This is a genomic window from Streptomyces sp. NPDC039430 (assembly GCF_055639435.1).
In genome coordinates this window covers 857,501-949,961 of sequence record NZ_JBVKAK010000002.1, presented here as the reverse complement: position 1 = coordinate 949,961, position 92,461 = coordinate 857,501, and the positions used below count along the sequence as shown (strand labels likewise).

Below are 92,461 nucleotides of genomic sequence, written 5' to 3'. Positions count from 1 at the left end.
CGAGGAATTCGAGACCCAGCACTACCGATCTCAGGCAGCAACGAACACCGCCTGAAACCACGCAAACCGGCCGCTACGAAACTCGGGGCAGCTCAACCCTATCCATGTGTTCGACGTAGGCCAGCGAGTGCTAGCCGGCGGGAGACCGCGCAAACGCACTGATTGCTTCTGAAGCGCCTGTGATCCCGCGAAAGGAGCGCTTCTTTGACGTCACTGTGAAGGCGCAGCTGGTCGGCAGCGACCCGGGTGATGCGTTGCCGGGGCGCAGCCTCGCCGAGACCGGTCTGAACATCAGAACCGCCTGACCGGCCACGATCCCACGAGCTCAGCCTCAATAGGTGGCGTCGTACTGCTGAAGGAAGGTCCGCGCCGCCTTGTTGATGGCCTTCACTGGGTCTGCGGTGCGCTGGAAGTTGAACCACTCCCCTACGATCCGCAGCCGGGTGAACTTCTCGTGGAGGTGGCTCTCCAACGGAAATCCGCCCGGCGACTGCCAGCGCAGCACTATGGGAGACGCCGACCCAATCTGGAGCTGCTTAAGGCGCTTCTGGATGTTCCCGGCAACACCGATCTTTATGGACTTCGGGTCGGCTTCGGTGGACACGGCATAGACCCACCGGGAGTCCATCTCATTGGTGCTCTCCGCCTCGGGGACACGTGATGCCCGGACCTCTGAGCAGGGCTGGCAAACCCCTCTCAGGCCACCGCACGAGCACTGGCCGCAGTCGTCGCAGGGCACGCACGGTTGCTGGTCGGCTGGAGGTATCGCCTCGAGGTTCACGGAGAGGACAAGGCCCAGGCCGTGGTGCTCACGCTTGTCGACTACACCGACCGCGGTGAGTTCAGCAAGGACTGGTAGCAGCGCGTCCGAGTCGGCCAGGCCCACAACGCGGGCAATGTGGTCCAGGTCGAAGGTTTCGCTGCCCTCGTCGACCTGTTGGTCTGCGGTGAGGACGGCGTATGTAAGGCGGGCGGTGGGGCTCAGGTCCTGATTGAGAAGGGTGACGGCGTCGACCAAGACGGCGTAGGGATGTCGGCGGTAGACGCGGATGATGAGCCTCCTTCGGCGGAGGCGGCCCGCAGTGTTCGGGCCGCCATGATGTGAAAACGCCGGGCGCGCGGATCTGTTCCAGACCTGTGAGGTTCAGCGCCCCCGGCCGACCGCCCCTGGAGAGCCGTCGAAGTACCGCCGCCTTGTGGCGACCGCGCGGCGCCCATTCGGTGCCGGCCGAGGGTGGACCTTCACTCGCGAGTGGGCGAGCATTACGCGCCCGCGCCCTCACTCTTCGTTCGGGGCCTCCGAGCGAGAGTCCTCCGAGTCGGCGGCCTCTGCCTCGGCTATCTGTTCGGCGATCTCCCTGCGGATGGCCACCGCGTCCGCAGGCGACCACCCCGAGCCGCTCCCGAAAGGCAGCACACGGTCGTGGGGCTGGTACAACTCCTCGCTTTCCAGACTGCGGCGACAGGCGCGGCACTGCCACGGACGGCGCAGGGTGATCCACTGTCTGAGCCCGCACCAGGGGCACAACGCGAAGTAGGCGCTGGGCCCGTGAGCGGCAGCCCAACTGGCGTAGCCCGACCGGCTGCGAGCCACGTTGATGTCGCCGTGGGCGCGTTCCGCGACCCAGCCAAGGAGGACCATCTCGCCACCGGGCCACGCGCAGGTGCAGGGGCCGTCGCAACGGCAGGCGCGCGCCTTGCCCACCTCGACGGCCTTTTCCTTGCGGGGGGTGGCTGGCCCCTTGACCTCAAGCCATGTCCCGATCTCGGGCAGCCAGAAGTCCGGCAGGTAATGCGCCCCTGACGGCAAGGTGATTTGCTCGGGCTCGTACTGCCAGAGGATGCTTTGGGTGTCGAGGGTGCGGGCCCAGTCGGCTTCTAGCCGAGAGCGAAAGGTGGTGCCGCTGTACACCGTCGGTACGGCTTCGATGGGCTGGCCGTCTTCGGGGAGCTCCGTCACGGCGTCTCCGTTCTGGGTCAGTTCTGCGCCGCCCCGCAGTTTGACCGCTAACCTCGCGCTTTCATGAAGCGGGCTGTCCGACGGGTGGTCACGTAGGCGAGACATGCCTCTGAGCAGCAAGACTAAGGCTTCTCTAGGTCCTTGGCCATCACCGAGCTCGCCTTCGCCCATGGCGAAACGCTCCACCGCTCGTAGCCCTAACTCCTCGCGATACTGCTGCCGTTCAGCATTCGGCCGACCTCGTTTACACGTCTCATGCCTCAGCCTTAGCGCAGCCGACAACCATCGTTAGCTGCTACGGCATCACAAGTTCCAACTCAGTAACGCCCCCTCTATCTCGAGAATCCGGTTCGTCCAACTCGCCCTTTCTCTGGAATCTCGTCCTGTCATCGCCCCACACGACAGGAGTCGACCCATGCCGGAGCCGCGCGGAGCATCCCAGGCCGCCTTCTTGACCCTTCCCAGGGCCGCCGAGTACCTCGGCATCTCGCCCAACACGCTGTACGTCTGGCGTCACCGCCGACAGGGGCCTCCCAGCTTCCGCATGGGTAGGCGCGTGATGTACCGGATCACGGCGCTCGACGAGTGGGTCCGCGATCAGGAGCTAGCGGACTCCCGCTCCAACCGCGTCCTTGACCCGCTGAACCGGAAGCCGCAGCGGCGCTCGAAGCCCGTGAAGTAGCGCGGTGGCTTACGCGACTCGTCTCCCCCGAGAAGAAGTTCATCGCACGGGGATTGGATCGTGCCGAAGATCGCGTTAGCACCGACCAGCTCATGATCACGCACCACTGGAGGACCCCGTCATGGCGGGTTACATAGAAGACCGATGGCTGAAGAAGCGCCCCGACAAGCTGACCGGGAAGCGGGAGCGGACCGCGATCTACGGCACCGGGAAGCGCTACCGGGTCAAGGGGATTCCCGGCATCCAGGACCGGTCGTTCCACACGAGCGAGGACGCGAAGCAGTGGCTCGCCAGCGCCAAGACGGACTCCAGCCGTGGCGAGTTCGTCGATCCCCGCAAGGGGGAGATCCTTCTCGCCGATTACATCGCCGAGTACTGGTGGGCGGGCCGCTCCGACGAGCCCTCGACGGCGGACCCGATGCGCAGCCGCATCTGGAACCACATCATCCCGTTGGTGGGCGACTACGCCCTGCGTGAGATCGACGCTTCCGCTCTGCGGACCTTCAAGGCAGCACTGCTGACGAGGGTCGAAGAGTCGACGGCAGAGGTGATCTGGGGACACCTGTCCTCGATCCTCGGCAGTGCCGTCGACGACCAGCGTCTGCTTCGCAACCCGATGAAGGTGAAGAACAGCGTCAAGCCCCCACGAGCGATCGACAGCAAGGCCAAGGCGTGGTCACGTGAGGTCGTCGACGCCGTCCGCGTGGGGTTGCAAGACCGCTACCAGATCGCTGTCGATCTCGGCATCGGGCTCGGGCTGCGCCAAGGCGAAGCGTTCGGTCTCGCCGAAGAGGACTTCGACTTCGCGGCTGGAGTCGTCCACGTCCGCCGCCAGCTCAGGTGGGACATCAAGGGACGCCCCTACTTCTCGCTCCCCAAGGGGCGCAAGACCCGCGAGATCCCCCTGCCGGCGAACCTCGCGCTTCGGGCCCGAACTCACTTCCGCCGATTCCCGTCGACTTCATGCACGCTGCCCTGGCGGAACCCGAAGACCCCCACCACCGCGCTCGAAGAGCGCCAGCGGAAGCCGATCACAGTCGACCTGATCCTCACTTCGTCGCACGGGAACCGCATCTACTACCGGACCTGGAACGACCGCAGCTGGAAGCGTGCGCTCGCCGCCGCCGGACTGATCAAGCCCGTGGGCGAGAAGGTGCGGCACGACGGCAACCGAATCCGCCGGGTCCCGCGCTATGCCGCCCCACGCGAGGACATGTTCCACGTCCTCCGCCACACTTACGCGAGCGTGCAGCTGGAAGCCGGCGAGTCGGTCGTCAGCCTGTCCAAATGGCTCGGGCACTCGACGCCGAAGGTCACGCTCGACCACTACGCTCACTTCATGCCCGGCGCGGGGCAGCGAGGGCTCACCGCGATGGACGCCTGGCTGCGGGATCCCTCCCGGCCGAAAGTCCCTGAGAAGTCCCTGCGGACGTGGATCGCCCCTCGGACACCCTCGAACATGCAGGTCAAGGGCATGGTGCGACAGGGGGACGACATGTCCGTCAAGTACAAGGAGACCGCCCGGGGCGGGCTCGCGGTGAACATCATCGAGTGCTGACGACAGAGGCCGCGCGGGCCGGTGCGGGCCGCGGCGTTCGGACCGATGAGTTTCCTCGTCCCGCGGTGTCCAACCAGTGGGGACGGTCGTTCCTCCCCGCCGGACACGCTGAATCGGCCATCGGGGTCGAAGAGAGTGGTGCGCGATGAAGCTGGTTGTGCAGGAGTTCCTGACGCTCGACGGGGTCTCCCAGGGCCCGGGGTCCCCGGACGAGGACACCAGCGACGGGTTCACGCGGGGTGGCTGGTTCGTGCCGCACCTCGACGAGGAGTTCGAGCGGCTGGCCGGCAGCTGGCTCGGGGAGGCGGACGCGTTCCTGTTCGGCCGCCGTACCTACCAGAACTTCGCGCGGGACTGGCCGAAGATGACCGACCATCCCTCCGCCGCCATCCTGAACGGCCTGCCGAAGTACGTGGCCTCCCACAGCCTGACCAGGGCCGAGTGGAACCCGACCACGATCCTGTCCGGCGACGTCCCCGCCCAGGTCGCCGAGGTGAAGCGGCGGCCCGGCCGGGAGCTGCAGATCCACGGCAGCGCCCGGCTGGCCCAGTCCCTGCTGGCCGCCGGGCTGGTCGACACGCTGCGGCTCGTGATCGCCCCGGTCGTGGTGGGCCAGGGCCGGCGTCTGTTCCCGGACGGCGGCGCACCGGCCGGGCTGCGGTTGGTCGGCCAGCGGACGACACCGGGCGGCCTGTCGGTGCACACCTTCGAATCGACGGGGCTTCCGGAGTTCGGGACGTACGGGCCCGACGCGTAGGCCCCCGGTGCCGCCCAGGTCGAGGACGACCGCCCCGCCCGCCACGGCCGGGGTCAGGCCGCGTACTGGTGGGACGGGTAGGTCAGATAGCCCTGGTCGCCGCCCTGGTAGTACGTGGCCTCGTCGACGGGGGCGATCGGGAGTCCCCCGCGCAGCCGCTCGACCAGGTCGGGGTTGGCGATGAAGGCGCGGCCGAAGCTGATGAGGTCGGCGCCCAGTCCGAGCCAGTGGTCGGCGTCGTCCCGGCCGGTCTGCTCGGGTCCCATCGGAAGCACCGGGTTCATGACGAGGGCGCCCGGCCACGCCCGGCGCAGAGCGAGCAGTGTCTCGTCGTCGGTGGTGGCCTCCAGGTGCACGTACGCCACGTCGAGCCGGGCCAGCTCGGTCAGCAGCGCGGTGTAGAGCTCACGGACGCCGGTCTCCTCGATTCCCCAGAAGCCCCCGCCCGGTGAGAGCCGGATGCCGGTCCTGGCCGCGCCGATGGCTTCGACGGTGGCGGAGACGGCCTCGACGGCGAACCGGATCCGGTGGGCGGCCGGGCCTCCGTAGCGGTCCGTGCGCAGGTTGGCGTTGGACGAGAGGAACTGCGAGATGAGGTAGCCGTTGGCGCCGTGCAGCTCCACCCCGTCGAAGCCCGCGTCGACGGCGCGGCGGGCGGCCAGGGCGTACGACCGCGCGTGCGCGGGCACTTCGGCGGTGTCCAGGGCGCGCGGCACCGGGGCGGGCTGGGGCCCGGTCGGGGTGAACACGTCGCCGACGGCGGGCACGGCCGAGGGCCCGACCGGTCGCACGCCGGTGGTGTCGGGATGCGAGACCCGGCCGCCGTGCATGATCTGGGCGAAGATCCGTCCGCCGTTCGCGTGGACGGCGGACGTCACGGGACGCCAGGCGGCGACCTGCTCATCGGTGTGCAGCCCCGGCGTACCCGGGTTGGACTGCCCGATCACGCTCGGCTGCACCCCCTCGCTCACGATCAGCCCGGCTGTGGCCCGCTGGGCGTAGTAGGCCGCCATCGACGGCGTCGCCAGACCGCCGGCTGCGGCCCTGACCCGGGTCATCGGGGCCATGACCACCCGGTTGGGCAGCGTCAGGCCGCCGAGCCGGTAGCTGGTGAAAAGGTTCGTCACGTCAGGACTCCTTCGCGGTCCGCCGCGCCCGCGTCCCGGGCACTGCGGCTACGCTAAAACCTGACACTGACGTCAGAGGCAAGCTCTGTGGGGCAGGACACGGCCGGGAGGCTACGTGCGGATCGGGGAACTCGCGTCACAGGCCGGAGTCAGCGTCCGGTCCGTGCGCTACTACGAGGAGCAGGGGCTGCTCAGCAGCACCCGCAGTCCCAGCGGGCAGCGGCACTACACGCACGACGAGATCGAACGGGTCGCGTTCATCCAGCGGCTGTACGCCGCGGGCCTGTCCAGCCGCACCATCGCCGAGCTGCTGCCCTGCGTCGACGCGCCCAGCGAGGCGAACTCCGACCACGCGCTGGAGCGGATGGCGCAGGAGCGCGACCGTCTCTCCGCGCAGATCGACGAGCTCATGCGGAACCGGGACGCGCTCGACGGACTGGTGGCCACGGCCCGTGCGCACCGGGAGCAGCTGAGGACGGCCCTGGAGACCGTCACATGAGTCACGGGGGACCCGTCAACGGGTGCTGAGCCAGTGCGGGTCGGGGACCACCGTCAGGATCGCCGACAGCAGGACGACCGCCGCCAGTACGGCCAGCTCCGCCCGCGCCGGGGGCCCGGCGTCCGCGCCGCGGCGCAGCCGGTGCCTGGCGGTCAGGGCGAGGCCGCTCACGACCGCGACCAGCAGCAGTTTGGCGATCAGCACGCGGCCGTACGCCGTGCTGAACACGACGTCCGCGGGGAGTCTGCGCAGGGTGGAGAGCGTTCCGGTGGCGGCGAGCGTGGCGAAGAGCCAGCCGGCGAGCCGGGCATAGCGGGCGAGCACCTGGCGGGCCGCCGCCGGGTCTTCCCGGCGCAGCCACATCGTGCGCAGTACGTAGAGCAGTCCGCCGGTCCACAGCGAGGCCGCGGTCAGATGGACGGTGGTGAGGGCGGTGCCCAGCATCGGGGTGTACGGCTCCGGGTGGGCCCGCAGGGCCTCCGCGCCGACGACCACGGCGAGCGGTACGAGGGCCGCCAGGGGGCGGTTCACGGCGACGCAACCGGCCGCCAGCAGAAAGCCGTTGGCCATGAAGAGCAGCAGCCGGCCCTCGACGGTGCCGTACACGGTGGTGAGGTCGAGGCCGCTCACGAACGCGAGCAGGATGATCTGCCCGGCCGAGGCGCCCGCCCCGGTCAGCGCGGCGGCGAGGGCCCAGCCGCGGGGCGCGGGGCCGGGACGGGCGAGCCGGGCTCCGGCCAGCTCGCCGAGGTGCAGCGCGAGCCCGGTGAAGACGGCGACCCGCAGCGCGGTGATGCCTCCCGCGCCGGGTATGCGCAGCTCACCGGTCCCGCGCGAGGCTATGGCCAGGCCGAGCGGTACGACCAGCGCGGCGAACAGGACACCACCGGCTGTCAGCGCGGCCCTGCGGCCGGCCGAGGCGGTGATTTCGTCAGCGGACGGACCCGGATATATCACCGTTTGATCTTCTCTGCCCGGCGGGTCTCCCGGCAACGCGAGCGGGGCGAGAGGCTGATGGTCCGGGCCGTCCCGGGCGCTCCGGCCCGTACCACCGCCCCCGGATCAGCCCTTGCGCGAGGCCAGGAACTCGTCGAACGTCAACAGACCGTCCCCGTTCCCGTCGTGCGCGTTGATCACGGCCTGCGCGACCGTCTCGGTCACATGGAAGTCGCCGAGCTGCGCCATCACGCTCTTGTACTCCGCCGCCGTGATGAGCCCGTCGCCGTTCGCGTCGAACCGCTCGAACGCCGTGCGCGCCTCGTCAATGTCCGCCACTGTTCCGCCCCTTCGTGATGCCTGCTAACGGGGTCAGATTATCCGTACGCGTTCACCCGGACGGCGGCAGCCCGGGGCGGCACCGGATCATGGCTTGCGCGTCGCCCGGCGCCCGCCGCCGGGAAACCACCGCCTGCCACCTGCCGTACCGAACGCCCGCGGTGTGCGGGCGTTCGGTACCGGCGGCGCAGACGCGTACGTCCGTCAGCCGCGCCACGGCTGGTAGTGCGGATTGTCCAGGCACTCCGACATGATCTCGGTCTTCTTCACCTTGTCGACCGGGCAGACACCGACGATCCGCTCCCGGGAGATCCCGCCGGGGAAGGCGACCTCCACCTGGTCGGCCCATTTGTGCGTGTCACCGATCGTCTTGTTGACGTCGATGCCGCCGGGGGCGTCGATGTAGTAGTTGAAGCCGCTCTTGTACCACTGCTTGTACAGGTCGTGGTCATAGCTGGTGGAGACATAGGGCGAGGGCTGGTTGACCAGGACGTACTTCTCCACGTCGTACTGCCCGTTCACCGGCGCCTTGGGCTGGAAGCCCTGCTCGAAGATGACCTCCGGCTTCCGGCTGTCGGCGCGGTAGAGCTGCCGGCAGTCGGTGCGCCAGGCGGGCGTCGGGGTGATCCGGTTCACCTCGACCGTGTGGTCCGCCGCCGCGTACATCGGGTCCTCCACACGGGGGCAGGATGCGGCGGCCTCGACGGAGGCGGCCCGCGCCGGGGCGGAGGTGTCCGGGGCGGACCCGGCCGGGGCGGATGGGACCGGAGCGGAACCGGCGAGGGACCGCGTGGCGGCGGCCTCGGTGGCGGAGGCGGGAATCAGGACGGCGAGGACGGACAGGGCGACGGCTGCGGCCCGCCGCCGCGAGCGAGAAGTGATCATGGGGTGCACCCTCCACGCTGTACGGCGGCGGGCCGTGGACCGTCACCCGTCCGGGGGCGTGTCGTCCACAACCTTGTCCAGTCCAACCCTGCCCGCTCCACGACGAGTTGACGTCAGCCTGACACCAACTCCGTGCCGGTCACGTCGACTCCGCGCGCGGGCGGCGTCAGCGGAAGACTCCCGTGTGCCCGAGCGAGTAACGGCCGGGCTGCGGGTAGACCGCGAGTCCGTGCGGACCGCCACCGACCGGGATCCGGGCGATCTCCTTGCCGCTGCGCGTGTCGATCGCGTACACCTCGGAGTCGTAACGCCCCGCCAGCCACAGGACCTTGCCGTCCGACGAGACGCCGCCCATGTCGGGGCTGCCGCCGTCCGGCAGATGCCACTTCTTCGCCAGCTTGTTCTTCGCGAAGTCGAAGACGGAGATGGTGCCCTCGCCGCGGTTGGAGATGTACATCTCCTTCGAATCCCGGCTGACGTACAGGCCGTGGCATCCCTCGCCCGTCGGCAGCAGCTTCGGGGTGGTGAACTTCTCCCCGTTCAGCACCCACACACCGTGGGCCATCATGTCGGCGATGTAGAACGTCTTACCGTCCGGGGAGATCTTCACGTCCTGCGGCATGGCGCCCTGGAAGGGCAGCTTCTGCTGGGAGATGACCTTCATGCGCTCCGTGTCGACCTTGAGGAGTTCACCGGAGAACTCGCACGACACGATGAAGTACCGCCCGTCCGCCGAGAAGTCGGCGTGGTTGACGCCCGCGCAGGTGACCGGCTCGGTCTTCTTCACCTTCATGGTGTGCGGATCACGGAAGACCAGCTGACGGTCGAGCGAGGCCATCACGATCGCGTACTTGCCGTTGGGCGTGAAGTAGAGGTTGTACGGATCGTGCACGTCGACCGGCTCGCCCGCCTTGCCCGTGGCGGGGTCGATGGGCGTGAGCGTGTGACCGCGGTTGTTGTTGACCCAGAGGGTCTTGAGGTCCCAGGAGGGCACGACATGCTGGGGCTGTCGGCCGACGTCGATGGTCTCGATGACCTTGTAGGTCGCGGGGTCGATCACCGAGACCGTGTCGGAGTGGGTGTTGGGCACATACACCCGGGACGGGAAGCCCTTCACGATGGGCGAGAGCATGCCGGGCCGGTCGGCGGCGTAGATGTCCTTGGGGTCCAGTACGGGTGGCATGCCCGGCAGTCCGGCCGGCACGCTCCGCTCGGGTACGACGGGCCGGGCGGCGGCCTTGGTCGCCTTCGGCGCGGCCCGCTCGGTGTCCTGGCTCGCGCAGCTCGCGAGCAGCGCGAGGGCGGCGGCTCCCAGCAGGGCGGTGGTGCGCCTGGCGATCCGGTCGGCGGACCGCGAGGCGAGGGGGGCGGGCCAAGGCCACGCGGTGGTTCCCGGAGTGGTGGTTGGTGGCGTGGGGGTCCGTGGTGTGGCGGTCCGTGGTGTGGGGGGAAGCATCAGGTCAGCAGCTCCGTGGTCGTCACCGCGCGCAGGCCGCGGCGTTCCAGTGCGTCGAGGAGGGCGGGCAGCGCGGCGACGGTGTCCGCGTAGCCGAAGTGCAGGCTCACCACGGAGCCGTTGCGGATCTGTCCGGTGACGGTGCGGGTGACGGCCGCGGCGCCGGGCGAGGTGAAGTCCAGCGAGTCGACGTCGTACGAGAGGACGTGCGGGTAGCCCGCCTTCCGCGCCAGCCGCTGGACGAGCGGGGTGGCGTGCTGCGTGCGGGAGGGGCGGAACCAGCTGCCGATCGAACCGGTGAGCTTGCGCAGCCGCTGGGCGCAGCCGGTGATCTCCGCGTACGCCGCGGCCTCGTCCAGCTCGGAGATGTCGATGTGGTGCAGTGTGTGGTTGCCGAGATCGTGGCCGCCGTCCAGGATCCTGCGGGCGAGGGCCGGGTGTTCGTCGAGCCAGCCGCCCACGGCGAGGACGGTGATCCGGGCTCCGGCGCGTTCCGCCTCCGCCAGCACCGCGGTGGCGGTGGCGGGGTCGCCCTGGCCGTGGAAGGTGAGGGCGACCCGCGCGCGGTCGCGTGGACCGTGCGCGATCTCGGCGGGCTGTCCGGGGAACCGGCGTGGCGCGGGTGCCGTACGGACGGCGGGCCGCCCGTTCCCCGGGCTGGGTCCCGCGGACGTGCCGCCAGGCGATCCGGCGGAGCCGCGCGGCGGACCGGACACGGAACCGGTGGGGGTGGCGGGGGCGCTGTCCGTACAGCCGGTGGCGAGGGCGCCCGCCACGGCCGCACCGGCTCCTGCGCGCAGTGCACTGCGCCGGTCGATCGGAATCACGCCCCCATTTAAGGGGGAAGGAGGGCGAAAGGTGACGATTGACCGGTTAAGCGACCTTACGGGTCGTCAGCTTCAGGGCAGTCGTCGAAGGCCGCCCCGCCAGGCCATCAGGGATCAGCCCGGCAGGCCGTCAGGGGCCGTCACCCCGGCAGGGCGCCGTCAGGGCAGCTGGCGGTCGGCGACCCGCATCTCGAACCAGGTGGTCTTGCCGCGCGGCAGCAGATCCACCCCCCACCGGTCGGAGAGCCGGTCCACCAGGAAGAGGCCGCGCCCGCTGGTGTCCATCTCCTGCACCGGCATCAGACAGGGCAGTCCGCGCGAGGGGTCCCGTACCTCGATCCTGATCCAGCCGCGGCGGCGCAGCATCCGTAACCCGAAGACCCGGGCGCCGGTGTGCCGTACGGCGTTGCCGACGAGTTCCGAGACGAGCAGGACGGCGTACTCGGCGGTCTGCGGCGAGAGCGCCCACTGTTCCAGCACCACGCTGTGCGTGATCCGGCGGGCGGCGAGGGCGGATTCCGGGCGGGAGGGCAGACGGACTTCCGCCTCCGTCGGGTTGCCGAACAATTCCAGCGCCTTGTGCGCCTGTTCGTCGTCGACGGACGGTATCCACCGCGCTGCGGCCGCGTCGCCGCGCTGCCGCGGTTGCTCCACACCCTCCAGGCCCGCCATGTCCCCCATCATGGCCGCCCAGAACCCTCCCGGGGGCCGTTCCGGGTGAATCGACCCCCCGGAATGAGTCATTCCAGGGGGCGCGAACGGCATATGCCAAGGGCAGAACTTGGGCTTGCACAACCACTCTGACCTGCGATGACGACCCGCAATTGGATGATCACCAAGAGCGATCACGGCAAATATCTTAAGGTTCTCTTAAGGTTGCGCTAAGCCGGGCGCCGGGTTGACGCCGCGCTGTGCCCACCGCCAACAGGGCGACTTTCAGAGGAACTTGGCCTTCCCCGGGCCGTCCTCCACGAACGACCGCATGCCCCGCTCGCGGTCCTCCGTGGCGAACAGGCCCGCGAACCAATTGCGTTCGATCGTCAGACCGGTCTCCAGATCCGTCTCCAGACCCGCGTCGACCGACTCCTTGGCGGCCCGCAGCGCGAGCGCGGGTCCCTGGGCGAGCTTCGCGGCCCAGGCGTGCGCCTGCTCGTACACCTCTTCCGGCGGGACCACCCGGTCGACCAGACCGATCGTCAGCGCCTCGTCGGCCTTCACCTGACGGCCCGTGAAGATGAGGTCCTTGGCCCGGGAAGGGCCGATCAGCCGCGCGAGCCGCTGCGTACCGCCGGCCCCCGGGATCAGGCCGAGCAGGATCTCGGGCTGGCCGATCTTGGCGTTGGCCCCGGCGATCCGGAAGTCGGCGCAGAGGGCCAGCTCGCAGCCGCCGCCCAGCGCGTAGCCGGTGACCGCCGCGACGACGGGCTTGGGGATACGGGCGACGGCGGTGAACGACTCCTGGAGCGCCCGGGAGCGTACGACCATCGCCGCGTGGTCCCACCCCCGCATCTCCTTGATGTCGGCGCCGGCCGCGAAGACCTTCTCGCCGCCGTACAGGATCACGGACCGTACGTCGTCACGCCGGCCCGCTTCTTCGGCCAGTTCGCGCAGCCGGTCCTGGATGGAGGAGTCGAGCGCGTTCATCGGGGGGCGGTCGAGCCGGATCGTGCCGACGCCGCCGGAGACCTCAAGGTTCACGAATGCCATACGGGCAGGTTAACCGGCGCTAACCGACGGCGACACCGGCACCCGCGCCGGCGGCGGCACCGGGAGAGACGCAGGCACTGGGGCACGGGTACGGGTACGGGTACAGGTACAGGTACGGGTACGGGTACGGAGCACCGGCGGGGAGACGCGGACGGGCCCGGTGCGCTCTGTCGCCGCGCACCGGGCCCGTATCCCGCGAGGTCTCGCCGGAGGTCCTACTTGATCCACTCCGGCCAGGACATGTTCCAGCCGTTCAGGCCGTTGTCCGGGGCGATCTGCTTGTCCTTCGAGTTCTTCACGATCACCACGTCGCCGATGAGCGAGGAGTTGTAGAACCACGCCGACGGGGTGCCGTTGTTCCCGCCGCCGCGGATGTCCCGCAGCCCCACACAGCCGTGGCTGACGTTCGCGGAGCCGAACGTGCCCGCGGACGCCCAGTAGTTGCCGTGCACGAAGGTGCCCGAGGTGGACAGCCGCATCGCGTGCGGCACGTCCTTGATGTCGTACTCACCGCCGAAGCCCACCGTCGCGCCGTTCATCCTGGTCACCTCGTACTTCTCGCTGATGACCATCTGACCGTTGTACGTGGTGGTCGACGGGGCGCCCGCGGTGATCGGGATGTTCTTGATCTGCCTGCCGTCCCGTACGACCTTCATCGTCTTGGCGCTCGCGTCCACGGTGGAGACCTGGCTGCGGCCGATCGTGAACGTGAAGGACTTCGCCTGCTCGCCGTACACCCCCGGCCGGCCCTCGACGCCGTCCAGGTTGAGCTTCACGGTCACCTTCGTACCCGCCGCCCAGTACTTCTCGGGGCGGAAGTCGAGGCGGTCGTTGCCGAACCAGTGGCCCTCGATCGGTACGGACGGCTCCGCCGTCACCGTGATGGCCCGCTCCACCGCCTCGGGCTCGGTGATGCCCCGGGTGAAGTTGATCGAGACCGGCATGCCGACACCGACCGTGGAACGGTCCTCGGGCGTGTAGTGGCCGATGAAGGTGTTCTTCGGTACGAGCGTGGTGAAGGTGGTGTCCTTGGCGGACTCCCGGCCCCCGGTGTCCTTGGCGATCGCGTGCACCTTGTACTTGGTGGCGCCGGCGAGATGCTGGAGCGGCTCCCAGCTCGTGCCGTCCGCGGCCAGCTTGCCCTCGACCTGCTTGCCCTTGTCGTCCTGGACGGTGACCGTGGTCAATTTGCCTTTTCCGGCCGAGACCTTGAGGGCGCCCGTGGTCGCGACCGCCTTCGCCCCGTCCTCCGGGGCGATCGTCACGACGGCCGCCGACGCCGCGTTCTCGACCTTCCCCGCGCCCGCGCCGTTCTTGTCACCGTCGCCCGTGCCGGACCCGTCGCCTCCGCCACACGCCGTGACCAGCAGGAGCAGCGCCCCGAGCATCAGGGCCAGCGGCCCCGTTCCCTTGTGTCCCCGTCGTCCCGTGCGCCGTTCCGGTCTCTCGCCCCGCGGCGCCCGGCCCGACCCGGCCGATGTCCCCGATATCGGCAGCCCATTCACTATGGTCGTCTCCCCTCGCACGGCCTGGCCCCGCCACGGCCCGCACTCCCCGCGCGTCGAGTGCACGCGCTCGCGACAGATAATCACACCGCAAGCGCCGCGGTGATCTCGCGTCTGTCACCATTCGGTCCCAACAGGCCGGGACGGCGCAGGTCATACGGGCCGTACGAGGGGACGGCCGCGCGCCGAGGGGCTCCTCGGGAGCGCTGGGCCGCTGCCGGTGGGCGCGTCAGTCGGCGCGGGAGCCCGAGACGGCGGGGAGGGCCGAACCCGCCTTCCAGCGCTTCCAGTCCAGGTTCCAGCCGCCCAGACCGTTGTCGGGCGCGACCGTACGGTCATGGGAGTTGACCACTTCGACGACATCGCCGATCAGGGTCCGGTCGAAGAACCAGCCGGCCGGGGTGTCGGGGCCGCCGCCCTTCACGTCCCGCAGCCCGACACAGCCGTGGCTGACGTTCTGGGAGCCGAACGTGGTCGCGGGCGCCCAGTAGTTGCCGTGCAGAAACGTTCCGGATGTGGTGAGCCGTACCGCGTGCGGCACATCCTTGATGTCGTACTCGCCGCCGAAGCCGACCGTCCTGCCGTTCATGCGGGTGACGTCGTACAACTCGGTGACCACCATCTTCCCGTTGTACGTGGTGGTCTTGGCCGCGCCCGCGGTGATCGGCACGGTCGAGATCAGCTCCCCGTCGCGCCGTACCTCCATGGTGTGCTCCTCGGCGTCGACCAGCGAGACCTGGGAGCGGCCGACGGTGAAGCCGACCTTCTTCTCCTGGATGCCGAACACTCCCGGCGCCGCCTGGACGTCGCGCAGGGCCAGGTCGATCGTCACGCGCGTGCCCGGCTCCCAGTACTCGCGCGGCCTGAAGTCGAGACGGTCGTGGCCGAACCAGTGCCCCGCGATCTCCACCGGCGGATCCGCCGTCACGGTGATGGCGCGTTCGACAGCGGCCCGGTTCTGGATCGTCCGGTTGAAGTCGAAGGAGACGATCATGCCGGTGCCGACGGTGGCGCGGTTCTCCGGGGAGAAATAGCCGATGAACCGGTCGGTGGGTACCGCGGTCATAAAGGTGGTGTGGCGCGCCGAGCGGCGGCCCGCGCCGTCCACGGCCACCGCGTCGACGCTGTACTTGGCGGCCAGCGCGACCCGCGCGCCGCTCTCCGGCGTCCAGGAGCGGCCGTCGGCGGAGATCCGCCCGCGCAGCTCGGTGGGCTGCGCGTCCTCCACCTGTACGACCTTGACGCGCTCCAGCCGGCCGTCCGGCACCCGCACCGCGATCGGGTCGGACCGGCCGATGCCCTTCGTACCGTCCTCGGGGGTGATCCGGATCGTGTCCCCGGGAGCGCGCGACTTGCCCTCCGTGAACGATTCGGTGCCCGCGCATCCCGCCAGGCCGGCCAGCAGGCCGGTCATCAGTCCTGCCCATGTCAGGACGGCGGCCGCGCCGGTCCCTGCCCGCTTGGGCTCTGTCCGCTTCAGTACGTGTCTCACGTCCCGCCCAACGACCACGCCCCTCCGGGGGAAACGTGAGGGCGGGCCCTCTTGCGGGCAGAACAGGTGGGAGGACCACGCGGAGGGGAGCCACGGCCGGGACGCCGTGCGCCCGATCCGCGAGGCCGACGAGCCGCGGGAGGCCGGTCAGTGGCGAGCGCAGCCGAGCAGAAGGCAGTGCAGGAGAAGCGGAAGGAGGAGAGCGAGGAGAGGGACACGGAGGAGGTCGCGGAGAAGGTCACGGCGCAGGTCACGGCGCAGGCCGCTGAGCAAGCCGATGAGAAAGCCGCCGGGAAAGCCGCTGGGAAGGTCACGGGGAAGGTCGCGGAGAGAGCCGTGGAGAAGGTGCGGGAGAAGCAGCGGCGGGAGATCCGGGACGGCAACGGCCTCCGCCGCGAGCCCGGCGCCTCCAGGCCCGTGGTCTGGCCGGGCTCGCCGACCCCGCTGGGAGCGCGCTACCGAGTGGGCCCCGACGGCGTGGCGGGCACCAACTTCGCCCTCTGGGCGGGCGGCGCCGAGGCGGTCGAGGTCTGTCTGTTCGACGACAGCGGCGCCGAGACCCGGTTGTCGCTGACCGAGCTGACCCATGAGATCTGGCACGGCTTCGTGCCCGACATCCGGCCGGGACAGCGCTACGGGTACCGGGTCCACGGTCGCTGGGATCCCTGGACGGGCGCCCGCTGGAACCCGGCGAAGCTGCTGCTCGACCCGTACGCCCGCGCGGTGGACGGAGACTTCGGGCTGCCTCCTGAGGTCTACGGCCATGTGCGGGACTGGCCGCAGCGGGAGGTGGCCGACACCGTGCGGGACGGCCGCGACTCCGCTCCGCACGTCCCCAAGGGCGTCGTCGTCCACGACAGCGCGCCCGACGACGAGTGGGCCGACGACCGCCGGCCCAAGACGCCGTGGGCCGATTCGGTCATCTACGAGCTGCATGTGCGGGGCTTCACCAAGCTCCACCCGGAGATCCCGGAGGAGCTGCGCGGTACGTATGCGGGCCTCGCGCACCCGGCGGCCATCGGCCATCTGCGGCGCCTCGGGGTGACGGCGGTCGAACTGCTGCCCGTACACCAGTTCGCCCACGAGGACCATCTGCTGCGGCGCGGGCTGCGCAACTACTGGGGCTACAACTCCATCGGCTACTTCGCGCCGCACGCGGGCTACGCGGCGGGCGGCACCCGGGGGCAGCAGGTCGCGGAGTTCAAGGGGATGGTGCGCGCGCTGCACGCCGCGGGGATAGAGGTCATCCTCGACGTGGTCTACAACCACACGGCGGAGGGCGGGGAGCAGGGGCCGACGCTGTCCCTGCGCGGTATCGACAACCGCGGCTACTACCGGCTGCCCTCCGACGCGCGCAGATACACCGACTACACCGGCTGCGGGAACACCCTCCATGTGGTCCAGCCCCAGGTACTGCGGCTGATCACCGACTCGCTGCGCTACTGGGTCACGGAAATGGGTGTCGACGGCTTCCGCTTCGACCTCGCGGCGGCGCTGGCCCGCTCGATGCATGACGTCGACATGCTCTCGCCGTTCCTCGCGGTGATCGCCCAGGACCCGGTCCTGCGCCGGGTGAAGCTGATCGCCGAGCCGTGGGACGTGGGCAACGGCGGCTACCAGGTCGGGTCGTTCCCCCCGCTGTGGACGGAGTGGAACGACCGCTACCGCGACGCCGTGCGGGACTTCTGGCGCGGCGCGCTGCCCGATGTACGGGATCTGGGCTACCGGCTGTCGGGGTCGAGCGATCTGTACGCGTGGGGCGGCCGGCGGCCGTACGCCTCCATCAACTTCGTCACCGCGCACGACGGCTTCACGCTGCGCGATCTGGTGTCGTACGAGCGGAAGCACAACGAGGCCAACGGCGAGGGCAACAGGGACGGGACGAACGGCAACCGCGCCTGGAACTGCGGCGTGGAGGGCCGGACGGACAACGCCGCGGTCAACGCTCTGCGGCGGCGGCAGTCGCGCAATCTGCTCACCACCCTGCTGGTGTCGACGGGCGTGCCGATGCTGGTCGCGGGCGACGAGATGGGCCGTACGCAGGGCGGCAACAACAACGCGTACTGCCAGGACAGCGAGGTCAGCTGGCTGGACTGGTCACTGCTCGCGAGCCCCGAGGGGCAGGGGCTGCACGCGCTGACCGCCCGGCTGCTCGCCCTGCGCCACGCCCATCCCGTACTGCGCCGCCGCGCCTTCTTCTCCGGCCGGCCGCAGGCCCCGGACGGGCTGCGCGATCTGGCGTGGTTCACCCCGCAGGGCTCGGAGATGACGGCGGAGGACTGGTACGCACCCGCCCGGACGCTCGGGCTCTTCCTGTCCGGCCGGGACATCCCCGGCCGGGACGCGCGCGGCGAGAAGATCACGGACGACAGCTTCCTGACGGTCCTGCACGCGGACGGCCGGCCGGTGGAGTTCACGCTGCCGGGGCCGCCGTGGGCGCGGGCGTACGAACTGGTGGTCGACACCGCGCGGGAGGAGCAGACGGAGGCGCCGGGCACGGTGTTCGAGGGCGGCGCGACGGTCACGGTCCCGGCGCGGGCGGTGCTGCTGTTCCGGGTGCGGGGGTGAGGGTACGGGGCCGAGGGTGCGGGTGAGGGGCCGAGGGTGCGGGGGTGACGGGAAAATCACATGAGCGATGTCAGTGGTGAACCGTAGGCTCGCTCCTGATGTCCGAAACACATGCAGCCACCAAGGACCGGTCCTCCGTTCGCTCTCTGCTGCGGCTGTGGCCGTACGTGCGACCGGTGCGCGCACGCCTGTTCAGTGCGGCTTTTGTCGCGATCGTCGCTTCCTGTCTCGGGCTGGTGTTCCCCCTCGTACTGAAGTGGATGGTGGACGGTCCCGTCGCGGACCGGGACACCGGGGGCATCTGGCTCGGGGCGCTGATCCTGCTGGGGCTGGGGATCGTCGAGGCGGTGCTGTTCGGTTTCCGCCGCTGGCTGGTGGCGCGGCCGCTGGCCGGTGTGGAGGCGGCGATGCGGGCGGATCTCTACCGGCATCTGCAACGGCTGCCGGTGGCCTTCCATGACCGGTGGCCGTCGGGCCAGCTGCTCTCGCGCGGGACGACGGACCTGATGCTGTTGCGGATGTTCCTGGCGTTTCCGCTGACGTTTCTGCTGGTGAACGCCACAACGATCCTGGTGGGTTTCCTGATTCTGCTGATGCAGGACTGGTCGCTGGGGCTGGTGCTGATGACCCCGGTGGTCCCGCTGGTGATCCTCTGCTCGTTCTTCGAGTCGCGGTTCGCGCTGGTCGCGCGCCGGGCGCAGGACCAGGTGGGCGATCTGACCACGGTGGTCGAGGAGGGCGTGCTCGGCATCCGGATCATCAAGGGGTTCGGCCGCCATCGCAGTCAGGCCCTCGCGTTCCGCGCGCTCACGCGGCGGCTGCGCGAGACGGAGCTGGAGAAGGCGCGGCTGCTGGCCGGCATCTGGGCCCTGATCATGGCCATTCCCGAACTGGCCCTCGCCGCCGCGCTGGTGCTCGGCACCGTCCAGGTCGCGGACGGCGGACTCTCCACGGGCACGCTGGTCGCGTTCCTCTCGACGGCGCTGGCGCTGCGGTGGCCCGTGGAGTCGATCGGGTTCCTGCTGGCGATGAGCCAGGAGTCCGCGACGGCCACCGAGCGGTTCTTCGAGGTGATGGACGTACCGGAGGAAGCGGAGGACGCGTCGGGGTACGTGTCCGGGGCGGCCCCGGGTCACGGAGCCGGCGGCGGGCTGCGCTTCGAGGGGGTGACGTTCCGGTACCCGGACGCGGAGGCGGGCTCCACGCCCGTCCTGGAGCGCATCGATCTGCGTATCGGGCCGGGCGAGACCATGGCCGTCGTCGGCGCCACCGGTTCGGGCAAGACCACGCTGACCGCGCTCGTACCGCGACTGCACGAAGTGACCGCCGGGCGGATCACGCTGGACGGCGAGGACATCGCGCTGATGCCGCGCGAGCGGCTGCGGGAGCTGGTGTCGGTGGCGTTCGAGGAGCCGACGCTGTTCTCGGCGACGGTCGGGGAGAACGTACGGATGGGCGCGGAGGACGCCGACGAGGACGCGCTGCGGCGGGCGCTCGACGTGGCCCAGGCGGGCTTCGTCGAGGATCTGCCGCAGGGCACCGCGACGGAGGTCGGCGAGCAGGGACTCAGCCTCTCCGGCGGCCAGCGCCAGCGGCTCGCGCTGGCACGGGCGGTGGTCGGCCGGCCGCGCTTCCTGGTGCTCGACGATCCGCTGTCCGCGCTGGACGTGCATACGGAAGCGCTGGTGGAGGCCGCGCTGCGGCAGGTGCTCAGGGAGACCACGGCGCTGGTGGTGGCGCACCGGCCGTCGACGGTGCTGCTCGCCGACCGGGTGGCGCTGATCTCGGGGGGCCGGATCGCCGCCGTCGGCACCCATCAGGAGCTGCTGCGGAGCAGCGAGGAGTACGCGTGGCTGATGTCCGGGGCGGAGCGGGATCCCGGGGCCGGGGCCGGGGCGGATCCCGGGGCCGGGGCCGCTTCAGGGGCTGTTGAGGAGAGCATCCGATGACGACGTCGACCACCACGGGCCAGGACGCGCCGGGCCCGGACGCGAACGGACCGGACGCGAACGGACCGGACGCGAACGGACCGTCCGGGACCGGCCCCTCCGGGACCGACGGCAAGGACTCCCCCGCGTCACCCGCCGCGCCAGGCGCCGTCGAAACCCTCGCCACGGCGGCCGGCACCACCGCGGCCGGCACCACCGCGGCCGACGCCACCGCGGGCCGCTCGACGGCGGGCCCCTCGACCGCGGGCCCCTCCACGGCGGCCGACGACCCGTTCGGCCAGGACGCCCTGCCCGCGCCCCCGGGGGCGACCGGCGCCCTGCTGCGGTCCCTGCTGAAGGTCCGCCGCGGCCGGGTCGCGCTGGCCGCGCTGCTCCTGCTGCTCCAGCAGGCCGCCTCCCAGGCGGGACCGCTGATCGTCGCGTACGCCATCGACCGCGGTGTGCCCGCCTTCCGCGACGGCGACAACGGGCCGCTGTACGCCGTCGGCGCGGGATATCTGCTCTGCGCGCTGGGCTCGGGGGCGTTCCAGTACGCCTTCATCCGGGTCGCGGCCCGGGTCAACCAGGACGTACTGCTCGACCTGCGCGGCCGGATCTTCCGTCATGCCCAGGCGCTGAGCCTGGACTTCCACGAGCGCTACACCTCCGGGCGGCTGATCTCCCGGTCGACCACCGATGTGGAGTCCCTGCGCGAGCTGCTCGGCGAGGGTCTCCAGGAACTCATCGGCGTGGTGCTGGCCTTCGTCTACATCTCGGCGATGCTGCTCTACCTGGACGTGGGGATCGGGTCGCTCGCCGTGGTCTCCTTCGTACCGCTGTATCTGCTGGTACGGATCTACCAGCGGCGGGCGGGGGTGGTCTTCGGCCGGCGTTCCACCGCGATCGCGGCCGTGATCGTGAAGTTCGCGGAGACGATGAACGGCATCAGGCCGGTGCAGGCGTTCCGCCGCGAGCGCGCCAACGACGCGGACTTCCACGCGCTCAACCACCGCCACGAACGGAGCAACGGCGACGCGCTGCTGGAGATGGCCCGGTATGTGATCGGCTCGCGGTTCGTCGCCAACACCGCCGTGGCCGGGATCGTCCTGTGGGGCGCCTACCGGGTGGCGGACGGCACGCTCGCGCTCGGGGTGCTGGCCGCGGCCGTGCTGTATCTGCGCAGGCTGTACGACCCGATCGACCGGCTGGGGATGTTCCTCAACTCGTACCAGTCGGCGGCGGCCTCGATGGAGAAGATCGCGGGTCTGCTGGCCCAGACGCCCTCGGTGCCCGAGGCGTCGAACCCCCGGACGCTGCCCGCGCTCACCGGCGACTCCCCGGGCCGTGAGGCCGTCTTCGACGGGGTGAGCTTCACGTACCGTACGGGCGGCGAGGTCCTCCCCCGCTTCGACCTGACGATCCCGGCCGGGCAGACGGTCGCGGTCGTGGGCTCGACGGGCGCCGGCAAGTCCACGCTGGCGAAGCTGCTGGCGCGGTTCTACGACCCGACGGAGGGCCGGATCCTCCTCGACGGCGTCGATCTGCGGGAGCTGGACACCCCCGAGCTGCGGCGCGGGGTGGTGATGGTGACCCAGGAGGCGTTCCTGTTCTCCGGCACGGTCGCCGAGAACATCGCCCTGGGCCGCCCGGACGCCTCCCGCGAGGACATCGAACGCGCGGCGCGGGCCATCGGCGCCGACGAGTTCATCAGCGGCCTGCCCGACGGCTACGACACGGACGTGCGCAAGCGCGGCGGCCGGATCTCCGCGGGCCAGCGCCAGCTGGTCGCCTTCGCCCGCGCGCTGCTGGCGAACCCGGCGGTCCTGATCCTGGACGAGGCGACCAGCTCCCTCGACATCCCGGGCGAGCGCGCGGTCCAGCGCGCGATGGACACGGTCCTGCGCGGCCGTACGGCGGTGGTCATCGCGCACCGCCTGTCGACGGTCGAGATCGCGGACCGGGTGCTGGTGATGGAACACGGCCGGGTCGTCGAGGACGGCACCCCGAAGGACCTGATCGCCGGCACGGGCCGCTTCGCGGGCCTGCACCGGGCCTGGCGCGACAGCCTGGCCTGACCGGGACCCGCGCCGGGTGAACTCGGCTGCTCCGTCCAGCGCGCGTGACCGGGGCCGAGCTGGTCTGCTGGTCCGGGGGGCGTCGTGTCCGTACCCCTCCGTACCCCCCGGAGAGAGCCAGATGAGCAGTTATCGAGCCGCGCAGGTCGCCGCCGCCGGCGGGCCGTTCGAGATCGTCGAGCGCGAGGTGGCCCGGCCGGGCCCGGGGCAGGTGCGAGTGGTCGTGGACGCCTGCGGGGTCTGTCACAGCGACAGCGCTTTCGTGGAGGCCCAACTGCCCGGCGTACGGTTCCCGGTGGTCCCCGGGCATGAGATCGCCGGGCGGATCGAGGAGCTGGGCGAGGGGACGCAGGACGCCTGGCGGGTGGGCGAACGGGTGGCGGTGGGATGGTTCGGCGGCAGCTGCCACCACTGCGTGCCCTGCCGCCAGGGCGACTTCATGGTGTGCGAGAACCTGAAGGTCCCCGGCTGGACGTACGACGGCGGCTTCGCCGAGTCGGTCATCGTCCCGGCCGACGCCCTGGCCCGGATCCCCGACGCGCTGGCGGCGACGGACGCGGGGCCCATGGCCTGCGCCGGGGTGACCACGTACAACGGGCTGCGGCGCAGCTCCGCGCGGGCGGGTGACCTGGTCGCCGTGCTGGGCATCGGGGGCCTGGGCCATCTGGGGGTGCAGTACGCGGCCGCGATGGGCTTCGAGACCGTGGCCATCGCCCGCGGAGCCGCCAAGGCGGACTTCGCCAGGCAGCTCGGCGCGCACCACTACATCGACAGCACGGCCGGCACCACCGTCGCGGACGCGCTCCAGGCGCTCGGCGGCGCCAAGGCCGTGCTGGCCACCGCGGCCAACGCCGACGCCATGACGGCGACCCTCGACGGACTGTCCCACCGGGGCGAGCTGGTCCTCATCGGCGCGGCCCCCGAGCCGTTGAGCGTCGCCGCGGCCCCGCTGTTGATGCGCGGCAGGATCATCCGCGGCCATCCGGCGGGCACCGCGCGGGACGTGCAGGACACCATGGAGTTCAGTGTCCTGCACGGCGTCCGCCCGATGACCGAGGTCCTTCCGCTGGACCGGACGGCCGAGGCGTACGGGAAGATGCTCTCCGGCGCGGCCCGCTTCCGGATGGTGCTCACCCCCCGCTGACGCGCCCCGGCCACGCTCTCCCGCGCGCCGGTCAGGGGTTGTTGAACCGCACCTCCGGGTTGGCCGCCGTCGGGCCGTCCAGCAGGGGCCGCGGAATGCCCCGCAGGTGCTGGTCGAAGAAGGCACCGACATAGCCGCGGGTGAGGTCGGCCGAGCGTGTGGCGGGCAGCTCCGGCACGGGCAGGCCGAGCTTCCCGGCGAGGAACGGGGCGTCGGTGAAGGTGAAGTGGTCCGCGCCCGCGACGGTCAGCCAGCGCTTCCAGCCGTCGAGGCGGTCCCAGGCCGCGTCCCAGCTCTCGTCCCCGCCGCCGGGGCGGTGGGTCGCGTCGCTGCCGAGCATCAGGAAGGGGCGGCCGTCGAGCCCCTGGTCGGGTACGGAGCCGTGGAAGGACCCGTCCATGTTGACGCCCGCCCGGACGCGGCTGTCGCCCGCCATGGCGGAGCCCGCGCTCGCGCCCCCGAGCGAGTGTCCGGCCATGCCGATCCTCTTCTTGTCGATCAGATGGGCGTGGCGCCAGGCCGGCCGGGTGCCGGTCAGCCGGTCCAGGAGGAAGGACACGTCCTGGGCGCGGACCGTGGTGGCGACGCCGTAGTCCTTGGTCTCCGTGAGCTTGTCGCAGGCGGCGCAGGTCAGGGTCCGGCCGCCCGGGAAGGCCGCGCCGGCGGACTCGTAGGCGTGGTCCACCGTGGCGACCACGTACCCGCGGCTCGCCAGATCCTCCGCGAGGCTGGTGAGGGTGTAGCGGGCGACGGTGAAGCCCGGGGAGAGCACCACTAGGGGATGCAATCCGCCTTCTGCGGGGCGGGCGTTGACGCGGCTGTGGACGCCGGTCGCGCTCACCGTTTCCGGCGGAGCGGCGTCCTCCAGATTCTGGGACTCGATGAGCAGCCGGATTTCCTCGGTGGTGGCGTACCGGGCGGGCCTGCCCGTACCGCCATGGGCCGGGTAGTACATGGTGACCATCAGTTCCCGGGCACCCGCCAACGGCACCCAGGGGTCGGGGCGGGAGTGGTCGGTGAGGTGCAGCGTGTGGCGGCCGACCGCGTACGGGCCGGTGGGCCGGGGCAGTTGGGGCGCCTCGGCTCTGGCCGGGGAACCGGGCGTGGCGGGCGCGGTGACGGACACGGGCGCCGGTAACGCCGAGGCGGTACCGGTCGCGACGACCGGGAGCGCGAGTGCCGCGGCGGTCGCCGTACGGTGAAGTCGCTTCATGCCTACGACGCTAGGGGAGGCGGCCGGACCGCGCCTCCGACCACGGGCCGAGCCGGACCCTGACTCCCGCCCCATCCCCCCTGTCCTCGGGAGTCAGGGTCGCTCGGCCCACGGCCTGACTCCCGGTCACACCCCCGTGGTGGCCGGTCCGTCCCCGAGGATCTCGATCAGGCTGGTGAAGCTGTCGGCGGCGTGCCCTGCCGCCACCCCGCGCCTGAACAGGCCGAGGACCGCCGCCGGGAGCGTCGTGTCGACCCCGGCGTCCCCGGTGGTGTGGAGGACGTGGTCGACACTCGCGGCCCCCATGGCGAGCCGGTCCACATCGCCCGGATACTCGCCGCGGTCGATCCTCGGCGCGTAGAACGCGAGGAAGTCCGGCAGCGACGCGAGCGTGGGCACGGCGTACGGCAGGAAGTCCCCGGCGGAGATGCCGTGTGCGCGGGCGACGGCGAGGGCGTGCAGGGAACTCGTCATGGCGGTCCAGAAGATGTCCATCTGGAGCTGGTAGTAGAGCGGCGCCAGGGCCGGGTCCTCGCCGAGGTAGTCCGTGCCGGTGAGTACGCCGAGGGTGGCCGCGTGCTCCTCGAAGACGTCCTTGGGCCCGCTGTAGAAGGTGGCCGACTCCGGCTTCCCGATGCCCGAGGGCGGCACCTGCACCCCGCCGCCGAGATGACGGGCGCCGTGCTCGGCCGCCCAGGCGGTGGCCTCGTGGGCCCTCTTGGGGGTGTCGGAGCTGAGGTTGACGAGGACCCGGCCGGCGAGCGCGCCGGTGGCGGGCCCGAGGAGGGCGTACATCGCGTCGTAATCCGTCAGGCTGAGGATCACCAGCTCGTTGGCGGCCAGTGCCTCCTCGACCGTGGCCGCGCGGACCGCTCCCCGCGCCACGAGTTCGTCGGCCCTGCTCGCGGTTCTGTTCCATACGGTGACCTGATGGCCGCCGTCCAGGAACACGCCGGCCATGGCCCGGCCCATCGGCCCCAGCCCGATGACGGTGACGGGCGCGGCCGAGGCCGTCGGCGCGGCCGGTGTGACTGTCTGCTTGCTCATGGGACTTCCCCTCCAGAACGGCGTTTTCGCGACGCGTCACGAGACCGCGTCACGAGAACCCCTCACGACAACGCATCGCCGGAACGCACCACTAGAACGAGCGCTCTATCCAGCGATCGGTCCAGAACGTAGCACGCTTCTAGAACGAACGCTCTATCCGATACCCTGGCCCGGTGAAGACCACCGCGCGGCACCATTCGGACAGGGACCCGCAGGCCACCCTCGGCACCCGCGAACGGGTCGTCAGGGCGGCCTCTCGGCTGATGCAGCGACAGGGGTACGACGGGGCCGGGATCAAGCAGATCGCCCAGGAGGCCAACGCCACACTGGGCTCCGTCTACCACTTCTTCCCCGGCGGCAAGCAGGAGTTGGCCGTCGCCGCGATCGATCACGGCGACCGCGAGTTCGCCACGATCCTGCGCGAGGTGCTGGACGGCGAGGAGGACCCGGCCATGGCGGTCGTCGCCTGCGCCGAGAGTCTCGCGACGGGTCTGCGCGCCTCCGACTGGATCGACGGCTGCCCGGTCACCGCCACCGCCCTCGGAACGGCCGGCCGCGCGCCCGACATCCAGCGGGCCGCCGCCCTGGCCTTCGCGCACTGGCGCGGCATCGTGACCGACGCGCTCCGCCGCGCCGGGATCCCCGACGAGGACGCGCGCGGCCTGGGCCATACGGTGATCAGCACGCTGGAGGGCGCGGAACTGGCGGCCCAGGTGTCCAGGAGTGAGGAGCCGCTGCGTACGGCCGGGACGCATCTCGCCCGGCTGATCACCTCGTACCGGCCCGCCTGAGCCGAAGCGGCCCCGGCGGCACACCACCGGGACCCCTCCAGCCAGTGGTACGAAACGAGCCACAATCCACCGCGGTCGCGCCAGGACACACCGGCCCCACGCACCACACCGCGTTCACAATCCACCACGCCGCGAGCCGGCCACCGGATCACCGCCCCCTGCCCTCACCCTGTCCGGATCCCGCCCGGTCAAGGCACCGCGAACCTCCCGCAACACCGCCGCAATGATCCACGAAACGTCCGCTTAACGAACAGGACCTTTCGAGCAGCGAACGAATTCCGGCCAACTTGTTGACGCGCTCCTGACAGCGAGCCGTCACACCTGCCACTCTTCCCCCGTTCTCAGCACCACTCTGCTCCGCGTGCACTGTCCGGACGGCCCATCGAGCTGCCCGGTACCCCCCTCGCAGAAGGAGTCCGCGTGAGACCCACGCTCAGCCGCCGCGCCACCGCGACCGGCGCTCTGCTCGCCGCAGCAGCTCTCCTCACCGTCGGCGTCCAGGCCGGCACCGCCTCCGCCCAGCAGGACAGCGCGCCCGCCGCGCCCGTCGCGGGCAAGGCCGACCCCGGAGCGCTGCCGCGTACCCTCTCCCCCGCCCAGCGCGCCGAGCTGATACGCGAGGCCGACGCGACCAAGGCGGCCACCGCCGAGGAACTCGGCCTCGGGGCACAGGAGAAGCTCGTCGTCCGCGATGTCGTCCAGGACGTCGACGGCACCACGCACACCCGGTACGAGCGCACGTACCAGGGCCTTCCGGTCCTCGGCGGTGACCTCATCGTCGCGGCGACGAAGGCGGGCGCGACCCAGTCCGTCAGCAAGGCGTCCGCGTCCGCGCTGAAGAACGTCGCCACCGCGGCCGACATCGCGCCGGCCGTCGCCGAGAGGCAGGCGCTGAGCGCCGCCGCCGCCGACGGTTCGAAGAAGACCGAGGCCGAGCGCGCGCCGCGCAAGGTGGTCTGGATGGCGCAGGGTTCACCGACCCTCGCCTTCGAGACCGTCGTCGGCGGACTCCAGCACGACGGCACCCCGAACGAGCTGCATGTCGTCACCGACGCCGCCACCGGCAAGAAGCTGTACGAGTGGCAGGCCGTCAACAACGGTGTCGGCAACACCCAGTACAGCGGCCAGGTCACCCTCGGCTCCGTCCAGTCGGGGTCGACGTACAACCTGACCGACACCGGCCGGGGCAGCCACAAGACGTACAACCTGAACCGCGGCACGTCCGGCACCGGCACGCTCTTCTCCGGTCCTGACGACGTCTGGGGCAACGGCGCCGCGTCCAACGCGGAGACCGCGGGCGCCGACGCCGCCTACGGCGCCGGGGAGACCTGGGACTACTTCAAGAACGTGCACGGCCGCTCCGGCATCCGCGGTGACGGCGTCGGCGCGTACTCCCGCGTCCACTACGGCAACAACTACGTCAACGCGTTCTGGCAGGACAGCTGCTTCTGCATGACGTACGGCGACGGATCGGGCAACGCCAAGCCGCTGACCTCCATCGACGTGGCCGCGCACGAGATGTCCCACGGCGTCACCGCCGCCACCGCCGGTCTGGTCTACAGCGGCGAGTCCGGCGGTCTGAACGAGGCCACCTCCGACATCTTCGCCGCGGCGGTCGAGTTCTACGCCAACAGCCCGCAGGACCCGGGTGACTACCTCGTCGGCGAGAAGATCGACATCAACGGCAACGGCACCCCGCTGCGCTACATGGACAAGCCGAGCAAGGACGGCGCGTCCAAGGACTACTGGTACTCCGGTATCGGCAATGTCGACGTCCACTACTCCTCGGGCCCGGCGAACCACTGGTTCTACCTGCTCTCCGAGGGCAGCGGCGCCAAGGTCGTCAACGGTGTCTCCTACGACTCGCCGACCTCGGACGGTCTGCCGGTGACCGGCATCGGCCGGGCGAAGGCCGAGCAGATCTGGTTCAAGGCGCTCACCACGAAGTTCACCTCCACGACCAACTACGCGGCGGCCCGCACCGGCACGCTCGCGGTCGCCGGTGAGCTGTACGGCACCACGAGCCCCGAGTACACGGCCGTCGCGAACGCCTGGGCCGGTATCTCGGTCGGTACCCGCCCCGGTGGCGGCGGCGGTGGCGGCACGGTCTTCGAGAACACCGGAGCGGTCGCCATCCCGGACAACGGCGCGGCGGTGACCTCGTCGGTCAACGTCACCGGCGTCACGGGCAACGCCCCGACCAACCTCCTGGTCGGCGTGGACATCACGCACACCTGGCGCGGTGACCTGGTCATCGACCTGGTCGCCCCGGACGGCACCGCGTACCGGCTGAAGAACTCCAGCGGCAGCGACTCCGCCGACAACGTCGTGGAGACCTTCTCCGTGAACGCCTCGTCCGAGGTGGCCAACGGCACCTGGCAGCTGAAGGTCCAGGACGTCGCGGCGCAGGACACGGGCCGGATCAACAGCTTCAAGCTCACCTTCCCGACGAGCTGAGCCCAGCGGTACGACCGCAGGACCGACCGGCGGACCGCCCGGGGTGTCACGACACCCCGGGCGGTTCCATGTCCGCGTCGCGCGGGGCCGCCGGGCGCCGGGCCCCGCCCCTCAGCGCCAGGGAATGTTCCGCCACGGGCTGCCCTCGTTCTCCGTCAGCAGACGGTGGGCGACGACGTTCTGCTCGTAGAACGAGCCGTACTCCTCGCCGTCGAAGCGCAGCACCCTGCCGAGCGCGTACGCCGCCGAGAAGTCCTCCCACGAGCGGTAGGCCGGCTTGCTCAGCGCCCCGGCGTGCACGATCGCCTGCTGGGCCTCGTACGGATCGCAGAAGCGTGCCGACAGCCCCCAGCGGGCCAGATTTACCGCACGCCCGTAGTCGTAGGCGACCGTGGTGGTCACCCTGCCGTCCGGGGGCAGCAGCCCGTCGGCGCGGAAGCGGGCCTCGTACCGGAGGATGCGCCGCACCAGTTCCTCGATGCCCCTGACCGTGTCATGGCCGGCCCCGAGGTCCTGGGCGTGCCCCGCGGCCGTCTCGCGCCACAGGTCGGCGGACGGCGGCCCGCCGAGACCGGCGCGCAGCTGCTCACGCACCCGGAGGGCGAAATCGGGCTCGGGCGGGCTGTTGCGCGCGTCCAGCAGTGCGTTCAACTGCGTCTGCCAGCCGGTGCGTTCGGTGATGCCCCAGGAGTCGCGGAGCTGGGCGCGTTCCGTGGCGTAGTCGTGGTAGACGGTGCCGACCTCGTTCCACGGCACGCCGTTCCCGACCGCCAGATGCGCGCCGCAGGCCAGGCCGTAGGCGAGCGGTCCGTGCAGCGGCCCGTGCCGCAGGGCGATCAGCCGGTCGTCGGACGGGCGGTCGTTCTCCGCGTAGCAGCGGAGCCACAGCGCGCGGTGCTGGGGCATGGCGGGCAGCAGAAGCTGCGCCGGGGTACCGGCGTTGACGGCGAGCAGCTGCTGCGGATCCCGCCACTCGAACTCGGCGATCCACTGGAGGGAGACACCGTGGAACACCCAATCGGGGTGCCACGGCGGCAGCATCCCGCGGGTGAGGACGGGCTTGCAGCCGCGTCCCGCCTCGTCGCGGTGCGCGCGCCAGCGCACCCGGTCGGGCGCCGCGTCGACCTCGGCCCTCGGCGCGCCGATGTACAGCTCCGCGCCGGCCAGCACCCGTAGCTGCGCCTCCGTGTCGCCGCGCGCCCCGGCCTCGTACAGCAGCCGCTCGGTCTCGGACGGCGATATCCAGGGGGCGCCGTACGCGGGGTTGTCCGGATGGTGCGGGAGGGGAGGGCTCATGACCAGGGGATGTTCCGGTAGGGGCTGGTGGGGTCCTGTACGAGGGTGCGGTGGTGCGTGAGGGACTCCTGGTACCTGGCCTCGGCATCGTCGTCCGCGTCGAAGTGGATCAGCCGGGTCAGCGTGTATCCGAGGGAGAACTCCTCCCAGGATCCGTAGGCCCGCCGCGCCAGTTCACCGATCCGCAGGACGGCCGTCTCGGCCTCGTGCGGATCGCAGTAGCGCGCGCCGAGCGCCAGCCGGACGACATTGACCGCGCGCCCGTGGTCGAAGGCGGCCAGGGTGTCGATCCGTCCGCCGGGCGCGAGGACGCCGTCGGCGCGGAAGCGGTCCTCGTACCGGACGACGCGCCGCAGGGACTCCCCGGCTTCCATCAGCTCGGCCCGGGTCGCGCCGCGCCGGTTCAGCGCGGCGGTGACGCCGTCGGACCACTCGCCCCGCGAGGGCTCGCGCTTCAGCCGTGCGACGAGACCGAGCCGGGTGCGGAGGACGAACTCGTGGGTGCGGCCGATGAACCGGGTGGCCATCAGCGCGTCGAGCGTCTGCCGGTACGCGGCGCGGTTGCCGACGTGCCAGGGGCGGTACAGCCGGGCGATGTCCGTCTCGTAGTCGAGGTAGGCGGCGCCGAGCTGGTTCCAGACGATGCCGTTGTTGACGGCGAGATGGGCGCCGAGGGCCAGTCCGTACGCGACCGGCCCGTGCAGCGGACCGCCGCCGTGCGTGACCAGCCGGTCCCGCGGGGGGCCGCCGGACGCCGCGCCGGCCCTCAGCCACGCCCTGCGGTGCGCCGGCCGGGCCTTGACGCTGGTCGCGTACGGCGTGCCCGGGTTGACCCCGAGCCACCACTTGCTGTCCGGCCAGGCCGTGGCGAGTCCGGCGAGGGTGGTCCGCCGGAACACCCACTCCGGATGCCAGGGCGGCAGCATGCCGGGGGTCAGCACGGGGACGAGCGTGCGGCCTGTCGCGGGGTCGGGCTGTGACGGGAGCGGCGCGGTGTAGCCGGGAGTGTCGGCGTGCAGCCGGGCGACGAGCACATAGAGCGGGGAGCGGGAGAGCACGTCGAGCACCGCGTCCCCGTCGTCGCGCGCGGTCGCCTCGTACAGCAGCCGCTCGGTCTCGGTCGGTGGCGCCCAACGGGTGTCCGTATCCGTGGCCTTGTCCGCACTCGTTGTCACGGCCCGATCCTACGGAAGCGGTTCCGGGCCGCTGTGGGGCAGGTGTGGCGGACGCGTTCACGGCGGAGGAGAGCTGGTCACGCGTCCGCGCGCGGCTCGCTCCGCCGCGACTCGCTCCGCCGCGGCTCGTGACGAGCGGGGTCGGCGGCGCGGACGAGCTGGCGCAGCGCGCCGTAGAAGACCTCGTGGTCCACGACGGCGGGCAGGATGGCGGCGAGATGCCCGGTCAGTACGGGGAACTCCACCGGGTCAAGCGCCGCCAGCGCGCTACGGGTCGCCGCCTGCGAGGACTTCGGATCGCGGTGATCGACGAAGGTCGCGCTGCCGAGGGTGAGCAGATACATGCGGCGGTACGCGATGACCGCCTCCTCGGGCGTCATGCCCGCCCGGATGCTGTCGGCGAGCTGTGGCTCCACCAGCCGCCCCAGCAACTGCGGCCCCAGCCACGGCCGGCCGCCGCGCAGGGCGAGCAGCCCCGGATGGGCGGTCAGCGACGCGTAGAGCCGGCGGAAGCGCGCCTCGGTGGCACGGGCCCAGTCGGTGCCGGGCGGGATGTCCGGCAGATCGGCCGCGAGGTGGTCGGCGCAGAGGTCGAGCAGCCCGGCGAGATCCGTGCAGCGGCGCTGGACGGTGGCGTGGGCGACCCCGAGGCGGGCGGCCAGCGTGCGGAAACTCAGGGCTCCCGGCCCCTCCTCGTCGACCAGCGCGAGCGCGGTCGCGGCGATGCGGCCGGGGGTGGCGGAGTCGAGGGACGCGGATTGCCGGGGCATGCGAGCCAGCGTACGGTACACCGTATCGATACGAGGAGCAGCCGGTGCGAGAACTCAGCCACGACGACATCAAGCAGGCCACCGACCGCATCGCGGGCCATGTGCGCCCCGTGGCGGTGGCGCCCGCCGACCCTGGCACCGCCCAGGTGTGGCTGGCCCTGGAGCACCTCCAGCACACCGGCAGCTTCAAGGCGCGCGGCGCCCAGAACTTCCTGCGCGCCCATCGCGAGGAGGGCACCCTCCCCGACGCGGGCGTGACCATCGCCTCGGGCGGCAACGCCGGACTCGCCTGCGCGTGGGCCGCCCGGCAGCAGGGCGTGACCGCCACGGTGTTCCTGCCGGAGACCGCGCCGCCGGTGAAGGTCGCGCGGCTGCGCTCGTACGGTGCCGAGGTACGGCTGACCGGCGCGTCGTACGCCGAGGCGCTGGCCGCCTGCCAGGACTTCGCCACGACGACCGGCGCGCTCGCCTCGCACGCGTACGACAACCCGCTGATCGCCGCGGGCGCGGGCACGCTGCTGGAGGAGATCCACCAGCGGATCCCGGACCTGGACACCGTGGTGGTCTCGGTGGGCGGCGGCGGGCTCTTCGCCGGGGTGGCCACCGCCGCGCGGCACCACGGCATCCGGACGGTGGCCGTCGAGCCGGAGCACTGCCGCGCCCTGAACGCCGCGCTCGAAGCGGGCCGGGTGGTCGACACCCCGGTCGACTCCGTGGCCTCCGACTCCCTGGGCGCCTCCCGCGCCACGACGCTCGCGCTGCGCGCCGCGCACCACGACGGCGTGCGCTCCGTGCTGGTGCCGGACGCGGAGATCATCCGCGCCCGCCGCGCGCTGTGGACGGACCACCGCCTCGCGGTCGAACACGCCGCGGCGACGGCTCTCGCCGCGCTGACCGTACGGGGTGAGGGATACGGGTACCGGCCCGAGGCGGGCGAACGGATCTGCGTGGTGCTGTGCGGGGCGAACACGGACGTGGCGTCACTGGCGGAGGCGGACGGGAGCGCGTGAACGACCGGCGCGGGCGGGGTCGGGTGTGCGCGCGGTCGGGTGTGCGCGGTCAGGTGTGCGGGCGCGTCCACGCCTTCGTGAAGCACGTCGGTACGTTCGCGGCCGTCGCTTCCTTGCGGTACGTCCTCGGCGACCGGCCGACGATGTCGCGGAACGTACGGCTGAAGGTGCCCGGACTGCCGAAGCCGACCTGGTAGCAGATGTCGGTCACACTGCGGTCGGTCTCCCGCAGCAGGTACATCGCGCGCTCGACACGGCGGCGCTGCAGGTAGCGGTGGGGTGTCTCACCGAACGTGGCCCGGAAGGTGCGGGTGAAGTGTGCCTCCGAGACATGCGCGATCCGGGCCAGGGCCGGGACGTCCAGTGGCTGCGCGTAAGCGCGGTCCATCGCGTCCCGTGCCCGGAGCATGTGGCGGTTGGTCTCTTCCGCGGCGCGGCTCACCGTGCCATCACACCACGGACCCGCGCCGGTCGGTCACTCACGATCGGCCGGTCCGCCGGCGGGACCGGTCCCCGCGCCCCGCGTCGCGACTGAGCAGTTTTGGATAAGTTTTCGCCGGACTCGCTCGGTAGCGTGATGCACATGTTCAACGCGATCACACACTCACAGATATACGTCCTCGACCAGGACGAAGCACTCGACTTCTACGTCGGCAAGCTCGGCCTGGAGGTCAACGCCGATGTCGACCTGGGCTTCATGCGCTGGCTGACCGTGAACGTCCCCGGCCACCCGGACCGCCAGATCCTGCTGGAGAAGCCCGGCCCGCCGGCGATGTCCGAGGAGACGGCACAGCAGGTCCGCGAGCTGGTGGCCAAGGGCGCGACGGGCGGCTCGCTCTTCTTCAGCACGGACGACTGCCGCAAGACGTACGAGACGCTGCTGGCGCTCGGGGTCGAGTTCACCGACGAACCCACCGAGCGCCCGTACGGAACCGACTGCGGCCTCCGCGACCCGTTCGGCAACAGCATCCGCTTCACCCAGCCGAACAGCTGACCCGCGACCGTCTGACCCACGACCGAGGCCCGCTCCCCCACGCCACCGGCCATCCACGGCCGGTGGCGGGCGGGAACCGCGGCCTCACCCCGGCCGCGCCCGCACCCTTCCCCGCCTCACCGCGTCCACCAGTGCCCGGTGGTCGCGTTCGTTCTGGTCGGCGTAGCTCTCCGCGAACTCCGCGAGCGCGGTGTCGAACGCCTCTCCCGCGCCCAGATAGGCGGCGATGGCGATGCGGTCGCCCGACCGGGCGTGGGCGCGGGACAGGGTCTCCCCGCAGAGTTCGGCGAATACCCGCATGCCCCTCGGCACCATGATCTGCGGCGTCAGGATGCCCTTCCAGTCGTGCAACTGGCGTACGTAGAAGTCCCGCTGGCGGCCGTCGGTGCCCGTCACCCGGTCCCAGCCGAGGAAGACGTCGCCGACGGCCTGCATCAGCCGCTGTCCCGCGACCACGCGCTGCCCCTGGTTGTCGTACTCGCTCTCCCCGACATGCGCGGCGAGCACCGAGTGGTCGGCCTCCTTGGCCTGGAGGATCAGGGGGTCCTCGTCGTCCCTGCCCAGCAGCAGCAGAATCCAGCAGCGGGTTCCGACGCTGCCCACGCCCACGACCTTGCGGGCGATGTCGGCCACCCGGTACTGCTTGAGCAGTTGCGCCCGTTCCGTGGACAGGCTGCGTCCATACCGTTCGACGAGCGCGTGGAGCTCACGGGAGATCCGGTCCCGCTCGGCGCCCTCCAGCAGGTCGTCGATGGGCACGACCAAGGGCGGGTCGGCCACGAACCGGCGTTCACCGCCGCGGAGCCGGGTGAGTTTCCCGAATGCCTGGAGGCTGTCCTTGGTACGGGCCTTCGCCACGGTTTTCGACAGCCGGCCCCGGCCCTTCGCGCTCAGCCTCCCGGCCACCAGCCGCTGGAGCTGTTCCGTGTCGGCGCTGTCGTACCACACCGCGAGATGGCCCATCCCCGCGTAGCGCCGCATCCGCTCGCGGTAGGCGCGTACGGCGGCCCGGACGATCTCCGCCCGCTGCCTGGCCGAGTAGCCGTTCTCGCGTCCCGCGATCACCAGGCTCGCGGCCAGCCGCTTGACGTCCCACTCCCAGGGGCCCGGGAGGGTCTCGTCGAAGTCGTTGATGTCGAACACGAGGCGCCGCTCGGGCGAGCCGAGCAGCCGGAAGTTCACCAGATGGGCGTCTCCGCACAGCTGCGCCCTGATGCCGGAGGTGGGCGTGGTGGCCAGATCACCGGCCATGATCGCGGCAGCGCCCCGGTAGAACCGGAACGGCGACTCCGTCATACGTCCATAGCGCAGGGGGACGAGTTCCGGTACGCGCACGGCCGACTGTTCCTCGATCACGTCCACCGGGTCGGGTCGCCCCTCGGCGGGACTGAAAACGGCGTGGCCGGACCTCGGCGCCTTCTTGCGGGCCGCCTTGCCCCGGTCCGCCCGCTCACGCGGCGACAACGGCCGCCTGTCACCCGAGATTCCACCGGCCCTGCTCATGGCGTGCACTTCCCGTCCGAGAGTGCGGTGGCGCGGGTGTGCGACGGCGCGCCCGCGGTACCGCCCGGCTGCCCCGGTCTCCCCCGTTCGGCGCCGCCGCGTCGTCCTCTCCCGGCGCCTTCCCCGTCCATTATCCGTGGCCCTCCGCCACCCGCATCCCGGCGAATCCCCGCGTCTCACCGCGTCGGCCCGCGCCGTGTCGGGCCGACGCGGTGCGTCCTCGACGCGGTCCCCGGAATCGACGTCGTCGCCGAGGCCGTACCCGCCGCCGGGCCCGAGGCGCCCACCTCCGCGCGGGAGCCGGACCGGGCCGGACAGCGGGTGGTGGCCCCGGCGGCGGTCGCCGTCGATGCCGACAACGAGGAGAACCGCGCACCCGGCAGCCGCTGGGGCGTGTTGCGAAAGTCCCGTCTAGTTGGGGTTGCTCGCGTTCGTCAGCGTCTCCCAGGCCACGAACAGGTTGTTCGTCCCCGACGGCCGCGACTGCTCCGTGAGCCGCAGGGTGTTGGTCATCGCGTAGCCCAGCCGGGTGTTGAGCGCGTTGTAGCCGACCTCGGTGATCGGCCCGAGGCCGCGCACCACACTGCCGCCGCAGAGCGAGGACGGTACGGGCTCGGCCTGGAGCTCGTACTTGGCCTGGAAGCCGAGCGCCTGCCGCAGCCGCTCGCCGACCTGCGGGAACAGGTCCTGGCCCTGGAGGCGCGCGGTCTCGTAGACATGGCCGACGGACGAGATGCCGTAGCCGGTGTGCACGAAGTCGCGGCAGGTCTCCTGGGTCAGCCCGGTGATGAAGGTCCCCTGGCCCTGCCAGTAACTGACGATCTTGTCCCGGGTGTTGAGGTTCTGGCTCGGGACGGTCTTGGGCAGCGCGCCGTCGGAGGAGAGATAGATGTAGGCGGGCACGCGGACGAGGTACTTGCCGATCGCCTTGTCGTAGCTCGCCCCGTCGTCGAGGAAGACGGAGATGCTGACCGCCGCCTCCATCATCGTCAGCTCCCAGTTGCCGTTGGAGTTGGAGCCGTTGATGATCTCGGGCAGATAGACCGTGCGCAGCATCGTGCTGAACCGGCCGGCGTTCGGCCAGTTCCCGTACACATGCTTGATGATCTCGGCGGCCTTGGGCCAGGAGGATCCGGCCCAGCCGGTCTGCAGCGGGGCGTTGCTGTTGGTGTGGTCCTTGATGGTGTTGGACCAGGCGTCCATGAGCTGGATCGCCTTCTGCGCGTAGCGGTCGTCGCGCGTGATGTACCAGGCGAGGGCGTCGGTGTACGCGGCGATCGCGTCCTCGCGCTCATCGGTGCAGCCGTTGTTGGGGTTGGAGTACGAGCCGCACTCGACGACCGCGCGGGGCTTGGCGGTGCGCGAGAGGCTGGCGTACTTGCTCGCCATCATCTGGTCGTAGGCGCTCTTCCAGGGCTGCGCCCCGGCCTGCACCTTGCCGCGGATGAAGTCGAGTTGGGCGGTGTTGAGGTTCACCCCGGGGTGGGTGAAGCCGGCGGGCGCGGCGGCGACCGCGGCGGTGGCGGGCTTGGCCGGTGCGGCGTCCGGCGCCTTCTCGGCGGAGGCGGGTGCCATGAAGGCGGCGGAGAGTACGCCGGCGAGAGCGGTGGCGAGTCCGAGGACTCGGGGGATGGATCCGGGGCGCATGTGGGGGTGCCTTCCGGTCGCTGGACGTTCCTCAACTCGATTCAGCCACATGAATGCAGGATTGAGTTGTGAACCCGTTGTTGAGTGAGGAACGTAGAACCATCCCATGGACACGTCAAGGTCTGGACCATTGGACGGACGCGCGGCGCTGAAACCACCCGCCGGCCCCGCACGGCAAGGGGCCGGACACCCGAAGATGTCCGGCCCCGGCGCGCGTACGCGCGTCTCACCGCATCAGCACGCCCGCGCCCTCCCCCGTCGCCTCCGTCGGCAGCGTGACCAGCCCCAGATCCGCGCTGGTCGCGAGCAGCGGATGGGCGGGCAGCACCCGGACCGTATAGCCGTAGGGGCCCGTACGGTCCAGGGCGAGCGGGCCCTCGTACACCCAGCGGCCGTCCAGATCGGGCCCGCCCGCCGGCTTCAGCGGGAAGGTCTGGGCGTCCACGATCGTGTCGTCGGCGCCCACCCGCCCCGCGACCGCCTGCACGTCCACATCCTCCGGGCGCAGCTCGCCGAGGCCGACGCTCACCCGCAGCGAGAGCGTGGAGCCCAGCTCGGCGCCACCGCCCGCTCCGCCGCTGCCCGCCCCGCCGCCGGCGCCGGTCGCCGCGACCGCCTCGACATGGTCGACCGACACATACGGCCAGAGCGTGCGGGTGCGGTACTTCCAGGCCGCCAGCTCCGAGGCGGTGTCGGCGTCCAGGGCGCGATGAGCGGCGGCGGCCGGGGCGTACAGCCGCTCCACATACTCACGCACCATCCGTCCCGCGAGCACCTTGGGCCCGAGGGACACCAGCGTGCGCCGGACCATCTCGATCCAGCGGTCCGGCAGCCCGCTCCCGCCTCGGTCGTAGAAGCGGGGCGCGACGCGGTCCTCGATCAGTTCGTAGAGGGCGTTCGCCTCCAGTTCGTCCCGGCGGTTCTCGTCGGCGGCCGAGCCGTCGGCGGTGGGGATGGCCCAGCCGAAGTCCGGTTCGAACCACTCGTCCCACCAGCCGTCCAGGACGGACAGGTTGAGACAGCCGTTGAGCGCGGCCTTCATTCCGCTGGTGCCGCACGCCTCCAGGGGCCGCAGCGGATTGTTCAGCCAGACGTCACAGCCGGGGTAGAGCTTCTGGGCCATGCCCATCCCGTAGTCGGGCAGGAAGACGATGCGGTGCCGCACCCGCGGATCGTCGGCGAACCGCACCAGTTCCCGCACCAGCCGCTTGCCGCCGTCGTCCGCCGGATGGGCCTTGCCCGCGACGACGATCTGGACCGGCCGCTCGGGGTGGAGCAGCAGCTCCGTCAGCCGCTCGCGGTCACGCAGCATGAGCGTGAGCCGCTTGTACGAGGGGACCCGGCGGGCGAAGCCGATGGTGAGGACGTCCGGGTCGAGGACGCCGTCGATCCAGCCCAGCTCGGCGGCCTCGGCGCCGCGCTGGCGCCAGGAGGCGTGCAGGCGTGTGCGCACTTCGGCCACCAACTGCTCGCGCAGGGCGCGCCGTACGGCCCACACGTCGGCGTCCGGGACGCGCTCGGCGTCGCCGAGGCGGGCGATCTCGGGAGCCACCCAGGTCGGTGCGTGCACCCCGTTGGTCACGGAGGTGATGGGCACCTCCGACGGGTCGAAGCCGGGCCAGAGCCCGGCGAACATCCGGCGGCTGACGGCGCCGTGCAGGGTGGAGACGCCGTTGGCGCGCTGGGCGAGCCGCAGACCCATCGCGGCCATGTTGAAGAGGTTCGGCTCGCCGCCCGGGTAGGTCTCCACGCCGAGTCCGAGGACGCGCTCGGCCGGCACACCGGGCAGTTCGCCGTCGTCACCGAAGTGGCGGGCCACCAGCTCGCGGTCGAAGCGGTCGATCCCGGCGGGCACCGGGGTGTGGGTGGTGAAGACCGTACCGGCCCGGACGGCTTCCAGGGACGCCTCGAATCCGAGACCGGTCGCGACCAGCTCGCCGATGCGCTCCAGGCCGAGGAAGCCGGCGTGGCCCTCGTTGGTGTGGAACACCTCGGGCGCGGGGTGGCCGGTGAGCCGGCAGTACGTACGGACCGCCCGGACCCCGCCGATGCCGAGCAGCATCTCCTGGAGGAGGCGGTGTTCGCTGCCGCCGCCGTAGAGCCGGTCGGTGACCTCGCGTTCGCCCGGCCCGTTCTCCTCGACGTCCGAGTCGAGCATCAGCAGCGGGACCCGTCCGACCTGCGCCTGCCAGACGCAGGCGCGCAGCGAGCGGTGTCCGGGCAGGGTGAGGGCGATCTGGGCGGGGGTGCCGTCCGGCTCGCGCAGCAGTGTGACGGGGAGTTCGTTGGGGTCGAGGAGCGGATACTGCTCCTGCTGCCAGCCGTCCCGGGAGAGCGACTGGCGGAAGTAGCCGTGCCGGTAGAGCAGCCCGACGCCGATCAGCGGTACGCCGAGATCGCTGGCGGCCTTGAGATGGTCGCCGGCGAGGATGCCGAGGCCGCCGGAGTACTGCGGCAGGGCCGCGGTGACCCCGAACTCCGGCGAGAAGTAGCCAATGGCCGCGGGCAGCTCGGCGCCCTGGCCCACGCGCTCCTGGTACCAGCGATCGCCGCGCAGATAGGTGTCGAGATCGGCCGCGGCGGCGGTCAGCCGGTCCAGGAAGGGGCGATCCCCGGCCAGCTCGGCGAGGCGCGCGGCGGACACCGCCCCGAGCAGCCGTACGGGATCGCGGCCGGTGGCCCGCCAGCCGGCGGGGTCGGCGGACTCGAAGAGTTCACGGGTCTCGGTATGCCAGGACCAGCGCAGATTGCGGGCGAGGTCGCTGAGCGGTTGGAGTGGTTCGGGCAGGACGGGGCGGACGGTGAACCGACGGATTGCCTTCACGTGTTCCACCTTCGCAGGGGACATACGAGCCACAGGGGACGCACCACGTTGTGCGACCCGCCGTCCCTTTGACGGTAGCCCCACCTCACCCTCCGCAACCACGGCGCACACGCGCACTCACCCGGGGGTGTCCGCGCCCTGCCCCCAACTCGTGGCCTGAACTTTGCCGTTAGTAACCGTGCGCCCCGGCGGTTCTTGTACGCCCCAGGACTTAACAATCCGCCGGATTGCCCACCCGAAAGGAGTGGGAAGGCTCCCTCGGTACAGCCGGCACGTACGCATGCTCATCGCACCGCACACGAGCGCGTCCCCACACAATTGAGGACGATTCCAGCGCTATTCGAGTGAACGCGGACAGGAGCGGCCATGCCCGCAGCCTCCCAGTCGTCTACCGAGCAGCTACAAAGAACATCAAAACCTCGCAAAGACAGCAGATCTTTCGAGGGAAGCAGATCCTCTGCACCCACACCACCAGATCCACTCGCATCACCGGCCCCAACCGATCCGCCGGTCCCACCCATCCGACCCGGTCACCCCGATCGGTCAGCTCCACCCGCCCTGCCTGTCACGCCCGCACAGCCCTCAGGTGATCCAGTGAAACCGCTGATTGGTCGCATTCCCGTCCTGGACGTACGCCCGCTCGTCGACTGCGGCAGACGCCCCGCGAAGGCGGTGAGCGGTGAGTCCTTCCAGGTCACCGCGACCGTCTTCCGCGAGGGCCATGACGCCGTCGCGGCGAACGTCGTCCTCATGGACCCCAGTGGCCGCCCCGGCCCCTGGACCCCGATGCGTGAACTCGCCCCCGGCACAGACCGCTGGGGCGCGGAGGTCACGCCCACCGAGGAAGGCCGCTGGACCTACACCGTCGAGGCGTGGAGCGACCCGGTCGCCACCTGGCGCCACGCCGCGAACATCAAGATCCCGGCGGCCGCCGACGCACACGACATCGCCCTCGTCCTCGCGGAGGGCGCCGCGCTGTACGAGCGGGCCGCCGACGGCGTGCCGAAACGCGACGGCCGGGAGGCCGTACTCGCCGCCGCGGACACCCTGCGCGACGGGACACTGCCCGCGCGGGCCCGGCTCGACGCCGCGCTCGCCCCCGAGGTCGACGCCGTCCTCGCCCGCCATCCGCTGCGCGATCTGGTCAGCGCCTCGCGCCCCGCTCCCCTGCTGGTGGAGCGCAGGCGGGCACTCTTCGGTTCGTGGTACGAGCTGTTCCCGCGCTCGGAGGGCGCGGTCGTCAAGAACGGCGAGCCGCCGGTGAGCGGCACGTTCAGGACGGCCGCGGAACGGCTGCCCGCCGTCGCCGCGATGGGGTTCGACATCGTGTACCTGCCGCCGGTCCACCCCATCGGCACCACGCACCGCAAGGGCCCCAACAACTCCCTCACGCCCGGCGCCGGGGATGTCGGTGTGCCCTGGGCGATCGGCTCGGCCGACGGCGGCCATGACGCGATCCACCCCGAGCTGGGCACGATCGAGGACTTCGACCACTTCGTGGAGACGGCCCGCGCCCTGCGGATGGAGGTCGCGCTCGACTTCGCGCTCCAGTGCTCCCCCGACCACCCCTGGGTCACGAAGCACCCCGAGTGGTTCCACCACCGCGCCGACGGCTCCATCGCCTACGCGGAGAACCCGCCGAAGAAGTACCAGGACATCTATCCGATCGCCTTCGACAGCGATCTGCGCGGTCTGGTCCGGGAGACCAGCCGGATCCTGCGCTACTGGATGACCCACGGTGTGCGGATCTTCCGTGTCGACAATCCGCACACCAAGCCGGTGCTCTTCTGGGAGAAGGTCATCGCGAACATCAACCGCACCGACCCCGATGTCATCTTCCTGGCCGAGGCGTTCACCCGGCCCGCGATGATGCGCACGCTCGGCGCGATCGGCTTCCAGCAGTCGTACACGTACTTCACCTGGCGGAACACGAAGCAGGAGCTGACCGGCTATCTGACGGAGCTGTCGGGAGAGTCCGCGGCGTACATGCGGCCGAATCTCTTCGTCAACACGCCTGACATCCTGCACGCCTATCTTCAGGAGGGCGGCCGGCCGGCCTTCGAGGTACGGGCCGTACTGGCCGCCACGATGGCGCCCGCCTGGGGTGTCTACGCGGGCTACGAACTCTGCGAGAACACCCCCGCGAAGCCCGGCAGCGAGGAGTACCTTGACTCGGAGAAATACCAGCTGCGGCCCCGGGACTGGGAAGCGGCCGAGCGCGAGGGCCGGACCATCGCCCCGCTGATCACCACGCTCAACCGGATCAGACGGCGGCACCCCGCCCTGCAGCAGCTGCGCGACATCCACTTCCACCACGCCGACAACGACGCGGTCATCGCGTACAGCAAACGGTCGGGCACGAACATCGTTCTGGTGGTCGTCAACCTCGACCCTCACCACACCCAGGAGGCGACGGTCTCGTTGGACATGGAGCGGCTCGGCCTCGACCGGCACGAGACCGCCCCGGTGCGCGACGAGCTCACCGGCGAGACCTATCACTGGGGCAGCTCCACCTACGTGCGCCTAGAGCCGGGCGTCACGCCCGCGCACGTCGTGGTTCTGCGACCGTCCCCGCCGATCGGAGGGTCACCCACATCATGATCGTCAATGAGCCCGTCCACGACACGTTCGAGGACACCCCGGCCAAGGACCGCGATCCCGACTGGTTCAAGCGTGCCGTCTTCTACGAGGTCCTGGTGCGTTCGTTCCAGGACAGCAACGGCGACGGCATCGGCGACCTCAAGGGCATCACGGCCAAGCTGGACTATCTCCAGTGGCTCGGAGTGGACTGCCTCTGGCTGCCGCCGTTCTTCAAGTCACCGCTGCGCGACGGCGGCTACGACGTCTCGGACTACACGGCGGTGCTCCCCGAGTTCGGGGACCTCGCCGACTTCGTGGAGTTCGTCGACGCCGCGCACCAGCGCGGCATGCGCGTGATCATCGACTTCGTCATGAACCACACGAGTGATCAGCACGACTGGTTCCAGGAGTCCCGCAAGGACCCCGACGGGCCGTACGGCGACTACTACGTCTGGGCCGACGACGACAAGCAGTACCAGGACGCCCGGATCATCTTCGTCGACACCGAGACGTCCAACTGGACCTTCGACCCGGTGCGCAAGCAGTACTACTGGCACCGCTTCTTCTCCCACCAGCCGGATCTCAACTACGAGAACCCGGCGGTGCAGGAGGAGATCGTCTCGGCGCTGCGCTTCTGGCTGGACCTGGGCATCGACGGCTTCCGGCTGGACGCCGTGCCGTACCTGTACCAGCAGGAGAACACCAACTGCGAGAACCTCCCGGCCACCCACGAGTTCCTCAAGCGGGTACGGAAGGAGATCGACGCCAACTACCCGGACACGGTGATCCTCGCCGAGGCGAACCAATGGCCGGAGGATGTCGTCGACTACTTCGGCGACTACACGGCGGGCGGCGACGAATGCCATATGGCGTTCCACTTCCCCGTGATGCCGCGCATCTTCATGGCCGTACGGCGCGAGTCCCGCTACCCGGTCTCGGAAATCCTGGCCAAGACCCCGTCGATCCCGACCGGCTGCCAGTGGGGCATCTTCCTGCGCAACCACGACGAGCTGACCCTCGAAATGGTCACGGACGAAGAGCGCGACTACATGTACGCGGAGTACGCCAAGGACCCGCGGATGCGCGCCAACATCGGCATCCGGCGGCGGCTCGCCCCGCTGCTGGACAACGACCGCAACCAGATCGAGCTGTTCACCGCCCTGCTGCTGTCGCTGCCGGGATCCCCGATCCTCTACTACGGGGACGAGATCGGGATGGGCGACAACATCTGGCTCGGCGACCGGGACGCCGTACGGACCCCGATGCAGTGGACGCCCGACCGGAACGCGGGCTTCTCGTCCAGCGATCCCGGCCGGCTCTATCTGCCGACGATCATGGACCCGGTCTATGGCTACCAGGTCACCAATGTGGAGGCGGCGATGGCGTCGCCGTCCTCGCTGCTGCACTGGACGCGGCGGATGATCGAGATCAGGAAGCAGAACCCGGCCTTCGGCCTCGGCTCGTACACCGAGCTGCCGTCGTCGAACCCGGCCGTGCTCGCCTTTCTCCGTGAGGCACCCTCCCAGCAGGGCGAGGGCGACGATCTGGTGCTCTGCGTGCACAACTTCTCGCGCTTCGCGCAGCCCACCGAACTGGATCTGAAGGAGTTCAGCGGGCGCCATCCGGTCGAGCTGATCGGCGGGGTGCGGTTCCCCGCGATCGGCGAGTGGCCCTACCTGCTCACCCTGGCCGGCCACGGCTTCTACTGGTTCCGGCTGCGCAAGGACCCCGCGGTGTGACATCACCGCTCACTCGTTCACGCGGTGTTGACCGCGGTCCCGTGCCGGGCGGTTTCCACCGCCCCGCACGGGGCACGCTCCTCCACATCTAGTTCGATCGATTCGATCAAATTCGTATTGAGTTCGTACGGAATCGATCCGTACGGATCATCCTCACCCGACACGTCCCGCACAGCCGGACAGCCATTGCCGCAATCCGGGACACTCTGCGCATCCTGTGGTGTGCCCGGGGAAAGGACGCGATGCCATGTCGAAGGCTGCATCCATCCGGATTACGCCGCGCCCCGCAACCGCTTCGCCCGTCGCCCCGCCCGTCGCACCGCCCGTGTCGCCCGCTCTGTCGCCCGCCGACGCGAGAACGCTGGTCGGCTCGCTCGCTCCGCTGCTCCATGACTGGCTGCCCCGCCAGCGCTGGTTCGCGGGCAAGGGCCGTCCGGTCACCGGCTTCGTGCCGGTGACGGTCACCGAACTGCTGCCGGTGGACGCGAGCGGTCCGGGTCTGCTGCATCTGCTCGTACGGGTCGAGCAGCGCGGCCCGTCCGGACCGCCGCTGTCGATTCCCTCGTCGCCGTCCTCCACCCCCTCCGGGGTCTCGTCGCCCGCCGGTGACTGCTATCAGCTGCTGCTCGGGGTACGGAAGGCGCTGCCGCCACGCCTCGCGTCCGCGCTGATCGGCCATGCCACGCAGGGACCGCTGGCCGGCCGTACCGTCTACGAGGGCCTGCACGATCCCCACCTGGCCGAACTGCTGCTGGAGCGGCTGCGCTCGCCCGGCGCGCTGGGGCCGCTGCGGTTCGACCGGGCGAGCACCGTCCCGGCCGGGCTGAGCGGGCGGCTGCTCGACGCCGAGCAGTCCAACTCCTCCCTGGTCTACGGGGACGCCTACATCCTCAAGATCCTGCGCCGGGTCTTCCCCGGCCCGCACCCCGATCTGGAACTGCCGCTGGCCCTCGCCGCGGAGGGGTGCGAGCGGGTGCCCGCGCCGGTCGGCTGGTTCGAGGCCGCCGACCCTTCCGGCAGCGGTGACTCGCTCACCCTCGGCGTCCTCCAGCCCTATCTGCGCGGCTCGCAGGACGGCTGGCAGCTGGCACTCTCCTCGCTCGCCCACGGCAGGGAGTTCATCGCGGAGGCGCGCGCGCTGGGGCGGGCCACCGCCGAGGTGCACACCGCGCTCGCCGCCGCGCTGCCGACCGTGACGCTGGGCCGCAGGCAGACCGCGCAGCTGGCCGACGGAATGGCCGAGCGCCTGGAGTCGGCGGCGCGCGCGGTGCCCTCGCTCATGCCGTACGCCGCCGGGCTGCGGACCGCCTTCGCCGCCCTCGCCGGGCTCGACGAGGCGGGGCGCGGCCGGCCCGCGCAGCGCGTCCACGGCGATCTGCATCTGGGCCAGACCCTGCGGACGCCGGACGGCCGCTGGTCGGTCATCGACTTCGAGGGCGAGCCCGCGAGACCGCTCGCCGAACGCCGCCGCCCGCAGCCGCCGGTCCGTGATGTGGCGGGCATGCTCCGCTCCTTCGACTACGCGGCCCGCTCCCACGAGCCATGGCGCCCGGACTGGGCGACGCGCTGCCGGGACGCGTACTGCGAGGGGTACGCGGCGGCCGCGGGCACCGATCCGCGCGCGGAGCCCGAGTTGCTGCGCGCGTACGAGACGGACAAGGCGATCTACGAGGTCCTGTACGAGGCGAGGCACCGCCCCGACTGGCTGCCGGTCCCGATGGCGGCGATCCGGCGGCTGGCCGAGGGCGCCTGACGCGTCCGGGCCGGAGCCCGGCGGCCTCCCCCGACTGTCCCGCTCCCCCGTCCCCCTCTGTCCCCACGCCGTCCCCTTCTGTCCCCGCCGTGTCCCCGCTCCGTCCCCGCCCCGCCCCCGCTCTGTCCACCCGTATCGACCGTCCAGCAGCGAAGCCCAGCCGAGGAGGCAGCCCCCGTGACCCCCCGCACGCCGTCCGACCGTTCGTCCGACAGCTCGTCCCAGCCCGAGCTTCCCACCGCCTCGCTCCCCGTCCCGGCGCCCGCCGCCGAGGCCGCGCGTGCCGGTGCGGGCGCGGGCACGGGCAAGTCCGCCGGGAAGAAGGGGAAGAAGCCCGCGCGCCGCAAGGCACCGCAGACCGCGCCCGCGCCGGCCGCCTCCCCCGCCACCGCCACCTCCCCCGCCGCTGCCGGTTCCGCCGCCGCCGGTGCCAAGAAGCCGGGGGCCCGCACGGCGCCCCGGCCGCGGGTGGAACCGGGCGGCGGCCGTCGGGTACGGGCCGCGCGACCGCTGGACGACGGTGACCGGGAGCGGCTGCTCGCCGGTTCGCACCACGATCCGCACGGGCTGCTGGGGGTGCGTCCCGTGCCGGACGGCGTCCTCTTCCGGACACTGCGGCCGTACGCGCGCGCCGTCACCGTCGTCACCGAGGAGCCCGCGGTCAGAGCCGCGCTGAACGACGACGGCGACGGCTTCTTCTCCGGTGTGCTGCCGCTGCGCGCGGTGCCCTCGTACACACTCCTCGTCCGCTACAGCGACGCCACGCAGGAGCTGGACGAGCTGGAGGTGCGCGATCCGTACGGTTTCCTGCCCGCGCTCGGAGACGTGGATCTGCATCTGATCGGCGAGGGCAGGCACGAGGAGCTGTGGAAGGCCCTCGGCGCCCGGATCATGACGCACCAGGGCGTCACCGGCACCCGCTTCACCGTCTGGGCACCCAACGCCCGGGGCGTCCGGATCGCCGGTGACTTCAACTACTGGGACGGTACGAGCCTCCCGATGCGCTCGCTCGGCTCCACCGGGGTGTGGGAGCTGTTCGTGCCGGGGGTCGGCGAGGGCGCGCTCTACAAGTTCGACATCACACGGCCCGACGGTTCGCACACCCTGCGCGCCGACCCGATGGCGCGGCGCACGGAAGTGCCGCCCGCGACCGCGTCCATCGTCACCGAGTCCCACCACGTCTGGCACGACGAGGAGTGGCTCGCGCACCGCGCCGACCGTCCCGTGCACGAGGCACCGTTCTCCGTGTACGAGGTCCATCTGCCGTCCTGGCGGCCCGGCCTGACGTACCGTCAGCTCGCTTCGCAACTGCCCGCGTACGTCAAGGACCTCGGCTTCACCCATGTCGAGCTGATGCCGATCGCCGAGCACCCCTTCGGCGGCTCCTGGGGCTATCAGGTCACCGGCTTCTACGCGCCGACGTCCCGGATGGGCACCCCGGACGACTTCAAGTACCTCGTGGACTCCCTGCACCGCGCGGGGATCGGGGTGCTGGTCGACTGGGTGCCGGCGCACTTCCCGAAGGACGAGTGGGCGCTGGCCCAGTTCGACGGCCGTCCGCTGTACGAGCACAGCGATCCGCAGCGGGCGGAACACCCCGACTGGGGCACGCTGGAATTCGACTACGGCCGCAAGGAGGTCCGTAACTTCCTGGTCTCCAACGCCGTGTACTGGTGCGAGGAGTTCCATGTCGACGGGCTGCGGGTCGATGCCGTCGCCTCGATGCTCTACCTCGACTACTCGCGCGAGGAAGGGCAGTGGACCCCCAACGAGCACGGCGGCCGGGAGAATCCGGACGCCGTCGCCTTCCTCCAGGAGATGAACGCGACCGTCTACCGGCGCTGTCCCGGTGCGGTGACCATCGCCGAGGAGTCCACCGCCTGGAACGGCGTCACGCGCGCCACCCACCATGTCGGCCCCGACGGCTTCGGCGGGCTCGGTTTCGGCCTGAAGTGGAACATGGGCTGGATGCACGACTCACTGGACTATGTCTCCAAGGAGCCCGTCCACCGCAAATATCACCACGGCGAGATGACCTTCTCCATGGTGTACGCGTACAGCGAGAACTACGTGCTGCCGATCTCGCACGACGAGGTGGTCCACGGCAAGCGCGCGCTGGTCTCCAAGATGCCCGGTGACTGGTGGCAGCAGCGCGCCAACGAACGCGCCTATCTCGGCTTCATGTGGGCCCACCCCGGCAAGCAACTGCTCTTCATGGGGCAGGAGTTCGCCCAGGGAGCGGAGTGGTCGGAGGGCCATGGGCCGGACTGGTGGCTGCTCGACCCGTCGTACGAGGCGGAGCCCGACCACCGGGGCGTGCGCGATCTGGTCCGCGACCTCAACACGGTGTACGGCGCGACGCCCGCGCTCTGGCAGCGGGACACCGTCCCCGAGGGCTTCGCGTGGGTGGACGGTGACGCGGGCGAGGACAACGTCTTCGCGTTCCTGCGGTTCGACGCGGACGGTTCGCCGCTGCTGGCGGTCTCGCACTTCTCGCCGGTGGTGCGCCATCAGTACCGGCTCGGTGTGCCCGAGGAGTTCTCCGCCTGGACGGAGGTCCTCAACACGGACGCGGCGCGTTACGGCGGCGGCGGCGTGCTCAACGCGGACCCGCTGAAGCCCGAGTCGGTGGCGGCGCACGGCCACCCGGTGTCCGTCCAGCTGACGCTGCCGCCGCTGGCGACGGTCTGGCTGCGGCCGGTCTGACACCCCGCTCTCCCGAGCCGAGCCGAGTCGGCAGCTGACGAGGTGGCGCCGCCCAGGACTTCGGGCGGCGCCACCTCGTCACGTTCCGGCCCAAAGCCCCGGCTCAGGCCACCGGCGCCGGCTCCGCCGCCAGCGCCGCGGCCACCTCGGCGGGGGACGGCATCGCGGCGATCTGGTCGGCGACCATACGCGCGGCGGCCCGGAAGCCCTGGTCCGCCAGGACGGCGGAGGCGGCCTTGACGACCCCCTCGGGAGTGGCCGTACCTCCCGGGAGACCGAGTCCCGCGCCCGCCGCGGCCACCCGGTCGGCCTGGATGAACTGGTCGGCGCCCTGGGGGGCGATCACCATCGGGATGCCCGCGGCGAGCGTGCCGAGCGTGGTGCCCGCGCCGCCGTGGGCCACGACCAGGTCCGTGTCGCGCAGCAGCTCGCTCAGCGGGGTGAAGCCGACGAAGGTCACCCGGTCGTGGTCGACGTCGAAGTCCTCGGCGGACGCGGTGAGGCCCAGGGTGACCCTCAGCTCCATGTCCTCCTTCGACAGTTCACGCAGGATCGGACTGAGTACCTCGGGCGCGGAGAAGACGGTGCCGAAGGTGACCAGCACGCGCGGACGCCGCCGCTCCGGGTCGGCCGGTGCCGTCGAGCCGGCCGGTGCCGTCGTCCCGGCCGGGTCCGGAGAACTCTGTCCGGCCGGCGTCTGCCCGTGGGGCTCCGGGCGCAGCGCCAGCCGTCCGGCCGGAGGCTGCCAGCCGTCCTGCTGCATCGCGGGCGGGCAGGTGTCCAGGTAGTGGGCGGCGGGGCGGGGAGTGATACCGCGTGCGGCGTAGCGACTCGCGACGTTCGCTTCCATGGCCGCGGCGAAAACGTCGGGCAGGGCGGGACCGTACGCGAGGTTCGCCACCGGAACGTCGAGGGCGGCGGCGACCAACGGGCCCACGCAGTCGGCGAGTTCGGTGACGATCAGCTCGGGCCGCCAGTCCCGGGCGGCGGCGAGCGCCTCGTCCGCGGTGACGTCGACCCGGACTCCGGCGAAGAGCTCGGCGACCACCTCCGGGGCCGGTTCGCCCTCCGGCAGCACGCCTGTCCTGCGCGTGAAGTCCTCCACCATCACGTCCATGGTCGGCCCCGCCGGCAGGAGGTCGAAACCTTCCTTGGCCAGTAAGGGAGCGAGACCGCCCGCGGTGAGGAACACCACGTCGTCACCTCGCTCACGGAACGCGCGGGCGAGGGGGAGTTGCGGGAGCAGGTGGCCATGGGCGGGAGTGCTTGAGAAGAGTATGCGCATATTGATAAGGGTATTGCTCCACCGAATTCGCGGGAGCGGAATCCGGACAGGCCCGCGGTCATGGTCGCAGCGGCGTCATGATCGCCGTGGTGTCACGGCCGCAGCAGTGTGGTGGCCAGCTGGGCCGCCAGCCACTCCTCGGCGCGCTGCCAGCTCCAGCCCATCCGGCGCAGCCGCCGCCAGGAGCACGGACTCAGGTGGTACCAGAGGATGTCGGCGGCTTCGGTACAGCCGATTCCGTCCCGGAGCGCGTCGAGACACGCCAGCCGCCCGGCGATCTCGGCGAGCCGGGCGCGTGCCAGGTCGTCCGCGCGCCCGGCCGCCTCAGCGATCACCGGATCGGCCGTCTCGTTGTCGTACAGCACCGCCATCGCGCGCACATGGCGGCGGACCGTCTCGCCCGTTCCCCTGGCGGCCCATCGGACGGCCTCGGCGCCGTCGGCCGCGGTGCTCACCCGGTCGAGCGCGCGGCTTATGGCCGGCTCGGCCGCGCCCCGTTCCATCAGGGCGACGACCAGCCCGGCCTTGGTGCCGAAGGCCGCGTAGACGGTGTTGACGGCCACGTCCGCCTCCTCGGCGACACGTGCGACGGTGATCCGCGCGTAGCCGTGCTCCGCGAACAGCCGCTCGGCGGCGTCGAGGATCGTCGTCCGGGTCAGCTCGGCGGCCTGGTCCCGTACGGACGAGCGATAGGGGCGAGTGTTCATCCGGGTCACTTTAGGAGTGGCGCGTTCGTCTGGCCATCGTCGCGGTGACCGGAGCGGGACTCCGCTGAACAGGGACCACGGGTGGGCGGACCGCGCGCAGCGGTGCGCGCGGTCCGCCCGTGTCCCGCGTTGTGGTGAACGGGCCTACGGCGTGGCCGTCTTCAGCCGGGACGGGACCTCCGCGTCACGGACGATCCCGAGCCGCTGGGTCGCCCGCGTCAGCGCCACATACAGATCGTTGGTGCCGCGCGGCGAGCCGTCCATGATCGCCTCCGGGTCGACGACGATCACGGTGTCGAACTCAAGCCCCTTCGCCTGCCGGGCGTCGAGCAGGACGACGGGCCGGGTCAGATCGGGCGCGATACCCCAGGAGGCGTCGGGCAGTTCGGCCGCGAGGCCGGGCAGCAGCGCGGCCGGGGCGATCACCGCGAGCCGTCCCTCGCCCGGGTGCTCGACCGCCAGTCCGGCCGCCGTACGGGCCAGGTCACCCGGCTTGGCGGAGCGCACGAGCGGCCCCTCGCCCGTCGCGCGCACGGACCGCGGCGGTTCGAAGAGCGGGTCCGTCAGGCGCCGTACCTCGGCCGCGACCTCCATGATCTCGGCGGGCGTACGGTAGTTGACGCCCAGCTTGGTCAGCTCCCAGCGCTCCCGCACGTACGGCTCCAGGATCTGCTGCCAGGAGTCGCAGCCGGCCGCGTCCCCGGTCTGCGCGGGGTCCCCCACGAGGGTCATGGACCGGCTGGGGCAGCGGCGCATCAGCAACCGCCAGGCCATCGCGGACAGTTCCTGCGCCTCGTCCACGACGATATGGCCGAAGGCCCAGGTGCGGTCGGCGGCGGCCCGCTCGGCGGCGCTGCGGGTGTCGGTCTCCTCGTGCCGCTCCGCGAACCGCTCGGCGTCGATGATGTCGTGCGCGGCGAGGACCTCCGACTCGTCGTCGTCCCTGTCCTCGAACTCCTGGGTACGGGAGCCGTAGGACAGTTCGAGCACGCCCTGCGCGTAGGCGATCCGCTCCTGGCGCTCCAGCGCCGCGGCGGCGCGGGCCGCGCTGTCGTCCTCGCCGAGCAGTTCGGCCGCCTCGTCCAGCAGCGGTACGTCGGCGGGGGTCCAGTCGATCCTGGCGTCGGCGCCGGTCCGGGGACCGGAGCGGCGTACGGCGGCGGCGTCGCGCGAGCCGAGCAGGGCGCCCGGATCCGCCAGGAAGTCGGAGACGAGCTGCTCAGGGGTGAGCTTCGGCCACAGCGTGTCGATGGCCGCCTGCACCTCGGGACTGGTGGCGATCTCCTTGCCGAGCTGGGCGATGTCCGTCGGGTCGAGGAGGTTGGCGCCGCCGAGCGGGTCGGCGCCGATCCGGTCCGCGAGCTGTGAGGTGAGGGCGTCGATGATCCGGAAGGCGAACGTCGGCCGGGCCGGGTTGTGCGGCAGTCCGGTGTCCCGGGCGCGCTGCCGTGCCTCGTACACCGTGTCGCGGTCGAGCACGAGGGTGCCGTACTCGGCGTGCTCGATCTCCATGACGGGGCGGGGCAGTGCCTGCCGGCCGCGCAGTTCCTCGGCCAGTACGCGGGCCATGTCTGCCCGGCCCTTGACCTCGGCCGCCTCGGGGGTGTCCGTACCGGTGGCCCGTACGCCCGGGAACAGCTCCCCCACGGTCGACAGCAGCACGCCGGTCTCACCGAGCGAGGGCAGCACCTCGCCGATATAGCCGAGGAAGGCGGGGTTCGGCCCGACGATCAGCACGGCGCGGCGGGCCAGTTGCTCGCGGTACGCGTAGAGCAGATACGCCGCCCGGTGCAGCGCCACGGCGGTCTTGCCGGTGCCGGGACCGCCCTCGACCACCAGCACACCGCGGTGCGGTGCGCGGATGATGCGGTCCTGCTCGGCCTGGATGGTCTGCACGATGTCGCTCATCCGCCCGGTACGCGCGGAGTTCAGCGCGGAGAGCAGTACGGCGTCACCGTCCGGGTCCTCGTAGCCGGTGCGGGTGGTGTCGGTGAGGTCCATGATCTCGTCATGGAGCGCGGTGACGCGGCGCCCCTGGGTGGTGAGGTGACGCCGTCTGCGCAGCCCCATCGGGGAATGGCCGGTGGCGAGATAAAAGGGGCGTGCCACGGGGGCCCGCCAGTCGATCAGCAGCGGAGTGCGTTCCGGGTCGTCCCTGCGCATTCCGATGCGTCCGATGTGATGGTTCGTCCCCTCGCCGAGATCGATCCGGCCGAAACAGAGACCGGACTCCACGGCATTCAGCGCGGCTACACGGCCCGAGTGTTCCGCGACGCTGATATCCCGCTCGACGCGGGCCTGCCGCACGGTGTTGACCTGGCCGATCGACGCCTCCACGGCGGTCTCGGCCTGCTCCCTCAAGGCATCGAGGCGCTCATAGAGGAGGGAGACGAATTGCTGCTCGTCCTGCAATTCCTCGGTTGACAATTCAGCCCCTGTCCGATACGCTGCATTCCAGTGACCTGGTTCATGTCTTCATTTTCAAGACGTGGAAACAATCAATATACGCAGAGGAACACCCCGACCGTCAATTCGGTTCCGGGGTTTTTTTGTGTGCTTTTCGTGTGACCCGCACCCTTTTCGCGCCCACCACGCCGCCGGGGGGAGCTGTATACTCGTTGTATGCAACCTTCGCTGTGGGGGAAGTCATGACGTCGGGCAGGGAGAAGGCGTACGCGTTCCTCAAGGAGAACGTACTCACCGACCCGGACAGGCAGGGCGAGTTCCTCTCCGAACAGGAGCTGGCGAACCGCATCGGGGTCTCCCGTACCCCCATCCGTGAGGCGCTGCTGCTGCTCGCCGCCGAGGATCTCGTACGGCTGGTCCCCAAGCGGGGGGCGCAGATCGTTCCGCTGTCGGGGCGGGAGATCACCGAGCTGATGGAGCTGCGCGGCATCGTCGAGCGGTACGCCGCGGAGCAGGTCGTCCCGGGGGACCGGGACGCGCTGGTGGCCGACCTGACCGGGCTCCTGGAGCGGCAGCGGACCCTGAGCGGGCCCGAGCACGCCAAGGAGTTCATCGCCGTGGACCATCTCTTCCACGCGACGATCGTGGCCGCCGCGGGCAACTCGCTGCTCAACCGGCACTACGACGGGCTGCGCAGCCGGCAGATCCGGGCCGGGGTGGTGGCGCTCTACAACCAGCAGGGGCGGCAGGAGTCCGTACTGACCGAGCACCGCGCGATCCTGGCGGCGATCGCCTCCGGTGACCGGCCGGCCGCGCACAGCGCGATCGACGGTCACCTGGAGACGACGCTCAAGGTCCTGCTCGCCGGTTAGACACGTACGTACGCCTCAGGGTCCTGCTCGCCCGTCAGGCGCGCACGTACGGACCGGACTTGTCCGTCCGTCAGGCGTTGGGGTCGAACGGGATGCCGACCGGCTTGGCCTTCTGCAGATGGCCGTTGAAGTTGCCGTCCTTGAGGCCGAAGACGGCGCTGCCGAAGTTGGCCTGGCTCAGCTTGTCGCGGACACCCGCGGGGTAGCCGTTCCAGCCGACCAGCGTGGGGAAGCGCCAGGTGCCGTAGTGGTTCTCCGGCGGCTCGTCGTTGGAGTTCGCGGCGCGGAAGGCGTGCGTGCCGATGCCGTCCTTGTGGTAGACGACCTTGGCGTGCGTGCCGTCCCAGCGGATCTGGTCACGGGTGTGGATGTTGAAGTTGCCGTGGGCGGAGGTGGAGACGTACTTCACCTCGTTGTCCTGCACCCACACCACGACATGCTCCCAGTCGTGCCGGTGCCCGCCGAGCCCGCTGCCGGCCACGGCCTGGTCCTTCTCGAAGTAGAGGCCGTACATGATCGCGCACCAGCCGTTGTTGCACTTGGACCGCGCGTATCCGTTGGTGTTGTCGAGGTCCCATGAGTCGCGGCACGAACCGTTGACGGCCCCGGTGGTGTTGAGGCCGGGGGCTATGGTTCCGTCGGGGCCGATGGCGGGGGTGGGGTAGCAGCCGTCCGTGTCGTAGTCGAAAGCCGGCTGGAACGTCTGCTCCATCCCGTCCGCGTTGCCGGGCAGGGCCCTGGGGGGATCGGCGAGCGCGCTACCCGGCACGGCGATGACCAGCGCGATGGCGCTGCCGAAGATGAGCGAGACCTTGCGGATGCGCGAGCTTTTCTTCACTGCGTCCTCCTGATCGGCCGCGATGTGGGGTACGCGGTCCGGTTGACATGCCCGGATCACCTTCCCCCGCCCTCGTTGACGCGTCGAGCATCGCAGGATGTCGGAGCGATGAAGGGTCAGCCAATACCGAGGGGGGTGGAGGAGACGGGAGTTACACGCTGAGTGAAGTGTGACGGCAGAGGACGCCGAAGTGAAGCGTGCCGAAGGGAAGCCGTCCGAAAACGAGTTGGGCGCGGACGGCCTTCCGCTTCGGTCAACTCGGTTGGTTCAGCCTGTGGTTGGCCAGCACCGGTACGGCACGGCGGACCGCGGCGACCTCATCCGGATCCACGTCCGCGAGCAGCGTCCCCGGGCCGGCTCCGAGGCTCCGCCGTACGGTCCCGTCGGGGCCGATGAGCGCGCTGTGGCCGATTCCGGTGGGAGCGGGCGACACCGCGGCGCCGGCCGCCGGGCCCGTACCGGACGCCGCCGGATCCGCCTGGCCCACGGCGGCGAGCCAGAGCGTGGCGTCCAACGCCCGTGCGCGGGTGAGCAGTTCCCACTGCTCGCGCTTGCCGGGGCCGGCGCCCCAGGAGGCGGGCAGCAGCGAGAGCACCGCTCCGGCGTCGGCGTGCGCCCGGAACAGTTCGGGGAAGCGGACGTCGTAGCAGGTGGCGAGGCCGATCCCGACGCCGTCCACCTCGATGGTGACGACCTCGGAGCCGGCCGCCACGGTATCGGACTCGGCGAAGCCGAAGGCGTCGTAAAGATGGATCTTGTCGTAGGACGCCTCGACGCCGGGACCCGTGGCGAGCAGGGTGTTGGCCACCTTGCCGTCCGGAGCCGGGGTGAACATGCCCGCGACCACGACGAGTCCCGTCTCCTCCGCGAGCCGGCGCACCGCCGTGGCCCAGGGGCCGTCGAGCGGCTGCGCGAGCGGCGCCAGGGGGGTGCCGAAACAGGCCATCGCGGCCTCGGGGAACACGATGACGCGGGCGTCCTCGTCGGCGGCGCGGTGGGCCTCGGAGCGGAGAAGCGCGAGATTCCGCTCGGGGTCGGGGCCGGTGGTGAGCTGGCTCAGCGCGATGCGCATGAGGTGGTTCCCTTCTCGGGCGCGGGGTGCGGGTGCGGGTGCGGGGTGCCGGGTGCGGGGTTACTGGTTACGCGGTACGGGGTGTGAGGTCAACGGTGCCGGATCCGGGCGGGGCGGGGCGGGGTTGGGCGTACGGGCTACGCCCCCGCGCGGGCGGGCTGTTCCGTACCGCTCAGGTCGTCGTCGGCGGGGTTCCCGTCCCGTCCCAGACACAGGCCGACGATCGTGACCACCGCGGTCACCGCGACATAGAGGGCCAGCGGGATCCATGAGTCGTACGCGTCGAGCAGCGCGGTGAAGAGCAGCGGCGCGACGGCTCCGCCGATGACCCCGGCCAGCGTGTACGCGAGCGAGGAGCCGGTGTAGCGCAGGCGCGCGGAGAACTGCTCGGCGATGAAGGCCGCCTGCGGCCCGTACATCAGCGAGTGGATGGCCAGCGCCACCACGACCCCGAGCGCGAGCAGCGGCCAGTTGCCGCCACTGGTCATCGGGAAGAACAGGAACGGCCATACGCCGGCGGCCAGGGCGGAGACGCCGTACAGCAGACGCCGGTTGATCCGGTCGGAAAGGGCTCCGGCCAGCGGGATCAGGAAGACCTGGAACGAGGAGCCGATCAGGACGGCGGCCAGCGCGGAGCCGCGCGACATGCCCAGTTCGCCGGTCGCGTAGGTCAGTACGAAGACGGTGAACAGCGCGTACAGCACGTCCGGGGCGACCCGGCTGAGGATCGCGGCCGCCAGCGCGCGGGGATGCGTGGTGAAGACCTCGCGGATCGGCGCCTCGGGGCGCTTCTGCTCGGCCTCCATCGCCTTGAAGACCGGGGTCTCCTCCAGCTTCGCGCGGATCCACAGCCCGAAGACGACCAGGACCCCGGAGAGCAGGAAGGCCACGCGCCAGCCCCAGGAGGTGAACTGGGCCTCCGTCAGCAGGGCGCCCAGGGCGGCCAGTACACCATTGGCCATCAGGTTGCCGGCGGGCGGGCCGATCTGCGCGGCCGAGGCGAAGAAGCCGCGCCGGCGCGGGTCGCCGAACTCGCTGGAGAGCAGTACGGCCCCGCCCCACTCGCCGCCGACACCGACGCCCTGGGCGAAGCGGAGGATGACGAGGGCGATGGGCGCGGCCACACCGATCGTGGCGTAGGAGGGGAGCAGACCGATCAGCAGTGTCGCGGCCCCGATCAGTACGAGGGTCGCGATGAGGACCTTCTTGCGGCCGATCTTGTCGCCGAGACGGCCGAAGACGAAACCGCCCAGGGGCCGGGACACATAGCCGACGGCGTAGGTGGAGAACGCGAGGAGCGTGCCGGTGGCGGGGTCCTCGGAGGGGAAGAAGACATCGCCGAAGACCAGCGCGGCGGCCACGGAGTAGATGGCGAAGTCGTACCACTCCAGGGCGGTCCCGGTGAGGCTGGCGAAGAAGGCGCGGCGGACCGCGGACCCGCCGAACGATTGCGTTTCCATTCCCTTATCCCTGCCCGTGTCCATGTTCGTGCTGTTCTTCACGATGTCCGTCCTTGCTGAGGTGCGCTATCGACCTTCCGGCATACTTCTTGTATACAGGTCGTATGCGCAAGCCTTCCGCGCAAAGTTAACCTCGCCGATACCGCGATCGATGTGGAGAAACCCCATGGCGCTGCTGACCTTCGAACTGCCCGACGGCACCACCAGGCGCGTCGATGTCGTCCAGGTGCTCAACGCCGGCTACGCCGGACGCAGCCAGGACGATGTCGCCGCGCATGTGGCGGAGCTGGCCGAGCTGGGGGTGCCCGCGCCGTCCGTGACGCCCGCGCTCTACCCCGTTGCCCCGTATCTGGCGCAGCACACCGACCGGGTCAGCGTCCAGCACGGGCGCACCTCGGGCGAAGCGGAATGGGCCCTGGTGGTGGACGGCGACGGGGAGCTGCTGCTGACGGCCGCCTGCGACCACACCGACCGTGAGCTGGAGGTGCACGGTGTGGCGTGGAGCAAGAACGCGGGCCCGGACGTCCTCGCCCGGCGCGCCTGGCGGCTGGCCGACGTACAGGAGCGGCTGGACACGCTGACCCTGCGGGCATGGGTGAGCCACGCCGCCTCCGGGGGCTCCGGGGACGGCGCGGGCTCGGGGGGCACGGGGGGCTTCGGGAAGGAGACCGTCATCCAGGACGGCACGCTGGCGGAGCTGCTCACCCCGGGCTACTGGGCCGAGGTGCTGCGGGAGCGCGGTGATCTGCTGCCCGGTACGGTGCTGATCTCCGGCACGATCCCGATGGCCGAGGGCGTTGACCAGTTCGCCGACCGCTGGCGGGTCGAGCTGGGCGACCCGGCGACGGGGGACGTGATCGAGCTGGCCTACGACGTGGTGCGGATGCCGGCGCCCATCGGCTGAATCGGCAGAGCCGCCGCCGGCGTCGGCCCCGCACCTTGGCGCGAAGGCGTCGCCGCCACCGTTGGCGCGAAAGCGTCGCCGCCGCCGTTGGCCAAGGCGTCGCCGCCGCCGTTGCCGCCTTCGCGCCGTTGGGGAAGGGCCGGGGTGGGACCCGTACGGGATATCCCCTCCCGCGGGATATCCCCTCCCGCTCACCTCGAAGCGTCAGACCACCTCTTCCAGCTCCTGGAGGAGCTTGCGCTTCGGGCGGGCTCCGACCATGGACTTCACCGGTTCACCCGCGCGGAACACCATCAGCGTCGGCATCGCGAGGACCCCGTACCGGGCCGTGACCTCGGGGTTGCTGTCCACATCGAGCTGGACGACCTTGAGCCGGCCGGCCTGCTCCCCCGCCACGGCGCTCAGCACCGGCGCGAGCTGCCGGCACGGGCCGCACCAGTCGGCGGTGAATTCCACGAGCACGGGAAGTCCGGCTCCGAGCACCTCGTTGTCGAAGTCCGTGTCCGTCACGGCGTCGACACCGTCTATCACGATCATTTCGCTGTCTCTCCTCGATTGGCACGGCCGAACGCACGCGCGCTCGTGTGCGGTGTCAGTTCGCACAGCGGCTCGGGACCGCCCGGCACCTCCGCCTGGTCCGCCAGCCCGGCCCGCGCCGCCTCCGCCTGCGCGAGCTGCGACCCGACCTGGGCACGTACCGCCTGTAGCTCACCGATCAGCCCGTCCAGCTCGCCGAGCTTGCGGCGGTAGACGGCGAGCGACGCCGGACAGGAGTCCCCGGCCGGATGCCCGGCGCGCAGGCACTCCACGAACGGCCGCGTCTCCTCCAGGTCGAACCCGAAGTCCTGAAGGGTTCTGATCTGCCGGAGGAGCCGCAGGTCGCTCTCGTCGTACGTGCGGTAGCCGTTCACCGCGCGCCGGGCGGGCAGCAGCCCGCGTGACTCGTAGTAACGCAGAGTCCGCGTGGTCGTCCCCGCCCGCTCCGCCAGCTCGCCGATTCGCATGTCTTCGACCGTAATCCTTGACGCCGAGGTCAAGGCAAGGGAGTCGGGGCGCGGGGGCGACAGGCGAGGAGAGAGGCATTGACGGTATGCCCCGGCGCCGTTACAAGACGTACTGAGAGCGCTCTCACGCTGCACTCCACGTCCCGTCCCCCGTCCCCCGTCCCACCCCCGTCCACTCCCCGTCCCGCTCCTCGGCACCATCCGCACCGGAGGTGTTCCTTGAGAACCAGTCGCATCAGATCCGCTCCCCCCACCGCTCCCCGTCCCCGTCCCCGCTTCGCGCCCCGTACGCCCCTTGTCGCCGCGATCCTCGCCATGGCCGTCGCGCTGGCCGGGTTCGTCGGCGTGACCGGCGCCGGTACGGCCCAGGGCGCGATACCGCCCGCGCCCGGCTGGAACCTCCAGTGGAGCGACGACTTCAACGGCGCGGACCGCACGCCGCCCTCCGCCACCAACTGGCAGACCGACACCGGCCACGGCTACCCCGGCGGGCCGGGCAACTGGGGCACGGGCGAGATCCAGAACTACACCGCGAGCCCCGACAATCTGAGCCTCGACGGCAACGGCAACCTCCGAATCACCCCGCTCAGGGACGGCGCGGGCAACTGGACCTCGGCCCGGGTCGAGACCCGCCGCGCCGACTTCAAGGCTCCGGCGGGCGGCACCCTCCGTATCGAGGGCCGTATCCAGATGCCGAATGTGACGGGCGACGCCGCGCTCGGCTACTGGCCCGCCTTCTGGGCCCTCGGTTCGCCGTACCGGGGCAACTACTGGAACTGGCCGGGCATCGGTGAGTTCGACATCATGGAGAACGTCAACGGGATCAACTCCGTCTGGGGCGTGCTGCACTGCGGTGTGAGCCCCGGCGGCCCGTGCAACGAGACGACCGGACTCGGCGCCAGCCGCGCCTGCCCCGGTGCCAGTTGCCAGTCCGCGTTCCACACCTACCGCTTCGAGTGGGACCGCGCGGTCACGCCCAACGAGCTGCGCTGGTACGTGGACGACCAGCTCTACCACACCGTGCGGCAGAACCAGATGGACGCCGGTACCTGGGCCAACATGACCGACCACGCCGGGTACTTCATCCTCCTCAACGTGGCGATGGGCGGCGCGTTCCCCGACGCGCTCGGCGGCCGGACCCCGACAGCCGCGACCGTCCCCGGCCGTCCCATGCTCGTCGACTACGTGGCCGTCTGGACGCGTGGCGGCACACCCCCGACGGACCCGCCGACGGACCCGCCGCCCTCGGGCTCCTCGACGCTGTACGCGCGGACGGGCGCCGGGCTCGGTGACGCCGCCGGTTCGGCCGCGTCGGCCACCCTCGCCGCGGCGGGCGGCGCCAATCACGACGGCACGCCGCACACCCCGCAGGTCTTCACCTCCAGCGGGATCACCCGTACGTACAACGGCGGTGCCACGCAGTTCGACCTGTTCGTCGACGCGGGCACGTCGGTCGGCAACGGCCAGCAGGTCAGGGTGAGTTACGACCGTACGGGCGACGGCACCTGGGACCGTACGGAGACCTACGCGTACTTCGCGACCGACCCCGTCCCCGGCTATGAGCACTACACGCAGGCCAGGGGCCTGAAGTCGGCCACCGGATCACAGGGCGACCTGGTCAACGGGAAGGTACGGATCGAGGTCTGGAACGCCATCGGCACCGGCGCGAGCACGCTGGGCATCGGCAACCAGTCGGTGATCCGGATCCCGTTCGCCTGAGCCGGCGCGGCGTGAGAAGGCCGGTACGGACCGCCCCATAACCCGTACCGGCCCGTACCGGCCGGGCACGGGCGAGGCGCGTCAGCCGCCGGATCGCGGGGCGGCGACCCGCGCCTCGACAGGGATGTTCCGGTACCAGAAGCCGCACAGCCCTTCCCAGATCTCGCGTTCGGCCGCGCTGCTGAGCACGTCGGGCGCGGGCTGCGGCTGCTGGAGAAGCGGCTGCGGCTGCGGTCGTGGGAACGGCGGCTGCGGGTCCGTGGGTCCCGCCTCCGGCAGGGGTGGCCGGCCGCCGTGCCGGGCCGTGTCCAGCAGCAGCCCCCGGTAGAGATCGAAGGCGACACGGATCTGCTGCCCGTGCACGACGGCGGCGGTGAGCGCGGCCCGGTAGCCGGTGAGCGCGCCGAGCGCGCCGGCCGCGAGCGAACCGACGGCGAGCCACGGCGCACCGCCCGTCACCACCGTGCAGACCGGGGCCGCGACCGTGAACGCGCCGGAGAGCGCGGTCGCGGCGAGCGCGGCGTCGAGCCGGGCCCTGCTCGACGCGAACGCGGCGGTGAACGGGGCGGGCAGGAGCGGGAACAGCCGGGGCCAGACGAGCACGGCGTCGATCCCGTACCGGGTACGGGGGTAGTCCTCGGCGCCGCGCAGGACATTGCCGAGACGCGTCGGCAGTACGGGCAGACCGGGCAGCGGGAAGCGCAGATAGAGCGTCTCGTACGCGTCCGGGCTGCCCGCCCGTACATCGCCGCGCAGCTGTGCGCGGGCCCGTTCGTGCCGGCTCGCCCGCCACGCCCCGAGCCGTCGGCCGAGACGTCCGGGCCAGTACCCCTCGGCCCAGCGCAGCAGGGTCACCCGGTGGGCCGCCAGCAGGGCGGTGAGGAGCGTGACGGCGAGGACGAAGCCCGCCGCGTGGACGGTACGCACGCTCCCGGGCCGGTCGCTCCAGGTGGCGATGGCCGTACCGAGCCCCGTACCCGGCTCGGCGGCGGGATGCGCGCCGTTGGCGGCTTCGAGGGTGATCCCGAGGAGGACCGACGAGAAGACGAGCGCGGGGAGTGCCGAGGTGAAGAGCAGGCGCCGGCTCGTACCCGCCAGCGCGTCCCGGAACACGTCCGCGATCACGTCATCACCCTCGTACGGAGAGGATCAACGGATGCGCGGGTACCGCGTCGCCCGGCCCCGGGCACTCCGGGGGATCCTCGGGATCGTAGAAGTGCAGCGCGTTGACGCGGCCGCAGCCGCCGAAGGCGCAGACCACATGGGCGTGCGGGGTGCGATGCGTCCCGCAGAGACAGCTGTCGTCGCCGGTGGCCGCGCCCCAGCCCCCGCCCGCGCGTACGGGCCCGCCGGGGAACCGGTCCTGCCGGAGATACGCGTCGACGGTGGCCCGTTCCAGTACGCCCCGGACGGCGCCGCTCGCGTGGTCCATCACCACGGCGGCCTCGGGGCTGAGTTCGAGCAGGTTGAGCAGGGCCGATTCCTCGACGACGTCCTGGAGGGTCGCGGAGCCGGAGACCACCACGGCGGGCGCACGCCGAGGGGCGGCCCATGCGGTGCGGACCGCGAGAGTGATGGGCGTTCCGTCGGCCGAAACCCCGATCAGATAGCGGCAGTTCGGCGTGTCCCCGCCGTAGGGCTCCCGCACCGTGGCGAAATCGGGACTGGCCAGGCCGGCCAGCGGGGTGTGCGCCGGGAGTGCGGTCATCGGGCGTCTCCTACGAGGACGAACGGGGCCCAGAAGTACGGATGCTCGAAGGGGCGGGCGCGGGGGCCGCCGCCTCGCCTCGCTTCGGCACTGGCGATCAGCCGTGACCAGAGCACCATCAGCTCCCTTCGCTCCGGACTGCCGCTCGGGGTGCGCTCCTTGAGCCGCGCGAACGTCCGCTTCGCGGCGGGGAGATCACCGGATTCGCAGAGCAGACGCAGCAGCACCGACTCGTACGCCGTCCTCTCGGCCGCCCCGTCTCCGGCGTCACCGGTACGGGCGTCACCGGTCCGGGCGTCACCGGTCCGGAGGCCGCCGATCCGGGGATCACCGATCCGGGTCAGCGCGTCCTCGCACCGGCGTACGGCGGCGTCCATGGTCATCCCGCGTACCGTCGCCTGCGCCTCGTGCAGTGCCCGCCCGCGCGGCGCCCCCGCCACCAGCAGCTCGTAGAAGCGCTCCATGAACAGCGCGGTGGACAGATCGTCCACCTGCCACTGCGTGACCAGGACGGACTTGGCCCCGGCGATGAGGAAGGCCCGTGCGAGACCGAGCCGTTCGTCGCCGGGGCGCCCTCTGCTCGCCCCGCTGCGGCAGGCGCTGAGGGTGACGAGATCCGCGCGGATCCGCAGCCCCAGCAGATCCTCCATGGTCAGCGGGCCGTCGGCGCAGCTGATCGCGCTGCCCGCGATGTCGTCGGGGGCCAGGACGCCATGACAGGCGAAGTGCACGGCCGTCGCCTCCGAGCGGGCGAGCCGGTCCAGGACCAGCCGCCGGGTGACCCGGTCGCCGGAGAGGACTTCGGCGCGCCCGCCGAACGCCCCGGCCAGGGAGCGGGCCTCCGCGCGCGCGTGAACGAGCGGCTGATCGGAGCGTGAGTCGGCGAAGACGCACAGACCGCGCGGGGCGGGCGGAGCGGTGTCCCGGTACAGGTCCGCCAGGAGGGAGGCGCTCTGCACCACATGGACGGGGTTGCGCGCGGCGAGCGGCACACCGCCGGTGGCCACCGCGTGGAGGGGGATCTCGTGCAGGAGGCCGTGCGGCACGAGACACACCGGCTCGCCCGGCTCACTGTGGCGCGTCACCGCCCCGATCAGCGCGCCGAAGTCCGCGTCGAGTCCCTCCTGGTCGAAGCCGGCGGCCGAGGTCAGCCGCCCGAAGCGGTTGAGGGCGTCGGGGAGCGCCGGGCCGGGGGGCAGCTTCCCCTCCTCGACCACGGGGGACGACGTACCGGAACGGACCAGGAAGACGATGACCCGGGCATGGAACACATAGAAGCTGACGACGAGTCCGCGCCGGCCGCCGCGCCGCTCGTACCCGCTGAGTACGGAGGTCAGTTCCGCGTGGCCGACAGGTGCCGGGGGGCGGCCGCCGGTCAGATGCTCAGGACGCGGCACTTCCAGCAGTACGCGCGAACGGTCCCGCTCGCTGTGGTCGAAGGCCACCGCCCACTGGGGCGCGCGCAGACCGGGGATGTGCCCGCGTTCGGGCCCGGTGAGGAGGAGGATCAGACGGCTGTAATGGGAGGCCGGGTAGTCGATGCGCCGGTCGCCGTCGGCGATTGCGCCGCGCCGCGCCTCCTCCAGCCGTACGAGTTCGCTCCAGCGCGCGTAGGCGGCGGGCCAGTCCTTCTCCTCCTCGTCGATCGAGGCGAGCAGCTTCAGTGCCTCCATCTGGAGGGCGAGGTCGCCCGACTTCCTCAGCCCACGCTCCAGCAACCAGCGGGCGGTACGCAACCGGCCCACCGGCGCGAGGAGTTGGGCGTGCCACACCATCTTCCAGGCCGTACCCACACTCGCGAAGGAATCACCGAAGTAGTTGATGCCGTCGGTGTCGAGTCCTGGCTGGTCGACCGCACCCGAGGCCTTGCCCGATCCGGTATCGGGAAGCCGCGCCGAGGTACGTGCCATCTCGCCGGATTCGAACAGCTGCCGCCACACCCGCCAGTTCATACGCTCGAAGAGCCGGACCCCCGCGTCGGGCACCGCCGGCACGACGGCACGGGGAAACCACCCCCGCTCCTCCGCGCGCCGTTCCGAGCGCCCTTCGGCGGCGCGCGGCTGGGCGGATTCGGCCTGTTCGTGGAACGCGACCCGCTCCGGTGCTCCGGAGCGCGCGGCGTTCGCCAGGACGCGATGGGCGAACGGTGACATCCAGGCCGCCCCCTGGCCGCCCTCGGTGACCGGGCGCAGCACATCGCGCACGGCCGGGTAGTCGTTCCGCAGCCTCCCCGCCCACTGGAACCGCGCCATGGCGGCGAAGTCGGGGTACCCGGCCGCCTCCAGGTCCTTGACGGCGGCGGCGCTCCGTGCCGTGGCCTCTTCGACGGCGCCCTCGCCGTCCGCGACGGTGGCGAACGCGTACGCGACCGTGCCGCGCGCGGCGAGATGCAGCCGCCAGTGTTCCGCGCGGTCCCGCTCTCCGACGTCCCGTTCGTCGAGGAGCGCGTTGCCCGCCGCCCGCAGCATGGACTCGCAGAGCGGCCGGTAGCCGGGGGCGGCGCGGCGGCCGCTCCGGGAATCGGGCGCGGTGGTGGCCAGAGCCGCCAGCAGGATCACCAGGGAGTAGTCCGGGGTGCCGGGCGCCGTGGGCGAGCGGGTGGCGCGGGCCCCGGCGGTGATCCGCTCGCGCGCCCAGGCGTGCACGACGGCGTCCCCGAGCGAGGGCCACTTCCTCGCCATGGTCACCGCGTAGGTGATCAGCGCTCCGATGTCGTTCAGCCACCATCGCACGGTGAGCGCGACGACGAGTTCGGCGACGATCATCACCAGGGCGGCCTGGATCAGCGCGGTCGACGGGGCGGCGGCGCCGGCCAGGAACAGCGGCAGCGTACCGGCCCAGCAGATGGTGCGGACCAGCTGAAGGGGCAGCAGCAGAACGATGGCCCCGGTCATGCACCCGCTCCGGCCGAACCGCGCACCGGCCGCCGGCTGCGGCCAGTAGGTGGTGACGAGACCCAGCTCGCGCGGTGTGATCAGGGCGGACAGCACGGTCACACCGGCGAGCAGCAGCCCGCCCTGCCCACCGGTGAGCCACGGCCGCTCCAGCCACCGCGCCGCGAGCCACTCGCCGGCGGAGCTGTGCGCGAAGACGACGACACCCACGAGGGGGCCGGCATGCGCGAACTGCTGGACGCTGCGCCCGAGGGACGGCAGATGCCGTTCGGCGCCGCTCCGTACGAAGCCGAGGACCATCAGCAGCGCGACAGCGAGCGGGAAGAGCCCACGGGCGGAGCCCGGAACGTCGTCCACCGAGAACAGCAGCAGCAGCGGCGCCAGGATCGTGAAGGCTCTGGCAGGCACGGCCAGAGCCGCCAGACACCCCAGTGCCTGATCGTCCAGTCCGGGCGGCACCCGGTCCGTCGATGGTCGCGCGGCCGACATACTCTCCCCCGCCCTCCGCGTCCCTACAGGTCCCGCCCGAGCCGGCCCGCCGCCGCGCACGACGCGCCCCCGGCTGGAGGCCACTGCTTGGTCCCGAGCACCGTCACAGCCCCTTCATCCAGCGGGAGGCCCCGTAGAGGACGGTGAACAAACCGAGCGCGAAGGTCCACACGGTCAGCCACATCGGCGCGTCGGAGACGGCGTTCCACACGCCCACGACGACGAGCCAGGACCCGTTGAACAAGAGCTGCTTCGACGACATGCTGTTCCCCCGGCCATGAGCCGGCCCGGCCGGCGCACGTGTCAACTCGTACTGGATGATGGCTTGTTGGGCCGAGGATCGCAGAAGGCACCAGGCCGCGCGGGAGAACGCACAACAACCACCCGATCGTGTCGGACACGACCGCCGCCCGCGCTCCCGGCCGGATCTCGTGAGGACAGACGATGCCGATACTCTCCGCGCCCGAAGAAGTGGACGTGTGGCTGACCGAAGCCGGATGGCACCCGGGGCGGGACCCGGCGCGGCCGCGTCACGGTTCTCCTCGTCGCGCGCCGCGCCGTGCGGACCCTGCGCGAACGAGGCCGGCACGACCACCCGAGCCCTGCGGTACTACGAGCAGCAGGGCCTGCTCCACCCCCGGCGGCCAGGTGCGTGCGTGTGCGCTGCGCGCGCAGCGCGGCGGGCGCGTCCGCGGCCGAGTCGTCCAGGACGGCCCGGATCCTGTCCAGGTCGAGGCCGGTCTCGCGGTAGACGACGATGCGGTGCAGGCGTTCCAGGTCACCGGCGGTGTAGAGCCGGTACGGGGGTGATCACCGCCACATCGCGGGTGTTCCAGGGAGTGTCCCGTGGACCGTCGACCGAGTCCGGGCGCACCGCGCGACAGGCCTCTACCAGGGAATCGACCTGGCTGAGCAGGCACGCGAAACTCAGGCTCGTCGCCGGTGCCCGCTCCGGAACGCCGGCCGCCGGGACGAGCAGTACGTCCTGGAACGCCCACCGGCGCAGATGCACGAGCCTGCCGGGGACGCTGAACAGCTCGAAGAACCCGAGCCCACGTATCCAGAAGTCCACCGACGCCGCCAGATCGCTCGTGGGGATCGTCATGAACGCGGGCATTCCGTAGATGCCGCGGAACAGCTCCGGCACAACCGCGTCCGGGCCGGGAGCGGGTATGGGACTTATCTCGAACGCGTTGTAGTGGTCGCTCACGCACCCCACCTTCCGGCCTCACGCGACGTGAGGGTCAAGCCGGTTCGTGGATCCCGCCCAGCCCCAACGACGCGACCGGTGTTGTGGGCGGTGTTGTGGCCGGGTACAGCCAGGGCCTTCGTTCGGATCACCGGTTCCGCCGCCCGGCCTGGGCCGGGCGGCGGAGTGGGTCACCGGTCGCCGTCGGGCACCAGGGAGCCGTCGGAGGTGGTGGGCAGGGCCTGGCGGCGCTGTTCCCGGAGCGGGGCGAGAGTGGTCCCGTTGAGGTCCGCGTGGACCACCCGGGCGATGTTCTCGATCACCGCGACACTGGCGGGCATGTCCGTGTTGTCGGCGGTCAGGACCGCGAGGCCGTAGTCATGCCCCTGCCCGGTGAACGCGCCGACGCTGTGCACACGCCATCCGCCGCTGCTGCGCTGCAGCCAGCCGTTCTTGACGTGCACCGTCGCTCCGTCCGGCGCGCCCGTGGGGACGCCCCAGCGCTGAGCGGGGATCACCTGGTTCATCAGGCCCAGCGCGTAGGCACGGCGGTCGTCGTCGAGAACGGGGTTCGACGCGGTGAGCAGCTCCATCAGCCTGAGCTGGTCGGCGGCGTTGATCTGCGTCAGCCCCCAGTACCCCTCCAGGTCGGGGGTCGTGTGTTCCATGCCCGCGAGGCGCAGGAAGTCCGAGATACGGGCGAGACCGAGCTGTTTCCACAGTGTGGTCGTCGAGTCGTTGTCGGACGCCGTGATCATGTTGGTGGCGAGCGTCTGCTCGGACGAGGTCAGGTCCCGGTTCTCGTCCTGGGCCTGGCGCAGGAGCGTGCCCAGGACGATGACCTTGACGACGCTCGCCGAGTCGTACTGCTGATCCGCGTTGAACGCGCAGTTGGTGCCTGTGGTGCGGTCGTACAGAGCGACGGAGACCCGCCCCTTGAGGGCGGCGTCCTCCACCACGGCCTTGATGTCCTCGGTGAGCCGGCTCGCGAGGCCGGTCTTGTCCGACGTACAGGAGACCTCGGACCGGGGCGGCTCCGCACCGGTGCCGGATATCGCGCTCGCCGGGGAGGCCGTGGCCACGATCGCGGCGGCGGTGCCGACGAGCACGGATACGGTCGCGGTGCGCCGCAGGCGCCGGGGAAGGATCGATATGTGGGAAGTCAAGCGTGTTCCTTAGGAGATGTACGGAGGGGAGGGGAGTCGGGCCGGCCGCGCCGACGTGTTGTCGTGCGGCACGACAGCTCCCCCGCGCCTGGAAGAGGTCCCTCCTGCTTTTCGCTTCACAAGATCTGATGACCGATGCGGCGCGGTGGTTCCCCGCTCGGGCCGAACGGTCCCGTTCCATCTCACCGACCGGCACAGGCTGGAGACGTCGGGGACCGGAATCCAGGCCGGCTCGGCGGTCTCGCCGTTCGGCTCGGGCCGGAGTCGGCCGCCGGTGATGCGGACCTGGTAGAAGACGCCGGCATTCTGGTGCTCCGGTCCGCCGGGTACGGTGCGTTCGGCGGCGGGGATCACCCGTGAGTCCACGCCCAGCAGGCGTTCGACCACCGCGTCGCGGCCGGTCTCCTCGGCGACCTCCCGGATCACCGCGTCGAACGGATCCTCCCCGTGCTCGACCCTGCCACCTGGCAGAGTCCGGTTTCCCGAGACGTGATGGGCGAGCAGCACGCGCCCGTTCTCATGCACACGGCGTACGCCGCCAGCCGGAAACTCACCACTACGGCGTGATGTCGCGCACGACGGCGTACCGGCCACGCGCCTTGGTGCCGTCCGGCAGCAGCCAGTCGGCGGTGACATGGCCAACGTCCCCTGTGGCGTGGGTGGTTGACTCGGCCGGTTCGGGCCGCAGCACACGGTTCACGCGGATGGTCAGCCCCTTGGCCGCCGGTCCGCTCGGCGACCCGGGTGCGGAACCGGTCAGCAGGCGCAGATCCGTACCGTGCGGCCCGTCGGTCACGTCAACGGAGCTGACCGAGGCCGTGTGGCCGGCCTCGGCGAAGTGGGCGATGACGGACGGGTCCGGGGTGTTGTTCACGTTCTGGGCCTGCGGCTCGGCCTCGCCGAGAACGAGAGCGAACAACTGCGCGACGAGAACCGGGTCGTGGGCTCCGTCGTAGATCCACCGCCGCCCCAGCACACCGTGCTCCGACGTGCCGATGAGCGCGTGATCGGCACCGGGAAGCGGTGCTCCACGGTAGCTGAGGGGCATCTGATACGTGACCGGCCGGTCGCCGGACTCGTCGGTGACCGCCATGAACTCGATCCCCACCTCGCCTTGCGGGTCGTCGAGCCGGAAGCCGCCGGCCTTGGTCAGCCGGGGCTCATGCCCACCGCCGAGGTTCCAGGGCCGAGCGGGAAGCCACGAGGCGAGCAGCTCAAGCTTCCCGGGCGTCATGGTGGTGCGGTGGATGACAGCCATGTCTGGCCCCTCTCCTGATCGTTGCGCTCATCCTGCCACCCGGCCCATCGACGGCGACGCTTGCCCGCACATCCATCGCTCCCCGGTGCCCGAGGCACGTCCGATCAGACCGAGGCCCCGATCAGACCGAGGCGCGTCCGACTCAGACCGAGGCGCGGGATGTCCTCATACGCGGCACGCTCCCAGCCGGCCGGGTCTTCGCTCCTGACGACGGGCTCGCTGCGACCGGTCGCCATGTCGTCAGCAACCGGCGTTCGCCGGCCCGGGGCGTTGGCGTCTACTCGCCGCCACCGGCCGACCGTCCACGCGTACGCCCCCTACACCCCCGCGCACGCTCCCGCACGACCCGTACCCATTTGCCCGCCGGTAGGCATATCCCCGAAATGGGCGAGGTACTTATCTCTCGCCCACAACGTCCGCGCACGTCCTGGAGTACGCGATGACCGAAATCGGGGAAACGACCACCTGTCCGTTCGACTTCAGCAAGGGCCTGGACTTCGACCCCTCGCTCGGGGACCTCATGTCCCAGGGGCCTGTCACCCGGATCCGGCTGCCCTACGGCGAGGCGGACGCGTGGCTGGTCACGAACTTCGACGGGGTGCGACAGGTGACGACCGATCCCCGGTTCAGCCGCGCGGGAATCATGAGCCACGACTACCCCAGGATGACCCCGGAGCCGATCGTCTCCCCCGAGTCGATCAACGTGATGGACCCGCCCATCAGCAGCCGGCTGCGGCGGCTCGCCTCGCAGGCGTTCACGCCCCGGCATGTGGACAGGATGCGGCCCGCCGTCGAGGGCATCGTCGACCAGCTCCTCGACGAGATGGAGGAGGAAGGCCCACCCGCCGACCTCGCCGCCCATCTGTCGAACAAGCTCCCCCAGCACACCGTCTGCGAGCTGCTGGGCATCGCGCCGCCGGACAGGCCGCGGATGCAGGAGTACGCCCACCAGCTGCTGTCCACGGCGCCGGACTCGCGTCAGGCCGCCGCGGACGCCAAGGCGCGACTGCGTGAGTACTTCGGCGGGCTGGTGGCGGAGCGGCGGCGCACCCCCGGGGACGATCTGATCAGCGCGCTGGCCGCCGCCAAGGACGGCGACGACGTCCTGGACGACAAGGACCTGGCGGTCATGTCGCTGACGCTCATGCTGAGCGGTCACGACACGGCGACCTGCCAGATCAGCAATATCGCCTACCTCCTGCTCACCCGCCCGGAGCTGATGGACCTGGTGCGGAGCCGGCGCGAGTCGCTCACGCAGGTGCTGGACGAGCTCCTCCGGTACATCCCGTTCCGCAAGGGGGTGGGCATTCCGCGGGTCGCGACCGAGGACGTGGAGATGGGCGGGGTGCGGATCCGCGCCGGTGACTTCGTCCATGTCTCGTATCTGACGGCGAACCGCGATCCGGAGCGGTTCTCCGACCCCGATGTCATCGACCCGCACCGTCCGCCCACTCCGCACATGACGTTCGGCTGGGGCGGACACCGCTGTATCGCCGCTCCCCTCGCCATGGCGGAGCTGGAGGCCGCCATCGGCCGGCTGGTGGACCGCTTCCCCGGGCTTCGGCTCGCGGTGCCGGCCGAGGAGCTGCGCTGGGACACTGAGACGATCCGGCGCTTCCCGCACGAGCTGCCGGTGGCCTGGTAGGCGGTCCTCCCGGATCCCGAAGGCCCCCGGAAAGCCCCCCGAAAGCCCCCGCACAGCACAGCCCCGCGCAGCCCCGCACGGTCCCGGACAGTCGTCCGTACCGCTGCCGTCCGTACCGGTGCCCGATCACATCGGTACGGACGGCAGCGGTACGGAAGGCGACGGCGAGGGCGGCGACGGCGACGGCGAGGACGGCAACGGCCTCAGCCCGGACCACCCCCGGGACCGCCGGACCCGCCCCCGCGCAAAACTGACCGGCCGCACGGAAGCGTCTCCGTACGGCCGGTCTTCAGGGGCCGGGGCTATGGGGGGTGTCACCCCGGCCGGGATCGTGGTGCGTGTGCCGGGATCAGACCCCGGCCTTGTCCGCCTTGGTGGTGGCGCGCGACTCGGGCACGTCCTTCGAGACGTCGTCCGGCGCGTCCGCCGGAGCACCGTGGTGGTCGTCCACCAGGGTCTTCTCGTCGAACGGGATGTGTCCGGCCAGCACCTCGTCCACGCGGCCCTTGTCGATCTCCTTGGTCCACGTACCGATCAGGACCGTGGCGACCGCGTTGCCCGCGAAGTTCGTCATGGCGCGCGCCTCGCTCATGAAGCGGTCGATGCCGACGATCAGACCGACACCGTCGACCAGCTCCGGCCGGTGCGACTGGAGGCCACCGGCCAGCGTCGCCAGACCCGCGCCGGTGACACCCGCCGCGCCCTTGGACGCGATGATCATGAAGAGGAGCAGCGACACCTGCTCACCGATCGAGAGCGGGTCGCCCATGCCCTCGGCGATGAAGAGGGAGGCCATCGTCAGATAGATGGCCGTGCCGTCCAGGTTGAAGGAGTAGCCGGTCGGGACGGTGATGCCGACGACGGGCTTGCTGACACCCAGGTGCTCCATCTTCGCGATGAGCCGCGGCAGCGCCGACTCGGAGGAGGAGGTCGAGAGGATCAGCAGGAACTCGCGGCCCAGGTACTTCAGCAGCGAGAAGATGTTCACGCCCGCGATCACCCGCAGCAGAGCGCCGAGGACGAGGAAGACGAAGAGCGCGCAGGTGATGTAGAAGCCGATCATGATGATCGCGAGCGACTTCAGGGCGTCGAGGCCGGTCTCGCCGACCACCGCCGCGATGGCGCCGAAGGCACCCACCGGCGCGGCCCACATGATCATCGCGAGCATGCGGAAGACCAGGCGCTGGATGTGACCGATACCACGGAGCACCGGTTCACCGGCGGAGCCCATGGCCTGGAGCGCGAAGCCGGCCAGCAGCGCGACCAACAGCGTCTGGAGGACCGAGCCCTCGGTGAAGGCGGAGACGATCGTCGTCGGGATGATGCCGAGCAGGAAGTCCGCGGTGGACTCGCTCGCGCCGGTCGCCTGGGCCGCGCCCGCTTCACGGGTGGCCTCGGTGAGGTGGAGGCCGGAACCGGGCTCCAGGATGTTCCCGACGACCAGGCCGATGGCCAGGGCGACGGTCGACATCAGCATGAAGTAGCCGAGGGCGAGCCCGCCGACCGCGCCGACCTTGGCGGCTTTCCTGACCGACCCGACGCCCAGCACGATCGTGCAGAAGATCACGGGCGAGATCATCATCTTGATGAGGTTCACGAAGCCGGTACCGATCGGCTTCAGCTCGACGGCCACACCAGGAGCCGCGAAGCCCACCAGAATGCCGAGCGCCACGGCGACGATCACCGCGATGTACAGATAGTGGGTACGGTCCCGCCTTGCGGCCACGGGTCCTCCTTGACTCGTCTCCTGCGAATCCCCCGTCCCTGTCCCGAGGGGTCCCGGTGACTATCCACCACCGTGTGACGCCGGTCACCCTTACGTTCATTTCGTTCATATGAATCCGGCCAGGCATTCTTGTTTCATGCATCTGCCGCGCCCCCGCAGTCTCGCCGCCCAGCTCTTCGCGATGCAGGTCGTGCTGGTCGCGGCTGTCGTCGCGGGGTGCGCGGTCTTCGCGTACGTCACCGGTCGCGCCCATACGGACGAGACCGCGCGCAAGCAGGTTCTGGCCACGGCGCACGCGCTCGCCGACTCGCCGTCGGTGCGCGAGGCGATCCGTACCCCGGATCCGAGCGCCGCACTCCAGCCGTACGCGGAGCGGGTACGCCGCGACACCGGCCTCGATTTCATCACGATCATGAACCCGGAGGGAATCCGCTGGACGCACCCCGATCCGGCGCAGATAGGGATGCCCTTCCTGGGCGGCAGAGCGCCGGCCCTGCGCGGCGAGACCTTCACCGAGACGTACACCGGCACGCTCGGCCCCTCGGTCCGCGCGGTCACCCCGGTGCGGGACGGCGACCGGATCACCGGTCTGGTCAGCGTCGGGATCACCGTGGACCGGATCTCCGATGAGGTCACCCAGCAGGTCAGGGTGCTGGCCCTGGCCGCGGGCGCGGCCTTGGCGATCGGCGGACTGGGTACGTATGTGATCAACGCGCGGCTGCGCCGGCACACCCATGGGATGAACGCGGCGGAGCTGAGCCGGATGCACGACTACCACGAGGCGGCGCTGCACGCCGTGAGCGAAGGGCTGCTGATGCTCGACGGCGGGCGCAGGATCGCGCTGATGAACGACGGCGGGCGCGAGCTGCTCGGTCTGGACGACTCCGCGGTGGGCCGTCCCGTCGCCGAGCTGGGGCTGCCCGCGCCGCTCACCGGCGCGCTGCTGGCCTCGGAGCCCAGAGTGGATGAGGCGCATATGACGGCCGACCGGATCGTGGTCGTGAACACGCGCCCGGTGGTCGGCGGGGAGCAGCGCGGTACGGTCGTCACCTTGCGCGACCACACCGAACTCCAGGCGCTGTCGGGTGAGTTGGACTCGGAGCGGGGCTTCACCCAGGCCCTGCGCTCACAGGCGCACGAGGCGGCCAACCGGCTGCACACGGTGGTTTCGCTGATCGAACTGGGACGGGTGGAGCAGGCGGTGGAGTTCGCCACGGCGGAGCTTGAGCTGGCACAGGCGCTCACGGACCGGGTGGTGGGCGCGGTCGGCGAGCCGATTCTCGCGGCCCTGCTGCTGGGGAAGGCGGCGCAGGCCAATGAACGCGGTGTGGAGCTGGAGCTCGCCGAGGACAGCCGGATCGACGACGGCGTTCTCCCGTCGACGCTCCCGGCGCGCGATCTGGTGACCATCCTGGGCAATCTGATCGACAACGCGATGGACGCGGCGCAGGGCGGCGAGGGCGCGCGGATCATCGTGACGGCCCTGGTGGAGGACGACGAACTGATCCTGGGCGTACGGGACACCGGGGCCGGGGTCGCTCCCGGCGACATGGACGAGGTGTTCCGGCGCGGCTGGTCGACCAGGGGTCCCGGGCGCGGTCTCGGCCTGGCGCTCGTACGGCAGGCGGTGCACCGCGCGAACGGGACGGTGAAGCTCGCGGAGGGCCCGGAGGGCGGCGCGGAGTTCACCGTACGGCTGCCGCTGGCCGGGCGGCGGCCGGTCGCCGCCGGGACCGCCGACGACGGGATGGAGGCGGCGCGGTGAGCCCCAGCCCCACAGACCCCACGGGCCCAGCCGGCGCCCCGGGCCACACCGGCCACACGGGCCCTGCCGGCCACACGGGCTCCCCGGGCCACACCGGGCCCACAGGCCCCGTTGGCCCCACAGGCCCAGCCGGCCCCACCGGGCCGACCGGTCCCAGCGGCCCCGCAGGCGCGTCGATCCGTGTCCTCGTGGTCGAGGACGACCCGGTCGCGGCGGACGCCCATCAGCTGTACGTCGGCAGAGTGCCCGGCTTCACCGTCGCGGGCGTCGCCCACTCCCGGGTGGAGGCCGGCCGGCTGCTGGAGCGTACGGACATCGACCTGATCCTCCTCGACCTGTACCTCCCGGACGGGCACGGCCTCCAGCTCCTGCGCAGCCTGCGGGCCGGCGGCCACCACGCGGACGTCATCGCGGTCACCTCGGCGCGCGACCTCGCGGTGGTACGGGAAGGCGTGTCGCTCGGAGTCGTCCAGTACGTACTGAAGCCCTTCACCTTCGCCACCCTCCGCGACCGGCTCGTACGGTACGCGGAGTTCCGGGCGGCGGCCGGCGAGGCGAGCGGCCAGGAGGAGGTGGACCGCGCGCTCGGCGCGCTCCGGGCGCCGCAGCCCTCCTCGCTGCCGAAGGGGCTGAGCGCCCCGACGCTGGAAGCGGTGACCCGTACGCTGCGCGCGTCGGCCGACGGACTCACCGCCAGCGAGGCCGGGACCAAGGTCGGGATCTCCCGGATCACCGCGCGCCGCTATCTGGAACATCTGGTCACCAACGGGCGGGCGCAGCGCAGTCCGCAGTACGGGCAGGTCGGGCGCCCGGAGCTGCAGTACCGCTGGCTCCCCGCGACCCACTGACCGGCCCCCGCCCCGCGCTCCCCGTACCGGAAGCCGGCCCCGTCACCACACGCCGGGGCGCCAACTAATCAACCCCGCACGGGGATTGACCTTGGTAATGGCCCAGTCCTACGGTCGCCGGGCAGCCCACTGTGGCTCAGAGGAGGTCGTGCCCGTGCGCCCCACCGCCCCGCTCATCCTCGTCGCCGTGCTCGCCGCCGGTTCGCTCACGGCGTGCGGCGGCGGTTCAGGAAGCGATCCCAACACCATCAAGGTCGCCTACAACCGCTCCACGGACAACAAGATCCGCTTCAAGGACAACTATCTGGAGTCCGTGAAGCGGCAGTTCGAGAAGGAGCATCCGGGCAAGAAGGTCGAGCTGATCCCGATCCAGGCCCCGGACAACGACTACGCCACCAAGGCGCAGCAGATGATGCGCTCCCCGAAGACCGCTCCTGACCTGGTCTACGAGGACACCTTCCGGATCAACTCCGACATCAAGGCCGGCTATCTGCGCCCGCTGGACGACTACTTGGCGAAGTGGGCCGACTGGGACCAGTTCGTCGACACGGCGAAGTCGGCGGCCAAGGCCGATGACGGCAAGACCTACGGGATCCCCGACGGCACCGACACCCGCGGCCTCTGGTTCAACAAGGAGATCTTCGCCAAGGCGGGCCTGCCCGCCGACTGGCAGCCCAGGAACTGGGCGGAGATCCTGGACGCGGCCCGTGCCGTCAAGCGGAAGGTCCCCGGGGTCATCCCGCTCAACGTCTACACCGGCAAGGCCCTCGGCGAGGCCGCGGTGATGCAGGGCTTCGAGATGCTCCTGTACGGGACGGGCGCCGACCCGCTCTACGACCCCTCCGCCAAGAAGTGGGTGGCGGGCGGCCAGGGCTTCCGGGACGCGCTGGGCTTCGTACAGACGGTGTTCGGCGAGAAACTCGGCCCGGATGTCTCCGACGCCCTCGACCCCAACCTCGGCACGCGCGTCGCCACCGAGTGGTTCCCCGAGGGGAAGCTGGCGATCTCGCTGGACGGCTCCTGGATGGGCCAGAACTGGATCAACAAGGGCCCCAAGGAGTGGCCGGACTGGTCGAAGGATCTCGCGCAGACGCCGATGCCGACGCAGCACGGCCAGGCGCCGGGCAAGGTGTCGATGTCGGGCGGCTGGGCGTGGGCGATCCCGTCGAAGGCCAAGAACCCCGATCTCGCCTGGGAGTTCGTCACGACGCAGCAGACCAGGGAGAACGCGGTCGAGTGGGATGTCGTCGGCGCGCAGATCGCCGTACGGAAGGACGTGGCGGCCGACCCGCGCTACCTCTCGTCCATGCCGGGCATCGAGTTCTTCACCGGGCTGGTCGAGTTCACGCACTACCGCCCGGCGCTGCCCGTCTATCCGCAGGTCTCCACGGCGATCGGGGAGGCCATGGAGACGGTGACGACGGGTGACGGCTCACCGGAACAGGCGGCGAAGGAGTACGACGACCAGCTGCGGACCCTCGCCGACGGCGCGGTGGTCAGCAGGTGAGCACCGCGCACGCGGGCCGCCGGCCGGGCCGGCTGTGGCGCTGGGTGCCGCTGGCGCCCGCCACGCTCCTGCTGGTGCTCTTCCTGGCCGGCCCCATCGCCTACTGCGTCTGGATCGCCTTCACCAATGCCCAGCTGACCGGCTCGTCCTCCTCGGACTTCGTGGGCCTGGCGAACTTCCGCCGGGCCTTCGCCGACGACAACTTCCGTAACGCCGTCTGGCTGACGCTGGTGTTCACCTTCGTCTCCTCCATCGTCGGCCAGAACTCCCTGGGGCTCGCCCTCGCCGGTCTGATGCGGGCCGCGTCCCGCCCGGTCCGTACGCTCACCGGCGCCCTCGTCGTCGCCGCGTGGGTGCTGCCGGAGATCGTCGCGGCGTTCCTGCTCTACGCCTTCTTCCGCCGCGAGGGCACGCTCAACGCGATCCTGGACTGGCTCCAGCTCCCCTCCCAGAACTGGCTGTACACCCTGCCGATCCTGGCGGTGTCCTTCGCCAACGTCTGGCGCGGCACGGCGTTCTCGATGCTGATCTACTCCGCCGCGCTCTCCGAGATCCCCAAGGACATCACGGAGGCGGCGCAGGTCGACGGCGCGAGCGGCGTGCGCAGGATCTGGCACATCACCCTGCCGATGATCCGCCGCTCCATCGGCACGAACCTGATGCTCAACACGCTCTCCACCCTCTCCGTCTTCGGCCTGATCTGGGCGATGACGCGCGGCGGTCCCGGCAACCGCAGCCAGACCCTTCCGGTCTTCATGTACGACCAGGCGTTCCAGAAGAGCCTGATCGGCTACGGAACGGCGGTCGCGCTGCTCCTCCTGCTGGTCGGCTCGCTCTTCTCCCTCGTCTATCTGCGGCTGATGAGGGTGGAGGTCTGACGTGCTGAGCCGACGTGCCCGCACCCGCCTCTCGGCGGACGCCGCCCTGCTCCTGACCGCCGCCGCGTTCGCGCTGCCGCTGCTCTGGCTGACGCTCGCCTCGGTCGACGCCGACGCGGATCTGCGCGTACGGGTCCCCTCGTCGCTCACCGGCGACAACTTCAGCGCGGTCCTCACCGACGAGATCACCTTCACGCCGATGCTCAACAGCCTGGTGCTGTGCGGCAGCGCGACGATCCTGACCGTGGTCTGCGCGGCACTGGCGGCGTACCCGCTCTCCCGCTACCGCTCGCGTTTCAACCGGCCGTATCTGCTGACGATCCTGTTCACGACCTGCCTCCCGATCACGGCGATCATGGTGCCGGTGTACGGGCTGTTCGTCCAGGTCGACCTGATCGACACCACGTACGGCACGTCCCTCTTTCTCGCCACGTCCCAACTGCCGTTCTCCATCTGGCTGATGAAGAACTTCATGGACGGGGTGCCGACGGTCCTCGAAGAGGCGGCCTGGACGGACGGGGCGTCGAACTTCCAGACGCTGACGCGGGTGGTGCTGCCGCTGATGGGGCCGGGGGTGACCGTGGTGACGATCTACACCTTCATCCAGCTGTGGGGGAACTTCTTCGTACCGTTCATGCTGCTGCTCACGCCGGACCAACTGCCCGCGTCCGTCTCGATCTTCACGTTCTTCGGCAACTACGGATCGGTGATCTACGGACAGCTGGCGGCGTTCTCGATCTTGTACTCGGCGCCGGTCCTGATCCTGTACGTGCTGATCTCCCGGCGTCTGGGGGGCGGGTTCACGCTGGGCGGCGCGGTGAAGGGGTGACGGTGCGCCGTCCGGCGGGGGCGCGGGGTGCCGACCGTTCCGGGCTCGGCCCTTCCGGAGGCGAACCGAGCCCTAAAAAACAGACTCGGCCTCGAACATCCGGTTCTCCGGCACCGTCTTGAGCTGCGTCACCGCCTCCGCCAGCGGCACCATCTCCACCGCCGTCCCCCGCAGCGCCGTCATCCGCCCGAACTCCCCCCGGTGCGCCGCCTCCACCGCGTGCCAGCCGAACCGGGTGGCCAGCACCCGGTCGTACGCCGTCGGCGTCCCCCCGCGCTGGACGTGGCCCAGGATGACCGGCCTGGCCTCCTTGCCGAGGCGGCGCTCCAGCTCCGCCGCCAGTACGTTGCCGATGCCCCGGAAACGCTCATGGCCGAACTGGTCGATCTCGCCCTTGCCGTATTCCATGGAGTCCTGCGCCGGATGCGCGCCCTCGGCGACGCAGATGACCGCGAACTTCTTGCCCCGCGAGAACCTCGCCTCGACCATTTTGACCAGGCTGTCGACCTCGAAGGGCCGCTCCGGCAGACAGATCCCGTGCGCGCCGCCCGCCATCCCGGACTCCAGCGCGATCCAGCCCGCGTGCCGGCCCATGACCTCGACGACCATGACCCGCTGGTGGGACTCGGCGGTGGTCTTGAGCCGGTCGATCGCCTCCGTCGCGACCGTCACCGCGGTGTCGAAGCCGAAGGTGCGGTCCGTGGAGTAGATGTCGTTGTCGATGGTCTTGGGGACACCGACGACGGGCATTCCGGCGTCGGAGAGCAGCCGGGCCGCCGTCAGTGTGCCTTCGCCGCCGATCGGGATGAGCGCGTCGATGCCGTACCGGCGGGCCAACTCGGCGCAGTTCTCCGCCGCTTCGCGGAGCCGGCCGCGCTCCAGCCGGGCCGAGCCGAGGATCGTACCTCCACGGGCCAGGATGCCGCTGACGGCGTTCAGGTCGAGTGGCCGGAAGTGGCCGTCGAGCAGCCCCTTGAAGCCGTCCTCGAAGCCGATGACCTCGTCTCCGTACCCGGTCATGGCCCGGTGCACGACCGAACGGATCACTGCGTTGAGGCCCGGACAGTCGCCGCCTGCGGTGAGAACTCCGATACGCATCGTGCTGTGTCTCCTGCTCGCTAGTGCTCGCCAGTGCTGGGTTTGTCCGGGAATGGAGAGCCCCGGGCTTGAGCGGTCCGATCCTCCCACGGGTGATCGGGGTCACGTGCCGGCCGCCCGGACGGCGATCGCGGCTCCGGCGGTTTCGCCGGACGGTGCCCGGATACCCGGTCCAGGGGGTCCGGTCGGCGGGCGGGACCGGTCCGACCTGCGGTTTTCTGGCATCGGGCGGGATCTCGTACTCCCCGGGCGGCTTAACCACCCCCGGAGGTATTGTCAAGAGGGCATTGCCACCCTAACGGGAATTGCAGTTCACCGGAGCCGGGATCTCCTTACGGGCCGCGGGGCCACCCCGTCGGAGTGGGGCGTCCCATGAGCAGGGACGGGAGAGCACGCGTGACGCGCAGCGTGTACGTGACCGGGATCGACCGCGGGGACGGCCGCCAGGTCGTGGAGCTGGGAGTCATGGAGCTGCTGACCCGGCAGGTGGACCGGGTGGGGGTCTTCCGTCCGCTGGTCCATGACGGGCCCGACCGGCTCTTCGATCTGCTGCGGGCCCGCTACCGGCTGTCACAGGATCCGGCGACGGTGTACGGGCTCGACTATCACGAGGCGTCCGCGCTCCAGGCCGAACGGGGCACCGACGAGTTGGTCTCGCGGCTGGTGGAGCGGTTCCACCGGGTGGCGCGGGAGTACGAGATCGTGCTCGTGCTCGGTACGGACTTCGCGGCGACACAGCTGCCCGACGAGCTGTCGCTGAACGCCCGGCTCGCCAACGAGTTCGGGGCGTCCGTGATACCCGTGGTGGGCGGCAAGGGGCAGACGGCCGAGTCCGTACGGGCCGAGGCGCGCAACGCCCACCGCGCGTACCAGGTACTCGGCTGCGATGTGCTGACCATGGTCGTCAACCGGGTCGCCGCCGAGGACCGTGAGGCGATCGCCGACGGGCTGGCGGCGCAGCTGCCGGTCCCCTGCTACGTCCTGCCGGACGAGCCGGCGCTGGCGGCCCCGACGGTCGCCCAGATCACCGCGGCCCTGGGGGGCACGGTGCTGCTCGGGGACGATTCGGGTCTGGCCAGGGACGCGCTGGACTTCGTCTTCGGCGGCGCGATGCTGCCGAACTTCCTGGGCGCGCTGACCCCCGGCTGCATGGTGGTCACACCGGGGGACCGCGCCGATCTGGTCGTGGGGGCGCTCGCCGCCCACTCCGCGGGCACACCGCCCATAGCGGGGGTCCTGCTCACGCTCGACGAGCGGCCCGGGGACTCCATACTGACCCTGGCCGCGCGGCTCGCGCCCGGTACGCCGGTGGTGTCCGTGCCCGGCCGTTCCTTTCCCACCGCCGCCGAACTCTTCGGCCTGGAAGGGAAGTTGAACGCCGCGACACCGCGCAAGGCGGAGACCGCGCTGGGGCTGTTCGAGCGGCATGTGGACACGTCCGCGCTGCTGGCCCGGATGTCGGTGGCCCGCAGCGGCCGGGTGACGCCCATGATGTTCGAGCACGAACTGCTGGAGCAGGCACGCGCGCACCGCCGTCGGGTCGTACTGCCCGAGGGCGCCGAGGAACGGGTGCTGCGCGCCGCCGATGTGCTGCTGCGGCGCGATGTGTGCGAGCTGACACTCCTCGGCGACACGGACGTCATCCGGAAGAAGGCGGCCGACCTCGGTATCGATCTCTCCGCGACACAGCTGATCGATCCGGCCACCTCCGGGCTGCGGCAGCGCTTCGCCGAGCGGTACGCGGAACTGCGGGCCCACAAGGGCGTGTCGGTGGAGCTGGCGTACGACGTGGTGGCGGACGTCAACTACTTCGGCACGCTGATGGTGGGCGAGGGGCTGGCCGACGGCATGGTCTCCGGATCCGTGCACTCCACGGCCGCCACCATCCGCCCGGCCTTCGAGATCATCAAGACCAGGACGGACGCCTCCATCGTCTCGTCGGTCTTCTTCATGTGCCTCGCCGACAAGGTGCTGGTGTACGGGGACTGCGCGGTGAACCCGGATCCGGACGCGGCGCAGCTCTCGGACATCGCCGTCCAGTCCGCCGCCACCGCCGCCCGCTTCGGGGTCGAGCCGCGGATCGCGATGCTCTCGTACTCCACGGGTACGTCGGGCTCGGGCGCGGATGTCGACAAGGTGCGCGAGGCCACCGAGCTGGTGCGCGGGGCGCGGCCGGATCTGCGGATCGAGGGGCCGATCCAGTACGACGCGGCGGTCGAGCCGTCCGTCGCGGCGACCAAGCTGCCCGAGTCGGAGGTGGCGGGCCGGGCGACGGTGCTGATCTTCCCGGACCTGAACACCGGCAACAACACCTACAAGGCCGTGCAGCGCTCGGCGGGCGCCGTGGCCGTGGGTCCCGTACTCCAGGGGCTGCGCAAGCCGGTCAACGACCTTTCGCGCGGGGCGCTCGTGCAGGACATTGTGAATACGGTGGCGATCACGGCGATCCAGGCGCAGGGCGAGAGCGTGTGAGCCCCGCCGCGTACGCCCCCGCGACGACCACGCGCGGGACCACGGCTCCACGCACCACCACGACCCCGTGACCACGACCCCGTGACCACGACTCCATGACTACGACAGAAGGCCGACAGCCCGTGACCGCGCACTCCCCCGCCACCCGTGTCCTCGTCCTCAACTCCGGTTCCTCGTCGGTGAAGTACCAGCTGCTGGAGATGCGGGACAGCTCGCGGCTCGCGGCCGGCCTGGTGGAGCGCATCGGTGAGGAGACCTCACGGCTCGTGCACACCCCGCAGGCCGAGGGGCCCGGCGGGAAGCGTGAGCGTACGGGGAGGATCGCCGACCACGCGGCGGCGCTGGAGACCGTCGCGGAGGAACTGGCGCGCGACGGGCTGGGGATCGACTCCCCCGAGCTGGCGGCCATCGGCCACCGGGTCGTCCACGGCGGGCTGAGGTTCAGCGAGCCGACGGTCATCGACGACGCCGTGCTGACGGAGATCGAGCGGCTGGTGCCGGTGGCGCCGTTGCACAATCCGGCGAACCTCACCGGTATCCGTACCGCGCTGAAGCTCCGTCCCGATCTGCCGCAGGTCGCGGTCTTCGACACCGCGTTCCACACGACGATGCCGGAGTACGCCGCGCGGTACGCGATCGACACCGCGACGGCCGACGCGCACCGTATCCGCCGCTACGGCTTCCACGGCACGTCGCACGCGTATGTCTCGCGGAAGACCGCCGAGTTGCTCGGCAAGGATCCGTCCGAGGTGAATGTGATCGTCCTGCACCTCGGCAACGGCGCGTCGGCGTCCGCCGTCGAGGGCGGGCGGTGCGTGGACACCTCGATGGGGCTGACTCCGCTGGAGGGTCTGGTGATGGGGACGCGGTCCGGGGACATCGATCCCGCGGTCACGTTCCACCTGACGCGTGTAGCCGGAATGTCCGTTGACGAGATCGATGAACTTCTGAACAAAAAAAGTGGTCTGGTCGGCCTCTGCGGGGACAACGACATGCGGGAAATCCGCCGCAGGGTCGACGCGGGCGACGAGCGGGCGGCGCTCGCATTCGACATCTATATCCACCGGTTGAAGAAGTACATCGGCGCCTACACCGCGGTGCTCGGGCGGGTGGACGCGGTGGCCTTCACGGCGGGTGTGGGTGAGAACGCGGCGCCGGTGCGGGAAGCTGCCGTCGCAGGTCTGGAGGGTCTGGGCCTGGCGGTGGACGCGGAGCGCAATGCCGTACGTTCCGACGAGCCGCGGATCATCTCGCCGGAGTCGGCGGGGACCGTGGTGGCCGTGGTCCCGACGGACGAGGAGCTGGAGATCGCGCGGCAGACCTTCGCACTGGTCGGCGAGGGTCGAACGGTCGACGCCTGAGCGGCCACCCGCCCATTTGTACTTTCCACCAGACGGAATATTCCGCATCGAAACAAACCGATAGGATCCGCCTCATGCGCCGTTCCAAAATCGTCTGCACACTGGGCCCCGCCGTCGACTCGTACGAGCAGCTGAAGTCGCTCATCGAGGCCGGTATGAATGTGGCCCGACTCAACATGAGCCACGGGAGCCACCCGGAGCACCAGGAGCGGTATAACCGCGTGCGGAAGGCGGCCAAGGACACCGGCCGCGCCGTGGGTGTCCTCGTCGACCTCCAGGGCCCCAAGATCCGTCTGGAGACCTTCGCCGAGGGCCCGGTCGAGCTGGTGCGCGGTGATGAGTTCACCATCACCACCGAGGATGTCGCCGGCGACAAGTCGATCTGCGGCACCACCTACAAGGGCCTGCCCGGGGATGTCTCCAAGGGCGACCAGATCCTGATCAACGACGGCAATGTCGAGCTGCGGGTGGTCGAGGTCGACGGCCCCCAGGTCAAGTCCATCGTCATCGAGGGCGGGGTGATCTCCGACCACAAGGGGATCAACCTGCCGGGCGCGGCGGTCAATGTCCCCGCCCTGTCCGAGAAGGACATCGAGGACCTGCGTTTCGGGCTGCGGATGGGCTGCGACATGGTCGCGCTCTCGTTCGTCCGTGACGCGCACGACGTGCTGGACGTCCACAAGATCATGGACGAGGAGGGCCGCCGGGTCCCCATCATCGCCAAGGTCGAGAAGCCGCAGGCGGTCGCCAACATGGAGGCCGTGGTCGCGGCCTTCGACAGCGTCATGGTGGCGCGTGGCGACCTGGCCGTCGAGTACCCGCTCGAAAAGGTCCCGATGGTGCAGAAGCGGCTGATCGAGCTGTGCCGCCGCAACGCCAAGCCGGTGATCGTGGCGACCCAGATGATGGAGTCGATGATCACCAACTCCCGCCCCACCCGCGCCGAGGCGTCCGATGTCGCGAACGCGATCCTGGACGGCGCGGACGCGGTCATGCTCTCCGCCGAGTCCTCGGTGGGCGCGTACCCGGTCGAGACGGTCAAGACGATGTCGAAGATCGTGGTCGCGGCCGAGGAGGAGCTGCTCTCCAAGGGCCTCCAGCCGCTGGTCCCGGGCAAGAAGCCGCGCACCCAGGGCGGTTCGGTGGCCCGCGCCGCCTGCGAGATCGCGGACTTCCTGGGCGGCAAGGCGCTGGTCGCCTTCACCCAGTCCGGCGACACGGCCCGCCGGCTCTCCCGCTACCGCGCAGCCCAGCCGATCCTGGCCTTCACGACGGACGAGTCGACGCGCAACCAGCTCACCCTGAGCTGGGGCGTGGAGTCCTTCATCGTGCCCTGGGTGAGCAGCACGGACGAGATGGTCGACCTGGTGGACGAGGAGCTGCTGAAGCTCCAGCGCTACGGCGAGGGCGACGCCATGATCATCACGGCGGGCTCCCCTCCCGGTGTCCCCGGCACCACGAACATGGTCCGCGTCCACCACCTGGGAGTGGGCGGCCGCGACTGAGGCGTCCGCACGCCGCGATGACGACGTGGCCGTGGCCCCCGCCAACTGGTTGGTGGGGGCCACGGCCTTTCCCGCGGCTCACGGGGATCCGTGTCAGTTCGTGAGGTAGTTCTGGAGGCCGGGGACCGTGAGCGTGCCGCCGAACTGGCCCGCCTGGGTCACCTCGACGTCAGTGAAGAAGGCGAACGGGATGTTCAGCGGCGGCGGGGTCTCCGGGCTGAAGGTGATCGGGATGAGGCCGAAGAGGTTGCCTTTCAGCCGTTCCGTGTACATCGTCACCTCGCCGTCGCGGATCGTGGACGTGGAGCCTTCGCGCGCCTGCACATGGCCCGTCCTGCCCAGGGGGTAGACGACGGTCTGGTGGAGGTCCTTGATGTCCACCGAGGTGGAGGTGAACTTCAGTGCCTTCTTGACCTTGCCGCTGCCCGTCCTCACCTCGACGATGCCCTTGTAGTCCAGGCCCCGCAGGGTCAGCAGTGAACTGTGCAGCGTCCACGGGTCGTCGGGCAGGAGCGGGATGCCCTGCTCCTCCTCGGCCGCGGCGAGGGCCTCGGGGTCGGCTGTCGGACAGGGGAAACGCTCCTTGCCGTCCGCGCCCGCGGGGATGTCGTCGTCCTTACGGGCGTCGAGACCCTTGGCGTCCTCGTCCAGTTCCTCGACCTCGGCGCCGACCTTGCCGGCCGCCTCCCTGATGGCGTCCTTGGCTCCGTCGGCGGCCGTGTCGCCCGTGTTTTCGCCGTCCGTACCCTTGCCGTCCGTACCCTTGTGGTCGGTGCCCTTGTCGTCGGGGGAACCACCCGGCTCGGAACTCCCCGGCTCGGACGTCGGCTTCGTGGACGGACCGGCGTCCGGCTTCCCCGTGGTGGAGGCGCTGGGCTCCGGGCCGTTCGGCGCGTCCTTGTCCGGTACGCCGAGAAGGTCTCCCAGCGCGTCTCCCAGCCCCAGCGGATCCAGTGGGTTCCTGGACTTCTCGGGGGCCGGGCCCGGCGCCGGTCCGGAGGGCGCGTCGGCGGGCTCCCTGGAGTCCGAAGCTCCGGCGTCCGAGGAACCTGAATCCCCGGAATCCGGAGCCGGACTCCCGCTCGCCGTCGGGTCCGGTGTCGCCGACGGTGACTCGCCCGGTTTCGGCGACTCCGGCGACTCCGGCTCCGACGCCGCATCCGACTCCGACGCGGACGGCGTGGACGTGGGCGACTCGGACGCCGACGCGGACGGCTCGTCCGAGCGGGTCACGCACGGACCCGGCGCGAAGGGGATGTCCTTGTTGTCGTCGGCCAGCGCGAGCCGGGGCGTGAGCCCCATGCCCACGAAGACGGCCGTCGGCATCGCCGCCAGCGCCATCGCCTTGCCCGCGGGTATCTGAAGCTTGGTCAGGAGCGACTTTCTCGGGGCCGCGTGACGCGGCCCTCTTCTCACCCGGGAATCATCGCCTCCGGCCGCGACTCGCTGCGTGTTGTCACCCCGCACTGTTCCTCCCGCCGTTGGCATGGGCAGTCGTATCCGTCACGTTCGGGTCCTCCCCGTCGCGCGGACCGGGGAAGAAAGGGTCACCGTCGCCGTCGGGCTCCGGTGCCCCGTGGGGGGTGTCGAGTTCGGCGGCCGCCGGCCTGACCCACTTGTCAGGGGCCCAGGAGATCGAGAGCGCGCCGCCGAGCATGGCGAGCAGGAAGCCCAGCAGGAAGCCACCGATGTTGGAGACCGGGATCGATACCAGTGCCAGCAGAATGGCGGCGACACCGGCGAAGACCCGGACGATGCTCTGGAACCACATCGTCAGGCCCAGGGTCACCAGCAGGACGCCGATGATCAGCGAACCCGCGCCGGCCGTGGTGGACATGGCCAGTGTCAGGTTGCCGAAATGGAGCTGGGCATAGGGGAAATAGGCGATCGGCAGTCCGCCGAGAAGAGTGAACAGGCCCGCCCAGAACGGCCGGGCGCCTCGCCAGGCGCGGAACCGAAGCCGCCAGTACGTGAATCCGCGGGAACCTGTGGACTCGGCGCTCATGGAAAACAGCTCCCTGGAAAGCGGTATGCGGTGGTGCGATCAGAGACGGAGGGACGAGAGGGCCGAACAGTCCGGGGACCGCCCGGCCCACCCGCCGGCGGTGCCTAGTAGCACTCGTATTTCTTGGGGTCGCCGATGTTGAGCCTCAGATTGAGGTCAGGCAGCTTGAACGTGCCCGCGGTGGTCGCCCACGCGGTCTGCTTCACGTCCCTCAGAACGGCCTCGTCGGCCTGCTGGGCGAAGCCGTTCGGATCCGCCTGCGTCCCCGGCTGGATGCCGGGGGTCTTGGTGGAGCCGGCCGCGACACCGATGTCGATGTTCTTGAACTCCGCGTCGGCGTCGAGCGATTCGACGTCAAGGTAGAGGTTCTCCGCCTTGATGTCCGTGCCCTTGTTGCCGGCCTTCAGCACCAGCGTCACGCTGCTGCCCCACGGCAGCGGCGTCACCACGGACTGGCACATGTTCGTGATGTCGGCGGTCTTGAACCCGGAGACAGCCACTGGGTGGACTGCTTCGTTGCCCTTGGAGTCGACCCCCTTGGCAACGCCCCCGTACTGCACAAAGTTGTAGCCGACCAGCTTCTCGGCCCTCACCTTGAAGCTCTGCCCCGACACGCTGAACGACGCGGCCAGCGCCCCTTGTGAGAGCGCGACACCTATCGCGGCCGTCGCGGCCACGCTCGGCACCATGACGACCGCGAACCGCTTCCATCTGGTCCCGCCACGTACTTGGGACTCCATGAATTTCCTCCTTCTCGGACGTACATCTCCGGATCGGGTGAGAGCCCGTCCTGGGATGGGAGAAGTGCTACGTCCTCGGGAAGGAGAACGCCCGTGCCCGAGGCGCCAACCGCGTCCGGAACCACCGGCGATCACCCCCGAGCGACAACCACTGGCCACGCCTTCGCGCAACCTCTGGACAGGCCCTGCCGGGTAGGCAGGAACCCCCCTGTCCGGGCCGGCGGACGCTGCCGCCGGTCCGCTCGGTGGGGACCCAGGCCCGACGGCGCGGCTGGCTGCCGTGCTGGTGCGGAATTGGACCGAGCGTCGCCGATCGTGGTGCATTCGCGCCCGGGACACAAGGGGGTTCGTTACTGGCTAGTAACGGCCCGATAACCAGTGGGCGACCCGTCGGCATCGGGCAGCCACACAGGGTGTGGCCCCACGGTGCGGCAGAAGCGGCGATTGCCCCTCATAGCAGGACAGAACAAGGGGGTCGATTTACTGCGAGTAACAGCAGCCGCTTTTACCAAGTTTTGGTAAAGCGCGGCCACTGTCATCGTCGCGTCGCCGAATCCACAAGCACGCCACTGAGTTGGCGAACCGGGAAAACGGCGAATACCTCAACTACCTCAACGCATCAGAAAAGAACCCTCGCCAGAGCCGAACGCGCCGCCGTCACCCTGGGGTCGTCCCCGCCGATCACTTCGAACAGTTCGAGCAGCCGTACCCGCGCCGCCTCCCGGTCGTCCCCGGCCGTCCGGCGCACGGCCTCGACCAGCCGGCCGAAGGCGTCCTCCACATGTCCGCCGACCAGATCGAGGTCGGCCGCCGCGATCTGCGCCGTCACATCGCCCGGCTTGTCCGCCGCGTCCTTGCGCACCCGCGCCTGGTCCATGTCCTGTACGCGCGCGAGCAGTTCGGCCTGGGCGAGGCCGAGCCTGGCCTCCGAGTTGCCGGGGTCGTCGGCCAGCACATCGCGGTACGCCTGCGAGGCGGCGGCGAAGTCATTGGCGTCCAGCGCGCGTACGGCCGCTTCCAGCAGGGCGTCGTACGGGCCCACCGGTTCGACGACCTCCTGCTCGGCACCGTCCGCCGCGTCCGCCTCCGCGCCGGGGTCGACCGCGATCCCGGTCAGCCCGAAGCGCTCCTCGCCGACCTGGATCAACTGGTCCAGGGTCTGCCGGATCTGGGTCTCCGGTGCCGCGCCCTGGAAGAGGGGCAGCGCCTGTCCCGCCACCACCGCGAAGACCGCGGGGATGCCCTGGATCCCGAACTGCTGCATCAGCATCTGATTGGCGTCGACATCGATCTTGGCGAGGACGAACCGGCCGTTGTATTCGCGCGCCAGTCGTTCGAGCACCGGGCTGAGCTGCTTGCACGGCTCGCACCACTCGGCCCAGAAGTCGATGACGACCGGGACCTCGGTGGACCGCTGGAGGACATCGCGCTCGAAGCCCGCCTCATCGACGTCGATCACCAGGCTGGAGGGGGGTACGGCACCGGTGCCGCCCTGACGGGCCGCCTCGGCGCGGGCCTGCTCCGCCTTCGCCTTGGCCTCACCGGCCGCCTTCACCGCGGCGAGGTCGACGACGCCGCTCATGGACATGTTCCTAGGCTGCATGAGTACATCCTCCCCCCTCCGCGCACACTTCTGAAAAGCGGTACGCCCACCGCCGCGTGACGGGCCGGCCGCTCCCCGCTTTCGCTACGCGTCGTAGCGTAACTGCCGGGCGGTGCGACGGGGAAGATCCATCCGGTGAGCTGACTCACAGCGCATGCCCTACTGGCCGGTATGGTCGCCGTCATGTCCAGCCGAAAGGGTCGCCCCCGCAGCGCCGAGACCGACTCCGCCATCCTGGAAGCGACCCGGGCCGCACTGGGTGAGCTGGGCTGGTCCAAGCTGACGATGGGCGATGTGGCGACCCGGGCGGGTGTCGCCAAGACCACGCTCTACCGGCGGTGGACGGCCAAGAGCGAGCTGGTCGTGGACGCGGTCGCCGCCCTCTTCGACGAGCTGGACCTGCCGGACCGCGGCAGCCTGGCGGCCGATGTCGAGGGCGTGGTGCTCCAGTTCGCGGCGCTGCTGGAACGGCCCGAGACCAAGACGGCGCTCATGGCCGTGATCGCGGAGTCCACCCGGGACGAGGCCCTGCGGGCCCGTATCCGCGCCTCGATCGTCGACCGCCAGAAGCGGCTGGTGCTGCTGGGCCGCGAGCGCGCCCAGGCCCGCGGTGAACTCCCGCGCGAGCCGGACGCCGTGCGGGCGGCCCGTACCGCGGACCTGATCTTCGACGTGATCGCCGGCGCGGTGGTCCACCGCACCCTGGTCAGCGCGGAGCCGGTCGACCAGGAGTGGGCGCGCGCGTTCACGGCCCTGCTGCTCGACGGACTGACCGCCGCGCAGAGCTGAGAGAGCCGGGTCCGGTACGCGGTCCGGTACGCGCAGGCCGCGCCACCGCGTCACCGCGCCAGCCGTCCCAGCAGCGACGAGGCCGCCGCGATGCCCAGGGCCGCCGCCACCAGCAGGACGCCGAAGTCGAGCGGCAGATGGGACGGCGTACCGAGCAACAGCCCGCGCAGCGCGTCGACTTGATAGCTCAGTGGATTGATCTTGCTGACCACCTGGAGCCAGCCGGGCATGATCGCGACCGGATAGAGCGCGTTCGAGGCGAAGAAGAGCGGCATGGTGATGGCCTGGCCGATACCCATCAGCCGGTCGCGCGTCAGCACGATCCCGGCGATCGTCATCGACAGACAGGAGAAGAACGCCGAGCCGAGGACCACCACGACGGCCACGCCGAGCAGCCGCAGCGGGTTCCAGGTCAGACCGACGCCCAGGGCCGCGGCGATGACGATCACCACCACCGCCTGGATCAGCGCCTTCACCCCGGAGGCGAACGCCTTGCCGCTGATGAGCGCGGCTCTCGGAGTGGGGGTGACCAGCAGTTTGGTCAGGATGCCGGCGTCCCGCTCCCAGATGATCATGATGCCGTAGAAGATCGCGATGAACATCGCGGACTGGGCGATGATGCCGGGCGCGAGAAAGTCGATGTACGGGATGCCGCCGGTGGGGATGGCCTTGATCCGGGTGAAGGTCTCACCGAAGATCAGCAGCCACAGGGCGGGCTGAACGGCCCGGGTGTACAGCTCGGTCCGGTCGTGGCGCAGCTTCTGCAGCTCGACCACGCACATCGCGGCGACCCTGGCGGGCAGCACGCGCCAGCCGGTACGGGCACGGGGTGGTACGAGCAGCAGGTCCAGCCGGCCGGTGCCGGTCTCCTCAGCCGACGCGGGTCGCGGTGCGGCGGGTGCTCCTGACATCGCGGAAGTCGCCTCCCTCCTCGTCGAGGCCGCTGCCCGCCACGTCCCTGAAGACGTCCTCCAGCGTCGGCAGCGCGCCCTTCTCGCCCGAAACAGCGCCCGGAACACCGCTCGGAACACCGTCGGAAGCACCGCCCGAAGCACCGCCCGGAGCGTTGCCGGAAGCACCTCCCTGGGCGCCCGCCGCCGCCCGGCGCTCGCGCAGCTCGGCCCGCAGCTCGCCCGGGGTGCCGAGCGCGTGGATCCGCCCGCGGTGCATCAGCGCGACGCGGTCGCAGTACTGATCGGCCTCGTCCATGTAGTGCGTGGTCACCAGCACGGTCATGCCCGTGGCACGCCGTACGGCGTTGATGTGCTCCCAGACGCTGGTACGGGCGATCGGGTCGAGGCCGATCGTCGGCTCGTCGAGCATGAGCAGTCTCGGCGCGCTGACCAGTGCCTGGGCGAGTTCGAGCCGGCGGATCATGCCGCCGGAGTACGTCTTGGCCATCCGGTCGGCAGCGCCGGTCAGATCGACGGCCGCCAGCGCCTGCGCGACACGTTCGGACCGCTCGCGGCGCGGGACGTCGAAGACGCGGGCGAACAGCGTCACGTTCTCGCGGCCCGTCAGCGAGGCGTCGGCGGACAGCTGCTGCGGTACGTAGCCCAGCAGGCGGCGTACCGCCATCTTCTCCTTCGCCGCGTCGTGGCCGAACACCCGCACCATGCCCGCCGGGACGGGCAGCAGCGTGGTGATGCAGCGGATCGCGGTGGTCTTGCCCGCGCCGTTCGGACCGAGCAGCCCGAAGACCTCGCCGGCGCCGACCGAGAGGTCGAGGCCCTGGACGGCCTTGGTCTCGCCGAAGGCGTAGTCCAGCC

73 protein-coding genes and 3 pseudogenes (1 of these 76 only partly in view) are annotated in these 92,461 nt (G+C 70.9%); 30 read left to right on the top strand and 46 right to left on the bottom strand.

Annotation, left to right across the window (positions count from 1 at the left end; all coding sequences use genetic code 11):
- Positions 1 to 331: 331 nt before the first annotated feature.
- On the bottom strand, positions 332 to 1,018 hold the full coding sequence (locus tag ACZ7LS_RS09295) for a GIY-YIG nuclease family protein (protein WP_385136582.1): 687 nt from the start codon (positions 1,016 to 1,018) through the stop codon (positions 332 to 334).
- Between the two features lie 261 nt (positions 1,019 to 1,279).
- Positions 1,280 to 1,960, bottom strand: coding sequence for a PDDEXK family nuclease (locus ACZ7LS_RS09290; RefSeq protein ID WP_385136584.1), 681 nt, complete (start codon positions 1,958 to 1,960; stop codon positions 1,280 to 1,282).
- Positions 1,961 to 2,375: 415 nt separating this feature from the next.
- On the opposite strand from ACZ7LS_RS09290, the gene ACZ7LS_RS09285 reads away from it, so the two are divergent.
- The 3 genes from ACZ7LS_RS09285 to ACZ7LS_RS09275 all read left to right on the top strand — a co-directional run bounded on the left by ACZ7LS_RS09285 (position 2,376) and on the right by ACZ7LS_RS09275 (position 4,957).
- Positions 2,376 to 2,642: a helix-turn-helix transcriptional regulator gene (locus tag ACZ7LS_RS09285; protein ID WP_385136585.1), complete on the top strand. Its 267-nt coding sequence runs from the start codon at positions 2,376 to 2,378 to the stop codon at positions 2,640 to 2,642.
- A 121-nt stretch (positions 2,643 to 2,763) separates the two neighbouring features.
- Entirely contained in the window at positions 2,764 to 4,200 is a 1,437-nt protein-coding gene (locus ACZ7LS_RS09280; protein WP_385136587.1) for a tyrosine-type recombinase/integrase, read from the top strand.
- Positions 4,201 to 4,345: 145 nt separating this feature from the next.
- Positions 4,346 to 4,957: a dihydrofolate reductase family protein gene (locus ACZ7LS_RS09275; protein WP_385136588.1), complete on the top strand. Its 612-nt coding sequence runs from the start codon at positions 4,346 to 4,348 to the stop codon at positions 4,955 to 4,957.
- A 53-nt stretch (positions 4,958 to 5,010) separates the two neighbouring features.
- On the opposite strand, the gene ACZ7LS_RS09270 is transcribed toward ACZ7LS_RS09275, so the two are convergent.
- The gene (locus tag ACZ7LS_RS09270; RefSeq protein ID WP_382517455.1) at positions 5,011 to 6,084 is read right to left on the bottom strand and encodes an alkene reductase; all 1,074 of its coding nucleotides are present in this window, start codon (positions 6,082 to 6,084) and stop codon (positions 5,011 to 5,013) included.
- A 115-nt stretch (positions 6,085 to 6,199) separates the two neighbouring features.
- On the opposite strand from ACZ7LS_RS09270, the gene ACZ7LS_RS09265 reads away from it, so the two are divergent.
- Positions 6,200 to 6,583 (top strand): MerR family transcriptional regulator, encoded by a 384-nt coding sequence (locus ACZ7LS_RS09265; protein ID WP_382664860.1) that lies wholly within the window; start codon positions 6,200 to 6,202, stop codon positions 6,581 to 6,583.
- 15 nt (positions 6,584 to 6,598) lie between these two features.
- Here the strand turns inward: ACZ7LS_RS09265 and ACZ7LS_RS09260 are convergent, their stop codons facing one another.
- From ACZ7LS_RS09260 to ACZ7LS_RS09220, 9 genes are all read right to left on the bottom strand, one after another.
- A complete protein-coding gene (locus ACZ7LS_RS09260) occupies positions 6,599 to 7,540 on the bottom strand; it encodes a CopD family protein (protein WP_382873359.1) in 942 nt (313 codons plus the stop codon).
- Between the two features lie 105 nt (positions 7,541 to 7,645).
- Entirely contained in the window at positions 7,646 to 7,858 is a 213-nt protein-coding gene (locus ACZ7LS_RS09255; RefSeq protein ID WP_382517463.1) for an EF-hand domain-containing protein, read from the bottom strand.
- Between the two features lie 204 nt (positions 7,859 to 8,062).
- Positions 8,063 to 8,743, bottom strand: coding sequence for an ADP-ribosyltransferase (locus tag ACZ7LS_RS09250; RefSeq protein WP_382873362.1), 681 nt, complete (start codon positions 8,741 to 8,743; stop codon positions 8,063 to 8,065).
- Positions 8,744 to 8,909: 166 nt separating this feature from the next.
- A complete protein-coding gene (locus ACZ7LS_RS09245; RefSeq protein ID WP_385136591.1) occupies positions 8,910 to 10,199 on the bottom strand; it encodes a YncE family protein in 1,290 nt (429 codons plus the stop codon).
- A complete protein-coding gene (locus tag ACZ7LS_RS09240; protein ID WP_382664867.1) occupies positions 10,199 to 11,026 on the bottom strand; it encodes a polysaccharide deacetylase family protein in 828 nt (275 codons plus the stop codon). The genes ACZ7LS_RS09245 and ACZ7LS_RS09240 overlap by 1 nt, the downstream gene beginning before the upstream one ends.
- A 159-nt stretch (positions 11,027 to 11,185) precedes the next feature.
- The gene (locus ACZ7LS_RS09235) at positions 11,186 to 11,710 is read right to left on the bottom strand and encodes an ATP-binding protein (protein ID WP_382517474.1); all 525 of its coding nucleotides are present in this window, start codon (positions 11,708 to 11,710) and stop codon (positions 11,186 to 11,188) included.
- Between the two features lie 252 nt (positions 11,711 to 11,962).
- Positions 11,963 to 12,733: an enoyl-CoA hydratase/isomerase family protein gene (locus ACZ7LS_RS09230; RefSeq protein ID WP_382517477.1), complete on the bottom strand. Its 771-nt coding sequence runs from the start codon at positions 12,731 to 12,733 to the stop codon at positions 11,963 to 11,965.
- A gap of 215 nt (positions 12,734 to 12,948) precedes the next feature.
- Complete coding sequence (locus ACZ7LS_RS09225) at positions 12,949 to 14,238, bottom strand: L,D-transpeptidase (protein ID WP_382517480.1); 1,290 nt, start codon at positions 14,236 to 14,238, stop codon at positions 12,949 to 12,951.
- 229 nt (positions 14,239 to 14,467) lie between these two features.
- Positions 14,468 to 15,652: a L,D-transpeptidase gene (locus tag ACZ7LS_RS09220; protein WP_382878444.1), complete on the bottom strand. Its 1,185-nt coding sequence runs from the start codon at positions 15,650 to 15,652 to the stop codon at positions 14,468 to 14,470.
- Between the two features lie 447 nt (positions 15,653 to 16,099).
- Here ACZ7LS_RS09220 and glgX point away from each other — a divergent pair, with 447 nt between their 5' ends.
- From glgX to ACZ7LS_RS09200, 4 genes are all read left to right on the top strand, one after another.
- Positions 16,100 to 18,298, top strand: coding sequence for a glycogen debranching protein GlgX (gene glgX / locus ACZ7LS_RS09215; RefSeq protein ID WP_385136607.1), 2,199 nt, complete (start codon positions 16,100 to 16,102; stop codon positions 18,296 to 18,298).
- Between the two features lie 98 nt (positions 18,299 to 18,396).
- Complete coding sequence (locus ACZ7LS_RS09210; RefSeq protein WP_382517484.1) at positions 18,397 to 20,247, top strand: ABC transporter ATP-binding protein; 1,851 nt, start codon at positions 18,397 to 18,399, stop codon at positions 20,245 to 20,247.
- Positions 20,244 to 22,301, top strand: coding sequence for an ABC transporter ATP-binding protein (locus ACZ7LS_RS09205; RefSeq protein WP_385136594.1), 2,058 nt, complete (start codon positions 20,244 to 20,246; stop codon positions 22,299 to 22,301). Before ACZ7LS_RS09210 ends, ACZ7LS_RS09205 begins: the two co-directional genes overlap by 4 nt.
- 121 nt (positions 22,302 to 22,422) lie before the next feature.
- Positions 22,423 to 23,445, top strand: coding sequence for an alcohol dehydrogenase (locus ACZ7LS_RS09200; RefSeq protein WP_382664876.1), 1,023 nt, complete (start codon positions 22,423 to 22,425; stop codon positions 23,443 to 23,445).
- A 31-nt stretch (positions 23,446 to 23,476) separates the two neighbouring features.
- Here the strand turns inward: ACZ7LS_RS09200 and ACZ7LS_RS09195 are convergent, their stop codons facing one another.
- Positions 23,477 to 24,658, bottom strand: a complete 1,182-nt coding sequence (locus tag ACZ7LS_RS09195) for an alpha/beta hydrolase family protein (protein ID WP_385136596.1) — start codon at positions 24,656 to 24,658, stop codon at positions 23,477 to 23,479.
- Positions 24,659 to 24,784: 126 nt separating this feature from the next.
- Positions 24,785 to 25,705 carry an NAD(P)-dependent oxidoreductase gene (locus ACZ7LS_RS09190; protein WP_382664880.1) on the bottom strand — a complete coding sequence of 307 codons (921 nt, stop codon included), beginning with the start codon at positions 25,703 to 25,705 and terminating at the stop codon, positions 24,785 to 24,787.
- A gap of 173 nt (positions 25,706 to 25,878) precedes the next feature.
- On the opposite strand from ACZ7LS_RS09190, the gene ACZ7LS_RS09185 reads away from it, so the two are divergent.
- Together ACZ7LS_RS09185 and ACZ7LS_RS09180 are read left to right on the top strand one after the other, a co-directional pair.
- Entirely contained in the window at positions 25,879 to 26,496 is a 618-nt protein-coding gene (locus ACZ7LS_RS09185) for a TetR/AcrR family transcriptional regulator (protein WP_382517498.1), read from the top strand.
- 420 nt (positions 26,497 to 26,916) lie between these two features.
- Complete coding sequence (locus ACZ7LS_RS09180) at positions 26,917 to 28,953, top strand: M4 family metallopeptidase (RefSeq protein WP_385136598.1); 2,037 nt, start codon at positions 26,917 to 26,919, stop codon at positions 28,951 to 28,953.
- A 111-nt stretch (positions 28,954 to 29,064) separates the two neighbouring features.
- On the opposite strand, the gene ACZ7LS_RS09175 is transcribed toward ACZ7LS_RS09180, so the two are convergent.
- The 3 genes from ACZ7LS_RS09175 to ACZ7LS_RS09165 form a co-directional block, all read right to left on the bottom strand.
- Positions 29,065 to 30,249 carry a DUF1266 domain-containing protein gene (locus tag ACZ7LS_RS09175; protein ID WP_382517504.1) on the bottom strand — a complete coding sequence of 395 codons (1,185 nt, stop codon included), beginning with the start codon at positions 30,247 to 30,249 and terminating at the stop codon, positions 29,065 to 29,067.
- Positions 30,246 to 31,424: a DUF1266 domain-containing protein gene (locus ACZ7LS_RS09170; RefSeq protein ID WP_382517507.1), complete on the bottom strand. Its 1,179-nt coding sequence runs from the start codon at positions 31,422 to 31,424 to the stop codon at positions 30,246 to 30,248. The genes ACZ7LS_RS09175 and ACZ7LS_RS09170 overlap by 4 nt, the downstream gene beginning before the upstream one ends.
- Positions 31,425 to 31,501: 77 nt before the next feature.
- Positions 31,502 to 32,194, bottom strand: a complete 693-nt coding sequence (locus tag ACZ7LS_RS09165) for a TetR/AcrR family transcriptional regulator (RefSeq protein ID WP_382664886.1) — start codon at positions 32,192 to 32,194, stop codon at positions 31,502 to 31,504.
- A gap of 44 nt (positions 32,195 to 32,238) precedes the next feature.
- Here ACZ7LS_RS09165 and ACZ7LS_RS09160 point away from each other — a divergent pair, with 44 nt between their 5' ends.
- Complete coding sequence (locus ACZ7LS_RS09160) at positions 32,239 to 33,204, top strand: threonine/serine dehydratase (RefSeq protein ID WP_385136600.1); 966 nt, start codon at positions 32,239 to 32,241, stop codon at positions 33,202 to 33,204.
- 49 nt (positions 33,205 to 33,253) lie between these two features.
- Here the strand turns inward: ACZ7LS_RS09160 and ACZ7LS_RS09155 are convergent, their stop codons facing one another.
- Positions 33,254 to 33,646: a helix-turn-helix domain-containing protein gene (locus tag ACZ7LS_RS09155; RefSeq protein WP_382664890.1), complete on the bottom strand. Its 393-nt coding sequence runs from the start codon at positions 33,644 to 33,646 to the stop codon at positions 33,254 to 33,256.
- A gap of 141 nt (positions 33,647 to 33,787) precedes the next feature.
- Here ACZ7LS_RS09155 and ACZ7LS_RS09150 point away from each other — a divergent pair, with 141 nt between their 5' ends.
- On the top strand, positions 33,788 to 34,198 hold the full coding sequence (locus ACZ7LS_RS09150) for a VOC family protein (protein ID WP_382517518.1): 411 nt from the start codon (positions 33,788 to 33,790) through the stop codon (positions 34,196 to 34,198).
- 84 nt (positions 34,199 to 34,282) lie between these two features.
- Here the strand turns inward: ACZ7LS_RS09150 and ACZ7LS_RS09145 are convergent, their stop codons facing one another.
- The 3 genes from ACZ7LS_RS09145 to glgP form a co-directional block, all read right to left on the bottom strand.
- Positions 34,283 to 35,701: a DUF2252 domain-containing protein gene (locus ACZ7LS_RS09145; protein ID WP_382664891.1), complete on the bottom strand. Its 1,419-nt coding sequence runs from the start codon at positions 35,699 to 35,701 to the stop codon at positions 34,283 to 34,285.
- 411 nt (positions 35,702 to 36,112) lie between these two features.
- Positions 36,113 to 37,348: an alginate lyase family protein gene (locus tag ACZ7LS_RS09140; protein WP_382873406.1), complete on the bottom strand. Its 1,236-nt coding sequence runs from the start codon at positions 37,346 to 37,348 to the stop codon at positions 36,113 to 36,115.
- Between the two features lie 226 nt (positions 37,349 to 37,574).
- Positions 37,575 to 40,172, bottom strand: coding sequence for an alpha-glucan family phosphorylase (gene glgP, locus ACZ7LS_RS09135; RefSeq protein WP_385136603.1), 2,598 nt, complete (start codon positions 40,170 to 40,172; stop codon positions 37,575 to 37,577).
- A gap of 603 nt (positions 40,173 to 40,775) precedes the next feature.
- Here glgP and ACZ7LS_RS09130 point away from each other — a divergent pair.
- The 4 genes from ACZ7LS_RS09130 (at position 40,776) to glgB (ending at position 48,950) form a co-directional block, all read left to right on the top strand.
- Positions 40,776 to 42,773 carry an alpha-1,4-glucan--maltose-1-phosphate maltosyltransferase gene (locus ACZ7LS_RS09130; protein WP_382517936.1) on the top strand — a complete coding sequence of 666 codons (1,998 nt, stop codon included), beginning with the start codon at positions 40,776 to 40,778 and terminating at the stop codon, positions 42,771 to 42,773.
- Positions 42,770 to 44,491, top strand: a complete 1,722-nt coding sequence (gene treS, locus ACZ7LS_RS09125; RefSeq protein ID WP_382517530.1) for a maltose alpha-D-glucosyltransferase — start codon at positions 42,770 to 42,772, stop codon at positions 44,489 to 44,491. Before ACZ7LS_RS09130 ends, treS begins: the two co-directional genes overlap by 4 nt.
- A 247-nt stretch (positions 44,492 to 44,738) precedes the next feature.
- Positions 44,739 to 46,244 (top strand): maltokinase N-terminal cap-like domain-containing protein, encoded by a 1,506-nt coding sequence (locus ACZ7LS_RS09120; protein WP_382664897.1) that lies wholly within the window; start codon positions 44,739 to 44,741, stop codon positions 46,242 to 46,244.
- Between the two features lie 177 nt (positions 46,245 to 46,421).
- Positions 46,422 to 48,950 (top strand): 1,4-alpha-glucan branching enzyme, encoded by a 2,529-nt coding sequence (gene glgB, locus ACZ7LS_RS09115; protein WP_385136605.1) that lies wholly within the window; start codon positions 46,422 to 46,424, stop codon positions 48,948 to 48,950.
- Positions 48,951 to 49,053: 103 nt separating this feature from the next.
- Here glgB and ACZ7LS_RS09110 read toward each other — a convergent pair whose 3' ends face one another.
- From ACZ7LS_RS09110 to ACZ7LS_RS09100, 3 genes are all read right to left on the bottom strand, one after another.
- Positions 49,054 to 50,235 carry a glycosyltransferase gene (locus tag ACZ7LS_RS09110; protein WP_385133173.1) on the bottom strand — a complete coding sequence of 394 codons (1,182 nt, stop codon included), beginning with the start codon at positions 50,233 to 50,235 and terminating at the stop codon, positions 49,054 to 49,056.
- A 92-nt stretch (positions 50,236 to 50,327) separates the two neighbouring features.
- On the bottom strand, positions 50,328 to 50,942 hold the full coding sequence (locus tag ACZ7LS_RS09105) for a TetR/AcrR family transcriptional regulator (RefSeq protein ID WP_382517541.1): 615 nt from the start codon (positions 50,940 to 50,942) through the stop codon (positions 50,328 to 50,330).
- 144 nt (positions 50,943 to 51,086) lie between these two features.
- On the bottom strand, positions 51,087 to 53,369 hold the full coding sequence (locus tag ACZ7LS_RS09100; protein ID WP_382664902.1) for a HelD family protein: 2,283 nt from the start codon (positions 53,367 to 53,369) through the stop codon (positions 51,087 to 51,089).
- Positions 53,370 to 53,590: 221 nt separating this feature from the next.
- On the opposite strand from ACZ7LS_RS09100, the gene ACZ7LS_RS09095 reads away from it, so the two are divergent.
- Entirely contained in the window at positions 53,591 to 54,220 is a 630-nt protein-coding gene (locus ACZ7LS_RS09095; protein WP_356511997.1) for a GntR family transcriptional regulator, read from the top strand.
- Between the two features lie 70 nt (positions 54,221 to 54,290).
- Here the strand turns inward: ACZ7LS_RS09095 and ACZ7LS_RS09090 are convergent, their stop codons facing one another.
- The 3 genes from ACZ7LS_RS09090 to ACZ7LS_RS09080 form a co-directional block, all read right to left on the bottom strand.
- On the bottom strand, positions 54,291 to 55,058 hold the full coding sequence (locus ACZ7LS_RS09090) for an NPP1 family protein (protein WP_385133175.1): 768 nt from the start codon (positions 55,056 to 55,058) through the stop codon (positions 54,291 to 54,293).
- 253 nt (positions 55,059 to 55,311) lie between these two features.
- Positions 55,312 to 56,130 (bottom strand): carbon-nitrogen hydrolase family protein, encoded by an 819-nt coding sequence (locus ACZ7LS_RS09085; protein ID WP_385133178.1) that lies wholly within the window; start codon positions 56,128 to 56,130, stop codon positions 55,312 to 55,314.
- Positions 56,131 to 56,267: 137 nt separating this feature from the next.
- A complete protein-coding gene (locus ACZ7LS_RS09080; RefSeq protein WP_382664905.1) occupies positions 56,268 to 57,590 on the bottom strand; it encodes an MFS transporter in 1,323 nt (440 codons plus the stop codon).
- Positions 57,591 to 57,756: 166 nt separating this feature from the next.
- On the opposite strand from ACZ7LS_RS09080, the gene ACZ7LS_RS09075 reads away from it, so the two are divergent.
- Positions 57,757 to 58,494: a DUF2848 domain-containing protein gene (locus tag ACZ7LS_RS09075; protein WP_385133181.1), complete on the top strand. Its 738-nt coding sequence runs from the start codon at positions 57,757 to 57,759 to the stop codon at positions 58,492 to 58,494.
- Between the two features lie 204 nt (positions 58,495 to 58,698).
- On the opposite strand, the gene trxA is transcribed toward ACZ7LS_RS09075, so the two are convergent.
- Positions 58,699 to 59,031 (bottom strand): thioredoxin, encoded by a 333-nt coding sequence (gene trxA, locus ACZ7LS_RS09070; RefSeq protein WP_382517558.1) that lies wholly within the window; start codon positions 59,029 to 59,031, stop codon positions 58,699 to 58,701.
- Positions 59,028 to 59,498 carry a MerR family transcriptional regulator gene (locus ACZ7LS_RS09065; protein WP_382517561.1) on the bottom strand — a complete coding sequence of 157 codons (471 nt, stop codon included), beginning with the start codon at positions 59,496 to 59,498 and terminating at the stop codon, positions 59,028 to 59,030. Before ACZ7LS_RS09065 ends, trxA begins: the two co-directional genes overlap by 4 nt.
- Positions 59,499 to 59,813: 315 nt before the next feature.
- On the opposite strand from ACZ7LS_RS09065, the gene ACZ7LS_RS09060 reads away from it, so the two are divergent.
- Positions 59,814 to 61,217 carry a glycoside hydrolase family 16 protein gene (locus tag ACZ7LS_RS09060; protein WP_382665039.1) on the top strand — a complete coding sequence of 468 codons (1,404 nt, stop codon included), beginning with the start codon at positions 59,814 to 59,816 and terminating at the stop codon, positions 61,215 to 61,217.
- Positions 61,218 to 61,298: 81 nt separating this feature from the next.
- On the opposite strand, the gene ACZ7LS_RS09055 is transcribed toward ACZ7LS_RS09060, so the two are convergent.
- The 4 genes from ACZ7LS_RS09055 to ACZ7LS_RS09040 all read right to left on the bottom strand — a co-directional run bounded on the left by ACZ7LS_RS09055 (position 61,299) and on the right by ACZ7LS_RS09040 (position 66,570).
- A complete protein-coding gene (locus tag ACZ7LS_RS09055) occupies positions 61,299 to 62,342 on the bottom strand; it encodes a hypothetical protein (protein WP_385133184.1) in 1,044 nt (347 codons plus the stop codon).
- A 4-nt stretch (positions 62,343 to 62,346) separates the two neighbouring features.
- Positions 62,347 to 62,925 (bottom strand): hypothetical protein, encoded by a 579-nt coding sequence (locus ACZ7LS_RS09050; RefSeq protein WP_382517567.1) that lies wholly within the window; start codon positions 62,923 to 62,925, stop codon positions 62,347 to 62,349.
- Complete coding sequence (locus tag ACZ7LS_RS09045) at positions 62,922 to 66,308, bottom strand: CHAT domain-containing protein (RefSeq protein ID WP_469448286.1); 3,387 nt, start codon at positions 66,306 to 66,308, stop codon at positions 62,922 to 62,924. The genes ACZ7LS_RS09050 and ACZ7LS_RS09045 overlap by 4 nt, the downstream gene beginning before the upstream one ends.
- A 103-nt stretch (positions 66,309 to 66,411) precedes the next feature.
- On the bottom strand, positions 66,412 to 66,570 hold the full coding sequence (locus ACZ7LS_RS09040) for a hypothetical protein (protein WP_382517573.1): 159 nt from the start codon (positions 66,568 to 66,570) through the stop codon (positions 66,412 to 66,414).
- Positions 66,571 to 66,625: 55 nt separating this feature from the next.
- Between ACZ7LS_RS09040 and ACZ7LS_RS09035 the strand changes: the two are divergent.
- A pseudogene (locus ACZ7LS_RS09035) lies at positions 66,626 to 66,943 on the top strand (hypothetical protein); the annotation flags it as partial.
- 19 nt (positions 66,944 to 66,962) lie between these two features.
- Here ACZ7LS_RS09035 and ACZ7LS_RS09030 read toward each other — a convergent pair.
- The 5 genes and pseudogenes from ACZ7LS_RS09030 to ACZ7LS_RS09010 all read right to left on the bottom strand — a co-directional run.
- Positions 66,963 to 67,109: pseudogene (locus ACZ7LS_RS09030) on the bottom strand (MerR family transcriptional regulator); the annotation flags it as partial.
- Positions 67,087 to 67,518 (bottom strand): VOC family protein, encoded by a 432-nt coding sequence (locus ACZ7LS_RS09025; RefSeq protein ID WP_385133190.1) that lies wholly within the window; start codon positions 67,516 to 67,518, stop codon positions 67,087 to 67,089. The gene ACZ7LS_RS09025 and the pseudogene ACZ7LS_RS09030, both read right to left, overlap by 23 nt.
- Positions 67,519 to 67,688: 170 nt before the next feature.
- Positions 67,689 to 68,663: a serine hydrolase gene (locus ACZ7LS_RS09020; protein WP_385133193.1), complete on the bottom strand. Its 975-nt coding sequence runs from the start codon at positions 68,661 to 68,663 to the stop codon at positions 67,689 to 67,691.
- A 186-nt stretch (positions 68,664 to 68,849) separates the two neighbouring features.
- A pseudogene (locus ACZ7LS_RS09015) lies at positions 68,850 to 69,217 on the bottom strand (NUDIX hydrolase); the annotation flags it as partial.
- 2 nt (positions 69,218 to 69,219) lie between these two features.
- The gene (locus ACZ7LS_RS09010) at positions 69,220 to 69,921 is read right to left on the bottom strand and encodes a maltokinase N-terminal cap-like domain-containing protein (RefSeq protein ID WP_382664918.1); all 702 of its coding nucleotides are present in this window, start codon (positions 69,919 to 69,921) and stop codon (positions 69,220 to 69,222) included.
- A 439-nt stretch (positions 69,922 to 70,360) separates the two neighbouring features.
- Here ACZ7LS_RS09010 and ACZ7LS_RS09005 point away from each other — a divergent pair, with 439 nt between their 5' ends.
- Complete coding sequence (locus tag ACZ7LS_RS09005) at positions 70,361 to 71,566, top strand: cytochrome P450 (RefSeq protein ID WP_382664920.1); 1,206 nt, start codon at positions 70,361 to 70,363, stop codon at positions 71,564 to 71,566.
- 349 nt (positions 71,567 to 71,915) lie between these two features.
- Here ACZ7LS_RS09005 and ACZ7LS_RS09000 read toward each other — a convergent pair whose 3' ends face one another.
- Entirely contained in the window at positions 71,916 to 73,292 is a 1,377-nt protein-coding gene (locus ACZ7LS_RS09000) for a cation:dicarboxylate symporter family transporter (RefSeq protein WP_385133195.1), read from the bottom strand.
- Between the two features lie 136 nt (positions 73,293 to 73,428).
- Between ACZ7LS_RS09000 and ACZ7LS_RS08995 the strand changes: the two genes are divergently transcribed.
- The 5 genes from ACZ7LS_RS08995 to ACZ7LS_RS08975 all read left to right on the top strand — a co-directional run bounded on the left by ACZ7LS_RS08995 (position 73,429) and on the right by ACZ7LS_RS08975 (position 79,119).
- Positions 73,429 to 75,057: a sensor histidine kinase gene (locus tag ACZ7LS_RS08995; RefSeq protein WP_382664923.1), complete on the top strand. Its 1,629-nt coding sequence runs from the start codon at positions 73,429 to 73,431 to the stop codon at positions 75,055 to 75,057.
- A 176-nt stretch (positions 75,058 to 75,233) separates the two neighbouring features.
- Complete coding sequence (locus ACZ7LS_RS08990; RefSeq protein ID WP_382517941.1) at positions 75,234 to 75,905, top strand: response regulator; 672 nt, start codon at positions 75,234 to 75,236, stop codon at positions 75,903 to 75,905.
- Positions 75,906 to 76,059: 154 nt separating this feature from the next.
- Positions 76,060 to 77,412: an ABC transporter substrate-binding protein gene (locus tag ACZ7LS_RS08985; RefSeq protein ID WP_385133198.1), complete on the top strand. Its 1,353-nt coding sequence runs from the start codon at positions 76,060 to 76,062 to the stop codon at positions 77,410 to 77,412.
- Positions 77,409 to 78,290: a carbohydrate ABC transporter permease gene (locus tag ACZ7LS_RS08980; RefSeq protein ID WP_382517597.1), complete on the top strand. Its 882-nt coding sequence runs from the start codon at positions 77,409 to 77,411 to the stop codon at positions 78,288 to 78,290. Before ACZ7LS_RS08985 ends, ACZ7LS_RS08980 begins: the two co-directional genes overlap by 4 nt.
- Before the next feature lies 1 nt (position 78,291).
- Positions 78,292 to 79,119 (top strand): carbohydrate ABC transporter permease, encoded by an 828-nt coding sequence (locus ACZ7LS_RS08975; RefSeq protein WP_382517599.1) that lies wholly within the window; start codon positions 78,292 to 78,294, stop codon positions 79,117 to 79,119.
- A 72-nt stretch (positions 79,120 to 79,191) separates the two neighbouring features.
- Here the strand turns inward: ACZ7LS_RS08975 and ACZ7LS_RS08970 are convergent, their stop codons facing one another.
- The gene (locus ACZ7LS_RS08970; RefSeq protein WP_382517602.1) at positions 79,192 to 80,217 is read right to left on the bottom strand and encodes an ATP-dependent 6-phosphofructokinase; all 1,026 of its coding nucleotides are present in this window, start codon (positions 80,215 to 80,217) and stop codon (positions 79,192 to 79,194) included.
- 396 nt (positions 80,218 to 80,613) lie between these two features.
- Between ACZ7LS_RS08970 and pta the strand changes: the two genes are divergently transcribed.
- From pta to pyk, 3 genes are all read left to right on the top strand, one after another.
- Entirely contained in the window at positions 80,614 to 82,689 is a 2,076-nt protein-coding gene (gene pta / locus ACZ7LS_RS08965) for a phosphate acetyltransferase (RefSeq protein WP_382517605.1), read from the top strand.
- Between the two features lie 95 nt (positions 82,690 to 82,784).
- Positions 82,785 to 84,050 carry an acetate kinase gene (locus tag ACZ7LS_RS08960; RefSeq protein WP_385133203.1) on the top strand — a complete coding sequence of 422 codons (1,266 nt, stop codon included), beginning with the start codon at positions 82,785 to 82,787 and terminating at the stop codon, positions 84,048 to 84,050.
- A gap of 74 nt (positions 84,051 to 84,124) precedes the next feature.
- Positions 84,125 to 85,555 (top strand): pyruvate kinase, encoded by a 1,431-nt coding sequence (gene pyk / locus ACZ7LS_RS08955; protein WP_382517611.1) that lies wholly within the window; start codon positions 84,125 to 84,127, stop codon positions 85,553 to 85,555.
- Between the two features lie 93 nt (positions 85,556 to 85,648).
- Here the strand turns inward: pyk and ACZ7LS_RS08950 are convergent, their stop codons facing one another.
- The 4 genes from ACZ7LS_RS08950 to ACZ7LS_RS08935 form a co-directional block, all read right to left on the bottom strand.
- Complete coding sequence (locus ACZ7LS_RS08950; protein WP_385133206.1) at positions 85,649 to 87,022, bottom strand: hypothetical protein; 1,374 nt, start codon at positions 87,020 to 87,022, stop codon at positions 85,649 to 85,651.
- Positions 87,012 to 87,560, bottom strand: coding sequence for a DUF6114 domain-containing protein (locus ACZ7LS_RS08945; protein WP_382517617.1), 549 nt, complete (start codon positions 87,558 to 87,560; stop codon positions 87,012 to 87,014). Before ACZ7LS_RS08945 ends, ACZ7LS_RS08950 begins: the two co-directional genes overlap by 11 nt.
- Positions 87,561 to 87,664: 104 nt before the next feature.
- Complete coding sequence (locus ACZ7LS_RS08940; RefSeq protein ID WP_382517620.1) at positions 87,665 to 88,300, bottom strand: DUF6230 family protein; 636 nt, start codon at positions 88,298 to 88,300, stop codon at positions 87,665 to 87,667.
- A gap of 619 nt (positions 88,301 to 88,919) precedes the next feature.
- Complete coding sequence (locus ACZ7LS_RS08935; RefSeq protein WP_382517623.1) at positions 88,920 to 89,903, bottom strand: tetratricopeptide repeat protein; 984 nt, start codon at positions 89,901 to 89,903, stop codon at positions 88,920 to 88,922.
- Positions 89,904 to 90,086: 183 nt separating this feature from the next.
- Between ACZ7LS_RS08935 and ACZ7LS_RS08930 the strand changes: the two genes are divergently transcribed.
- On the top strand, positions 90,087 to 90,692 hold the full coding sequence (locus ACZ7LS_RS08930; RefSeq protein WP_382517626.1) for a TetR/AcrR family transcriptional regulator: 606 nt from the start codon (positions 90,087 to 90,089) through the stop codon (positions 90,690 to 90,692).
- A 50-nt stretch (positions 90,693 to 90,742) separates the two neighbouring features.
- Here ACZ7LS_RS08930 and ACZ7LS_RS08925 read toward each other — a convergent pair whose 3' ends face one another.
- Both ACZ7LS_RS08925 and ACZ7LS_RS08920 read right to left on the bottom strand, forming a co-directional pair.
- Positions 90,743 to 91,603, bottom strand: coding sequence for an ABC transporter permease (locus tag ACZ7LS_RS08925; RefSeq protein WP_385133211.1), 861 nt, complete (start codon positions 91,601 to 91,603; stop codon positions 90,743 to 90,745).
- Positions 91,563 to 92,461, bottom strand: partial view of an ATP-binding cassette domain-containing protein gene (locus tag ACZ7LS_RS08920; RefSeq protein WP_385133214.1) — the 3' portion only. The gene runs 118 nt beyond the window's last position; the window shows 899 of its 1,017 coding nt (coding positions 119–1,017); its start codon lies beyond the right edge, outside the window — the gene reads right to left on this strand; its stop codon occupies positions 91,563 to 91,565. Before ACZ7LS_RS08920 ends, ACZ7LS_RS08925 begins: the two co-directional genes overlap by 41 nt.

Coding starts and splice junctions, on each gene's coding strand:
- ACZ7LS_RS09085 (WP_385133178.1), bottom strand. CDS start 56,130: ATGCGCATCGCGCTGAGCCAGCTCACCACCGGCCCCGACCCCGAGCGG.
- ACZ7LS_RS09005 (WP_382664920.1), top strand. CDS start 70,361: ATGACCGAAATCGGGGAAACGACCACCTGTCCGTTCGACTTCAGCAAG.
- ACZ7LS_RS09175 (WP_382517504.1), bottom strand. CDS start 30,249: ATGAGCCCTCCCCTCCCGCACCATCCGGACAACCCCGCGTACGGCGCC.
- ACZ7LS_RS09230 (WP_382517477.1), bottom strand. CDS start 12,733: ATGGCATTCGTGAACCTTGAGGTCTCCGGCGGCGTCGGCACGATCCGG.
- ACZ7LS_RS09165 (WP_382664886.1), bottom strand. CDS start 32,194: ATGCCCCGGCAATCCGCGTCCCTCGACTCCGCCACCCCCGGCCGCATC.
- ACZ7LS_RS08925 (WP_385133211.1), bottom strand. CDS start 91,603: ATGTCAGGAGCACCCGCCGCACCGCGACCCGCGTCGGCTGAGGAGACC.
- ACZ7LS_RS08960 (WP_385133203.1), top strand. CDS start 82,785: ATGACTACGACAGAAGGCCGACAGCCCGTGACCGCGCACTCCCCCGCC.
- ACZ7LS_RS09050 (WP_382517567.1), bottom strand. CDS start 62,925: ATGACCGCACTCCCGGCGCACACCCCGCTGGCCGGCCTGGCCAGTCCC.
- ACZ7LS_RS09065 (WP_382517561.1), bottom strand. CDS start 59,498: ATGCGAATCGGCGAGCTGGCGGAGCGGGCGGGGACGACCACGCGGACT.
- ACZ7LS_RS09095 (WP_356511997.1), top strand. CDS start 53,591: ATGACGTCGGGCAGGGAGAAGGCGTACGCGTTCCTCAAGGAGAACGTA.
- ACZ7LS_RS09075 (WP_385133181.1), top strand. CDS start 57,757: ATGGCGCTGCTGACCTTCGAACTGCCCGACGGCACCACCAGGCGCGTC.
- ACZ7LS_RS09285 (WP_385136585.1), top strand. CDS start 2,376: ATGCCGGAGCCGCGCGGAGCATCCCAGGCCGCCTTCTTGACCCTTCCC.
- ACZ7LS_RS09280 (WP_385136587.1), top strand. CDS start 2,764: ATGGCGGGTTACATAGAAGACCGATGGCTGAAGAAGCGCCCCGACAAG.
- ACZ7LS_RS09060 (WP_382665039.1), top strand. CDS start 59,814: ATGGCCGTCGCGCTGGCCGGGTTCGTCGGCGTGACCGGCGCCGGTACG.
- treS (WP_382517530.1), top strand. CDS start 42,770: ATGATCGTCAATGAGCCCGTCCACGACACGTTCGAGGACACCCCGGCC.
- trxA (WP_382517558.1), bottom strand. CDS start 59,031: ATGATCGTGATAGACGGTGTCGACGCCGTGACGGACACGGACTTCGAC.
- ACZ7LS_RS09010 (WP_382664918.1), bottom strand. CDS start 69,921: ATGGCTGTCATCCACCGCACCACCATGACGCCCGGGAAGCTTGAGCTG.
- ACZ7LS_RS09080 (WP_382664905.1), bottom strand. CDS start 57,590: ATGGAAACGCAATCGTTCGGCGGGTCCGCGGTCCGCCGCGCCTTCTTC.
- ACZ7LS_RS09105 (WP_382517541.1), bottom strand. CDS start 50,942: ATGAACACTCGCCCCTATCGCTCGTCCGTACGGGACCAGGCCGCCGAG.
- ACZ7LS_RS08945 (WP_382517617.1), bottom strand. CDS start 87,560: ATGAGCGCCGAGTCCACAGGTTCCCGCGGATTCACGTACTGGCGGCTT.
- ACZ7LS_RS09275 (WP_385136588.1), top strand. CDS start 4,346: ATGAAGCTGGTTGTGCAGGAGTTCCTGACGCTCGACGGGGTCTCCCAG.
- ACZ7LS_RS09220 (WP_382878444.1), bottom strand. CDS start 15,652: ATGACCGGCCTGCTGGCCGGCCTGGCGGGATGCGCGGGCACCGAATCG.
- ACZ7LS_RS09110 (WP_385133173.1), bottom strand. CDS start 50,235: ATGCGCATACTCTTCTCAAGCACTCCCGCCCATGGCCACCTGCTCCCG.
- ACZ7LS_RS09195 (WP_385136596.1), bottom strand. CDS start 24,658: ATGAAGCGACTTCACCGTACGGCGACCGCCGCGGCACTCGCGCTCCCG.
- ACZ7LS_RS08970 (WP_382517602.1), bottom strand. CDS start 80,217: ATGCGTATCGGAGTTCTCACCGCAGGCGGCGACTGTCCGGGCCTCAAC.
- ACZ7LS_RS09145 (WP_382664891.1), bottom strand. CDS start 35,701: ATGAGCAGGGCCGGTGGAATCTCGGGTGACAGGCGGCCGTTGTCGCCG.
- ACZ7LS_RS08935 (WP_382517623.1), bottom strand. CDS start 89,903: ATGCAGCCTAGGAACATGTCCATGAGCGGCGTCGTCGACCTCGCCGCG.
- ACZ7LS_RS09245 (WP_385136591.1), bottom strand. CDS start 10,199: ATGCTTCCCCCCACACCACGGACCGCCACACCACGGACCCCCACGCCA.
- ACZ7LS_RS09190 (WP_382664880.1), bottom strand. CDS start 25,705: ATGAGCAAGCAGACAGTCACACCGGCCGCGCCGACGGCCTCGGCCGCG.
- ACZ7LS_RS09040 (WP_382517573.1), bottom strand. CDS start 66,570: ATGTCGTCGAAGCAGCTCTTGTTCAACGGGTCCTGGCTCGTCGTCGTG.
- ACZ7LS_RS09140 (WP_382873406.1), bottom strand. CDS start 37,348: ATGCGCCCCGGATCCATCCCCCGAGTCCTCGGACTCGCCACCGCTCTC.
- ACZ7LS_RS09200 (WP_382664876.1), top strand. CDS start 22,423: ATGAGCAGTTATCGAGCCGCGCAGGTCGCCGCCGCCGGCGGGCCGTTC.
- ACZ7LS_RS09205 (WP_385136594.1), top strand. CDS start 20,244: ATGACGACGTCGACCACCACGGGCCAGGACGCGCCGGGCCCGGACGCG.
- ACZ7LS_RS09150 (WP_382517518.1), top strand. CDS start 33,788: ATGTTCAACGCGATCACACACTCACAGATATACGTCCTCGACCAGGAC.
- ACZ7LS_RS09045 (WP_469448286.1), bottom strand. CDS start 66,308: ATGTCGGCCGCGCGACCATCGACGGACCGGGTGCCGCCCGGACTGGAC.
- ACZ7LS_RS08940 (WP_382517620.1), bottom strand. CDS start 88,300: ATGGAGTCCCAAGTACGTGGCGGGACCAGATGGAAGCGGTTCGCGGTC.
- ACZ7LS_RS08930 (WP_382517626.1), top strand. CDS start 90,087: ATGTCCAGCCGAAAGGGTCGCCCCCGCAGCGCCGAGACCGACTCCGCC.
- ACZ7LS_RS09250 (WP_382873362.1), bottom strand. CDS start 8,743: ATGATCACTTCTCGCTCGCGGCGGCGGGCCGCAGCCGTCGCCCTGTCC.
- ACZ7LS_RS09120 (WP_382664897.1), top strand. CDS start 44,739: ATGTCGAAGGCTGCATCCATCCGGATTACGCCGCGCCCCGCAACCGCT.
- pyk (WP_382517611.1), top strand. CDS start 84,125: ATGCGCCGTTCCAAAATCGTCTGCACACTGGGCCCCGCCGTCGACTCG.
- ACZ7LS_RS09235 (WP_382517474.1), bottom strand. CDS start 11,710: ATGATGGGGGACATGGCGGGCCTGGAGGGTGTGGAGCAACCGCGGCAG.
- ACZ7LS_RS08995 (WP_382664923.1), top strand. CDS start 73,429: ATGCATCTGCCGCGCCCCCGCAGTCTCGCCGCCCAGCTCTTCGCGATG.
- ACZ7LS_RS09210 (WP_382517484.1), top strand. CDS start 18,397: ATGTCCGAAACACATGCAGCCACCAAGGACCGGTCCTCCGTTCGCTCT.